We start from the raw sequence: 88,569 nt of genomic DNA on the forward strand, positions 1-88,569 counted from the left end.
GTCATCCGGGACGCGGGGGCACTCAGCAGCCTCGAGCCCGTACGCCTCCTGCGCACCGAGATCAGCGACGCCGGCCTGACAGCCGCGGAAGCCGCACTGGAACTGGCCCTGTGCTTCCACCACGCCGTCCAGGACGACCACAACAAGATCAGCGCCGCGCTCTGCCGGCTGCGCACTCTCACCCGCGGCGGCGACTACGCCTACTACGCCGACATCGCCCACTTCATGGCCGCCCTGCCCCTGCCAGAACCCTCTGCCACCCGCTGGCTCACCAGCGAGCCCGACGTCCGCTCCGCATGGCGCGGCCTGGTCCAGGCCCGCCAGGAACACCTGCGCGCCAGCACCTGACCCCGGACACACCGGTGGCCCCGGCCAGAGGTCTGGTCGGGGCCACCGTCACGTACAAGCGAGGACCCGGCAGCGGGGCCTTGAGGCGGTCAGCCGGCGTCGGGGCGCTGTCCCACGAGCCGGGTCAGCAGCTCGACGATCTGCGCCTGGTTCTGGTCGATCTTGTTGCTGAGCGTCTCGACCTTCTGATCCAGGTTGCCGACCTGAAGGCGCACCGCGGTGAGGTCAGACTTGATGATCCCGAACTCACGGTCGTGCTTCTCTGCGACCTCTTCGAAACGCCGGGTCAGGGCAGCGAGCTCACTGTGGGCGATGGGGTCCTCGGGCACGTGGTCACTCCTGCCAGATCACAAAAACCGCAGATAACAGGACTCCACGATATCGCGCCCCCACGACCCATCCGACGGCCTACGCGGGACGGTATCCGTTCCGTCATTCGAGCTGACTCGCCTCGCCATCTTTTCGACGACGCCCTGTACGGCGCGCCTGAGCTGCTGCACGGCGAGGTGGGGCGCGATGATGCGCAGCAGCCGTTCCTCGGCGGAGGCGTACAGGTCGCGAGTGCGGTCCGCGAGAGGTTCGACCATGCTCGGGGGATAGCCGCATCACACCCCCGGTGCTGGCTTCGCGTGCCATGGTGAAGGGATGAAGCGGGACGACGCGGATGGCGTGCAAAGCGAGGCCGAAGCCACGATCACAGAAGGCGACGACGCGCACCGGCCGAAACCCCCCGCCGAAGGAACTGTACAAACCCAGGGCGACAGTGTCGTGGTCATCAGCGTGGCGTTGGCTGCGACACCGTTCCTGCAGGCCGTGGCGACGCACTTCGGGACCCGCCTCGCTGGGGCGATCGACGAGACCACCCGCGCAGCAGTCCAACGATTCCTGCGGCGAACAGCGACAGGGCCGGGCCCCCGCGAAGAACCGCGGGCCTCCATCCGCCTCACTACGGACAACGGGTGGAGCGTTGTGCTCGGAGTGGACACGCCTGCTGAGGCCATCGCGCAACTGCAACAGATCCACGATGGGCCGGTTCCCGAACTGGCAGAATCGCCCGCCCCGCGACTTGTGTGGCGTGAGGGGAGTTGGTGGCTGCACGCTGTCCGTGAGGGCGCTCTCGTCGAGCAAACCTGGGACACGGAACGAGCCATCTGGTCTTAGTGGGTGTTTGGTCTGACATTGCGAGGGAATGGGCTGTGTGTTCGTTACTACTCCCGTGAATGCCGAGTCGTGTAGTGCGCCGCTCGGCTGAAGAGGCCCCTGGGCCGCCCCAAATGCCGGTCTCATGCATCCCAGCCTGTCTCATCCTGCGATGTCCCCGGGGCTGCCGACCCACCCGGACGGTCTGGTCGCCGTCCGGCGGCCGCGGTACGCCTACACCATGACACCGCGACCGCCTTATCCCACCGACCTTTCGGACGAACGCTGGGCGCTGATCGGCCCAACGCTGGAGAACTGGCGGGCCGCGCGCCACCGCCGCGCGCTGGACATCGCTCCGCCCGCCCTGCATGACCTGCGCGAGATCTTCAACGCCCTGCTCTACCTGGACCGCACCGGCGCTCAGTGGCGCTATCTGCCCCACGACTTCCCGCCCTGGCAGACGGTCTATGGCTACTTCGCGCTCTGGCAGACCGACGGTGTCATCGACCGCCTGCACGGCCTGCTGCACCGCCTGGCCCGTGAGGCCGACGGCCGCGACGGCCAGCCCAGCGCCGGCGCGATCGACACCCAGAGCGTGAAGACCTCCGCCAACGTGCCCCTGAGCGGCCAGGGCACGGACGTCGGCAAGCGGATCGTCGGCCGCAAACGTGGTGCCATCACCGACACGACCGGCCTGCTGCTGACCCTCCTCGTGCTGGCCGCCGATGCCTCCGACAGTGCAATCGGCCTGCGCCTGCTCGACACCGCCCACGCCCGCTTTCCCCGGCTGCACACGCTCTGGGCCGACAGCGCCTTCCGCACCACCTGCATTGAACCGCCCCGGGATCGGTGGAGGCTCTATGCGTTGACTCCAGCCGCCGGTTGGGGCTGGTGCTGAGCGTAGTAGTTGGTCTCGTGTTCGTGTGGCGGGACGTTTCCGATCGCGGAGTGGAGGCGCTGGTTACGGAACCCCGGGGGCTAGCGGCATCGTGCCCCAGGGCCTGCACGCTCTCCCGTGCGACGCAGTTGGCCCGGAGTAGCGGCATCGCACTGGAGTGTGTGCAGGCCCTGGGCTTGGGCCGCCTACCCCTTGCGGCTATGGGGCGGCCGGGACCGGAGGGGTTCGGTGAGGTGGTCCAGCCGTGGCGGCCCACAGCAGCCACGCCACCAGCGACCTCGGTACGGGGGGAGTGGTCCGGGTCGCTGGCACTCCACCGCGGGCGACCAGTCCGTCCGGGTCCGCTCCAACTGGCGTCAACCCGCAGCCAGTTCCACAGCAACCACTGGCCGAGGCAGCGCTGGTGGCGGCGATGAGGTCGTCGGCGCCGCACGCCACGCCTCTGGTGCGGAAGCCCGCGTCCGCGGGCGGGGCCGTGCGTTCCACTCTCACCGAAGGCTCATCTGGATCAGACTGCCTTCCCGTCAGGTGCCAGGGAGGGCGCCGTCCGGACGCCGTGGTGGCGGCGGAGTGCGGAGCGGGCGGCGAGATTGCCGCACATGCCGTGCACGGACGGACCGGGCGGGGTGGACGCCGAGCAGAGGTACACGCCTGGCAGCGGTGTGGTGTACGGGTCCCAGCGCGCGGTGGGCCGGGCCAGTGACTGGCGCAAGGTCAGGGCGCCTGCGGCGATATCCCCGCCGACGTAGTTCGCGTTGTACTGGGCGTACTGGGCGGCGGAGACACCGCGGGCGGCGACGATTGTGTCGGTGAAGCCGGGTGCGTACTCCTCGATGCGCCGGCGGATCAGGTCGACCGGGTCGCGAGGGTCGCCGTGCGGGACATGGGCGTAGGCCCAGACTGGGCGCTTGGTGCCCGAGGCCCGGGAGGGGTCGGTGACGGCTGGATCGACGACGAGGACGAACGGGTCGGGGACGCGGTGCCCGGCCACCGTGGCATTCTCCTGGCGCAGAGTGTCGGCTCGGGTGCCGCTGAGGTGGACCGTGCCCGCCTGTCCCACGAGCGGATTGGCCCAGGGAACGGGGCCGTTCACGAGGAAGTCGGCCTTGGCCGCTCCCGGCCCGTACTGGTAGCGACCCAGCGCGCGCCGGTAGCGGGGCGACAGGCGTGGCCCGGCCAGATCGAGGAACTGCCGGGGTGCGATGTCCAGCATGACGAGAGGGACGTCGCCGAGTTCGGCCAGGTCCCGGACGCGGTGCCCGAGGTGAAAGACCCCGCCGTGAGCCTTGATGTCGGCGGCCATGGCGTCGGCGATGCGGGCGCTGCCGCCTTCCGGTAGTGGCCAGCCGGTGCTGTGGGCGGTGTGGGCAAGGAGCAGGGCGACTGCGGCGGATGGCAGCGAGGGCAGCCTGCCGACCGCGTGTGCCGCCACTCCCGTCAGCAGCGCACGGGCGGCGCTGGTGGTGAAGGGGGTGCGGGAGGTGGCGTGCGCCAGGACCCGCTGGGCCAGGAGCAGCCCGGTGACCAGGTCCGGGGGCGGGGTGCGCAGGTCGGACAGGAGTAGGTCGACCACGGAGCGGGAGCGGTCGACGAGAGGCTGCATGAGGCGCGTCCAGCGGGGACCGTCCGCGCCCAGGTGCTCGGCGGTGCGGCTGATGCTGCGCCATGCCGCCGCCGCGTCGCCGCCGGGTAGGGGATGGGCGTAGGGCATGTCGGGTTGCAGCAGCCGCACCCCGTGCGCTGGCAGGTCGAACTGGCGGAAGAACGGCGAGGCGGCGGCCATGGGATGGACGGCAGCGCAGATGTCGTGTTCGACGTCCTGGTCGAACAGGGCCGTGGTGCGCAGGCCGCCTCCGATGGTGTCGGCGGCCTCGAACAGTTCGACGCGCAAGCCCGCTCTGGCGAGGGTCACTGCTGCAGCGAGCCCGTTGGGTCCGGTGCCCACGATCGCGGCGTCGGTCACGGGCCGACGCTCCAAGAAGCGCGGCGCACGGCGAGCGCCGTTCCGGTGGGGTACATGTGCATCACTCCTTCATCAGCGGCGCACGTCACGTGCGCCTGCGCCACGACGGGAATCTCGGTCAGACCAGCGACGCGGCGGCGAGTATGAGGAGCGCGACGCGTACAGCTGTGAAGCGGACGAGCGGCCAGCGCCCGCCGGGCCTTCCGGCGGCCTTGTCGCTCCCTGCCCGGAGGGCTGCCTGGTTCCGGGCCGACCAGATTCCGCCGGCCAGGATGAACACGCCCAGACCCCATACTTCCGGCGGTACCACCAGCCATGAGCCCAGCCGCCACACCAGGGCCAGTAGTCCTGCTCCGAACAGCACATCGATCGCCATACGGATCCACGACGCGGGCCCAGGGCCCCGGTGCCGTGAGGTCCACAGAGCGAGAAGGCCGGCGCACAGGCTGAAGACCACCGTGAGCGCGGGTGCGAATCTCCTGGACTCCGGGGGCTCCTGGACGGCTGTTGCCGCGTCAAATCCCAGTAGTCGTCTGCCGACGGCGTCCACCGAGCGGTCGGTATTCGACAGGACGACCACCCCGCGCCCGTGTGCGGGGTCCATGCCCACGTATGAGGTGAAGCCACCGGTTGCTCCGTCGTGCCATACCAGGCTGCGCCCTTGTGTGCGGCTGACGTTCCAGCCCAGGCCGACTGCGCCGTTCGGTCCCCTGGGGTGCAGGGGGTCAGTGGCTCGTGCCCCGGGGGCGGTTTTGGCCAGGACCGCGCGCAGGAATATCGCAAGGTCGTTGCTCGTCGACCAGAGGTCACCGGCTGGCGTGAACCCCGAGGCCCGCCAGTGATCCATGGCGGGACCGGTGGCTTTTGTCCCGCTGGCGCTGTTGGGCGGGATGGCCTCGCCGCTGCGGACGATCTGGGAGTGGTCCATGCCCAACGGGTCGAGGAGTTCCTCTTTGAGGAGCTTGTCGTACGGCTTCCCGGTGAGGCGGGCAGCGGTCTGCCCGGCCAAGGCCATGCCGAAGTTGGAGTACACGTACGTCCCGGGTGGGCCGAGCGACGCGTCGGCGGCGGCGGTGAAGAGATCCTGCTCGGTGAATCCGCGGTAGGGATCGCGGCCGAGCAGGCGCAGTTCGGCTTCCCTGAGGCTCGTGTCCAGACCGGTGGGCATCAGGGCGAGACCGGACCGGTGGGTGAGGAGGTCCGTCAGCGTCGCCGACGCCAGGGCAGGGTCGGCGAACCGGTCTCGCGGCAAAAGGCGTTCCAGCGGTGTGCTGAGGTCTATTCGCTTCTGGTCGGCCAGCGAGGCGAGGAGCATGCCGGTCATCGGCTTACCGATGGATCCCACCTCAAAGACGGTGTCTTTTCCCACCGAAGGATGCTCGGGGTTCCCCGAATTACCGAGCCCTGCGAACGTGGTGCGCTCACCGTCGATGAAAGCGACGGAAAGCCCACGGAAACCCTCCTCGTTTCCCACTGCTTCCCGCACACGGGCACCAAGCTCCGCGTCTCCCGTTTCAGCAACCCCCAGGCGGGCTGGCTGAGGGAGGTAAAGGAAACAAGCGGTGGCGGCCACGGTCGTCACACCCAGCCCCACAAGGACGCTTCGTATTGTGCGGTTTGACTCCAAGTACCTCTTGGTCCGCCGCCATACCGAGCCGGAAACCTTTTCCCTCATTTCGATGTAGTGGCGGGTGTAGCAGCGTCCTTCGCCGCATATCGCCGGACTATTTTACGCATACGGAGATAGTGGTCATCTCCCATGATGAGAAGCTCAATTCCGATCATGGTCAGTGAGAAGGTGATGAGCCCTGCCATGTGAATGGCGATGCCCAGATGCATCAGGACGCCTCCGGCGACAGCGAAAGGCCTCAGTGTGCGATTGAGCAACAGGAACGCGAATGCCAGCTGGAAGAACACGGTGCCATAGGTCATGAGGACCACGAGTACTGAGTTCTCGTAGAGGATGTGGTTGACGCCGGGCCAGCCGAACTCATTGACACGCAAGATGTAGTAGAGGGCAGTTCCGTCCTGCCAGTGTTCTCCTTGCACCTTGTACATGCCCGATACCAGATACACGGTGCAGACCTGCAAGGTCACCGCCATCAGTCCGGCGTGATGGAGAAGCGAAACGATCCGGTAGCGCATGGAGTCAACAGCGGAGAGCGCCGGTTTTCCGTCCTTGCGGTTGCGTGCGTCCAGGGACAGCCGGGCTCCCGAGTCAATGAAGATCATGAAAACGAGGACGATCGCCGCGACGTTGTCCCCGCCGTCCATCAGCATCGGATTCCTCTGCTGCAGCGACCAGAGGAACACATAGTGCGCAACCGTCATGATGCGGGTCCGCCAACCCAGCATGAACAGCACAGCCACCACTGCCCCGGTATGGAAGACCAACTCGAACCAGACCTCGGACCTGCTGAGCGAGTAGAGCGAGAGCGAACTGCCCGAGACCGGGTCAATGAAGTTCTGCCACGGCCACACACCGTCCGGCCCCCACAGATATCCCCGGTCGAGGTAATCCCGAAGGTAGAAATAGACACCGACTGCCCCGAGAACGATCCGGGTGAGGGCTGCACCGATCAGTGAACGGCGTGTGCCGGTGAAGTCATCGAGGCGGGAGTAGAACGCCGAGCGCGCCCATTTTCCGGCAGAGATCGCATCCGTGCGCAACTGATTCATAGTTATCCCGAAACCTTAAGCGGCTTCATCCAGTCCAGGTCGTAGTAAGATATCTTCCCTTTGACCTCCCTGATGTGCCGCTCCGAAAAGCGAGGGTACTCATTGGAGACGACCCTTATCTGTATTCCCTGCACCGCGTCCCCCCAGTGGCGCCGCGCCTCCGAGGTCGCGAGAGCCTGCGCGAAACGGGTCGCGTTCTCGCGCCCGCTCTTCTCGCTCACGGTGAGTGGCGGATTTTCCGCTTTTGTGCCGCCCTTGGCAGAGCCCTTCGGTTGGTCAAGCTTGTTCTTGTTCCGGATCTTCTCCAGGAGAGGGTCGCGCCACGACTCAAGCTGGGCCTTGACGCCTGTGGGCAGGCGGTCGACCCGGGCCGGCCACATCCGCTGACTGTGCACCTTCGCGATGTGCGGGGTGGTGATGTCCGTCCAGCCGGTGACGTCCTGCCCGTCCTGGGTCCGCACCTTGGCGCGGACCAGGATCCCCGAGTCCGCGTCGACCGGGTCCGGAGCAAAGAGATGCCAGTCCTGACTGAACTGCGGCGACATGTATCCGGTGATCACTCGACTGAGATCCTTCTGAACCGGATTAAAGGGAGTGTTGTACAGGGCAGTCATGCTGAAATGAAAGAGCAATACAGCAGCGGTTGCCATGGCTGCCATCGCGACAGTGACACGCCGTGATCTGCGCCAGGACAGCAGAGACTGGGGGCTGTTATTGTTTCCCACTCCCACTCATCCTTACCGTTGTGAAGTGACGTCCATGCGGGGGCATTTCAGCCCCCGCATGGACGTGATGAACGATTAGTCGAAGGCGCGGTTCAGATCTACGGATTCCGTACCGTCGGACACGGCGGCGCCGCCTCGCACAAAGTAGCCCTTGGGAGCTTTACCGTACTGCTTCTTCACGTGCGCCTTAGCGGCATCATAAGCCGCACTTCCCGCAAAAGAAGCAGCAGCCTTCTTGGCTACTTCCTTCCACAGCCCCCGCTGGGCCACCGTCGCGGACTTCTTCTCGGGCCCCTGCGCCGCCTCCTTAAAAGCGACGGCAGTGGTCTCCTTCGCCGAGTCCACAGAGTTGTCCGCAGAGGCGCTCGTGGACACGGCGACAGTGGCAACGGCAGCAAGAACGCCGGCTGCAACCAGGGTCTTGGTTCGCTTCATATCGTTTCCCCCAAGGAAACACTAAAAAACACCCTCAACAGGTGCACTGGAAAATTCATCACCCACAGGCCGTGGGTGATGAATAGAAACATACAGGGCCGATATCGATATGCAAATCGGCATCAGCAGGTCTGCCGATTCCGAAACCCTGCATTTGGGCATACCGGAACACCCCTACCCGGAAAGGGCAGCAGGGAGTTCGGTCAAGCGACTGGAGTCCGTCAACAGCAACCACTACAGAAACCCGGCACGCCACAGGGAAGGCAAAGCCGACTGGCCAGCCCCGTGGCGGCATTCAGTGAAATGTAAGCACCCACCCCTGAGGCGGGGCGTCACATGACGGTGGAATTCCGATGCGAGGACGGAAGCGCCTTTGGGGACGACGGACCGGCGCCTTGCGCTAAAAGGCAGGCGGCTGGACGGCAACGACAGCGATCGACCCGCACGACAAGGCAGGCGCACGTGCGCCAGTGCGTCGGCTAGCCGGATTCCGGCGTGCTGCAGGGTGCTGATGCCGGGGTGGCAGTCGGCCCTTCAGGTGGCGGGAGCAAGAGAGACAAGAACGGCCGCTGTGACACGGCGCGGGCGTGCAGAGGGTTCAACTGATGGTTCCCCGTCATAACGGCAACGAGCGGCCGGATTTATACGGCTTTGCTTTAGGCATGCGCATGGTCAGTGCGCACAGATCCCCGTTGCGGCTTACTGGGCGTCGATGGTCTAGCGACGCGATGGGCACGTTACCCCAGTGATGCAGTGCAAGATCAAGAGCTAGCCGGTGTGGGCTGAGTCACCGGACGCAACCGAGCCGAAGCACTTGAGCGCGATTTGAGGTTGCCGGTCAAACTTCCCACGACAGGCGCGATTTAACTGTACAGCGCAATGACATTGCGACTCCGCGCCTCACTCCGCCATCGCCCGTAAGGTTGACGGTGAATCAGCACCTTCCGTTACCCTGATGACGCCCCAACGATGGAAACCTTCCGGGCCCCCTTGAGCGAACGGCGTGCCCCCTGGCGGACCCTCTGGTGTTCTGGGGCTGTAAGAATGCGGCCGGTTCGGGATCATCGAGTGGCCGGAGGAAACATGTCAGAGGTCCGCACCAATGCTTCACGGTCGCAGGTAACGGCGCAGCGACTCGGGGGACTTCTGGGGGTGATATGGTTCTCTTTTCTCGCCTTTTCGGAGTCTGATCGACCGTCGTGGCTCCGGGCCTGTTATGCGGCGACCGCTCTGGTCTTCGCTGCCGGCACGGCAGCCGAGTTGGTGCTGACCGGCCGACGCCGGCGCAGGGCGAACCAGGACAGCTGACCTTCCCCCAGACCGGTGGGTCGTTGGCAACGGAGTGGGTCGGCGGCAGGCCGGACTGCAGAGATGATCGTCGTGACCGCTCGCCGTCCGTGTCTGCCCGACTCCACGGTCGCTGTTTCGCGCTGCGGCTTGGCCTCGTAGAACGCCCTGCCAGGCGAGTTCCCTGGAGGGGCACGCGGGGACCTCACCCCTGCATGAGTTCCAGGCCCCGTTACACAGCTCGTTGACAGATCTCGTTGTGCCGCTGAACGCGCCACCAGTAACGGCTTTGACGACCAGAACCCGGTCTGCCAGGTCGATCTTGCGCAGATGGAGGGCGTCCAGAGCCGTCTTCTGCTTGTCGGTGATCAACTCGTCTGCTCCGCTTGGCGCGAGTCCAAGGATCCCGGCGAAGGCCACATCGCGATTCACCGCACGCATCTCGTCCACGAACCGGGTGGAGCCGCAGATGCAGACGATTTCAGGTCGGCCGGGCACAGCTCAGCCCTTCGCTCGAACGGGACACCGCCGGCGCGCACGTTGGTACTGCGTCGGCAGGAGGTTAGTGGGTGGCACTGCATCAGTGGAGGGCCGGTCAGCCGTCGGCTCGTTCCTTCTCGATCGCATTCATCCTGCGGACCATGTCGATCTGCGCGCGGATCATCGTGTCGAACAGGGCCTGCGGATCGCCGTCGGGTCCGGCGTTCGGTACTCGGCATCTGGTTTCGTCGCGTGCCGGAGCACTGTCTCCTCGAAGGGCACGTGGAGGTAGTAGCACCGCGTGACGCCCTCGTGGGCGCGCACCAGGTCTTGGAGCATCGTGCCGTAGCGGTCGGCGTACAGGATGCCCTCCAGGACGACGTGGAAGCCGTTGTCGAGGGCGTAGCGGGTGGTGAGGTCGATCAGGCCGATATTGGCACCGCCGGGCCGGTCGCGTTCGCGCAGCACGATCCGGCGGAGGTTGTCCTGGGCGACGATGGCGAGGTTGCGGCCGAACTTCTCGCGCAGGCCGGCTGCGATGGACGATTTGCCCGAGGCGCTGTTGCCTCGGAGCACGATGAGGCGCGTGTCGCTGGTCCCTGCGGTGCCGTGCGCGGCTTCGGTCACCCGCGGCTCACCTGGATGCGGTTGTTGTGGAAGTGCTCCCAGTCCATGACCAGGCGGAAGCGGCGGTGGGCTTCCAGGCGCTCCGCGTCGGCCGGCTCCTCGCCGCGCTGGACACGGGCGTCGCCGGATTTCACGAGTTCCGTGAGAGCGGGCCGGACGTCGTCGACGTCCTGGCCCGTGGCTGCCGCCAGCCGGTCCAGGGAGGTGAGGGTCTCTGCCGGTTCACCCAGATCGTTGACCAGGTGGTCGATGAGGGTGTCCAGGAGCGGGCCGGTGCGCATCGTCCAGCGGATCCCGTCGAGGCGCTGGGTGAGTTCGGGGTCCAGGGGCAGCAGGTCGCCGGGCAGTGGCAGCACGGCGGGCATGGACCATCGGGTGCCGTCCGGTGTCTCTTCGCAGCGGGCCAGGCCCCACGTCAGGTAGAGCTCGGACAGGTCCCGCACGGTGGTGGGCACCGGGAAGCCGGCTGTCGTCAGCAGGGTGCTGAACTGCTCCCAGCGGGCCGCCTCGCATGCCTCGCGGCCCTCCGGCGCGTCCTCGTAGTCCCATTCCTCATCGGGCCAGGAGAAGGTGAGGGGACTGTCGAGGTCGCCGCCGATCATGTTCCAGCGGCCGTCGAAGATCTCTTGCAGGAGGTCGTCCAGGGAGCCGGTGAAACCGGGCTGGCACGCCGTCCCGATCAGCATGGTCAGCGGGAAGCCCTGGCGGGGCAGGACGTACTCCCAGCCCGACACCCACCAGTCGTTGTGCATCGCCAGGTCCCGGCGCGGCCCGGGCACAGACGCCTTCTCACTCGGCCGCCTGCATCCGGATGTGCTCACGAAACACCCGTCGCTCCGAGGTCAGCCCACCCCCTTGCGGATACCTCATATGACCGGCCTACTGCGAAAACCAAGACCTGTCAGCCCCCGCGACATCACGCCAACAAGGTCAGTAACAAAGGCGTTGAACGTGGCGGTGGGTGATCAGGCAGACGGCGAGTCTGAGGAATGCTTCGTGGATGTCGTCGCGTCGTTCCCAGCGGATGCGTAGGCGGCGGAAGCCGTGGAGCCAGGCGATGGTGCGCTCGACGACGTAGCGGAAGATGCCCAGGCCGGAGCCGTGTGGCTGGCCTCGCTGGGCGATCACTGGACGGATTCCGCGCTGCCAGAGCAGGCGGCGGTACTTGTCGTGGTCGTAGCCGCGGTCGGCCAGTAGTGCATCAGGCCGGTGTCGAGGCCGGCCGACCAGCCCGGCAACGGCAGGAATCTTGTCGAGCAGCGGCAACAGTTGGGTGACGTCGTTGCGGTTTCCGCCGGTCAGTGACACCGCGAGCGGGATGCCCTGGTCGTCGACGATGAGGTGGTGCTTGCTGCCCGGCCGTGCGCGGTCGACCGGGCTGGGCCCGCTTTTGGGCCCCTGCAGGCGGCCCGCACCTGTGAGGAGTCGATCACCGCCCGCTCCCAGTCCAGTTGGTTCTTCGACCGCAGCTTCTCCAGCAACAGCACATGCAGCTGTTCCCAGACGCCGGCCTCGTTCCAGGCCGCCAGGCGACGCCAGCACGTCATTCCCGAGCCAAAGCCCAGCTCCTGGGGCAAGTACTCCCACTGGATACCGGTGTGCAGCACGAAGAGGATGCCGCACAGGGCCCGCCGGTCCGGCACCCGCGGTCTGCCCTCAACCAGCTTCGGCGCCGGCAGGGGCAGCAACGGCTCGATCAGCGACCACAGTTCATCCGACACGATCCACGGCCGCTACTGACGCTTTCCCATACCCAGACCTACGAGCAGAACGGCCCAACGTTTCATGATCAGCAGCTTTTGTTAGAGCCAGTAAGGGAGCTGCGGGCGGCGCGCACGTACTCCCAGACTATTTGAGGGACATGACCACGCCGTAAGCACCGTGCGGTCCTTCGCGGAAATCCTGCACCTCCCAGGGTGACGGATCCACGAGCAGTTGCAGCTCTTCCTGTGAGCAGTACAGGTAGTCGAAGTAGGGGTCAGCGAGAGTGCCGTATCGGATGCGGATGCGCAGTTGTCCACCCATGCGTCCCGCCCGCCGGTTCGTCTCGTGATAGGCCTTGCCGGCCCGGTCTGCGGAGACATACGGGTCGCGGCCGGTGGCCAGTATCTGTGCTCCCGGTGCAGCCACGCGGGCCCACTCGTCCAGCGTGACGCGTGCCTGTTCCTGTCCTCCCAGAAGCCCGAGGTTCGCTCCCAAAGCGAGAATGGTGTCGAAGGCGCCGTCCTCGCAGGGGAGTTTTTGTGCGCTGCCCAGGACCGCGTTGACCGAGCGCTGGCGGGCGACTGCCACGGCTCCAGGGGAAGAGTCGACGCCGGTGACCTCGAATCCGTTGTCGGCGAGGTAGACCGCATGGCGTCCCGCACCACAGCCCACGTCCAGGACTCTTCCTCGCGCCTGCTCGATGACGTGTTGTTCGCGGTCGGGCCATTCCGGATGGGGTGAGAAGTAGTCTGCCGCGTCACACACGCCGACGAAGCCGTCTGCCCGCTCGATGACCTCGAAGACCTTGCCTCGAGTTCCTCCTGCCTTCCAGCAGTTTCGGAGCATGCGGCCCATGGCATCCGCGGGGGATGGCTCGTTCGGGCCGGGAGCGGTTTCCATCGCTTGCCTTTCGTGGCGCGTGTGATGCTGCGGAGAATCTGCCGCCGTCTAGCCGCCTGCCATTAGCGTCGCGAGGAGTGAGACGGCGGCGGGTCTCAGTCGGTCAGAGTCAGCACGCCTTCACGGACCAGCCGGCGGCATACGAGCAGACGAGACGTTTCATCCAAGTCCCCTGTGAGGCCGACGGCTGTGAAAGCGGCGTCCGTCTGGCTGATGGCACGCAGATAGGTTTCTGCCTGTGCCGGCAGTTTGAGGCCTCGGCGTCCGAAGAGGACTTGGACGCTGTCTTCCTCTGCGCTACGGGTGATCTTGAGTGGCCAGGTCAGGCGCAGCGGGGTGTTGCCGGTCACTGAATCGGCAGCAGCGATCTGGGCGATGCGTCCGGAAGCCAGGGTGCGGGGCTTCGGCTCGGTCTTTTCCAGATGGCCCGCGAGGAGAGCAGAAATGTCGGAGTCCGTCAGTGAGGCGGCGAATTCCTTGATGCTGGTCTGGAGGTGCTGTGCGAGTTCCGCTTCGTTGCCTCGGGGGTAGGGGATGGGGCCGCCCATACCGACGTTGTCGCAGTGTTCTTCGAAGGCGCGGAGGAGGATGTCCTTCGCCAGGGAGGCGTAGCGTGGGACACGGAACTGAACGGTTTGGTGGATGGACAGCCCGTCGTCCGTGGTCTTGGCCATGTGAGGTGTGCCTTCGGGGACGTACAGCATGTCCCCGGGGTGCATGATGATTTTGCGGACCTTGGCGGTGGGGTCGTTTTCCTTTTCCCACAGAGTGGGGTGGATCTCCCAGTACTTGGTGCCATAGGTCTGCATCACGATGATGTCGTGCGGGTCAGCATGTACGTTGAATGCCTGTGAGCTGGGCGGAGTGACGAAGAGGATGACACCGCACCGGAGGTGGGTTTCCTTTTCGAACTGCTGGCACATCGCGCGCAGGGCCGGCACATAACTATCGACCTGGTTGAGCGTCAGTGAGTCGCCACCGGCGAGGAGCTCGGCGACCTTGACAGGGTCCGGTGTGCCCTCTGAGGCCAGGGACAGCACGCGGCGCACGTCATCGTTGCTGCCCATGCTTCGCTTCTTGGTCTGTTCCCCTACTCGCATGTAGGTCGAGGGCGGGAGGTTTTGTCCCATCCGACATACCCACAGGTTCGAGACCCGCAGAATACGCGCGTCGATCAGGTGGTCGAGATCGTGCGGGGTGAGGAGGACGGAGGTGTCCACTGCGGCCTGGCGGTGCAGGGACCGCTTCCCCCACACGTCGCCCAGCTCTTTGACGAGATTGGCTGCAACGTCAGCACCGTCCGGGAGACGGACAGCTCCGGGGGCGGCTGACTGGCCCGGGACATTGAGGGTCTGCAGGTCGGACTCTCCCAGAGGTTGCTGCACGTTCATCCCTTTCTCAGAAGAATGAGCGCTGCACGTTCAGCGCGCGCGGCACCACGGCAGCGAAAAAGAATATAGACATGCGCAGGCATGCCCAGCACTTTCTGGAGAAACAGAAAGGCTGGGCATGCCTGCGAAGAGGATTACTCCTCTTCGTACACGGAAGCAGCCTCGTGGGCAATGCTCGTCGGAATCGACTCATCGAAGAGATCGATCGCCGGAGTGACCTCGTTCTCGTGGATCATGATTTTCCCTCCCCTCGTTGCGCGATGCGTGGTACCGGAATCAAGGAATCCGGATAACGCAGACGGCGTAACCGTACATTACGCTCGGCCGCAAATGGCCAAGCGAACATGATCAAGCTATATCCGGCGGACAGCTGCGTCAACCATTTATTTTCGTTTAGGCTTGAATGAATACCTTGCGAGGAGTGTTGCGCCACGTCGCCGCAGCGTGATAAATCGCGCGATGCCGAAGGCCCTTGACATTGTCAACACGCCAGTGATTGCATGCTCGTCGCGTAAATGAACAGTTCACACCCCTAGATCACTCATGTCCACTTTGCCCATTTGTTAAGTCGGCATAGGGGAGTACTCCGCACCAAGTGGGATAGCAACTTTCAGGCCATCCCGCCGCGCGTGAGACGCGCCGACGGGGCAGTCACAGTTGAGGCGGACGATGGCCACACACATTTTCACCGGGCCCACCATAGGCCAGGAATCCGTCCATTCACTATTCAAAGATTCGCTTGTCCACGGCCCCATACAGCACGGCGATTTGCTGCGTCTGAATTTGACGGATGGCGACATCGTCCTGATCATTGATGGCCTCTACCACAATCACCCACCCATTCGTCACAAAGAAATCCTTCGCGAACTCTCTCGGAATGTGACTGTGGTTGGTGCGGCCAGCATGGGGGCGCTTCGTGCGGCTGAACTGCATCCCTATGGCATGCAGGGGTGTGGATCGATCTTTGAGAGCTACCGCAGCGGTTCCATCGACGCGGATGACGAGGTGGCAGTCGTCCACACTCAGGCCCCCGAATGGCGCATCCTCAGTGAAGCCCTGGTCAACATCCGCCATACGCTGCGGCTCGCACAGGACCGGGGAGTGATCACATCCGACCAGTCTGCTCAGATCCTGGTGCTAGGGAGCCGGCTGCCATACGCACGCCGCTCCTGGAAGGCAATCGCCCGTCAGGCCCATGAGTACGGCAGGGAGCTGGAAGCTGCCGTCGAGCAAGTAAGAGGGATTGTCGCGGCTGAACCGCAGCTCACCAACCTCAAATACCTCGATGCCGTGGAGGCAGTTGCCCACGTGAGGGCGCTCTCCGAACAGGACGCCAGTGCACTGACTCCCAGTTGGCCTGAGGGGTGGAGGAGCGTTCACCTGGAGCAGTGGGTGCAGCACTACTCCGGGGCAGCAGTCGAGGAGCAGTTCGTCAGCTGTGCCGCGGAACTGGACTTCCAGCGCCTCTTCGATGAGGACATGCCCAGGCGCTGGCGCGCCTGGGTCCTGGGAACGGTCTCCGGACACGACGACGGCTCTTCGAACGACGTCGAGAACCGGGCTCTGCTACAAGCCCAGGGCTGGGGCCTGGACGAAACGACACTGAAAAGCGGCGACTTCATGGCGTGGCTGAGCGCAGAGGAAAGAGGCCGCCTAACGGCACGCGAGGCGTTGTTGAGAGTCCTCGTCCGTTCCTCCCAGGTCGCCGTTGACCTTACCGAACCCACCACCGCAAACCGCCTCCTGAAGAGCCGCGAGGAAAGACGTAGGGAGATCGCACAGTGTCTGGCCCTCAATGAGAACGTGGCCCGCTCAAGCTTCACCAAGCATATCGACCACCTCAAGCAACGAGTACTGCGTGACTACCTCGTACTGATCTGGCATCTACCTGGCCATGACACTGAGGAGGCTCTCGATTCCGCTGCTCGCGACCGAGGGTTCTTCGACACACATGAGGCAATTGAGGCCCTGCGCCACTTCTTTCTCAGGCGCTACCACACGGTTTCTCTTCCGCAGCACAGCGACTAGAAGGACTTTTGGTCATGGCTCACACATCGTCCGGCAACAAGGTCTACTTCGCAGGGACCCATCGGGTCCGTTCTCCTGAGCAAACCTGGGAGACGGTGCGCCCGCTGCTCTCCGACTACGGCATTACGCGCGTCGCTGATGTCACTGGTCTGGACATCATCGGTATCCCGGTAGCCGTGGCTTACCGGCCTCTGGCGCGCACATTGTCGGCCTCGCAGGGGAAGGGCCACTCTCTCCTGCTGGCCAAGATTTCCGCAGTCATGGAATCCATCGAAATATGGCACGCCGAGTACGCCTGTCCCGCTCCCACCCAGCGCAACATTTGCGCCACCGCCCTGGATCTTCCCTACGCCCTGGAGCAGTTGGACCACCGGGCAGGGAGTCTTCTGACCGCAGCCAGTCCTCTTTCTTGGGTGGCGGGAACCGGCATCCTCTCGGGCCAGGCCGTACCGGTGCCTCTCGATACCGTCCGGCTGCACAGCCGGACTCATGGCCCGTGGGAGCCGCGCGGCCTGCGGATGGGAAGCAACGGCCTGGCGTCGGGCAACTCCCGAGAGGAGGCGGGGTTGCACGCCCTCTACGAGGTTCTCGAACGCGATGTGCTCAGTACGCTGACCTCCAGGCCCCAGGATCAGCGCATCTCACTTCGCCTGGACAGCATCGACGACCCGGTCTGCGGCCCCCTGGTGGAGCAGATCGTGCGCAACCACGTCTTCCTGGACGTCTCCTGGATCGAAAACCGCTGGGGGATTCCGTGCTTTGCGGCCTATGTCTGGAGTGAGGACTTTCCGGTCATGACCGCCGGCTCCGGGGCTCACTCCTCCGCCAACGTCGCTCTGGCTCGCGCCATCACCGAGGCCGTACAAAGCCGCCTGACCTCCATCAACGGGACCCGAGACGATCTGTCCACCCGCTACTCCCACGTCCTGCGGGGCGCCGCCACCCGGCCTCTCCCAGCACCGCAGGGCTGCCGCTATGCGGACCTGCCGCATTCCGCCCCTCACGATTTCGGCAACATCGCCGAGGAGATCCGGTGGGCCAGCGGTCACGTGGCGCACCGCACCGGTGTGGAACCGATTCTTGTCGATCTGAGCACCACCAGCGAGTTCTCCGTGGTCAAGGTGATCTGCCCCGGCCTGCACAACAGCACCCGACACGCCATCCCCCGCCCCACCTACGAGGAAGCCAGCACTCCCGGTACCTCTCCTTCTTCGCAACTCAGCACGCCCGCCTGAGTCGTGACGGACTCTCTAGGGAAGACCGAGTGGACCACAGCCCGCGGGCCGTTCGCCGCTGCCCGTCAGATGGCGGGCCCCGGCCCAGTCAAAGAACTGGAGGGGGGATCGTGGTTGGCCGGCTGCTGCTCCCGCACCGAGCCGAAACGGATCGAACACGCCGTCGCGCGGCGAGCAACGGGGCAGGGCCGCATGCACTTTGGCGAGCAGCTCCTGGCGCAACGGGATCGAAGCCCAGTTCAGCCATGCGTTACTGACCTTTCCGTTCAGTTGTCGTGTTGAGTGAGAGGCCGGTTTCGGCGAGGCAGCCCTCGATGAGGTCGGTGCGTCGTTGGATCCGGCGCAGGCCACTGCGGACGGCTTGGACAAGGTGGTCGCGGTCGCGGAAGACGACGTTGGCGGTAGTGCTGCGCCGGAGCAACGACCAGATGCCCTCGACCGGATTGAGGTCGGGTGCATAGCTGGGCAGCTGGACGATGGTGAGCCAGTCATGGCCTGCCGCGTACTCACGTAAACGACTGCAGCGATGAACATTCAAATTGTCCCAGAGCACAACAACGGGACCGCCGAGCTGAAGGTGGGCCCGAACGAGAAGATCACGATAGTCCTGCCAGGTGAAGCCGCGATGGGCACCCTGGTGATGGCCCTGGACGCGAGGACGGAAAATCAAGCGGCTGCGTTCGCCGGCCTTGAAGCACACCACTGCAGCCATCGAGATGCGGCCACGGGAAGCGCCGTTGAACCCAACCACGGGCGTGCTCCCTCTGGGTGCCCAGGTGCGTGCGCGGTGCGACGTCATCGAGACGGCGGCTTCGTCCTCGAAGACCAGCCATGCCCCGAGCGCCGCCGCGGTGGCTTTGCCCGGGGCCAGGTCTCCTTCCTCCAGCTGGCCACCGCCGCCTCGTCCCGCTCGACCGCCCGCCGGGCAGGCCGCTGACACGACCATCCGTGCCGCCGCAGCAGCTCCCACACTCCGCGGATCGACAACGACACCTCCAGGTGGTCGGCAATCAGCAGTCGCACCCGCGAGAGCGTCCACCGCTCATCTGCCCAGCCCTGAGCTACCGCGCCTGCCAGCAACAGCGGCTCCAGCACGGCGAAGCCACTGTCGCCGATCTTCGGCCGCTTAGCCGGTCCCGAAGGGCGCCGGGCCTGCCGACCTCCCTCGCGCCAGGCCCGGCGCCACCGTTCCACCGACCGGATACTGACCCGCAGTTCCTTCGCGATCACCGTGTTCTTCTCACCCCGCGCGAAGCCATCGACAGCCAGCATGCGCACCCGCTCCCTCGCGGCCTGACCCTGCGGAGTGAGACCACCGCCCTGCGCATATCTCATGGCCCCGGCGTATCGCAGGGACCGAGCAATGTCAGCCCCGACAACTGAACGGAAAGGTCAGTAGGACGAGATCAGAAATCCCGGCAATACCTCCGATAAGGGCCGGTGGGTGGGGATCAGCCTCTATGTCTTCTGGCAGAACCACCACGTCAACGCCCCTGCTGCGCGCCGTCGTCAACGGGGCCAACATTGCCTGGACCGCGCCTAGTAGTGCTTCGTTAGGTCTTCTCGTTGGCGCTGATCAGGAGCATGTTGCATGTGTGGACGCGCATGAAGTAGACCGTTTGCGGGCGTCGTTGGGGTTGTTCGTGGGTGATGTGTTCGCCTCGGTGCCGCGCAAGGATCAGCGGGCCAAGGGCGAGTGTTATCTGCGGGGGCTGATGCTGGACGGTCGGCGCAAGTCGATCCAGCCGATGGCCGAACGGCTGCCGGACGGCGATATGCAGGCCCTGCAGCAGTTCGTCAGCCAGTCTCCGTGGGACTGGATGCCGGTGCGCCGGCGGATCGCCGAGAGACTGTGCCGGGTGATCCAGCCGGAAGTGTGGGTGGTCGATGATGTCTCGTTTCCCAAGTGCGGGCGGGCGTCGGTGGGGGTGGCCCGACAGTACTGCGGTGGGCTGGGCAAGCGGGCCAACTGCCAGGTTGCGGTGAGCGTGCACGCGGCCACCGATGCCGCGTCCTGCCCGCTGGAGTGGGACTTGTTCCTCCCCGAGGAATGGGCAGACGATCACCAGCGCAGGCGACGGGCCGGGGTGCCCGGCGATGTCGGGCACTTGACCAAGGCCCGCCTGGCGCTGGGCCTGCTGGACCGGCTGGCCGAGTGGCTGGGGCCGGTGCCGGTCATCGTCGCTGATGCCGGCTATGGCCGCAGCGTCTCCTTCCGGCTCGCGCTGGAAGAACGCGGCTGGTCCTACGTCATGGCCCTGGACCCCAAAGAGATCGCACGGCCTGTCGATGCCGAGCCGTCGCAACCCGACTACGGCGGGCTTGGACCGCCCACGCTGCTTCGCTATCGCCAGGCGCCCCGGCCCCTGCACACCTTTGCCGACAACAGCACGCCGTTCCAGGACGTCGCTTGGCGGCAGGGCAGCAAGGGCGCGATGACCTCACGTTTCGCTGTGCTCCAGGTGCGACCGTCGGGAAAGGAGGCCCGCCGCATGGCCCAGGAACAGGCCGGTGGACGTAATCGTTGGGACGGCGTGCTGCCGCTGCGGACCTTGCTGGTCGAACAGCCTGAACATGCCACTGGGCCGACCGGCTACTGGATGACGAACCTGCCACCTACCACCCTCATCGCCGATCTGGTGCGGTGGGCGAAGATGCGATGGCGCATCGAGCACGATTACCGCGAGCTCAAGCACGGTCTGGGCCTGGACCATTTCGAGGGCCGCACCTGGCGTGGCTGGCACCACCACGTCACCCTCGTCACCGCCGCCCAGGCATTCCTCACTCTGCGGCGCTACGACCCAAAAGTCCCCATGCCGGCCTGAGCCTCTACCAAGTCCTGGACACCCTCCAGGACATGCTGCGGTGCTGGACCGGCACCTGCACCACCTGCGACCGATCCCTCACCACCAGCAGACCCAGAACCTAACGAAGCACTACTAGATAGGGTGAGGACTTCCCCGCCGCCTGGAGGTGCTGGACCGGTGTCCGACAGCAGTTTTGTTCACCTGCACAATCACACTGAGTATTCGATGCTCGACGGGGCCCAGCGCCTGAAGCCGATGTTCACGGAGGTCGCACGCCAGGGCATGCCGGCCATCGCCATGTCCGACCACGGCAACATGTTTGGCGCCTATGAGTTCCAGCAGGTGGCCAAGGGCTTCGACGGGGTGAAGCCAATCATCGGGATCGAGGCCTACGTTGCGCCGTCCTCCCGACGCAACCGGAAGCAGGAGTTCTGGGGGCCTGGCGGCGTGCGGGCCATGTCCGACGACGGCGAGGGGTCCAAGGACGTCTCCGGCGGCGGTCGCTTCACCCACATGACGATGTGGGCGCAGAACGTACAGGGTCTGCAGAACCTCTTCTACTTGTCGACAGAAGCCTCCTATACAGGCCAGTTCCCCGCGGGCAAGCCGCGCATGGACATGGAGTTGATCTCCGAGCACGCCGACGGGATCATCGCGTCCACCGGCTGCCCGTCCGGTGCCATCCAGACCCGGCTGCGGCTGAACCAGTACGACGAAGCCCGCGAGGTCGCCGGCGCCTACCAGGACATCTTCGGGAAGGAAAACTACTTCCTGGAGCTGATGGACCACGGCCTGGACCTTGAGCGCAACGTCCGCGCCGACCTGTTGCGTCTGGCCAAGGACCTCAGCATCCCGCTGCTGGCGACAAACGACGCGCACTACGTACTCGAGGAACACGCGGATGCGCACGACAATCTGCTGTGCATCGGGGTCGGCAAGAACAAGGACGACCCAAACCGTTTCCGGTTCAACGGATCTGGCTACTACCTCAAGACCGCAGCCCAGATGCGGGAACTGTTCTCCGAACTTCCTGAAGCGTGTGACAACACACTGCTGATCGCAGAACGTGTCGAGTCGTACTCCTCGGTCTTCGAGAACGTCGATGAGATGCCGGCCTTCCCCGACGTGCCTGAGGGCGAGACCCAGGAGTCATGGCTGCGCAAGGAGTGCCTCAAGGGCCTGGCCATGCGCTATGGCGACCCAATCCCCGGCGAGGTGTTGGAGCGTTTCGAGACCGAGATGTCGGTCATTGGACCGATGAACTTCTCGTCGTACTTCCTCGTCGTTGCCGACATCTGCCGCCATGCCCGGGACAGCAAGATCCCGGTAGGTCCTGGCCGTGGCTCAGCGACCGGCTCGATCGTCGCCTATGCCACCCGCATCACCGAGTTGTGCCCGCTCGAGCACGGCTTGCTCTTCGAGCGGTTCCTCAACCCCGAGCGCATCAACCCGCCTGATGTCGACCTCGACTTCGACGACCGGCAGCGCGACGCCATGGTGCGTTATGTGGTGGACAAGTACGGCGACGAGTACACGGCGATGGTCAACACGTTCGGCAAGCTCAAGGCCAAGAACGCGATCAAGGACACTTCCCGGCTGATGGGCTACCCGTTCTCGCACGGAGAGCGGATCACGAAGGCGCTGCCCGCCGATGTGATGGGCAAGTCCATCCCCATCAACGGGATCTTCGATCCGGAGCACCCCCGGTACGGCGAGGCGGGGGAGATCCGGGCCCTCTATGAGAGCGAACCGGATGTCAAGAAGGTCGTGGACGGCGCCAAGGGCGTCGAGGGATTGATCCGCAACACCGGTGTTCACGCGGCTGCGGTGATCCTTTCGAAGACGAAGCTGACCGACCGGATCCCGCTCCACATGCGCGCCAAGGACGGCGTGAAGATCACCGGTTTCGACTACCCCAGCTGTGAGGACATGGGGCTGGTCAAGATGGACTTCCTGGGTCTGCGCAACCTGGGTGTCATCGATCAAGCGATCCAGAACATCCGCGAGAACCGCGGCGTGAATATCACCACGGACGCGGTGCCCCTGGGCGACGACCAGCCGATTCCTCTGGACGATGCGACCACCTTCGCCCTGCTGGCGCGCGGCGACACGTTCGGGGTTTTTCAGCTCGACGGCGGCGGCATGCGCACCCTGCTCAAGTTGATGGAGCCCTCCCGGTTCGAAGACATCGCGGCCGCCCTCGCCCTGTACCGTCCCGGCCCCATGGCGGCGAACGCCCACACCAACTACGCGCACCGAAAAACCGGTCGCCAGGAGATCGAGCCGATCCACCCGGAGCTCAAGGAGCACCTGGAAGGAATCCTGGGCAACACGTTCCACCTGCTCGTCTACCAAGAGCAGATCATGGCCATCGCCCGCCAGCTCGCCGGCTACACGCTGGGCGGCGCCGACCTGCTGCGCCGAGCCATGGGCAAGAAGAAGCCAGAGGTCCTGGCTGCCGAGTGGGAAAAGTTTCACGGCGGCATGCAGACCAACGGGTACTCCGAGGAGTCCATCAAGGCTCTGTGGGACGTGATGCTGCCGTTCTCGGGCTATGCATTCAACAAGTCTCACACTGCCGGCTATGGTCTCGTCTCCTATTGGACCGCCTACCTCAAGGCGAACTACCCGGCCGAGTACATGGCCGCCTTGCTCACCTCCGTCGGCGACGACAAGGACAAGGCCGCCATCTACCTCGCCGATGCTCGCAAGCTGGGTGTGCAGGTGCTGCCCCCGGACATCAACGAGTCCGTTGCGGACTTCACCGCCGTCGGTGACGACGTACGCTTCGGTCTGCGGTCGGTGCGCAACGTCGGCGACGGCGTCATCGAATCGCTGGTGGCCTCACGCAAGTCAAAGGGCAAGTACACGGCCTTTGCCGACTTCCTGGAGAAGGCAGACATCGCGGCGCTGAACAAGCGGGCCGTGGAATCGTTGATCAAAGCTGGCGCCTTCGACTCGCTGGGCCACACCCGCAAGGGCCTGTCGGCGGCGCACGAGGACGCCATCGACTCGATCATTCCCGTAAAGAAGGCCGCCTCCTTCGGCCAGGATGACCTGTTCGCGGCGCTCAGCCAGGGTGACTCCGAGGAGCCGGTCTTCGGACTGGACTTCCCCATCGCCGAAGACGAGTGGCCCCGCAAGCAAGTCCTGGCCACCGAGCGGGAAATGCTCGGCCTGTATGTCTCGGCGCATCCCCTTGATGGCACCGAGCACATCCTGTCCCGTCACCGTGACACCACCATCAGCGAGCTGCTCGGCTCGGGGCGCACCGAAGGAACGGTCCGCCTGTCGGGTCTGATCACGGGCGTCGAGCGGCGCATGACCAAGCAGGGCAACGCCTGGGCCATCATTAAGCTCGCCGACCGCGACGGCGAGATGGAGGTCCTCTTCTTCCCGGCCGTATACAACCTTGTTGCACATGCGCTGCTTCCCGACAGCGTGGTCTCCGTCCAGGGCCGCCTCAACGACCGGGACGGCGCGGTCAGCATCTTCGGGCAGGAGATCCAGGTTTTGGATGTTTCGTCGGCCGAGCATGGCGGCCCCCCACCGGTTCAGCTGGCGTTTCCCGCCTACAAGGTCAACCAGCCCGCCGTGGACGAGCTGAAGCGCATCCTCACGGCGCACCGGGGTGAAAGCCCGGTGCGGATGCGGGTTCAGGGCCCCGACAAGACGGTGGTGTACGAGCTGGGCTTCTTGGTCGACGCGACGTCCGTCGCCTCCGACATCAAGGGAGCGTTCGGCCCGGGCGTGTGGATGGGCGTGGCGTGAAACACAATCACGACGAGATCGTCCTCCGCCTTGCCGGTGCGGAGACGTCCCTCTGCGGGAGCTGTGGGCTGGCGACGCTGTTACAGGCCACCTTCCCCCACTCCTGGAGGAACGCCCGGGGTGAGGAGGTGGCCGGTCTTCGCCAGGCTGCACTGTGCCGGTCCTGTGACCACGGAGATCCCGCCAGCGATGGACTCCTGGCGCTGTTCCCGAAGGGCCAGCAGTTCGACGTCAGAGATCTCGAGGCCTTCGGCGGCCTCGCCGCCGCGTGGGTGGAAGCCGTGCGCCACAGAGTGCTGGACACAGACCTGCTCGCTGATCAAGAGGCCCTGTGGCATCGAGGCGAGCTGTGATGCCCCAACAGGTGTCCTCGGCCGTCTGGGCCGAGGGCCGCCAGCGTCCCGAAAGGCGGCTCACCTAGCGCGGCAACGACGTCTAGGACCCAAGATGGCAAGAGGTACCTGCTCGGCCGGATCTGTCCGTTCTGGTGGCGCAGCGTGGATGCCAGCCGAGCAGGTACGTGGGTGAGCTAGTGCGGCTGGTGGCTGTGGTCGTGGGGGGCATTCCCGCGCGCCGTGGCCCTGACCGCAAGGTGTGTCGCCTACGTGATGTCGATGTCCGCGACGGAGTAGAAGGCCGTGTCGCTGTCCGTGACCGTACAGATCGCCAATAGGGCATGGCGTCCGTGGCGGTCCTTGGGCAGTTCAACGTCGTGGATGGTGAACGGGTGGACCGCTTCGGTCCGGATCTCGGCGAAGGGCTGCTCGTCAAAGACGGCGCGGCTGAGCGGCTGTGACGGTGTGTAGGTGGGCACCGTGAGGAAATAGGAGAAAGTGAGAGTAGGCCGAGGCGTGGCGATCGTCCAGCGCACCTCGAGCGGTTCACCGGCGGAGACGCGCGTGGCGTGCCACCTCTCCGCTCCAGCCTCATCGAGTTTGCTCAGGTCGTCGTGGCCGGCGCTCGCTATCTGCTGATCGGCGGGCCCTGCCTGCGGGTAGCCAGCTGGCCCGTCGATGCGCTGGTACTTCGAGAAGGCCATACCGGCGTCCGTGTTGAATTCCCCCCCCAGAAGCTTGCGAGGTACGCGCGGCTGGGCGGGGTCGAAAGGTGTCCCGTCATCGGTATGTCTTACTCCTTCAGCAGCACCCGGCGTTGAGCGTACGGCCAGCGTCCCAGTCTCTGCCGGTGTCGGTCGCAGCGCTGGGCTGAGCACCTGGCCGGTTGTCGCGATATCTCACTGGTCGTAGCTTGCTGAGGACGCCTATGGGACGTCGCTCTGCTCAACTTTGCAGTAGATGGAGACTACTTGTGTGCTGTCGGGGGTCACCGGGGTTCCCTGCCAGTCCTGGGCCCGGGACACGAGTTCCAGGCTGGCCATGGTCGCCATGAGATCGAGTTCTGAGGGCCAGACCCAGCGGACGTGGCACGGCAGCAGGCTCAGTCCGTCTTCCGAGAAGCTGATCTCCTGGAAGGAGATTGTTTGCTTGGCGGTGTCGACGACGGTCGCTGAGAGGGCAAGGTGCTGGTCGCTGAGGCCGCGGATGCTGAGGTTCTTCCCGCGCAGTTTCCCAGCGAAGACCTGCGGGTGGGTGTGCTCGACGGCGAGATGTCCGCCGACGGTGAGCACTCGTGCGCTGTTACGTATGCAGCGCAGTTGGTCCTGTTGTGATTGCAGCAGATGCAGCGCGCTGTGCGCTGCGATCACCAGGGAGTAGGTCTCCTGGGTGGGCACGTCCGCCATGTCCCCGGTGATCACGCAGAGCGGCAGGCCTGCGGCCTTCTCCGCAACGCGGCGAGCCATCTTCTCGGACAGCTCGATGCCGTCGACGGCGACCCCCGCCTGGGCGAGGGGGATTGCGATACGTCCGGTACCGATCCCCAGTTCCAGTGCCCTTCCCCCAGCAGCTAGTTTCACCAGCCCTGCGACGACCTCGTCTGGTTCGGGCGTGCCCAAGAAGCTCTCGTCGTAGTGATCCGCCCAGACCTCCCAGAGGTGGCGTTCGCTCCAGCGGTCCGGGTCGGTGCTCATGTGAGGTCTCCTTGGAATGGGGCACGCCGCGTGGGGAAGTCGGCGTTTGCCTGTGGCTGCGGTGCAGCCCGGCGGCAGGACCCGTGGGGGATGTTAGAGCGGCTGGTGGGCCGCCTCAGGCTCGGGTGGATTGGGCCTGCGTGGCCGGGGCGGTTCCATGATGGGCATGCCATCCGCGTCTGTCATCGTGGCTCTCTTCCTGCGCTCGACTGCTTCAGAACGTGTAGCGGGATCCGATGGAGGCGAACTTCTCGCCGCGCTCCCGCATCCGGTTCTCCGAATAGGCCCGCAGGTCGGGGTCCGCTGCGAACTGCTGGTCCACGGCTTCGCGGACGGCCTGGGCTCCCTGTGCGGTGGTGATGTCGACAGCGTCCACCATGAGGTTGTCGTGCAGGTAGCGATAGAGGTACACGTCGGGCAGACCGTGCGGGTTGAGCGTGGCCCGGATCCGCTCCTCTGCTGCGTGAGGGATGTGGGTGAAGCGTTCGTGGTCCCGTGGGAGGGGTTCCGTCTGCGCGTAGGCGTCGAAGTTGGTGAACTCGACGCGTGTGCCGTTGAGGTAAGCGACCTTAATCCTTTTTCGCAGGCAGAAGTTCACGGCCTCGGTGAGCTTCTCGATGATCGGCTCACCCTTGTCGTTGAGGGAGGTGTTGCAGAGCATCGGCACACCAGTAGCGGTGTGGAAGGCGCTGATGAGGCGGTGCAGCTCGGGGTTCTGCTCGGCGGTCAGGGTCTGGACGCGGGCCGAGTAGTCCAGGTGTGCGACGGCGGGGATCTGGGTGCGGCGTGCTCCGCGGATCCGGAAGGTCTCGAGCATGTAGGGCGAGGGACGGGCGTCTTCGAACCAGTCGTCGATGTGGTCCTGGAGGACGACCGGTGCGACCGGGCGCCACCATTCGCGCTGTTTGTGCTGGTTGAGGAGTTCTTTGGAGGTGTAAGTGGTGGGGTCGGCGATGAGGCTGCGGTTGCCCAGGGCCCGAGGGCCGATCTCTGACCGGCCGTGGAACCAGACGATGGGGCCTTCTTGCAGGTCTGCGACGGCCTGATTGTCGTCGTAGGCGCTGGTAGTAGCGATGTAAGGCTGGTGTTCGGTGAGGACCTCGTTGAGGGCCTGGTCGCTTCCTCCGAGGTAGGCGGAGGGGAAGCGGAAGGAGAACGTCTGGTCTCCGCTCTTCTTGAGGAACGCCGCCAGTGCCATGCCGATGGACTGTCCGTCGTCGCCCACGCAGGGCGGAGCGAGGAGCTCCTTGAAACCGTACTTCTCCATAAGGTGGCTGTTGGTGGGGCAGTTGAGGGCGTAGCCGCCGGCCAGCGCCAGGTGCGTGTCAGCCGGATTGAGCTGGTGGCGCTCGACTGCCTGCTCGACGCTGTTCTCCATAATGCGTACGGAGATGGCCTGGACTTCCTTCATGACGGCGCTGACCAGGGAGTCCTGCGCGGAGAACTCGGGGTCGCTGACCAACGTGGCGCTCACCTGGTCGACGATGTGGCTCAGGGCGGTAGCCGCTGTGGTCATGGAGGTGATGTCGTCGAAGACGAACTCGCGAAGAATGGCGTCCTGGTCGCAGGTGCCGTGGGCCTTGGTGGCAGTGGCCAGCGCCATGAGTGTTCCCTCGCGCTGGCGGAAGCGGTCCTTTGCGGCGCCGTAGAGGGGGGCTGGAGACTGGACAGGGAAGATCGTCGACTCGCCGTTGCGGACGACGCATCCCGCGAACCACTTGTCCTTGATGCTGCGTTCGATGACGAACTCGGGGCCTCGGTCCACGGCGAAGCCCAGGATGGTGCCGTTGTAGTACTTGTCGGTGTCCAGCAGCAGGGCGCTGTAGAGGTGCGAAAGGGCGTGGTAGGCGATGTCGGGGTGGTCATCACCCAGGTGGTAGTCGCTGACAGTGTCGATGTCCGGTGTTCCCCAGACCTCGGTCATGTCCTCGAGGGTCAAGCCGTGTTCAGCCAGTTGTTCGTTGAGGAAGCTGGTGAGGTGCTCGCGGTCCAGGAAGGGGGTCCGGTGCTGTTTCTGGCCGCTGATGCGTTCGATCTCCCAGTGGGCGATGAGGGTGACCTGCTGCCCGTCCTTGCGCCAGAGGGAGAAGTTCGCGTCATGACGGTAGGTCACATTCAGGACGCGTTGCAGGCCGACCGGGTTGAGGTAGGCAGAGAGGTAGTAGCCGTCCTTCATGCGTTCTCCAGCAGTTCGTGGGGTCAGGGCGGTCAGTCCTTGAGGGCGAGGGCTACGCCGTAGCCGCCGTTGCCGTCCTCGATGGTGTGGCTCAGACGCCACGGCGAGGGGGTCAGGAGTTCCTCGAGCTCGCTCAGTGAGCAGTAGAGGTAGTCGAAGTAGGGGGTGACCAGGGCTCCGGAGCGGATGCGGATGCGCAGTTGGCCCGCCATGCGGCCGGCGTCGCGGTTTGCCTGGTGGTAGTCCGTGTGCAGGGTCCCCTTTGAGGCGTAGGGGTCGCGGCCGGTAGCCAGGACCTGGGCTCCGGAGGCGGCGACGCGTGCCCACTCCTGCAGGGTGATGAGGGATTCTTCCCGCCCGCCCAGCAGGCCGAGGTTGGCGCCCATGGCCAAGATGGTGTCGGCCGAGTTGTCGTCGCAGGGCAGGCTCTGCGCGGTTCCCAGACTGGCCGGTATGCCCTGCTTTTGGCACAGGTCGACGGCCCCGGGCGAGGAGTCGATTCCCAGTACGGTGTGGCCCTGTTGCTGGAGGTGGAGCAAGTGGCGCCCGGCGCCGCAGCCCACGTCGAGGATGCGGCCGCTGGCCTTGGCGAGGAGGTCTTGTTCCCGTTGTGGCCACTGATCGTGCGGGGCGAAGTATTCGGCGGCGTCGCACACCCCGGTGAAACCGTCGGAGCGCTCGATGACCTCGAAGACGCGGCCGGAAGCGGCTTCGGCGTTCCAGACACGGGTCAGGAGGTGCCCGATGGCGTCCCCGCTGGTGGGTGGCAGGTGGCGGAGAGGTTCTTCCATGGACGGGCTCCTGGCGGTGTGCGATCGGTGGCGCGTGGCGGGCGAGGCGTGTACAGGACTGCTGCGCCCGGACGGGGGGCCGGGCGCAGCAGTGGTGCGGTGCGATCAGGCGAGGGTGATGGCGCCTTCTCGGACCAGGCGCTGGCAGAGCAGCAGCCGGGATACGGCGTCGAGTTCGCTGCTGACGCTGTCGCAGGTGAAGGTGTCAGCGGTCTCGGCCAGGGCTGTCAGGTATTTCTCGGTGCGGGCCGGGCTGGTGAAGCGGCGCTGTCCGAAGACGGTGTGGACGGCCCCGTCCTCCGCGGTGACCTCCAGCGGAACCGCGCGGCGCAGTCGGGTTTCGGCGTTGACGTGGTCGGAGGCGCTGATCGCCGTAAGGCGGCCGGTGGCCAGGGTCCGCTGGCGGGGGACGACCGATTCCAGGTGCTGACCGATGAGTTCGCCGATGTCGACGTTCTTGAGGGTGTCTGCGAAGGCTTCGAAACGGGGCGCCAGATTCTCGGTGAGCTCCGGCTGCCCGTCGCGCAGGAGGGGCACCGGGCCGGTGAGGTCGTTGTCCTGGCAGTACTGCTCGAAGGCGCGCAGCAGCACCTTGGTGGCAAGCTCGTTGTACCGGGGAACGTCGAACTGGATCGTCTGGTGGATCGACAGGCCCGCCTCGGTGGTGCGGACGACGTGCGGGGTCCCCTCGGGCACATAGAGCATGTCGCCTGGCTTCATGACCAGCTGACGGATTTCGGCGTCAGGGTCGTTCTTCTTCTCCCAGAGGGTCGGGTGGATCTCCCACTGCTTGGTGCCGTGCGTCTGCATGACGATGATGTCGTGCGGGTCGGCATGCAGGGAGAAGGCCTGGGCGCTGGGGGGTGTGACGAACAGGATGACGCCGGCCCGGATATGGGTGACGGCCTCGAACTGTTCGCACATGGCGCGCAGCTGGGGAATGTACTGGTCGACCTGGTTGAGGGTCAGTGACGCGCCGTTGGCGACATGCTGGGCCACCTTGACCGGGTCGGGGCTGCCTTCGGTGGCCAAGGTCATGATGCGCCGGACATCGGCGGTGCTGCCGACGCTGCGGGCGCGGGCCTGTTCGCCGACGCTCATGTAGGTAGACGGCGGCAGGTTGCGTCCCTCGTTGCACACCCACAGCTGAGAGACACGCAAGGTGCGGGAGTCAAGGAGGCGGTCGAGGTCTTCCGCGGTCATCAGGGCGGAGGTGTCCACGACCCCTGGGGCGTGCAGGGGACGCTTGCCCCAGTGCGGGCCGATTGTCTTGACGAGTTCGGCTGCCACCTCGGTGCCCGGCGCGTAGTGCGTGGGCCCCAGGATGCGTGCTCCTGACGGCGCGTCTGTCGTTGCGAAATCCGTCTCTACCAGGGGCTGGCCCACCGTTCGGCCCTCTCTTCGTTGTTCACGTCTGTGCGGCTGGAGCGGTCTGGCTGCCGAGCCGGTGTTGCTGCGCAAGCAGAGGTGGAGGCGGTGTCCCGGCGCTGCGCGCCTGGGCACCGCCTCCACAACTGGAGTGCTGTGGCACGGTGTTCACCGCTTCACAGCGTCACGTGGTAGGCCGACTCACTCGTCGGTGTAGGAGGCCGACTCGTGAGCGATGGTGGTGGGCACAGCCTCGTCGAACAGGTCGTCAGAGGCCTCGATCGTGTTCTCCGTGCGCATAGCACTCTCCTTGGTGAAGTCACGCGACTTGTATGAGCCGCATAAGCCCCGTCCTTTTTCGTCAGCTCTGCTGCTGGATGCAGCCTGCTGGCGGTGCGGCTCAATGAAAGTAACAACGCGCCAGAAAGATCGGCAAGGGATTTCCGGCCATTGGCCTGAACCCTTGAGTTTGGCCGATCCGCTCGCCGCAGGGTCATTCCTGGAGTATTTCCACTCTATGAACGCGCGCTGTCCCGACGACCACCCGTTCAAACATTCAACTTACAGCGACCAGTGCGTGGCCTATTTGCCACCGGGGCCCGATTGGGCAATAGGGAACTGTTAGGTGCTACATGCAGTCGAAAAAATGAAATGGCCTCATAGATCATCGTTTCGCCCGCATCATCCCTCTTGGTCTGGGCGTCGAGGGCGGCTAACCTCAGGCCCTGAGCTGGAGAGACCGTGATGCGCGACAGACCGTGACGCTGAGTGAGGAACCTGGTGCCAATCCACATATTCACAGGACCGACAGCAGCAGAAGAGGCGGCCAAAGAAATCATTCCGGGCTGCCACATCCACCCGCCTGCACAGCACGGTGATTTCATCCGCAACAGATTCTCCTCGCAAGACATCGTTCTTCTTGTCGACGGCCTCTACCACGCAAATCCGCCGATTCGCCACAAGGAAATTCTCGAGTCGATATCCCGGGGCGCCACTGTCATCGGCGCAGCGAGCATGGGCGCCCTCAGGGCAGCCGAGCTCCACCCATTCGGAATGCACGGAGTCGGAAAAATATTCGAGTTCTACCGGGACGGAGTCATCGACGGAGACGACGAGGTAGCCGTTCTCCACACCGCCGGACCGGAGTGGAAGGTCCTCAGCGAAGCCCTGGTCAACATGCGCCACACCTTGGCCGCTGCCCGGCAGGCGGGCGTGATCACCGGATCCGAAGAAGGGGATTTGCTGGCGGTGGCCCGGTCCCTGCACTATCCGCGTCGCTCCTGGCGTGCGGTGCTCCAGGCCTGCGAGCATCAGGGCCCCGCCCTGCGCGAGGCCGCCGACCGGATCCTCGGCTTTCACCGGGAGCACGGGACTGATGCGAATCTGAAGTACCTGGACGCGTGCACCGGGCTGCGCTATGCCCGCGCCCTGGCCGAAGGCACCTCGGCGCCGCACGGCACCCAGGCCGAGGACTGGCCCACCGGATGGCGCACGACCTACCTGCGCAAGTGGAATCGCGAATTCACCGGCGATATGCATGACGGACGGTTCGTCAGCGCTTCCCAACAGCTCGACTACCAAAGGCTGTTCGGGCCCGACCAGCCGCAGCGCTGGCGGCGCTACGTCCTGTCTGCCATGACCGGCCTGCCCGCCGATGCTCCGGTGGCGCAGCTGGAGGAGCAAGCCCTGTCCGCTGCCCACGGCCTGGAGCTCAGCTGCGCGTCCGTCGCCGACGGCCAGCTGCGGCACTGGCTGACCGAAAACGAGCAGGAACAGCTGTCAAAGCGGGAGAAGTTGCTTACCGTTCTGATCCGCTCTTCACGGCTAACCGCCGATCTCAGCGACGGTCCGGCCGCACGCTGGCTGCTTCCACAAGCCGAGCACAACCGTTCATTGATCTCCTCAAGCCTGCACATTAACGACCAGGTGGCCGCGTCTTCTTTCAGCAAGCACATCGACCACCTCAAGAAGAGCGTCCTGGAAAGGCATCTGAGCCTCATCTGGGGCCTTCTGGCCGATGCCGATATCGATGTATCCGCCCGGGAACGGGGATTTGCCTCCACCGCAGAAGCAACAGAGGCACTTCGCCCCTTCTTCCTCAAGGACTACTACGACCGACGTCAAAACGGAGCGTGACGTGACCTTCTCCCCCACCGCAGCCCCCGCTACCGGCCGAAAGGTGTACACCCTGGGCACCCACCGGGTGCGCAGCCCACAGGAAACCTGGCAGATGATCAGCGGCCGGCTGCCGGAGTTCGGCATCAGCCGGGTCGCCGACGTGACCGGCCTGGACATCATCGGCATCCCGGTCGCGGTGGCCTACCGGCCCCTCTCACGTACCCTGTCGGTCTCCCAGGGCAAAGGCCACACACTCCTGCTCGCCAAGATCTCGGCCGTGATGGAGTCCGTGGAGATGTGGCACGCAGAGTTCGCCTGCCCCTCCCCCACCCACCAGGCCACCCCCACCGCCGCCCTGCAACTCCCCTACCGTCTGGAGGACCTGGAGCAGCACGAGGGCAGCCTCCTGCATGAGGGCAGCCCACTGGACTGGGTCAGCGCCACCGGCATGCTCACCGGAAAGCCGCTCCCCGCGCCCCTGGACTGCGTGCAGCTGACCAGCTTCGCTGGCCAGAGCTGGCATCCACGCGGCCTACTCGTCTCCAGCAACGGCCTGGCCTCGGGCAACTCGTTCGCGGAGGCGGCCTTGCACGCCCTCTACGAGGTGATGGAACGCGACGCGCTCAGCCAGTTGACCGCCGCGCCCGGCGATGTGCGACGCAATATCCGGGTGGAGAGCATCGACGACCCGGCGTGCAAGCCGCTGATCGAAAAGATCCTCAGCCAGCAAGTCTTCCTCGACGTGGCCGCGGTACCCAATCAGTGGGGCATCCCGTGCTTCGCCGCCTTCGTGTGGAGCGAGGACTTCGCTCTGCTGACGGCCGGCTCCGGGGCACATTCCTCGGCCAGTGTGGCGCTCTCACGGGCCATCACCGAAGCGGTCCAAAGCCGCCTGACCCTCATCAACGGCAGTCGGGATGACTTGGTAGCCACCTACTCCCACGTCCTTCGAGGCGCCACCCGGCGACCCGCCGTTGACCCCCGGGCCTGCACCTACCCCGAAGCGCTGACCGGGTACGGGCAGTCCTTCGACAACATCCAAGACGAGCTGGCCTGGGCTTCCCGCGCTGTCGCCGAAGCGACTGGCCACGAACCGATGACGGTCGATCTCAGCTCCAGCGACGACTTCGCCGTCGTCAAGGTCATCTGCCCTGGCCTGAACAACAGCACACGACATGTCATCCCCAGGCCCGACTACGTAGGGTCTGCCTAAAACACACCTGGCCCGCAAGCGAGAGCTGTTGCATGAGTTCGAACACGACCACCTCCCCTGCCAAAACAGTCCGCCCCTGGCGCGGCCCCTACATCCGCTACGTGGCCGGCCGCGGTGTCTCCACCGCCGGAACCAACCTGGTCAATGTGGTGATGGCGTTCGCGGTCCTGCAGGTAGGAGGCAACGGTCTCTCGGCCGGACTCGTTCTGGGCTCCTCTGTGGCAGCCCAAACGCTGCTGCTGCCGGTCGGCGGCGTCCTGGCAGACCGGCTACCCCGCAAGACCCTCGCCGTCGCCGGCAATCTCGTACTTGCCGGGGTCCAGGCAACGCTGGGCACGCTGCTGATGACCCGACCCGGACAGACATCGGTGTGGATGTTCATCGCTGCGTCCGCTGTCACCGGCGCCGCAACCGCGATGGTGCAGCCCGCCTTCCAGGGGCTAATAGTCGAGCTCGTTCCCGCTCCCGCCCTGCAGAAGGCCAACGCCTCGCTGCGCCTGGTCCTGAATCTGGCCCGCATCGCGGTGCCCGGCCTTGGATCCCTCCTCGGCGCCGCCTTCGGCTTCGGCCAGGTCCTCATCGCCGGATCCCTGGCTTTTGCCGCCTGCTCCCTGATCCTGCTGGGCCTGCGTCTGCAGATGCCCGACCGCCGCTCCAGCACCATCGCGCACGGCTGGCGCGAGGGCTGGCAGGCGTTCAAGTCCCGCCCGTGGATGTGGGGTTATGCCCTTGCCGGAACCCTCGCTGTCCCGCTGTGGCTTGCCGGGTACCAGCTCCTGGGCCCGCTGATTCTCTCCGACGAATCCGGTGGTGCCTCCCACTGGGGCTGGGCTGTGTCCGCATTCTCAGCCGGCATGGTCTCCGGATCTCTCATCGCCCTGCGCTGGCGTCCTCAACGCCTGATGCTGGCCTGCGTCGCTGTGCAGCTAATCTGGCCTCTGCCGCTTGCGGTCCTGGCTACAGCACCGCAACTGCCCTGGCTGCTGGCCTCAATGCTGCTCAGTGGGATGAGCCTGGAACTGGCCGTCGTCTTCTTCGAGACCGCCAAACAGCAACAGGTCCCCGAGCATCTAATCGGCCGTGTCACCTCTCTCACCATGATCGGGGAGAGTGCCCTGGTCCCCTTCGGATACGTCCTGGCCGGAACCGTCGCCGACTGGATGGGCGCCGCCAACGTGATGTGGATGTGCGCCCTGGGCATCCTGGCAACCAACGTGCTGCTCCTGTTCATCCCCAGCGTTCGGACCCTTCCTGCCTTGCCCACCCTCACCGAAAACCGGGACACCGAGGGGGCCACCAGCGCCCAGTGAGCTGTCTGTACACAAACAGCCTATTTGTGATGCTCGCTGGGCGACGGGAGGGCCTAGCCAGCCGCGGAATAGCTGCTGGAGGGTGGTTTTGTGGCGGCGTCGTACAGCGCGCGCGACTGGCCAGGGTGAGGTCCAGGCTGAGGCACCTGGGCTCTCCCTCAGGAACGTCCCCACGTACGGCCACGCCGACCGGACGTGGGCTTAGGCACTGTTCATCCGTGAGATCTCCCCGACCCATGAACCGTGATCATTCACACCTCAAGATCCACTTTCGATACACGGCCTAGCTCTTACGGGACTCCATAAGTCCCATGACCAGGTTCGCTACAACTCCGAGCAAGGTTGCGGCCCCTGCGGGAAGCCACGGATCAGTGGCGTGCAGCCCGGGAGTGAATTCGAGGACGAAGAGGGCGGCGAGGAATGTCGTCAGGCACGAGGTGATCGCCTCCACCACCTCCCTGGTCCGTTTCGCGGGCTGGTTGAGCCGCAGCAGAAATCGCACCGGGGTGGTGAACAGGCCAGCGAGCAGTCCGCAAGGGAGGCAGAGCAAGGCCGCCCAGAACAGTGCGCTCAGGCCGTCGAACTCGATCATGTCGCTGAACGCAGCCGTGATGATCAGGACCACGAGCAGGAGGAAGAGCATGACGACGGCTGCGACACCGAGCCCAAGGCTTGTGATTCCGGCTGCGGCCAGGATCTTTCCCCTGGCGTCGAAGGAACTCCACGTCGGCTCTTCGTCATTCCGCTGGTGCTGCTTGCTCATCTCTCACTTCCTTCCTGCCACGTCCGCAACTCCTGAGGAGGGCCGTGCTCCTCGCGAGACGAGGAGCACCGCCCTCTTGCCCGAGAGGGTGCTCAGACCGCGACCAGCATGATTGCGTGCGCGAGGTCCCTGGCTACATCGGTCGGGACGCCCGCCTTGACCATGGCAATGGTCAAGGCGGTCTCGCTCCAGCCTTCGACATCTTCGATCGCATCGGCGATCTTGTTGCCGTACTTCCCGACGTATTTGCCGGTCGGCTTGTGGACCTTACCGAGGATCTTGCCGGCCCAGGAGCCGCCGTGACGCAGGCCGGCCACGATCAGCTTGCGGACGATGGTGCCCATGCCCAGGGCCCGCTTCGAGCGGTGGTGCGGGTCCTCCAACTGCTGGGCGTACTGCTCGAACTCTCTGATCTGCTGCGCGTCCGCGTTGTCGGTACGCATGCGCGAAACGAGGTCACGCACGTCATCGGCTGTAGGGCGCAGAGCCTCCTCCACCCGCACCGCTGCCTCCTGCGTGCGGTTCGCCTCCGTGGCCGACGCCATCGGGGCCGCAACGCCGAAGGCGATACCGGCCATGGCGACTGTGGCAGCTATGCGGAGTCCCTTGTGGTTCACGTACGCTCCTTGCTTGAAGGTGAAACGATGCGGGCGTCATAGGTGCAACTGGGGCTGCGAAACCTGTGCACCGGCGCCCGCATCCGCCCAGCTCTCGACCTGGAGGGAAAACAGGACAGCCGTTGAGCGGAATGATCATGAACATACCCGGGCACCCTGGGCCATCTCCACCTCACACTTCGTGATGATCATCACTGAAGCCGCGTCACAACCCACACCAGGGCCAATCGGTCATCTCACGTCGAGACGGGTATGCCGTCACGTGCCGTGAGCCCACGTGTCTGTGGAGGCCGCAGGATTGGGGGCGTGAAGCGGTGGCTCGGCACAACGCGGCCAACCAATTTGCGAGCCCTAGTACTGCAACGGTGCTTGCCGTGACTGGTGGCCAGCTCGGTCGTTGATGTGTTTATGGGTGGGGACCTTGCGGATGTCAGGTTGTGGGCGAGCGAACTGGACGCTGTGCGCCAGCGGTTCGTGCATCGGTTCAACCGGGAGGAGCCGCGCCAGTCGGCGCTGGCCTACATGCGCGGGCTGGTCGCGCCGCTGGAGCGCAAGAACGGGTGGACACTGGCCGAGGAGGCCGGACACAGGGGTCCGGACCGGATCCACCGGTTACTCAACCGTATCGAGTGGGACGCTGATGAGGTCCTGGACGACGTACGCCACTACATCGTCGAGCATCTCGGTGAACGTGAGGCGGTGCTGATCATCGACGACACCGGCTTCCTGAAAAAGGGTGACCGCTCGGCCGGCGTCCAGCGGCAGTACTCCGGCACCGCGGGACGCACCGAGAACAGCCAGATCGGTGTCTTCCTCGCCTACGCCACCGGCCGCGGACGCACACTGATCGACCGCCGTCTGTATCCCGGGCAACGTGCGTGAGCGGCAGCGGCAGGGCTACCGGGAGAGCCGCAGGTCCCAGCCGCCGCCGGTGCGGGTCAGGGTGGGGGTGTAGGTGGCGGGCACGGGGCGGCCGGCCTTTTCCCACTGCTGGAGCCAGTCGCGCAGGACAGCCAGGGACGGGGAGTCTGGGGCGTCGGCGAGGATTGTGCCGTTCTGCTGGATGACGGCGGCCGTCGTGGTGGTGGTGTGGCCGATCGCCCACAGGTCCGGGCTTAGCCCGGCCATGGTGAGGCGGTGGTCGCCGCGGGTGGCGGCGAAGGTCCGCCAGGACGGCAGGTCGATCTCCGCGCCCGCGTACGGCTCGGTGTGCGCGTCCTTCAGCAGCCGGTCCAGTGCGGTGCGGGCGCCGGTGTGCAGGTGGTCGTCCTCGCCGCGCCAGGCGATGGAGATCCAGGAGGGGGCGGGGACACGGTTCTCCCAGTCCACCCACCGGCCGGGCAGGTCGAGGTCGGTCTTGGGCGAGCTGGTGGCCTCGATGTACCCGCCGGTGAACACCTCCTCGACGACCGGGTCGCCGCCGGTGACGCGGATCTTGGCGACGACGGTCATGTTGGGCACGGCCGCGATCGGCAGCGGGGCGACGATGAGGCTGCCGTCGACGACTTGGTCCACCCACGCTTTGGGCAGCAGCGGTGGGGTGCACCAGGCCACCATCCGGTCGTAGGGGGCCCGCTCGGGGAAGCCGCTGGTGCCGTCGGCGGCGTGGCAGCGGACATGGTCCACGCCGCGCTGGTGGTGGATGAGGCCCGCCCAGCGGGTCAGGTAGGTGTCGATGTCGAGGCTGGTCACCTGGCCCGTGGGGCCGACGAGCTCGGCGATAAGGCCGCCGGAGTAGCCGGAGCCGGTGCCGAACTCCACGACGTTCATGCCCGCCTGGACGTCCAGCGTGGTCAGTTCGCGGTGGATGACGGCCGGGTTCGAGCGGTGCGGGGTGGCGCCGCGGCCTTCGTGGTGGGTGTAGTGGCGCTCGGGGACGGTCTCGGCGGCTAGGGCGACGGCGGACATCGGCTCACTCCTTCGAGGGGTACGGGTACACGCATTCGGTCAACTGCTCCGGGCGGGTGAAGGACACGGCGCCCGGCGGGGCCGGTCAGATGGTCATGGCGGTGTGGTGGTGCCAGCCCGCTTCGGTGTATTCGCCGACCGGGCCGTGGCCGGGCAGTTCGGCCCAGGCGTGGTACTCGACCGGCGGCGGGGAGAACCGCGCGCCGAGGCACCAGTTCAGGCGACGCCCCATGAGGGCGGCGGCCAGTACAGCGCCGAGGGAGGTTTCCATGCAGGCGGCGCGGCCGGGCCACAGGTGCCCGGTGTGCTGGGCCGCTTCGACCAGTACCTCGGCGCGCTGTGGGGTGAGCGGTCGGCGGCCCGCCCGCCGTGCCCAGCGCACGGTACGGACGGTGTGCCGGAACGGCAGTCGCAGCAGCACGAGGGCCAGGGCGAGACCGGCAGCGGCGGCCACACGTTCGGGGAAGGTCCCGGTGCGGACGGTGGAGTACGCCTCCATGCTCGTCACCGCCACCACCCCCACCAGCGCCGATGGCTCGCCGGTTCCGCCGTGGCGAGGCTCTGCACGGTGAGCGCGTCCGCGACCGTACGGACGTCGACGCCAGCCTGCCCGGCGTCGATGCCGTACCGCTCCGCGTACTGCCCGGCGGCCTCCTCCTCGGTGGTGCCCGTGAGCAGGAGCATGAGGGCGGCGGACGCGGTCGGAGTCAGGTGCGTCCAGCGGCCGGTGCGCTCGTCCAGGATCGCGCCGCCCTCGTCGGTGAGGACCGGGTGGGCGCTCTCAGCCAGCTGCCACACGGGAGTTCACCTCCCACCAGGTGAGGGCGGTGAGGGCGGTGGTGTCGACCTGGCGGAGCCAGACCTCGGCGGCGACCGCGAGGTGCAGGGCGCCCTGGGCGGTGGGCTGCCCGGCAGCGGCTCGCGCGAGCATCCGCGCCACCGGCTGCTCGGTGGCCAGCCCGGCGGCGGCCAGCCGTGAGGACGGCCCGAGGAGATCGAGCAGGACGGGGGCGTTGTTCCGCAGGCCCGCGTACGCAAGGGCGTTGAAGCCGCCCTTCGTCGTACGGGCGAGCACGAAGTCGGGCAGCACCCCGGACCCGGTGAACGCCGTGTTCAGTAGCGGTTTGTAGCGGCCCGGGGCGCCGCGCTGATCGGCGGGAACGGCCAGGCAGGCCCGGATCACCTCGTTGTCCAGGTACGGGGCGACCAGGTCGACGCCGTACTCCTCGGCGGCCAGTTCCCGCCATCCGGTGGTGTCGGCGCCGAGGCGGGCCAGGTCCTGCCGGTCCGACCACGCGGCGAGGCGTGCGGGTGCGTCGTCCCGCTGGTCGGCGGCGGTGTCGAGGGCGGCGGCGAGCTGGTGGCGGACGTCGGGGCTCATCCAGTCGGCGGTGGCCAGCAGCGGCGTCCACGACACCGGACGGGACGCCTGCGGCACCCACTTCCGTACGGGGCCGCGCAGTTCGGCGGCCGTCTGCCGCCACGAGCCGGCCAGGCCGGTGCGGGAGGCGGGGCGAGCCCGCCCGAGGACCGACCAGGCGGAGGTGCGCCGCAGCCGGGCATGACCGAGCGCGTGGGACCAGGCCCGGCGGTGCTGCCGCTCGCGCAGCAGGTCGGCGAGGTAGGAGGAGGGGGCGGACAGCACCGCGTCCCCGGCCGAACCGGTCAAGTGCAGGCCGGGCGATGTGTGGTGGGCGGTCACGGTGTCCAGCACGGCCCGCTTGATCGAGGCGGTGGCAGCGTACGCGTTGGGGGCATCGGTCACCGGCAGCCTGCTCAGGTCGTCCAGGCCGTCGTAGTAGACGGTGTGCGCGGTGCCCGCGACCGCGTGGTGGGTGAGATTCGGTACTGCCGCGGCGGTGCGGGTCGCGTACGGGAGGTCGTCGTCACGCAGGCGTTCGTCGGCGAATGTCACCGCGGTGACCGGGCCGCGTTGTGCGGCGAGGCAGGCCAGTGTGGTGGAGTCGAGTCCGGCCAGGTCGGCGCTGACCGGGCGTCCGTCGAGGCGGGTGGCGACGGCTTCGACCAGCGCGGCCCGTACCGTCGCCGCGGCGACCGGCAGATCCACGCTCCCGCATTCGGTCGGCTCGAACCGCACCGGGCGGGCGCCCGAGGGGCCGGCCAGCAGCAGGTGCCCGCCCGGCACCCGGCTGACGCACCGCAGCAGGCTCCGTTGCCCCAGGACGTCCGGCTGGGCCAGCGCGAGGTGCGCGGCGAGCGCAGTCGGGTCGACCGGGGCCCCGTCGAGGGCGGCCAGTGCCAGCGCGGACGTCGCCCACCACAGCGTGCCGCCGTGGCTTCGCCAGTACACCGGGTGCTGCCCGGCCAGATCGCCGAGCACCGCCAGCGTCGCCCCGTTGCGGGCGATGACCAGGTACGAGCCGGGCCACCGGGTCAGCTCCCGCCACCGCCCGGCCCGCACCGACGGGAGCCGTGCGGCGAGCTGGTCGTCGTCAGCACCGCAGTCCCCGATCACGGCCAGCGACACGGGCCCCTGGCTCACCGCCCGCACCCGCCGGGTGGGCCAGCCCGCCGTCCATGCCGCCTCGATGCCGGGCACCGGGTGCCCGCCCCGGGGCCGTCTGGCTTCTTCCGTTGCTCCGTACCGTCCCGCGCTCCACCGCATCGCCGCCGTCTCCCTCGCTCGTCGTCGTGCCTGGTCAGGAACCGAAAGAGGGCGCCGGGCCCGCCCGTCTGTGCCCCAGCACAGGTATGGCAGGCCCGGCGCCCCTGGGCCGGGCCGGACGGAGCGGCGTGCACCCCGTCCGGCCCGGCGAACCCGAGGGTCAGGCGTTCTTGTACTGGGTGTCGTCCGCGGTGTCGAAGTTCTGGGTGCCCAGCGTCACCTCGACGACGTCGCCGGCGTCCAGCACGACCGGCGCCTGGTAGGCGGTGGGGGTCTGCGTGGTGTGCTCCATGTCGGAACCTCCATCCGTGTTCCGTCCCTGGCGTCCGGGAGCGGACGCGCAGTGAACGGCGGTGCCCGTCCCGGCAGTTCAACGGCCCCCGGAATCCGGTCCGCTGTGCTGCCGGGCATGACCAACAGTCAACCGGCGGTGACCCTTCGTCGGTACGGTTGGGAAGAACGGATGGGTATACGAGGTATACGGGGGCGGTCATGACCCAGCGCTTAGCGAACGCCAGGCTGCGGGAGGCCGTCGCGGAATCGGGGTGGACGTACGCGGCGCTCGCCCACGCGGTCCGCCAGGTCGCGGCCGAGATGGGCGAGTCCCTGCGGACGAACAAGTCGGCCGTGGACCACTGGATCGCCGGAGCGATGCCCTCGGGACAGACCGGCCGCTACCTGACGATCGCCCTCTCCCGCCGCCTGGGACGGACCCTGACCCTCGGCGATCTGGGCCTGCCGGTCCCGGCCGGCTGGGAGAATGACAGCATCGGACTGTCCATCGGAGACGACCCGCTGGACGCCCTGGTGCCGATCTGGAGGGGTGACTTGGACCGACGGGGTTTCCTGTCCGGCGCCGCGTACTCGGTCGCGGCCGCCGTGCTGCCACTGGAGCACGTCACCGATATCGCCTCCCGCGCGGCCAAGGCCCGCACCGGCGCCCGGGTCGGGCACGCGGACGTCGCCGCGGTCCGCGACATGGTCGCGATGTTCGCGGTGATGGACGAACGCCACGGCGGCCAGCACGGCCGATCCGCGCTGGTGCAGTACCTGATGTCGGACGTCGCGGCCCTGTGCCGGGGCCGGTTCAGCTCCGAGGACGACCACCGCCACATGCTGTCCGCCGCCGCTGTCGGTGTTCACCAGGCCGGTTGGCGGGCGTACGACGGCGGGGAACAGGGACTCGCCCAAAGGTACTATTTGCAGTCATTTGCGCTGGCTCGTGAGTCCGGGATCACCGGGCACGACGCGTTCGTCATGAGGACCATGTCCCAGCAGGGCATGAAGCTGCACCGGCCCGAGCACTGCCTGGCCCTGGCGGCCTCCGCCGTGGACAAGGTGCACGGGCGGGTCGACACCCAGACCGAGGCGCTGTTCGCCGTCACCCACGCGCACGCCCTCGCCAAGGCGGGCCACCGGCCCGAGGCCGTCCGGGAGGTCGAGCGGGCCCGCACCGCCTTGAGCTCGGCGAAGGGCGATGATGTGCCGTTCTGGGCGCTGTCGTGGGGTCCGCCGGCGGCCACCGTTCACAGCCGGTCGGCGAAAGTCTTCGAGACGCTTGGCGACCGGCGGCGGGCCGCGGCGATGTACGGGGCGGCGACGACGAGCCGGCCGCCGGGCACCTACGCGCGGATCGTCGCCCTGGACCTGGTCGCGCAGGCCGAGATGCAGGCCGCCGAGGGCAGCGTCGAGGAGGCGTGCGCCACCTGGGGCCGGGCGATCGACCACATGGACGGAGTGCAGTCGAAGCGGACCCGCAAGGCCGTGGGCAACATGCGCCGCGACCTGTCCCGCTTCCGCACCCGCGGACTGCGATGCGCCGCCGAACTCGACGAACGCGCCCGCGACTTCCTCACAGGCCGCCGCTGACCCCACACTCCGGGCCGGGGACAGGAAGTGACGGACCCGGCCCGGTTCCATACCGCCCCCACCGGCGCCCGCTACGGTGACCGAACCCCGACCGAACCGCTGATGACCTGGAAGAACGCCCGTGATCTACCACCCGCAGCACCGCACCAAGGGCGCCCCGGCCCTCGGCGTTTCCCACGGCACCCCGGGCCCGTTCGGCATCCACCGCCCCGAGGCGGAGACCGACGATCCGCCGCAGGACGCATACGTGCCCGCCGTCCCCGCCCCGCGCGACGGCCGGGGGCGGTGAGCGGGATCTGGCGGCAGGTCCTGGCCGCGTCCACCACCGACCAGCACGACGAGCGCGACCGCGAGCAGCTCCTCGCCCTGGGCGCCGCGGAACTCGCCCACGCCCGCAGCAGCGAGGACCGGCCCACGAGCGCCGAGGACGTCCAGCACATCGCGCTCTACGAATTCGGTCTCCTCCTCGGTGCTGCCCAGGCACCCGCCGCGCTGCGGGAACGCCGTACCCGCCACAGGTGACCGGTGCCGGTCGTTGACCAGCACGGACGGCGCCCTCCCGGGGCGCCGCGACGAGAGGGTGAGCCGATGGCAGAGGCAGTTCTTCCGGAGGTGCGGGCCGTGCAGCGGCGGATCGTCGCCACGGTCCGGGTCTCCGGAGTGCTCAACCGGGACGGGCTCGCGATGTGGCGCGAGAGCGGCTGCGGCGAGTGGAAAGCCACCGCGGCCGAGATCGGCCAGGACCTGGACGTGCTGGAGGTGCCGTACGAGATCGCCACGGCCTGCCGCTTTCCTCTGGCCAACGCGCACAGCAAGGCCCTGCGGCGCGGGGAGGAGGTCCGGATCGCCAGGAAGGACCTGATGCACCTGGTGCGGTGGATGCCGTCGCTGAAGACGTCCGTCGAGCAGATCCCCGAGGACTGTCCGGGCTGGGGCTTCAGCATGTTCCAGCCGAGGGCCGAGGGCATGGCGGTGATGGGCGTCGCCCTCGCGGCGGACTGGCCCGCCTGGTCCGAGAAGCAGGCGCGGGCCGCGCGTCTGCTGTGCGCCGAGTGCGACTACGACCTCCGGCAGCGCGACGAGGACCGCCTGCCGTATTACATCCCGGCGCGGGAGAAGCCGAACAAGCTCCGCCTGGTGTGCGGAGCGTGCTGCAACGACGGCCTGGACGAGATGGAGCGCCTGGCCGCGCTCGCGGGGCAGCCGTCGTGGCGGGGCGAACGCGCCCCGGATACCATCCTGATCGCCGAGCCGGTCGGCCTGCTGAGCGCCGCCGAGCACTACCTCACGGCCAGCGAGGACGCCCGCCTTCACTATCTCGACAAGCGGGCCAGCCTGCTCCACCGACTCGTCGACGCCACGGGGTACGAGTCCTCGCGCTACCTCGCCCAGGACGCCGAGGACCGGGCCCGCGACGCCCGCGCGGCAGCCGAGGCGCTGGCCGCCGAGTGCGGTGATCCCCGGCCGGCGCCCCGCACTATGTGAGGCACAACGGGGGCTTACTGTAGTGCCTGTTCCATATCTCCGCCGGGTCGTGACGGGTTAGCGAACGGCTCGTTGGACCTCCATGCCGCGCAGGGGTAGAGAGCCAGGAGGCTGCGCATGGACGCCGAGGAACTAGGGATCACACCGACGAAGGGCCCTAGCTGTGCCGGGGTCCGCGACCTGGTCGTGGAGCTGTTGGCCGCCCATCCCCTTGTCACTCGCGTCGGAGAGATCCGCGAGTATCGGGGTGATGTCGGGCTGAAGGTGGAGATCGGCGGTCTCGACTTGGATCTCTGGGTGGAGCCTGCCTAGAACGGCTCCTGTACTGCCCTGGGGATCAAGGGAGTTCGTGGAACCGTGATGGTGGGACGGCCCGTGTGGAGTTGCCGACCGTGAGCTTGAGAACTCCTGCGGTGTGCGTGCATGCCGGCGGATGCCACATGGCGGGTAAACGCAGCCGCGGCGCTGACCTAGCCCAAGCGCGCCAGGCCCTCAACGCGTCACCGCCTGCATTCACTGCCGGCCCGACACCGAGCTCGGCGTACTGGACTGAGGAAGCCGGCCCGTCTGCGGGCCAAGATGCGGTGGCACCAAAACAACCGCGGCGCGGCCGGGCGTGCGAGCGGCGGCGGGCCTTCCTAGGCTGGTCCTCTCGGGGCTGACCATGGAGGTACCGCATGCCTGCCCGCCCTGTCTGGTCTGGCGCGATCAGCTTCGGCCTGGTCACCATCCCGATCAAGGTGCTCCCCGCCACCGAGAACCACTCGATCTCTTTCCACCAGTACCACCTGGCGGACATGGGCCGGGTCCGCACCCGAAAGATCTGCGAGCTGGAGGGCCGCGAGGTCCCCACTGCCGAGATCGGCAAGGGCTACGAGGTCAGCAAGGACACGATCGTCGCCATCGCCGACCAGGAGCTGGACGACATGCCGCTCCCCACTGCGAAGGCGATCGAGATCGCCGCGTTCGTGCCCTACGAGTCGATCGATCCGGTGCGCATCGGGGAGGGCTACTACCTCCAAGGCGACGGGCAAGTCGCCGCCAAGCCCTATGTGCTGCTCCGGAAAGCCCTCGAACGCAGCAGCAAGGCGGCCATCGCGAAATTCGCCTGGCACGGGCGCGAGAGGCTGGGCCTGCTGCGGGTGAAGGACGACGTGATCGTTCTGCACGCCATGAAGTGGGACGACGAAGTCCGCTCGCCCGAGGCGATCGCCCCAACGCCCCTGGACCTGACAGACGACGAGATCGAACGGGCCGTCCTGCTCATCGACTCCATGACCGTCGACGACATCGCCGGCCAGGAGTGGGCCACCGACCGGTACACCGCGGCCCTGGAGGAGGTCATCCACGCCAAGGCCGACGGCAAGAAGCCCCCACGGGCAGCCGAGGAGGAGCCGGCCGGGAAGCTCGTCGACCTCATGGCCGCCCTCGAGCAGTCGGTGCAGCGCGCCCAGGAGAGCCGCGGCGAGGACGAGCACGCAACCGTGCACGAGATGAAACCGAAGAGGACCGCGAAGAAGACGGCTGCCAAGAAGACGACCACGAAGAAGGCTCCGGCGAGGAACCCGGCGGCCAAGAAGCGCGGCGCCTAGGGGGGGGCGGATCCGCCAGGTAGTCATGCGAGATGCCCCGCCCCGGCGTCCGGGGCGGAGACCCATTGGTCAGCCGGCGGGCTCATACTCCACCGTCTCCTGCCCGCACCCGGCAGCCAGGCCCTGCAAGGCCTTCCGTTCGGCCTTGTCCACGGACAGGCCCCAGCGGAGCTTGGTCGCCACCCAGTGGGCGGTGTAGGTGCAGCGGGCGTCCGCGAGCGGCGGCTGCCATTCGGCCGGGTCCTGATCCGACTTCGAGCGGTTGCTGCGGGCGGTCACCGCGACGAGCGAGCGTTCGTCGCCGAGGTCGTTGGCGTAGGCCTTGCGGCGCTCGGCACTCCAGGCGCTGGCACCGGAGTCCCAGGCCTCGGCGAGCGGCACCATGTGGTCGATGTCCAGGCCGCGGGGCTGGGTGAGGGTCTCACCGTCGTAATAGGAGTGCCACTGGCCTGCGGTGACCTTGCAGCCCGCTCCGATGGTCGGTGCGGTGCGGGACTCGGCGATGAGGACCTCCTCGCGGGTGTTGCACCCATCGCGGTCCTCGTCGGTCCAGTGCTGGAAGCGGGAGCGCTGGTATCCCTCCCGTGACTCCGCGGCCGTCGGCAGAGCGGCGACCGCCTGCTTCAGCGTCATCGGAAGCGCGACCAGGTCGGCATCGGCGGCCGAAGCCGGGGACGCTGTGGTGAGGGGCAGGGCGAGGAAGGCTGCGGCCAGGGCCGCGCGCATACAGGTGGCGATCACGCTCTGGTGATACCGGGGCCCGCCGGCGCCCGGGGGCGGTTCGGGTGAAGCGTCACCCGAGCGAGCGCAAAGGTCGTACCGGCGGACCGTGCCAGAACGGTGTCAGACACGACCAGCACATCGAACAGAAAAGCGGGCGCCCCGGCTTAGGATCCGTGTCCGTGACAGACATCTCCGATGAGCTGGTCAAGCTGGAACGTTCCGCCGAAGAAGCCCGAGCGAAGCTCGCGGGTCTTGTCGGTGAGGAGTACCAGGCGCAGTGGCGCAACTGGTACGAGGCGGCAGCCGCCTTCCAGGCCGCCGTCACCGCGCACGCCAAGGACACCGGCCAGCCGCGGCACGAGGTCGAGCAGGCCGTGAAGAAGGCGGTGCGGCACGCCGAGGAGGACCCTGCGGAGTAGATGAAGCCGCAGCCCGCACCACCGTCTGGGCGAGCCGGTACTGACAAGCCGTCGAGGAGGACACCGTGGAGGACCTGCCGCTGCACGAGCTGGGGCTGCTGCGCGGGGCAGTGGAAGGTCACGACACCCGCTACCTCGGCTCACTGCTCGCGCTCGATCAACACGCACACCTCATGCTGCGGGCCGCTTTGATCGTCCCGATCCCGTCCGGCGCGCCGAGAGACGACGCCTGTCAGTTCTACGAGGCCACCCCAGCCGTGGACCGGCTGCTGAATGCGGTCGAGCACTCGGCTGTCGAGCCTTGTGCGCCAGGCGCCACCGGCAGGGGTGAGGGTTAGGCCAACGCGCCGACGTCAAGGAGGAAACGCATGAACACTTCTCGGTGGTCTGACTTTTGGGGGCGTTCGGAGGGGATCCGCCTCCAGGTGCGGGGGGCGACGGTTTCGCGGAAGTCGGAGGCGCTTTCGGCGTCGGGTGCCGCGAGCTGGACCAGGACGTGGTCGGGCTCCGGCGTTTCGGGGCGGGGGGCAGTTGATGCGTCGTCGCTCGATCTGGCGGGCAGAGGGTGCGGGGGCGGGCCGGGGCGCTCTTCGTGCCGGTCGGTGAGGGCGGCGAGGAGGATCTGCAGCTTTTCGGCGAAGTAGGGGCCGGGGGCGGGGATCTCGAGCTCGGGGTGGCGACGGTATCCGTCGGTGACGGCCGCGGTGGTGTAGGACATGACGGCGAGAGCGGCTTCGCTGTACGTGCGATCGCTGTCGCCCGTCATCTGGGCGACGATGCGCAGGATCGTGGCGGTGTTGGCCTGGTGGTCTTCACCTGCGTCAGTGCCGGTGGCGGCCTGGTCGAGCCAGAAGCCCGCGGCGTGCTCATCACCTTGTGCCCGGTGGTGCAGTGACAGGCAGTGGCTGGCGCCGCGCTCTCCTGCGCCGGCGGCGTACTGCCACCAGTAGCGGGCTCCGTCCTGGGCGCCGGCGAGGTGCAGCAGGCAGCCCAGGATCCAGGCCCCGCGGGGGCTGGGGAGCTGGTCGGTGATGAAGTCGGTGAGCTGAGGTGCGGTGGTGTGGGTGACGGCGACGGCACACAGTGAGTGCAGGTGGCTGGCGGCCGTGTCGTCGCCCACGTCGTCGGCGCCGGGGTGTTGGGGGGGAGACTGTCGGGGACGGGTGTCCACGTAGGGGACGGTGTCTGCGGGGATGCGCGGGTTCTTCAGGAGGGCGGCGCGGGCGAGGAGGTCATCGACGGTGGTCATATCGGGGTGATCACTCCCGTGCTGTCGGACGAAGGAGCAGTTCCAGCGCTCCTCGTGCGTGGTGGTCGAGGGTGTGGACGTGGGCCGGGGACAGGCCGGTGGCCTCCTGAACTTCTTCAGCGGGGAACTCGCACAGGTAGCGCAGGACGATGACGTCGAACTGGTCGGGGGGAAGATGGCTGATGGCGTCGAAGAACGCGGCGACTTCGCTGATCTCGACGAAGCGGGCCACCGGCTCCTCGATCCGGCTCTGCGCGACCGTCATGAAGGCGGCCGGCCGCAGGTCGGGCCGCCCGTCCGGGTGCCGCCGGACGCGGAGCAGCACCCGTGAGCGTACGAGCCGCCAGGCGTTGCGGGGGAGGTTTGGTCCGGCGGCCACTTCCTCCCAGCCGGCCCAGAGGATGTCGAAGGCCTCGTCGACGATGCGTTCGGGCCGCTCGATGTGCAGCAGTGCCTGGGCGTAGGCGACGTAGTAGTGCTCCATCTTCTCCATGAAGCCGCGGTGTTCCACGGGCCGCTCCTCGGGCCCCAGAAGCTGGACAGCCCCGATGCTTCGTGTGATCCATACGGTGGACTTGGCGGCTTCGTAGGCACCGGAGGTCCACAGGCGGCGCAGGGGCCAGGGCGGCAGGCCCAGGGCGTGGACCACGCTGTAGGTGATCTCCCAGCTCGGGTAGTACTCGATGCCCCGCAGGAGAGCGGAGATCCGGGTCTTGGAGAATCCTGAGCGCCGTGCCAGGTCGTCGAGGGTGGCGCCGCTGACGGATATCTGGTGGCGCAGCCGCTCCAGCATCGCCTGATGGCTGGGGCCGATCGTCTCCGACATCGGCTCTGCGCGACGGCCCCGCCGTCCGGGCCTGAACGAAGATCTGGGCGCTAAGGACAAGGGTGCATCGGGGGCGTCACCGGTAGTGGACGGCTCATCCTGCGGGCCGGAAGAGGGCGAGGACGTCATGGCTGCGGCTCCTGCGGCCGGGCCGGCGCCGGGGCGCTGACCGCTCCCGTGCTGGAACTGTGTACGGCGGCGAGCTGCTGCACGAGCAGTCCGAGCGATGGCAGCAGCGCGAGGACCGCGGCGAGTTGCCCCAGTGCGGTCATCACTGTGCTCCACGCGAGGACCGCCGCTACAACGGCGAGGGTCCACAGCTTTCTCCTGGGCATTGCACCTTCCCTGAATTCAGGTTGAGGGGTCTGGAAGGCTCCTCCCCCGGCGGTGCTCAAGCGCCGGGGAAGGAAGTGGTGCACAGCATGGTGCTCGCCACCGCCGGCACTCAACGTGATCATGGAGTCACGGAACAAATACGTTCGACGGACCCCTCGAGTGGGGGGCAACTGGCCAACTACCGCCACGGCAGGGCCAAAAGGAGTCGAGAAGCGTGCGTTTTTGATCGCCATCCTGCAATTGCACGGACACCCTTCTGAGCAGGGGCACCATGAAAGAGACGCTCGCGCCTGGCGTCACACCTTCCCGTCTGGAAGGCCGCAGGGGGTCCTCGTGCTCAAGAACCATGGAGAAACCCGTGCCACTCCCGTCCAGCAACCTGGTGCTGCTGGACGGGAGCTCAACATCACCGCGCACGACGTGCCCCACGACAAGACCCAGCACGTCCCGAGACTCCGCCGCCCCCCGCCGGGGTGAGCAGCTCGTCAGGACGCGGACCGGCTCACCAAACCGTCCGCCATCAGCGTCTGCTCCGCGCACGTGTGGGTGGCCCCTGCGGATTACCGCGCCGCGAACATCCACGACGGTGGGAGCGACAGGCGCCAGCCGATCTCGCCGCCGCTCATGCCTGCCCTCACGTGGTGTAGCCGAGGTCCAGGTGACCGAGGCCGGATAGACGCTGCACCTGGGCGTGAACAGGAGTTGTGCCGACGGCTCGCCGTACCGGTCGACGTGGTCGAACACCAGCTGGTGGCCGGGTCGACACGGTCCCCTTTTGCACGACTCCCACTTCTCGGTGGGCGTGGACTGCCGTGGACATGAAGCGGACGACCTGGTCCGCGAGGTGGCGGGGCCAGAGCCTCTTGCTCTGCGCCCCCTAGTACTTCACCATCTGTAATCAGACAGCTACGGCGAAGTCAGGGGTGGGGCCATGTCGTCGGGTACAGGTGGCGGTTACTGGAAGGACAAAGCGCTGCCCAGCGTGTTCAAGCACGATCTCCTCAAGCGGTATCTGCCGCAGTTCGGCGGGATGACGGGCTCGCATTCCCGTGACAAGCGTGTCGTCTACCTTGACGGGTACGCAGGTGAGGGGCGCTATGAGAACGGTGATCCGGCTTCTGCGGAGATTGCGCTGAAGGTCGCTTCGTTCCTGCGGTACGGGCCCGGGCTTACGTTGGAGTGCTTCTTCTCCGAGCCTCAGGCGAAGTCGTTCGACCGGCTACACGATGTCGTCCAGCACTATCTGGCTCGCGGTGTACGGGCGCACGCTCATCGCGGTGAGGTCGACGGCGTTCTCGACCAGGTCGTGCAGCGAGCCGCTCAGGAGCCGCTGTTCCTCTTCCTGGACCCGTGCGGGCTCGTGCTGCCCAAAGACCGCCTCGTCGATGTCCTCGCGCACAAACGCCCGCAGAAGTGGCCGCCGACGGAGCTGCTGATGAACTTCAGCATGATGGCGGTGTGGCGCCTGGGCGGGCACGTCCGCTCCCCGAAGGGCGATGAGAAGGTGCTGCAGCGGTTCGATGATGTGTGCGGCGGGACCTGGTGGCGTGAGTACTTCGCCGACGCGATGGCCTCCCGTAACCAGGAGGGCGCGGCTGAGGATGCGATCGAGGCAGTGGCGGCGGAGTACGCCCGCCGTCTGCAGGGGCGTACCGGGATGCTCGTGCAGTCGGTGCCGGTGTCGCACTCGCCTCGCAAGCGGGCTGTGTACCGGCTGGTGTTCGCCACCCGTAGTCCGTATGGGCTGTGGGTGTTCGGCGACACCGTTGCCCGGGCCCGGGCAACGTGGTGGGAGACGCTGGAAGAGCGGGAAGAGGATGATGCGCTGTTCTCGATGGCTTCGGTGATTCGTCCAGATCCGAAGGAGGTCGAGGCCAAGGCGGTGCCGGAGATTGCCGAGAACTTGGCGCAGCTGCTGACGCGGAACCGGCGCCCGGTCAAGCTCGTCGAGTACACGCTGGAGGTCTTCGGGGCCTTCTACGGACAGATCACCGAGCCGGTGGTGCGCAAGGCGGTGCAGCTTCTGCACGAGCAGGGCAGAACGTCCAGTGACGGTAAGGGCGTGAAGAGGACTCGGGAGATCACCTTGTATCCCGGCAACAACCTTGCGGCCTGATGCTGTACCGGGCCAGGCCGTGCCCGGCTACAGCATCAGGCCGATCAGGCCGCGACCGGCAACGGCATCTGGTCCCAGGTCCGGCCCTCGAGGAGCCGGCCTCCGGCCTTGGGGGTGCGCCCGCCCCACTGCTTGAAGAAGAAGGCAACACCGGCATCCTGGCAGGTGTCGCGGACCTGGGTGACCCAGGCCTCGTCCAGAGCGCGGTGCCCGGCGCCGGATTCGCCGCCGGCGATCACCCAGTGGATGCCGTCCAGGCGCAGGCCAGTCAGTGGCCCCAGCAGCGGTTCGCAGGACAGGAACCGCACGGCCGCAGGGACTTCGCGCAGGTCGTCGACGCGCGCCAGTTCTTTCTCGGTCTCCACCGAGACGCCCATCCAGACGTTGGCCGGCCAGTCGAGTTTTGGAGCGATCTGTCGCAGACGCCGGGCCCGCTTGGTGAGGACCTGGTAGGTGTGCTGCGGTGTGTCGGCCATGACCTGGAAGACCTGGCGGACGAAGTCCAGCGGCACCCGCGCGTGAAACAGGTCAGACATCGAATTGACGAACACGGTCCGCGGACTCTTCCACCCGTAGGGAACGCCCAGAGCGTCCGGGTGGAGCGTGACATCGAACCCAGGGCCGGACGTGCGCGGATCACCGTCGGCCTGGTACTTCGCCGCCCCCATCGCCTTCAGCCGCTTCGCCAAGGTCAGTGCGTAGCAGTTGTCGCAGCCAGCAGAGACACGGTCACAGCCCGTCGTCGGATTCCAGGTTGCCTCGGTCCACTCGATCCCACTGCGGTCGCTCACCGGTCTCCTCCTGCCCTCAAGCGCGTGGCCGTGCCTCGTGGGGCGGCCACGGTGTGCTGCCTAACGATGCCCCGGGGACCGGGATACCCGGGCAAGTACGACAGCATCAGCACACCCTCAGTCGTTTCTCGTAACCTCACGTATCGAACCTCCCTTCAGGAACCTAACCCTTGTGATCGGCCAGGGTCGATACAGCCGCCACCGCTCCTCGGCCAACTGCTGGCTCTCCAAAGGGCGCTGACTTCATAGCGCCAGCCGCCGCAACCTGGGTCGCCCCCGGCGCCCCTTCCCTCACGCAGTCCTGTCCAGCGACGCCGTCTGCGCGGTCGCGGCCGCGTCCCGGACCGCATGGAGCAAGTCGGCGTCCTCATCGCGCCGACAGCTGTAGCCGGAGGAACTACGCGATGACCGCCGCTCGCAGTGAGGTGAGAACGCGCCTCACAGATCGAGAACCGCGCGCAGCGCCTGGTCCACCCGCGCCATCGTTTCGGCGGGCACCACCCCGACGCGGGACGCGTCCGTAAAGCGTGTCGCGTGCAGTTGCTGGAGGTTCACGGCGACCGCGGTACACGGCATCGGATCGCCGATCACCACGCTCATCGCCGTGTCGGGGTAGCGTCCGCTGGGATGCAGCACGATCGCGAGGACGGCCTTGAACGACGTCTCCAGACCGTCCAGGGAGACGATCAGGACGCTGCGTCCATCGGCCAGAGTCCAGACCTCACCGCGCCTCACAGAGCGTCGCCCTCGCCCGCCAGGTCCTCACCCAGACCCAGCGAGGCGAGCTGCCGCGCGGCATCCAGAGTGGCCTGGCGGCGAGCCGCCCGAACGATGTACGCGTTCAGGGACAGGCCCGCGGCCTCGGCGCCAGCGCGGATCGAGGGGCCCAGATCGTCCGGGATGCGCAGCGTCATCACAGTCATGACACCACTTTAGCCACCAAAACTGGTGCCTACCGTGGTGTCGGGCAGTGTTCTGCGCTTCACCGCACTCTCGCCTGGACACCCTGGACAACGACGAAGACCTGCGGGATGCCGCCGACGCCGCATCACCGACTGGCGCTTCCGCTGTAACCGGCCGGACGGAGCGCGAGAGCTCATCCGGCCTGACGCAGCGCAGGAGAGCTGGTCGCACCGGTCTGCCCGGCACGCTCGGCACGGGCGCGGCGGACCGCGGCCGCGCGCACAGTTTCGGCGGCCTGACGCTGCTGAGCACGGACATCCTCGAGCGACGTCGGCGCTTCGTCCTCCTGCTCATCTCCTCGGTCAGGGAAAACGGTGGCAGCAAGACTGTTCGTCACATAGACCGCGCAGGTGGTCCGGCTGAAACAACCCGGTGGCACGGCCCTTGGGTCCGAGGCCCGCTCGCTCCCGGCCCCGACCGAGGCGCAGCATCGCAACGAGAGGTCCCCAACCTTGAGACGGCCGGCATCCTCGGCCACGATCGTTGCCTCACCGTCGTCGTGACGATCAGGGAGTCAGGTCCAGAACGCGCACCGGCTGGCCTTCCCACCGCTGTGGCACGGTGGTCGCCACGATCGCCCCGGCCGGCCGGTCCGGGGTGGGCTGAGCGGTGTGCGCGGCGTGGGCAAGCGCCCAGGTTTCCTGGCGAGCCACAGCCAGGGCAGCGGGCAGGTCCAGGTCGACAACGGTGACGCCGGGCAACGCGGCCAGGTGCTCGACGGTCCCCGGCCGGCCGCGGTCGGCTTCGACGAGCGCGCACGTCGGGGCGTACAGGTGCCAGTCAGCCTCGGCGTGCGCGCGGTGGATGAGCCGGGAGGCCAGGACGTTGCCCTGCCCGGCCGCCGCCATCGCGCTCTCGTCCAGGACGATGTGCATCGGCTCGCTCACCGGCCGGTCACCTGTGCCAGGCGGCGGTCCAGCTCGGAGTCCAGGTCCTGTTCCTGGGCCGCGGTCGGCGCGTACCCGTTCCACGCCGCGAGTGCGGCTTTGGCCTTCTCGGCCCGCTCGGCCCGCTCGGCGGGGGTGAGGAGGGTCTCGGCGAGGCGGGCCAGGTACGCCCGCAGCGACAGCCCCTCCGCGGCCGCGATCGCCGCGAGGCGGTCCTTGGCATCTTCGGGGACACGGATGTTGGCGTCAGACATTGTCACGCTCCTTCCCATCCCGCCAGTATACGGGTACGTACCCGTACCCGTACCCGTCGCCGACTGCTGCAGTCTCCACCGAGCTCCTGGACCGCTGGGAGCAGCGGGAGGGCGAGCTGGACCGGGCCCGGCTATGCCGCTGCGGAGCCCGGTGGCCGTATTGGGGGCGGCTGGAGGAGGAACACTCGCGCGGAGTGCATGGAGACGCCCTGCTCACCGAGGCGGTCGCGCAGTCCGGTCCGAGCACGGCGAGCGGGTGGCCCAGCTGAGCGCGAACCGCAGGTAATGACTGCGGCGACTCACAGCGTGGTTGATCAAGCCACCTCACCGGCCACCTGCCGAGAGTTAGGTACCGAGGGCGAGGTGACCCGACTGCCGTTTCCACGGGCACGGCAGAGGGAGTTTCCTCCAGCCGACCGTTTCCACTGGAAACGGCGCAGCCCCGCGTTTGTCCGTCTCTTCCTCGCCATCCTCCCGCGGGCGGTTTCAGCCCTGCGTGGGTTGGTCAGGAACACCTGCTCGGGGCTTGATTCCCCGTACGTACCGCGCTTTCGTTTTGCGATCGAACCGGAGTGGCCGCAAAAGGAAGCGCTCGAACTTCTCATCGGAAAGCGGGTGCACCTTGGCCGCCTTGCACCAGGTGGTGTAGTCGGTCCTGACCTTGGTGATCTCCACTTCGTATGTGGGCGAGTCCGGGGCAGAAGAGGTGTCGTAGGTCTCAGTGATGAAGCGTTCCAGCGTCTCCAGGTTCTTGCGGAACTCTGCGCTGACCTGCTCCACGCGGAGGGGGACAGCGACGGCACTCTTGTGCGCGTCGTGCAGGAAGCCGCCAGCGAACTTGAGGGCCTGCTCTGCGTTGTTCAGCTTCACGTGGGAGGTGATCGAGGCCGCTGAGAGGCGTTCAGTGCGTGGTCCTTCTCCGCCGCCGATGATGCCCAGCCCGACCCTGATTCCCAAGGCCATACCGATAAACGTCTCCAGGGCAGCGACGTCGTCGGGATGCGTGCGGAGGTGATCAAGGAAGGCGTACAAGTCGCGTACAAGAGGGTGCTCGAAGCCGGTTTTGTTCTGCTCCGAGGTGTCGGGATGGGTCATGTACCCCTCCAGGGGTTACGAAGGGCAGGGGCGCAGGTGAGGCAGCGGCTCGACGGGCGTCACCGCGCCACCTCACGGATTGGGGCGGTGGCCAGGGGAGGCCCCTGGGCGGATGCCCGGCTTCTTCTTCCGGTCGCTTCGGCTGGCCACGAGGGTCTTGCGGATCTCGGCGGCGGTCTTCCGGGAGTGCTCGCTGGTGGAGGTGGCCTCGGCGGTTCCGGGAACGAATCGGTGCTCGGGCTGTTGGCAGGACGAGCAGGGGGCGCCGTCGTGGATGGTACGGCCGTCCTCGCAGGCCGGGTTGGGGCAGGGGCCGCGGCCGACGAGGAACTCGGCGATCTCCTGTGGGGCCCAGCGGAGCCGGTTGTCCTCGTCGCGTTCGTGGATGGCGTGGGACCAGCGGGTGTGCCATCGACGTTCGATGCGGTCGAGGAGCTGGGCGGGGGTCCGGTGGGCGAGCTCGGCGAAGAGGATGTCGGGAAGGGTCCGCGGGAGGCGGTGGCCGAGGGCTTTGAGTAGTGGTTGAGGGAAGCCTTGCATGATGAATCCGATTGGATCGTTGCCGGGGCCCCGCTTCCATGTCCGGCACCGGCACGCGCCTTCTACCGGAAGCGGGCTGCCGCAGCGGGCGCACAGGCCACGGCAGTCGGCACACAGCCCGTTGTCCAGGCCGTCGAGATGCGGTGCTGGTGCTCGCCCGCACTCCAGGCAGCACGAGGCACACAGGCCGCAGAGCCGCTCGTCGCCGACCCGTGTCGTCCAGGAGCGCTGCTGGCAGCGGCAGCACAGGGAGGGCTTGCAGTAGTCGTTGTGCGCGCCGTCGTACCGGCTGAGGCGGTCGAGCACGGTGCTCCTTTCAGGTCCCGGCCATGTCGACGAACCGGGAGTAGTGCCCCTGGAAGGCCACGGTGATGGTCGCGGTGGGGCCGTTGCGGTGCTTGGCGACGATGAAGTCAGCCTCGCCTGCGCGGGGTGACTCTTTCTCGTAGGCATCCTCGCGGTGCAGAAGGATGACGAGGTCTGCGTTGTCCTCGAGCGACCCGGAGTCGCGGAGGTCAATGAGTATCGGCTTCTTGTCGGTGCGTTGTTCGGCGCCACGGTTGGCCTTGGAGACGGCGACGATGGGGATCTGCAGCTCGGTGGCGAGCAGCTTCAGGCAGCGTGAGATCTCGGAGATCTCTTCGTAGCGGGAGCCGAGCGGGCGGGTGCCGTAGGTCATCATCTGCAGGTTGTCGACGATGAGCAGCTTGATGTTCCGCTGGCAGGCGAGGCGGCGGCACTGTGCCCGCAGGTCGGTGAAGGTGGGCCAGGCCTCGTCCTGGATGTACAGGGGGGCTTTGGAGACGTCAGGGACGCGGCGAGCCAGCCTGATCCAGTCCTCGTCGTTCATAGTGCCGGCTCGCATGTGGTGCAGGGGCACGCGGGCTTCCGCGGACAGGATGCGGGTGGCGATTTCCTCGCGTCCGGACTCGTAGGTGAACAGAGCTGCGGGAAGGTCGTGCTTGATCGAGGCGGAGCGCAGAAGGTCCAGGGCGAGGGTGGAGGTGCCCATGGCGGGTCGGGCGGCGATGACGACCAGGTGTCCGGGGCGCAGTCCGCTGGTGAGCAAGTCGAGGTCGGTGAAGCCGGTCGGGACTCCGCTGAGGGCACCGGCGCTGCCGGCCGCCTCGAGCTCGTCGAGTGCGCCTTCGAGGATGTCGCCGATCGAGTAGGAAGGGGCGAGGCCGCGGGGGCGTTGGGCGGTGGCTGCGAGGATTTCGGCCTGGGCGATGTCGGCGAGACGGTCAGCCTCTTCGGGCGTGCTCTCGGAAGCCAGGCTCTCCACCCGGGCGGCGGCTTCCTTGGTGCGCCGCAGCATGGCGTGGGCCTGCACGCGCTCAGCGGCGCGGAGCCAGCCGTCGCCGGTGCCTCTGGCGATCAGCAAGTCGAGGTAGTCGAGGCCGCCGGCGGCGTCCAGGGTTCCGTCGGAGCCGAGGACCTTGGTCACTCGAGGGGGGTCGGGGCTTTCACCGGAGGCGTAGATGCGGAGCACGGCCTCGTAGATCAGGACATGGGCCGGCTCGTAGAAGTCGCGAGGATGGAGCATCTCGACGACGTCGGCGATGGTGTCGGTGGACAGCAGCATCGCGCGAAGGACGGTCTTCTCCGCGGACACTGCGTTGTCGTCGCTGCTCGTGGTCTCTCCGCCGTCTGGCTCGTTGCTCATGGTGGTGTTCCCCCGCTCCCCCGCTGCGCTGCCAGGCGTCGACGCGCCCGTCAAATGGCCGTGATCGGATAACGACTTTATGGCCCTGTCGGAGGTGACGGTGCCCTCGCCTTCTCCGTCCGGGCCCGGCGCAGTGCCGCTTCCCGCGCTAAGTCGGAGGCCTCAGCCCTTCCACGCGCCGACGCGGTGCGGGCGCGCTGACGATCCAGCCGGTCACGTGACTCGCGCTCCGCCTGCGCGGCTTGCCGGGACACCGCGTCGTCCACCGCCTGATCCACGACAGAGCCGAAGCGAGGGAAAGCCCGGGGCACCCAGGACATCTGCCGCGGCAGATGATGGGAGGCCTCGGCAGGGGAAGCTTCCGTCTCCACGCCGACCACCGGCAAGGGCGTCAACTGCGGACCGGCGATGAGCATCGTCCGAACGGGCCCAGCACCGGCCTGCACGAAGACGTCGTTCAGCACGCCCACCAGCCGGGGCCCAAGAAGACGGGTCTGCGTCGCCCACGCCACCGAGTCGGCGCGCACGGACAGCACCCCCTCGGCCGCGTCGTACGCGGCCACGACCACGTGCTTGGCGAAATCGGGTCCTACACGGTCCTGCCACAGTGCGCTCACCGGGGCGAGAGAAGGCATAGGAAAACGCCGCTCGATAAGGTCCAGCAGAACCTGCGCGAGGGGGACCGGCACGGCGTTGCGTCGCCGCCGTGGCGCCGACATGGCCATCTGGCTGCGACGCGACCGAGCCCTGCGCAAGCGGGCGTCTTCCCTGGCCGCCCTGAGCGCGGCGGCGGCCATGTCGACCCGCCCGGTGGGCTCATCGGGGCAAATCACCGGGTACCCTCCTCCGTCCCGATCCCATGAGGAACCGCAGTTTGTCAGCTTTCGACGCTCGTTGGAGTACGTGTGGCGAGAAGGACCTCGAGCGTGCGCCGATAGCCGGCCGAGGCGTTCTCCCGGGTCTTCACCGCGCCGACCGGCTCGGCGACGGGGCGGACGGCAAGGGCAAGTTCGGGCGTCGCGACAGTGGCACCGGCCGGAAGGACCCGGACCTCGCGGACCACGGACCCGTCGGCCCGCTGGTTGGCCGCGTCGATGATCCGGGCCGTGAGAAGGCGGAGCTGCGTGCCGTAGGCCGGCGAGTCGGGGCGCAGGTCGAGCCGCCCGGACAGGGAGTCGAAGGCGACGGCGGTGGTGTGGGCGGCCAGGTTCGGCGCGACCGCAGCCGCGATGTCGGGCCACTGGTCGAGGATGCTGCCGCCGGAGGCGGGCACGTCCCAGGCCCGCTCGGCGATGAGGGACTGGATGACGGTGGCAAACCCGGTGGGGTCGCGGCGGTCGCGCTGCTGCACGGTCACCCTCTTCGGCCGACGCGGGGCACGGGCCTGGGCGCCGCGCCGGCGGGCGGCCTCGCGGGCCTGATGGAGCGCGATGCGGGCGAGGTCGGCGCCGGACGCTTCGAGAACGCTCGGGGCGGCCGGGTCGGAGTTCGTCATGTAGCGCCTTCCTACTGCGTCTTGTACGTGGTCAGGGAGCTTCGGGCGAAGCTGGCGAGCTGCTCGGCGCGGCGGACCAGGTCATCACCGAAGAGGTACTGCCCCGCGGTGGCGCCGAGGGCGTGGATCGTGTCCTCGATCAGGTCGGTCGACCCGTCCCGGAACTGCGCGCGGGCCTGGTCGCGCATCTCGGTCCGCTCCGCGTCGCTGATCTCAAACGGATCGGCGCCGGCCTGAGCAGGCTGGTCGAGGTCGTCCGCTACCTGCAGGTGGCGGTTGCTGCGGGCGGCCTGGTTGACGTGGGCGAATGCCGTCTCGACCTCGCGCTTGAGGGTGGCGTCGGCCGGGGACTCCCAGGCGCCATCCTGCCGCTCCCGCTCAGCGCGGACCTGTTCGATGCGGTGGCGGCGACGGGCCTCCTGGGCAGCGTGCCACTGCTCGACAGCCGTTGTGCGCTTGGCCGGGCTGTCCAGGACCGTCTCGGCGCCGTTCAGCAGGACCGCGAGCAGACCGGAACCGCGACGGACACGCTCGGCCTGGCCCCGCATGTGCAGCCACGCCAGAACCTCGGTCACCGTCCACCCGGCATCGGCGACGCTGCGGGCCACCCAGGCGATCCGGGGCACCGAGCAGCCGCGCAGCCAGTCCAGCTCCTGAGTCAGCTCCCGGGCCAGCTGGAAGCGGCGGCCCACGACGTTCAGCTTCCGGCGACCGCCGGCCTTCGCCTCGGACTTCTTCGGGGTTGGGGACTTGGCTTCCCCGCTTGCGAGCTTCTCAGGGGGGAAGGAAGTATCACCCGCAGTAAAAGACGCTGAGGTACCGACCTGCATTGGGGTGCAACGGACCTCACCCGAAACAGCCGTCACAACCCCCTGCTCAGCGCCCTTCCGGGCACCCTTCACCGACGTCTTCGAGGACGTCTTCGAGCGGGGTTTGCGCACCTTCCGCGATGCCTTCTTCGCCAGCTTCGCCATCAGCTCCCGGCCGGCCTCCGCGATCCCGGACGCCGCCCGCGTGTACGCCGGAGCGTCCTTGTCTCGCTGCACCGTGCGGATCCCGAGTGCGACGTCGAACTCCACCGGGATCATCCGCGCGAACTCGCTGGCCTGCGCCGGGCCGCCGGACACCCGCGTGCCCTTGACGATCCACGCGAGCAGCCCGGCCTCCCGCAGCATCCCCAGGTGGTACTCCACCGACCGCTCCGCCAAGCCGGTGCGGCGCACCAGGTACTCAATCCCCGGACGGCACGGGAACAGCTGCGCGAGCTCCTGGGCGACGCGCACGGTCGTCGGCCCGAACGAGCGAGGGCCGTGCGACCGGTGCCGCCGCGGCTCGTAGAGCCCGGACCCGGCGACCCAGTGGACAGCCTGCATCCAGGAGTAGCCGTCGCCCGCGATCCGGCCCGCCGACGTCGACAGCCACTGGCTCGCCTCCGGCACGTACAGCGCGGGCAGCACGGAGGCCGCGTCGCCGTCGACCGACGGACGCGGGCCAGGAATCAGCGCGGCGACCAGTGCCGCCGTGCCGCTCATCGGCCCACCGTCCCGGCCGGGGTGATGAAGATCGCCTGTGTCGTCATCAGGCTGGTGTACACGCCAAAGCGGACACCCCCCTTGGCAGGCAGAACGTGTGCTTCGTGATCCATCTGCCGACGGTGGACCAGGTGGCCTGTGGACAGAGGCCGCACAGCCCCGATTGCCCCCGGCGCTCCCGCCAGGTGGTTAAAGATCTTGGTGCTGGTCCCGCCAGACGGAACCGGCCGTGCGAGGGAAAGGGAAAATGTCGTCACGCCTGCTACAGGTGTGAGAACCGAGTCCGGTGTGACAGACCGGAACGGTGAATCTCCTCGCGGCACGGCTTCTACGGGATGAACGGGGCGAACTGGCGTGTGACATCCCGCTCGGTGCACCCCGAACATCTCGCGAACCAGGGTGAAACGGGCATAGCTGGGCTGGAAAACGGCATAGCAGTCCTGCACAATGGCTCCTGTCGTGGAGGCATCGCCAAGACGGCATGACGAAGCCCCCCAGTGGGTGCTTCGTGGTTCGGGGAGAACCAAGTACGAGCGTCCGACCGGCTGCTAACCGTCCGGACGGCCCCTAAGGGCGGGTCCGCTAAACCCGCCCAGTGTCAGAGGGGGCGCTCAGCGGAGGTGCGCTAACACCTCGCGAACTGGGCGTCCCGGGCGGCTGGTGATCCCCGGCGAAGGGCAGCCGCCCTATCCAGCTACAACGTCGCGGCCTCCAGCGGTGAGATTTGCCCGCGCTGCTTCTCCAGCGCAGAAGACTGATGTCCCTGCGGCATGCCGCCACGGCGGCCACAGGACGACGTCGGCAAGAAGGCGCGATAAGACCCGGCCGGAGCGACGCTCGCTGGTCGCTGCCACGGTGGGGTGGTGTGTGTCCACGCGCGGGTACGGGTACCCTGCATCGTGCGACCGCCTCCTCTACAGGTGGTTCGCCGGGCCGGGAGTTTTCCCAGCCGAGAGCCCCCATGGACTTGCCTAAGGTCCGGGGGGCTTTTTCTTGTGCAACTACAGATCGATTCCGACGACACCCTACCCCCCTGACGCACCACCGTGTGACGGTCGGTGACGTCGTGTCGGACATGGTTCTGACTACGTGACACCAAGCGATTCCCGGCGGACTCCATCAGCCCGCCGCGCTGCGCCAACCGCTGTGGCCTCACTGCCTGACAGGCCGTCATGCCTGTCTCCGCACGGTAAGCACCTGCTCCGTCGCGCGAGGTCTCCCAGATGCGCGTTGGCAGCCTTCGCGGACGTCGTTAGCTCGGGCAGTTCCACCACCGTCACCCCGGCCTCCACCAGCTGCCCGTAGCCGACATCGGCTTCCCCTCCGCGACCCGCTTCGCGCGTCGCTCCTTGGAGTTGACCAGCAGGCGCGCGGCCGTCACGCGTTGAAGGTCAGCAAAGGTACGTCGTAGAGTTCGGGGTTTTTGGGCCGGGTCATCACCGGGGCGGTGACTTCGACTACGAGCATCTCAACAAGGAACTGGACGCGGGCGCTGAGCAGATGGCTTGTGTGGCCGGTGGCCGATCGTGCCTTCTCCCCCAGCGAGGTGTGGATGTGCGGCAGGACCGTGTTCGTTTCAGCGTCATACGCGAGCGTTCCGCACCCCATGGCCTCCACTCCGGTTAGGTGGACCTTGCTCCACACGGGAGCCTCGGGGTTCTCCAGCTTCTCGCAGGCGCCGACGATCTCGGCTTCGGCGAAGCCGGCGATGAACATGGGGATGTAGCCGTGCCGTACGTTGTTGCTGCGGCAGAAGTCGGCAAGGGTGGGAAAGAAGTCGTCGCCGTGATCGAAGGTCACGCCGAAGGTTCGGCCGGTGGTGAGTTCGTAGCTGCGCAAGATGGGATCCCGGGGCTGTTGGGTCGGTTACGAGAGGGTGCTGAAGTCCTGGATGATCTGGCCCCTGTCGGCGCCGGTCATCAGTAGTAGCTGCAGCAGAATGCGTGCCTTGACCGGGTCCAGCGTGTTGCTGGAGATCAGCCCACGGGCGAGCAGATCCGACTCAGAGCCGGGGAAACCGTAGGTCTGCCGCAGTACGGGGCCGGATCCGGTGCGAGTGGCCAGGATGACCGGCATGCGCTTGGCGAGGTCGGCGAGGGCGTCCACGCAGGCCATCGAGACGTGGCCGGCCCCGAACGCAGCGACGACCAGGCCGTCGACGTGGTCACCGAGGACTTGGAGGAGCGTCCCGTCGTCGCCGATCCCGACCGTGAAGACGGTGGTGCGGACGGTGGGAGCGGTGGCGCTCGGGGGAGCAATCGTCGGGGCCGCGTCGGGGCGGGTCAGAATGCGTACGCGGTCCTCCGCGACGTAGCCGATCGGACCGGGGTACGAGGTGAAGGCGGTGGGGCTCGTGGCATGGGTCTTGCGGACCCAGCGGGCAGCGTGGATCTCCTCCCCGAACACCACGACACAGCCTGTGCCCCGTGCTTCGGTGCTGGCCGCGGTGCGGATCGCGGCCAGCACGTTCGCGGGACCGTCCGCTCCCGCCATGCTCGCGTTGCGCATGGCGCCGGTGACCACGATCGGCATGTCGCCCGTGGCGACGAGATCCAGCAGGTACGCGGTCTCCTCGATCGTGTCCGTCCCCTGGGTGACGACCACGCCGTCGACCGCGAGCGTCTCGATCGTCGCGGCGAGCTCGAACAAGTCGGAGAAGGACAGCGACGCGCCGGGCACGCGGCGGAAGTCACGTACCTCCACATGGATGCCGGTGTTAGCGAGCCCCGGAACCTCGGCGATCAGGTCATCGGCCGACAGCGTCGGCGTCGCGCCGCCGTCGGTCTGCGCGGTCATCGCGATCGTGCCGCCGAGCGAGATCACTGCGATGCGCCGGACGTTGTCGGCCATGGCCTCTTTCCCCTTCGTGAACAGGCAGGTGATGGTGCGGGATCAGTGATCGGCCGGAAGAGAGGCCACGTACGCGCAAGCGGCGTCGATACCAGCCGCGGAGACCAGCCGGCTGCGGGACTGGATCAGCCCGGACGATCCGTACCGGGCGAGCTGGCCGCACCGCTGGATCAACCAAGACCACGGCAGGTCGAGGTACTGCGCCAGAGCACGCAGCCGTCCGGCAGCCGTCGGCGCCGCAGTGAGCGAGTCCGCGTCGACGTCGCGCGCTGCGATCGTGAACTCACGGACGACCGAGGACCGGGCGGTCACGTCGACGTGCCACATGCCGTCGCCCCGCACCCAGTTCGCGATCACCGCTTCCTTATCGGGAGAGACCACGAAACCCTCAACGCTCTCATACGCGGGATCGGACGTGAACTGCGCGTGGATCCCGAGCGACTCCATCAACGCCACGGTCAGAAACAGCAGGACCCGCTCGTACCTCGGAGACGAGCGGACCACCTCCTCCGGGATGCAGAACGCCCGGGTGCTCGTGTTGCCGAGCGCCTTCGTGGTTTCCCGCAGGTACGGGTACTTGTGATCGAAGATCAACCAGGCGCTGGCTTCCTCACCGCGCTGTTCCCTCGTCCAGAACGCGGGCAGCGCTGGCAGATCCGGCAGCGCCCGAAGGATGTGGCGAGCGCAGAAGTCCGAGCCCAGCCACATGTGGGCGACCGTGTTCAACCCGGGTGCAGCTTCCCGGCTGACCGCAGAGGCAGACAGCCGCTCGTAGGCCTTGAGATCGCTGCGGGTCTCGGCAAGAGGCTGGTCATCGGCCTGTAGCGCGTCGTCGTAGTTGCTGACGGCCCACAAAATGCCGTAGGTGAGGTCATCCAGTTCGTAGGCCGTGGGCGCGGCGACTTCGTACACGCCGCCGTTCTTCGCGAGCCGGCTGCGGGCCGATCGGCCGTCCAGAGCGTAGAACCGTGAGACTCCCTCGGCGTTGACGGCTCCGACCAGCAGGCTGCGATTCGGCCGCGTCAGGAATTCCTCAGCCCGCCGCTGGTCGGGGACAGATACGATCACTCGGCTTCCCTCGACGCGCGCGGGGTGGACCTGGAGCGACAGTTGGGAGCCGAGCATGGAACGGCCTCCTGGGATGAGGGCGTGCCAGTCGACTCCGAAGTCAGGGGTCGGGCGGGACAGCTGAAGGCCCGACCATTTTTCGGTGGCGGTTCTCGCAAACCCGAAGGGATCTTCGGCGGCGCTGATTGCTGAGGCTGCTGGCATCCCCATGCCGGCAACCGCAGCTGCACCGACCCCCACCCCGGCGCGCAAGAGCGTGCGTCGATCGAGTGCCACGAGCACCACCGTTCCATCGTCGAGACGTGCAGGGACGAAGATCCCCTCACTGTCTGACGGTGCCGTGTGCGAAAGGGGCGTGGCCAGGCCCACCGGTGTATCGGATACATGGGGCACCGAACCGGATACATGGATGGGCTCGGATACACCTCGATCGATCTCCTGCCACAGCTCGATCAGGAACCCGCCAGCACCCAGCGTTCGGTCGATGAGTTCCGCCTCACCCCGGTCCTGAGGTGGGCGGGCCCCGTTCTCCCAACGCTGCACCTTGGAGTGCGAAACGAACGTCCTCGCGGCGAATTCCCGCATGGACAATCCACGCGCCTCACGCAGCTGCCGGATCATGTAGCCAAGACGGTGCTGGGGCGATTCTTCCGGCGTCAGCACGTTCGGCTGCTGCCCCACTTCGGGCCCCCTCTATGTCTCCAATCGTATGTATCCAGAGGCTGGATACATGCCGGACCTAGAACGTGCTCCGTGATCGGGCCTACAACTTCCTTAGTGAAGCGGAGACCGACCAGGGAGCGGTGGACATGCGAATCGAGATAAGGACAGCAGGGTCAGCCATCGCGGTCTTTCTCGATCTTCTCGAGACGTGCGGCCAGGACCGCGACTTGCTCCTCAAGTGCCCTGAGGGCGCGGGCAGTCGTGTCCTCGCTGGTCTCGTTCGCCATGTCAGTGATGAACGACCCACGCCCCTGGTGGGAGTAGATCAACCCGGCCGACCGCAGCTCGGCGAGGGCGCGTTGAACGGTGCCCGGTGCGACGCCGTACTCCTCAGCCAGTTCGCGCGTACTGGGCAACTTCTCGCCGGCGGGCAGTCGTCCGGAGCGGACCTTGTCTCGCACGTCTTGCACGATTCGCTGGTACGGCTGCGTGGCCTGGTTGCTCATGAGCGACATAGTAGGTCGGCCCCCTCGGCTTAGCTAGCTTTCATAGCTTCCTCAACGAACCGCTTGACACGATCCCCACTGTATTAGGTAAGTTAGATATGTCGATAAGGTGTGGCGGTCGGCAAAAGCCCTCACCTGCCGTTTTGCGTCACCACACGAACATGTCAACCCGAGAGGAGCACTACCCCATGCACGTCACTCGTCGCCCCGCCGCCAGCCTCGCCACCGAGAGCTTCGACGCTGAGACGCTTGCGCTCCTGGAGGCGGTGGAGGTGCCGCTGCCCGACTTTGCCGACCTGGACCTGGACGTCGCCTTCGGTACGCCGCTGGAGATGTACGACCTGGTGACTGCGGACGAGCTGGCCCGGTGGGACGCCGCGTCCGCGGTGGCGAAGGGCAAGAGCAAGGCCCGCGACGAGCTCGTCGCGGAGTCCGGGGCGCGGCGGGAGGCGGCGCGGGACATCCTCGCGGCCGACCCGTCGATCGCCGAGCTGGTTCGTGAGCGCCTGGTGGACGCGCTCCTCCCCTACGCCGCCCAGCTGCGCACCACGCGGCCGACGGCCGCGGCGCCCCTGCCGATCGCGGCCTGACTCCCGCACCACCCGCCGGGTCTTCGGACCCGGCTCCCCCACTCGGAACCGCCCCCGCGGGCGGCGCCGGATGAGGGAGCCGGACCCTCGGCCCCCGATGTACCGCCCGGACCCCCCGATCCCGGGGCCCCGATCTCGGTCGGGGTGTGAAAGGCAGCGGCCGGTCTTTGAGAACTCAACAGCGTGATCCACCACCGCAGTACCGGCCGTGCCCACACCGGCCGGAGGTGAGTGGAAACCCGTCGTGCGGTGCCATTACTTCTGGTGGTGGCAGTCGGCACGTGCCATGACCGTCGGGCGCGCTCCTGAAGCGCGGCCTGGGCTAGCCCAGCCAGGTGCTCATTACTGACGGAGAGCTCGGAGGGCCGACATCCCCACGACGCTAAAGAACGACGCGGCATGACCTTCACTGCAGACCCGCCCGGACGGATCTCCCGGCGGTAGCGGTCCGCGTCTATCGAGATCCGGCACCCCGCTCGCGAGGTGCTGCGCAACCCAGCAGCCTGTGCTGCCCGTCGACGACCGCTTCGCTTCTCGCGGGCCGGTGGACGGCGGAGTGCGCAGGACACATCGAGTCCCGCACTAACGACGACAGCCCCGGCGACTTGGAACCCCCCGGGGCTGTCCAGGACCTGTCTAGGAGGACCTGATGCCCACAAGCATCGCACGCCCGCTCGGCACCACCGACTCGGACCCGGACATGGACGAGGCCCTGCGCCGCGCCCGGGGCGGGAAGTGACCGGCATGGACTGGCGACACAACGCGGTCTGCCGCGTAGAAGATCCGGAACTGTTCTTCCCCATCGGCAACACCGGACCGGCGCTCCTGCAGATCGAGGAGGCCAAAGCTGTCTGCCGCCGCTGCCCGGTCATGGAGCAGTGCCTGCGGTGGGCGCTGGAGGCCGGTGAGGAAGCGGGTGTCTGGGGTGGCCTGTCCGAGGACGAGCGGAGGTCGCTGAGGCGTCGGGCCGCCCGGAAGCGGGCGGCGCGGAGGTTGGCGTGAGTGACACCGAGCGTCAGCAGCTCGCCGACAAGCTGCACCGCATCAACCAGCAGCACGACTACGGACGTCGCTCACGTGGCTGACGACCTGTACACCCGCTACATGAAGGCCGATGCCGCCCGCCGCGCGCACCGCGGGGACTGCACGCAGTGCGCGCCGGACGCGCCGTGCACGACCGGCCAGCGCCTGCACGAGTCGTTCACCCGGCTCCAGGACGCCTACCTCACCCAACAGAAGAGGAAGCGCTGACCGTCGGACGGGAGAGGACACCAACTTCCGTCCCGTGCAGTGCTGCTTCACCAGGCCGGTCGCCCGCATGACGGGCGGCCGGTCTTTCGCACGTCTCCCGCCCGGGAGAGTCTCGGGCCCGCACCCTCGCAGGAGAGCTCATGCGTAGCCGTACCCAGCTCGACACCGCGCCGACCGGCACCACGCTGTCGGACTCGCTGTGCACGCACACCCCGACGTGCCCGACGGCCGCCAGCCCGGACCGGGAGGCCGCGCACGTCGTGTCCGCGCACCCGGAGCAGGGCTGGAGCCTGCTGTGCAACGGCGTCCTGCTTTTTGAGGACACCGGCGAACTGCTCCCCGACGGCCAGGTCATCACTCCGCACCGGCCGCTCGCGGCCCTGGCCTGACGGCTGCCTGATCCGCCCGCACCGACCGCTTCGGCGGCCGGGCCGGGCGGTGACGGGGAGCCGGACAGTCCGGCCCGTAGACAGTCAGGAGATGACTATGCCCTTCTTCACTCGCATTTCGCGCCGTGTGACCCGTTCCTTCACCCTCGGCTGGACGTGCCAGGGCGCTGGCGGGTGCGGCGCCACCAACTCGGACACCGCCAGCAACTGCGGCAGCTGCGGCCGCTCCTGGGGATGACACCCGCGCCTGTCCCTGACCGCCTGCTCACACAGACGGCCCTCCGGGCCCCCGGCATGTCAGCTGCCGGGGCCCCGGAGGGCCTGGTCACGACCCTACAGACCCGATGCCGACCGCGGTGACCTCTTGCACAGAGGCGCCGGAAGTAAGAGAGGACAACACCGTGGCCCCCAAGACCGCCACCCGCCGAAGGCGCCAGACCGCGGCGGGTACAAGGGCCCGCGCCAACGCGCGCGCCAAGTCGCCCGCAGCGCCGGCCAGCGTCCCCGCGCAGGCCGCCACCCTCGAGGACACCGCGCCGCTGGTGTTCGAGGAGGCCGACCCGGTCATGGCCGACGCGGCGGACCGCGCTGCCGACCTCCGGGACCTGGCCGTCGACGAGGCGACCCGCATCCTCGCCGACGGTCAGGTGCGCGCCGATGAACTGATGGAAGGCGCCCGTGCGGAGGCCGCCTCGTTCACCGAGGCAGTCAACGCTGAGCAGGCGCAGATCATCGCTGACGCGGTGAAAGAAGCCGACCGGGTCCGCACGGAGGCTGCCGCCACAGCGGCCGCCGACGCCGACCAGGTCCGCGCCGCCGCCGACGCGGCGGCGGAGCAGCTGCTCGCGGATGCGCGCGCGGAGGCCGACACCGTCACGGCGAAGGCGTCCGGCGCGGCCGACCAGGTCCTCGCTGACGCCAGTACGGCTGCCGAGCAGCTGCTCGCCGACGCGCGCCGCCAGGCGCAGGAGGTCACCACCAGGGCGGCCGCCCAGGCAGAGCAGGTCCGCACCGAGGCCGCGCAGACGGCCGCGAAGGCCCTGGCCGATGCGGAGACGGCGCGCACCGAGCTGCTCGCGGCTGCGGAGCGCACCGCGGTGGAGACCCGTACCCGTGCCGCCACCGACGCCGACCAGCTTCTTCAGCAGGCGCGGGGCGAGGCCGACCGGCTGCGAGAGAGCGCGGGCGCCCAGGCCGCGCAGGTGAAGGCCGGGGCGGAGAAGACGGCCGCCGAGCTGTGTGAGGACGCTGCCCGTGAGCGGGAGGCGTCCCGTGCGGATGCGGCGCGTACGCGGACGCTGGCCAAGGAGGACATCGGCCGGCTGCGGGCGACGGCGGCCGAGGACGCGGAGCGGCTGACCCGCACCGCCCGCGAGGAGGCCAACCGCATCCTGGCCGCCGCCCGTACCAAGCGGGACGCTCAGCTGAAGGAAGCCGAGCACACGCTGGCGCAGGCCCGGCTGCGGGAAGCGGACGCGGACGTCACGCTGAAGGCCGCCGACGACATGGTGGCCCAGGCCGCCGCCCGGATGAAGCGCGCCACCGACCGCACCGAGCGGGCGCTGGAGCGCAAGCGCCTCAAGCTCAAGGCCAAAGGGGAGCGCCGGGACGCGAAGGAGGCCCGCAGGGCGAAGGCCCGGGAGCTGCGGGCCGCGTCCCGCGCCGGGAAGCCGGCCGTGGCCGACCGCGTGAAGCAGTTCGTGAAGGTGAATGCGGAGCGGTTGATGGTGGTCGGTCCGATCACCGCCCCGATGGCGGTGGCGTGGACGGGCCAGGCCGGCTTCGCTGAGGACATCCTCGGCTGGGTCGTCCCGTTCACAATTCTGTTCGCCGCCGCGTGGGAGCTGTCTACGGCGTTCGTGGGCTGGATGTACCACCAGGCCCGTCAGAGCGGCGACGCCGGAACCCTCTACCGCGTCAGCACATGGATCTTCGCCCTCGGGGCGGCGGTCATGAACTTCTGGCACGCCTCCGGGCAGGCGGTGGCCGGCAGCCGGGTCTGGGACGCGAATGAGGGGATCTGGAGGGAACAGGTCACCTACTGGCACTTCACCCCGAAGGCCGTGGCGTTCGCCGCCATGTCGATCGTCGGGATGGTGCTGTGGGAGCTGTACGCCTCCCTAATCCACCGCCGCAAGCTCCGTGAGGACGGCAAGGTCGCCAAGGCCCGCCCGTCGATCGGAGCGGTCCGCTGGCTGCGCTACCCGGTCCACTCCTTCACCGCCTGGTCCCTCGCGATCACCGACCCGCGCCTGACCACCCTGGACCGGGCCTGGACCGCAGCGGGCGCGGAGCTCGCGGACCGCAAGGCGGCCCGGACCGGTCTGGCCCTGCACCGAGTCGTCGTCCCCCGCCTCGCGGCCGACGACCACGGACCGGCAGCCATCCCCACCGTGCTCACCCTGTCCCGCACAGACCGGCCCGGACCGCTCGAAAGCCCCACTGCGGTCCGCCCGGTCCAGCACGGCGGATACGCGGTCCGCTCCGGTCCAGCCGACCGGAACGCGGTCCACGGTCCGGTCCGGACCGCAGGAGCCACGGACCGCACCGGCGGACCGGCGCTCGCCCTGGAGTCCGGTCCGGCCGGACCACAGAGCGCTGACCTGCGGACCGGCCCCGGTCCGGACCGAGGCCCTCGCACCGTGCCCGCCACCCAGAGCACGGCGGCTACACGCAAGGTGACGGTCCGGACCGCCGACGCTGCTCCCGGACCGCAGGAGTCGGACCGGTCCGGACCGGCCCACGAGGAAGCCCCGGACGACGCGATCGGGCCGGACCGGAAGGAAGAGAGCGGTCCGGACCTCACGGTCATCACGCTCACGGACCTTGAGCGGACCGCGCTGGACCGGCTCCGGACCGCGAACGAGCCGCTGAACCGGACCAACATCGCCAAGGCGGTCCGGACCGAGGGCGGCTCCATTGCCACGGACCGCGCCGGGCAGATCGCCGTTGCCCTCAAGCAGCACACGGTCCGCTGACCGGACCGCCCGCACAACGCCCTGCCGTTCATGGTCGCCCCCGGCCCGCGCCGCGCTCCCGAGCGTCAGCGCGGACCGGTGACGGCCACGGCCGGCAGGCCGCTCGCCCGCACCCCGCCCCGAGCGGGACGCGGGCGAGCCGCCTCGTACCGAGCACGATCCCGGCCCCGCACGCACGCCTCGGGGACACGGACCACGAACCCCCTCCCCTCCCACCCCCGAGACCTGGAGGTCTTCCCCATGACCGAGAACAACAGCCGGTGGACCTCGGACCACCTGATGAAGCCCGGCGGCACCGCCCTGTACGGCGCCCAGCAGCGCGAGCGGCTGCGGCAGATGGCCGACGAGGTGAGGGCGCTGCTCAACGAGTACCGGGCCGACCTGGAGAACATCGAGATCGAGGGCGACAAGCCCTTCGCGGCCCGTATCCGCGCCTATCTGGCATCGCGCCCGCTGGCGAAGCTGGAAAGCGACCTGCGGGACGCCGTGAATCACGCCGGAAAGCTGGACGCGGAATTCCAGAAGCGGTTTGTCGAGCTGCCGAAGAAGCGGGAGGCGAACGCGGAGAAGAAGGAGCTGGAGAAGGCCAGGAAGAAGGGCCTGAACACCGCCCGGGCGGTCAGTACCGCCGGGCAGCTCAACGACCTCTCGAACGCCCTGACCGAGCCGACCGGCGACGGGAAGACCGTCGCGAAGAAGACCGGCACGGACGGGGGCGATCACACCTTCCTGGACTTCCTGGAAAAGAGGGCCTGATAAGTGGCCGTGCAGCTCTCGAAGGGCCAGACGGCGCGATGGAACAAGCGCCTGGCGGAGACCGAGACGAACAAGGCGCGGGCGACCGCGCTGTGGGACCTGTCCCGCATCCTGGCCGGCACCGACGACGCGGCATGGGCCGACCTGGTCGTGCTGCTCCAGGGCTGGACGACGAGGCGGCAGGGTCAGCAGCCTTCGCCGTAACGCTCTGCGCTCATCATCACCGCCTCATTCCGTGAATCCGGGGGGCCCATTATGCGCGCCTGTACGCGCGCGTGAGGGATCCCGAGTTGTCACGCTGGGTGACTGATCGAAGGAGACGGCCGATGGCCGACGACGACGCCGGGGGGACCGTCTACGGCTTCCCCGACGGGCTGACGATCCCGGGGCCGCTGGGCAGCACCGCGCCGCCGCCCGGGGCCGCCGCCCCCACACTGCCCGCCCTCCCCGCTCTCGCGCCCCCGCCCTCGCTGCTGGTCGCGGGTAATCCCGGGGTCGGCAGCGGAAATACGACGACCGTGAACGCGGACCCCGGAATGCCGGACAGTCTGCAAGGGTCGGAAGTCGCCGCCATGTCGGTGGTGATGATGGCCGGTATTACCGTCGCCGCAATGCGCGGTGCATGGAATGCGGCGGCCTATTTGAGAGCCCGTCATGAGCACCATCGGGCAATTGCGGATCAGCAGCGGGCGGCGGCCGATAAAGCCTCTATCGGGGTGGAAGCGGCCCGCCAGAAAGGCCGGTTGCAGTCCGGTCCGGAATTCGGGCGCGGCACCCGCACGTCGGGCGGGGGTGGCGGCCGGACGAATTCAGGAAAGAATTCACCGCCCAGCACGTTCCGGTCCTCCGGCGGCTCCAAGACGCCGGGCGGCTCCGGAGGCAAGACGCCCAGCAAGACGCCTGGCGACGGCTCTGGCGGCCGTACGCCCACGCTGGGCAGCGGAGGCCGGGGAGGCGGCGGCGGAGGCCGCAGGGGCGCACTGGAGCCCTCTGGGACAAAGGGCGGCGGAAAGGGCGGTTCCGGGGGTGGAAAGGCCCCGACAACCGGCACGAAGAACGGTTCCGGGGGCCTCTCCGGGGCCGTTCGTGACCGTGCGGCGGACCGGCTCCGCAACGGCCCCAAGCCGAAGACCCCGACGCCGACGAACACGCGCACCCCGGGAATCCGGGACGCCGCCCGCGACCGTGCCGCCGACCGCATCCGCAACGGAACCAAGCCCAAGACCCCGACGACCGGAACGTCCGGCGCGGGCGGCAAGGGGACGACCGGCACGACCAAGCCAGACCGCGGCCCCCGGGTCCGGGACGCCGCGCGGGCCCGGGTCGCCGACCGGATCACCACCGGCGCCTGGACGCCGACCGGCCGCAAGTCGGTCGACCTCACCAAGAAGGGCTCGGGGTCGTCGGCGACACCGGCGACGATCCGCGGTGCGCTGCGCCACCGGGCCGTCGGCCGGATCCTCAACGGCAAGAAGCCCAAGCCCGATCCGGCCGCCGCAGCGGCCCCGGCGAGCCCGAAGGTGGACCTGACCAAGAAGCCCAAGACCGGCACTCCCGGCGCGGGCGGCACGGCGGCGACACCGAAGGTCAGCCTCACGAAGAAGCCGAAGCCCGGCTCGGGCGGCACCGCCGGCCCCGGTGGGACGGCCCCGAAGGTGAACCTGCGCAAGAAGGTCCGGCTCACCAAGAGGCCGCGCAAGCCCGGCTCCGGCCCGGCCGCCACCGGCGGCACGGGCACGACCGGCCCGAAGTCGACCGGCCCGAAGTCGACCGGCCCGAAGTCGACCGGGCCGACCAGTACCGTCCCGAAGTCGAAGGCCGACAAGTCCCGCACCCGCCGCGGCTGGTGGGAGCGGGCGAGCTCCCGCCGCTCCGGACGCTCCGAGCCCGACCCGCCCAGCTCCACCAGCTCCGGCACCACGCCGGGGCCGGGCGCAGCACCGGGCGGGGGCTTCGGCCCGCCCCCGGGCTGGGGCTACGCGCAGGGAGCGACGATCACCGTCGAACAGGTCGGCGGTGAAGGCTGGAGTGTCCGCCGCAAGGAGAACCGCCGTGCGGCCGGCGTCCCGGCCGGGGCCATTCCCGCATCAAGGACAGGAGGAACCGGAGTGAGTGTGCCCGTCCCGACGCGAGCACCGAGTACCCAGTACGCGGACAGCGACCTGACGATCTACGACGTCATCGACTCCGACGCCGACATGGCGGAAGAGATCATGGCGGGCGTCGACGAGGCCAACGCCGCGGCTGAGGGCTGCGAAAAGATGATGACGAAGCTGGAGGCCCTCCACCAGAAGATCGTCGACCTCAAGGTGCCTGGCGTGCTGGAGGGCTGGGTCCTGATCCTCGCGGAGAAGGCCGTCAGCGTGAAGGCGAAGGCGGGGGCCCTGGCGGAGAAGCTGCCCGCCGCATCCGAGGCCATCCGCACCGCCGGTGAGAACGCGGAGCGCCGCCACAAGCCGCTCGCCGACATCACCCGCGATCACGGCCACGCCGCACCCGCTGAGCGCGACTACCACGTCGAATAGGAGAAACCCACGTGTCTGATCTCGTTCCCGTGATCGGCGGAGCCCTCGCCAAGACCGGTTCCGTCATCGTCGGCGCGGTCCGCTTCGGCATCGTCGTCGCGCAGCTGACCGCCGCCAGCGCCACCATGATGGGCCTGTCCAACCAGGTCCGCTCTACGTTCAAGTACGTGGAGGACTGCGCGAGTTCGGTCGACCGGCTCGCCGACCTCGCCGCGTCCAAGGCCGTCGACCAGTCCACCGTCAACGAGCACCGCGAGGCGGCGACTGTGATGCGGGACTGCAAGGACGAAGCGGAGGCCATGGCCGTGGAGTGCGAGGAGATGTCCTCGCTCTTCCACGAGACCGCCGACGGCCATATCGCCGACTACGGGGCGGTCGCGGACGCCGCGAACAACATGCCCGACGGCAATGAGATGGCCGACCGCACCTTCTACAGCAACCGCTGACCCACCCCGCCCCGCACCAAGGGCGGCGAACCCACCACGGGTTCGCCGCCCTTCCCTATGCCCTTGAAGGAGAGCCCACCGATGATCCGCCTCGGACCCCTGCGCGGCCGCTTCGCCCTCGCCCGCAACGCCTTCGGCCGCGTCGCCACCGTGGCCGGCACCGGCGCGCTCGCCACCGGAGCCTTCACTCACGACTTCTACGGCCCCTCCGTCCTGGCCGCACTCGGCTGCGCCGGATGGGGCGCCCTGTGGTCGATGACCCTGCCGCGCGACGCGGTCGGAAACACCGCGATGGGCCTGTACCTGGCCCCCTCGGTGTCGATGGCCGCGCTGCTCACCGCGCAGCGCATCGTGCCTGGCATCGACTGGTACTGGCAGCTGCTCGCCGACGCCGGGTGGAGCGCCGTCGTGCTGTACGTGCGCCCGGCCCGCATGGCCCGCGTTCTGGTCGGCCGCGAGAAGTCGCTGACCCCGCAGGCCATCGAGCAGACGAAGGAGCTCCTGGTCCAGGACACCGTCCAGGCCGGGCCCCAGCACCCGATGGCCGCCTTCTGGGCGCAGCACGTCGCCATCGAGGGTGGCGCCGCCCCGAACACCGTGCTGGAGCAGATCGAGCAGACGGGTGAGGAGTCGATGAGCGCCGTCATCCGCTCCACCCTCCCCGGCAAGCCGGTCCCCAAGATCGACCTGCTGGAGCTGTCCGCGGCCATCAACTGGCCCGAGGACGACATCGCCATCGCCCCCGTGCCCCGCCGGGGCGCCGGGGTCCGCCGGCTCACCGTCGGCCAGGCCCCTGAACAGGCTATGGACCTCTACACCGCCTGGGAGAAGTTCATCGCCCCCAAGGGCATGCCCGGCACGGTCATCACCGCGATCCGCACCGTCGACATCCCCGACGAGGACCCCAAGGAACTTCCCGCATGAGCAGGATCTTCGAGCTGACCGTGGAAGCCCCGCCCGGCGATATCATCAGCTACCACCCGATGCGCCTGGCCGACGCGCTCGGCATCAAGGACGTCAACCGGCTCGCGGTGGAAACCAACGGCACGTCCAAGGCGCTGGTCACCATCTACCCCGACGACCCGCTTGCCCAGGTCATCCTGGCCGACCCGCAGTTGCTCGTCATGGACGAAAAGGGCCGCATCTACATCGGCCGCTACCACAACGGCCGGGCCTCCCTGCTGCGCCTGTACGACCCCAAGTCCGGCTCCGCGCAGCGCCTGTTGCTGTTCGGCACCACCGGCGCGGGCAAGTCGACCGCCGGGCAGATCATCCTCGCGGCGATGAAGCGCTCCGGGATCGCCGTCCTGTATGCCGACCTCAAGGGCGGCCAGTCCGCACCGGAGGCGTTCGGGCAGAAGGGGCCCGGCGCGGACGGCAATGTTGCCTGGCGCGTCACCACGCAGGAAGGCACCATGGCGCAGCTGCGCACGACGTGGCTGACGATGATGGACCGCCAGGAGCGCTACGCCCGGATGGGCCGCTCCAAGTTCCTCAAGGACCGGCCCGACCCGCTGATCTACCAGATCATCGACGAAGCCAACCGCCTCCTGGAGAAGGGCGCTCCCTACCGGGACGAAGCCACCTTCTACATCAAGGACATCGGCCGCACCGGACGCTCCCTGGGCATCGGCATCGGTCTGTTCGCGCAGGCCGGCCACCTCGAAGAGATGGGCGGCAGCGACACCCTGCGCGCCATGCTCAAGGAAGGCGAAGTGATCCTGCTTCGCTGGACCAGCTCGATGATGAAGCAGCTGGTGACCGACGGCCTGCTGCCCACCGGGATGGTCCTCGCCCCGATCCCGAAGTACGCGGGCGAAGTCGACCTCGTCTCGCAGTTCGACGAGGACCACGAGGACGACGACCTGCCCGGTACCCAGGGCACCTCGTACAACGTCAACGGCCGCTACCCGTCGCGCAAGATGCGGTTCTGGAACATCGGCTCCGACATGCCCACCGAGGGCCTGGACCCGATGGTGCTGGACCTCTACGGCCCCGGCGCCCCTGCCGAGATCGAACAGGACGCCTGGGACATCGTCGGTGACGCCTACGGCCAGCGCCTGGACGGCATGGAGGCGTACCGGGCCGTGTTCCCCGAGCCCGAGGAAGACGAGGACGGCGAAGAGGGCGGGGGCGGGGGCAAGAAGAAGAAGTCCGGCGGCGCCGCCAGTCGGGCCGCCGCCTCCCCCGTTCCGGCCGCGGCGGCCAAGCCCCGCGCCCGTACCCTGCGCGACCGCGTCCAGGCCGTCCTGGACGCGCACGACGATGCGCTGGACGCGCTCCAGGTCCTGGAGCTCGTCAACGAGGACGGCGGCCGCACGGTCCAGCTCGGCAGCGTCCGCAACACCCTGACCACCCTCAAGAAGTAGCCCCCTCGCCCTGTGGCCGGGCCGGGCCTCGCGCCCCGCCCGGCCGCCGGCCTTCCCTGAAGGAGTTCCCCGCCGTGGCGCTGACCGTCTCCCTGGTCGTCTTCGCCGGAATCATCGTGCTGGTCCTGCTGCGCACCGGCTACCTGCGGCTGTGGCCCGCGTTCGCCGCCGTCCTGTTCGGCTTCACCCTCGCCTCCACCGGCATCGCCCCCGCCATCACCAGCGGGATCAGCAGCGTCACCGGCTGGATCAGCAGCTTCGGGTAACCCCCGGCTCCTCCCCCGCTCCCCCGCCCTTCGCGCCCTCCCCGCCACCACGGCCGGGGAGGGCGCACCCGTCCCGAACGGAGAACACCATGGACTTCCACCCCACCACCGGCCGCCCGATGTCCGACTCCGAGGCCGCCGTCGAAGCCAAGCGAATCCTCGAGGCCGAATTCCGGCCCGAGCAGCCGGTACGCCACTTCCCCACGTCGTTCCGCGACGACACCCCCGTGCCCGCCTACGGCAGCGCCCCGCCCGTCGATCAGGACGACCGGCGGATCGTGCCCGCCTGGGCGGCCGGGATCGCTGTCGCCTCCATCGGCGTCGGAGCCGGAGTCACCGGCATCGGCTGCGGCGCCTGGCTGGTCCTGCAGGGCCTCGCCTCGGTCACGCTGACCGGCGTCCTGATGGTCACCCTGCCGTTCGCCGGCCTCGCCATGGCCGCCACCGCGATCGGCGGCGCGATCAGCCGCGCCCGCTCCGCCGTCACCACGAACGTCTACGAGGCCCCGGTCGCCATGCGGACCGAGATCAACAACAACACCACCACGCGCGGCATGTTCTTCGCCCGCACCCGCAACGACGTCCGCTGAGCACCGGGCACCCTGCGTCGTACTCGAACCCCCGTCCGCACAGCCGGGAGCCGAGCGCGGGGCAGGCCGCCCGGAGCAGCCGACGCGATCAGTCGTCGTCCAGATAGATCAGCAGGCGGCCGTCCTCATCAACCTCCGCCTCATAGATCACGCCGTCGACGACCGCGTGGTCGACGACCACCTCGTAGTCGTCTTCGTCGTCGATCCACAGCATGCCGTCGTCGTCCGTGAACGCCGGATAGATCACCCCGCCGGCGATTACCGAATCGAACTCGACTGACATCGCGCCCCCTTGCTGCTCCCTGGCCTCGCCCAAGCCTGTCGCACCCAAGGCCCCGGCAACAGAACCATTCCCATCCCGTACGCAGCCTCACCGCCTCGAAGGAGAAGCCGCCCGTGACCGACCACAACGACCGCACCCCGCACATCCCCGGCCAGCGCCAGGAGCAGCCGGCCGACAACGGCCAGGACCTCAACTTCCCGCCGTCGCCCCCGGCGTCGCTCGATGCGAAGGAGCCGCGGCTGGAGACCCTGCGCGAATGGTGGGACGGCGCCTGGGACGACGGCGGCTTCCTCCACGACCGGTGGGAGGACCTGCGCCGCGCCCCCGAGCTCGGCTGGCACTCCATGGCGAACTGGGTGAAGGCAGCGATCGGACTCGCCGGGATCTCCCTCGTCATCCTGCTTCTGGACGGCGCGACCGACGTCCTGGCCCACGCGCTGCACCAGCTGCTGACCGCCGTGCCGCGCGTGCAGGTCGGTGCCGACACCTCCAACGGCGTCTTCGCCGTGGTCGACCAGCCGATCCGCTCGTACATCGCGGCCCACACCGCTTCGCTCGCGATCAGCGGATCCACCGTCTACACCGTCTGGCAGCTCGCCGGGCTGTTCGGCCTGATCGGCGGCTTCGCCGGAAGCACCGGCGCCCGCTTCACCTGGACGGCCTGGGGCGCGGCCAGCATCGCCATGGTGTGGAGTGCCGCACCCGCCGACGGCCGCACCATCGCCACCGGGCTCGCCGTCCTCGCCTGGACCGCCGCCTCCGCGCTCGCGCTGCGTGGGCTGAGCCTGCGCCCGGCGTTCTTCACCCACATCCACAACGCCGGTCACCAGATCGAGCCGCACATCCACCTCCCGGCCCCGGCCGCCCCGCCCGCCGAAGAGACCCCGGACAACGTGCACCCGCTCCAAAAGCGCTGACCCGTCGCCCTGCCTGGTCCTCGCCCGCCCCGCGGGCGAGGACCGTACAGGCCGCCCGGCCGCACGCCTCACCCCTTCCACCCCGTCGACGGCCTTTCCGCCGGCGGGACGCAGCACTGCCCGCCATCAACCCTGTTGGAGGACACCCGTGCTCACCCCCCGGCCGCGCCGCCGCATCGGCCGCCCCCGCCCGCAGCGCCCCGGCCCCCGCTACCCGCAGCGTCCCGCCCGGCTCCCCGGCACCTGGAGCAGGTGATGCCTCGCCCCCGCAAGAAGCGCCGCCGCGAGCTCAGGAAGGTGCCGCGCAGCGACGCGACGCTGGAAATTGGAGTTCGATCGGCGTGCTTGTCCCGAGGGCCTAGTCACCCGGCGGCAATTACGGGACGCGGGGCTGAGCCCCGGCGGACACGGCCCGGTCGCGGTCCTGCGCTGCAAGGCGTGCTCCTACCGGCCCGACCAGGCGTGCATCCATCCCACCCGGGCCTGGCTTTACGACGTAAAGATCGCCCGACCGAAGCGCGTGCCGACGCTCGCACAGGAATGGGCGCTGGACCGGGCGATGGCCGCGAGGTCCACGTGCCCGCAGTGCAGGCGCCGGTACTACTTCTGCCTCCCGCTGCGCACCCAAGGCCGCTGCGACCCCTGCGACAAGGGCTACGAGCCCAGTCCCGACACCTACTTCGCCTCCACGGCCCCGGTCATCCACCGGCTGGCCGCCTGATCAACGAACCCCTCGAAGGAGAGTCGCCGTGGCTCTGTTCACGCACCCCGCCCCCGCCCCCGCCCCCGCTCTCGTTCCCGAGACCTGGACGCCGGAGGGCACCCTCGTCTCCCAGCGCTACCGGGCGCTGGAGGGCGCGATCGTGCTCGTCTACACCGCCGACGCCGGCCGGGCCTCCGCCAAGTGCGCCGTCGCGTGCCTGGGCTGCACCTACCGCGCCGCGACGAACGCCGCGCACAACCCGATGTCCGAGACGGACGCCGCCAAGGCCGCCAACGCGCACGCGGCCAGCTGTCGGGCGATCCCGCGCGGCGTGCCCGCCGGGCCCGACGACACCGCGGCCGCCGAAATGATCCGCACCCGGCTGTGGGCCCGCCGCTACGGCAAGACCCCGTACCCGGTGCACATCTCCGACTTCAACGCGATCCGGGTCGACCTCCAGCGCGCCACCGACTGGATCAAGGCGCTGCTGACCGATCTCGCGCAGTCCGACCCCGGCTTCCTCGCCGCGACGCCCACCAGTTTCGGCGAGGGCACCCGCTTCACCGTCCGGCCCTGAGTCGTGCGCGCCCGAACCGCCGTGCTGGTCGCGGCCGCCGTGCCCGTCACGGTCGCCGCGACCGCCGCCGTCCTCAAGGCCGGCCACTGGCAGATGTACGCCGACCGGCACCGCATCGAGCTGACGACCCGGCCCCGCCGCTCCTGCCCCGACTGCCGGGGCGCGGGCGGCTGGTGGACCGGCGGCCCGTTCCCGGAGATGGAGGCGTGCGGCTGCTGGTCCGAGAGGCGCGAGCTACGCATCCGGCTCCTGCCCGTTCCCGCCTGGCCCGAGGAACCGCCGTTCTGATCTCTCCGGGCGGTCCACGAACGACCCGCCCGGCAACGACAAGGAGAAGCAACCGCCCATGACCTCCTCGGCCTTCTCTCCCGGCATCGACAAGAACATGGACACTGCCTGCGCCTCGGTCGCAGGCGAGATCAGCCGCACGGACAGCAAGTCGTCGCTCCTGCTCGCCTTCAACGGCGCCGTCCTTGCGGGCCTCGCGTCCGTTGCGGACAAGGACCTGCCCCTGTCCACCAAGGTGTTCGGCGCGGCAGCAGTCCTCGCCCTGGGCGCAGCCGCCGTGCTGCTGCTCCTGGTCGTCCGTCCCCGCCTCAGCGGTGCCGACCGCGCGTCCTTCCCGCACTGGGCAGGTCTGAGCGAAGACGAGATCCGCGCCTGTATGGACGGCGACACCCGAGCCGCCCGCATCCGGGTCCTGTCCCTTCTGGCCGTACGGAAGTTCACCCACCTGCGGCGCGCGGTCGACCTGTCCCTCGCCGCCCTGGTTTTGCTCGCGCTGGCCGCCGCTGGGCTCGCGCTGTGACCGCGGCCGTGCCCCGCACGCGCCTGGACCGCGTACGCGCCTCGGTCGGGATCGCCTCGCTGGCCCTCCAGCAGATCGAGGACGACCTGAGCGCCGACGACATCGACCAGGAGCAGCTCGCCGCGATCCTGCGCGAGCTCATCGAGGACACCGACCCGCCCGGCGGGTTCATGGCGGCGGTGGCGCAGCTGCTCACCGCTGCCGCGCGCCGCGCCGAGCAGATCGAGCCCGACCGCGACGGCGACGCCTCCTGCCCACTGCACGAGGCCGCCGACCTCATCACCGACGACGCCGGGCAGCGCCTCATCTGGGCGGCCCGCTCTCTTCATCCACAAGGAGACAGCTGAGATGGCGAGCACGAAGGCAATGAACCCGCCCCGGGGGCAGTGCACGCAGTGCTGGTACCACGCCCACGCCAGCCGCGAGGCCCACGCCCGGCTCGGTCCGCGCGAGGACTGCCCGCAGTGCGTGGACCACATGAAGAACGGCCACCCCGCCCACATGATCGTCCGCTGACAGCGCTGCACGACGCCGCCCGCTCCCCTCACTGACCGCGCCGGGCAACGCCTCATCCGGGTTGCCCGGCCCCCTCACTCTCAAGGAGATCTCGCATGACCGAGCTGATCTGCTACCCGCCGATGCCCGAGAACAGCCTGGTGGTCCTCATCGGCCCGTCCGGCGCCGGGAAGTCCACGATCGCGCGCACCTGGCCCGCCTCGCAGGTGCTGTCCCTGGACGCGCTGCGCGAGGTCGTCAGCGACGACGCGGGCGACCAGGACGCGACCGGCGACGCGGTCGCCGCCCTGCACCTGCTCCTGGAGGCGAGGATGCGCCGCCGCCTGTTCACGGTCGTCGACGCCACCAACGTCACCGAGGCGGCCAGGCGGCCGCTGGTCGCCGCCGCCAAGCGGCACAACGTGGTGCTGATCGCGGTCATGGTCGCCACACCCAGCAGCGTCTGTATCGAGCGGCAGGGCCCGAGGCCGGCCAACCGCACGGTGCCCGAGGCCACGATCATCAAGCAGCGCCAGGACATGGTCGACTCGCGCCAGACCCTCTCCCTCAGGGCGGAGGGCTTTGCGACCGTCCTCTCCGACAGCCTCAACCGGTTGCTGCCGTTCCTGGAGCGGCTGAGCGCAGCTCGGCAGGCCGACCTCGGGCTGGACGGCGGCGAAGGACTCGGCGACCTGAACCTCGTACGCCGGGTGTTCGGCGAGGAGATCCTGCCGCTGTGGCAGTGGAAGCCCGGCTCGAACGTCGCCGGTGGCGACCGCGTCGCGGAGATCCGCCTCGGTCAGCAGTACCTCACCCTCGCCCTGCGCACCGACGTCGACGGCGAGGGCGAGGGCGACATCGGGTTCGACGTCGCCGTGCCGTGCCCGCACGACGACGAATGCACCGGCCACGCCTGGGTGCCCGCCTACAGCATCACCTGCCTGTACCGGGCGCTGAACGGCGACCTGGACGACGACGAGGACATCGTCTGCACCGTCCACGGCCCGAACGCCGACGAGGACCAGGAGGACGACCCCGAGGGCCGCGCCGACCTGGAAGAGCAGTTCGCGGCCGCGGTCCGCGAGTGAGCCGTGCCGCCGACGCTTCGACGAACAGCCAGAACCTGCCGCGACCCGGCCACGCCGGGCACCCGCTGCTTCCCAGGGAAGGACACCCGCGCATGAGCATCACGATCACGAACACGTACGGCACCGCGCACCACGTCAGTGAGACCAACCCGGCCCACGTCACCAGCTGCGACCGGTACCGGTTACCGCTCATCGGTGCCATCGTCCCGGGGAACCCCGGCTACGAGGACATGGTCGAGATCCTGAAGGACAACAGACACGACACCCGCCCCGAGGGATACGGGCTGATCTTCCTGGAGTCCGAGGAGTTCAGCGCGACCTACTTCGGGTCGATCGCACAGATCGAGCAGTACAAGCGCGAGAACGTCGACGGCACGGCGACCTTCGACGCCTCGCAGGGCGTCATGTACGCCCAGTGGCCCCACGGCAAGGGCTGGGACGACTTCCTCCCTCGCGTCTTCTGGAACGTGGCTGCGCGCGGTGGGATCGCGGACGGCGTCGGCCTGGTCACCGGCTTCGCGCACACCGAGATCCCGGAGGCGGAGGTCCTCGTCTTCGAGTTCGAAGGCAAGTGGCTTCCCGACAGCGAGCCGCAGCAGCTGGTCACCTACCACTGCACCGGCTGCCACCTGGACACCTTCCACGACTGCGGGCACGTCCACGAGAACACCGGCCCTGACAGTCGCCGCTGGGCTGCGCGCCAGGCCCGCCAGCACCTCATCAGCGCCGCCCGGCACGGCGTCGGCGACACGAACAGCGCCTGCCGCCCCAACGGCGGCGCCATATTGCGCGCCGTGAACGCGGTCGCCCGCGAGATGTGGGGTACCACGGGCAACGCCCTTCCGGACACCGACGACGCGTACTGCGCGACCAAGGGCCCCTGCTCGATCATCCGTGAACTCCGGGCCGGAGTCCGGCCGCCCACCTACCGCGCCTGACGGACGCTCCGTGCCGCCCCGGTCTCCCGCACGACGGAGGCCGGGGCGGTCGCGGTGGTCCCTCAACACGGAAAGGAGCTGGACGTCATGCGCCGATACCAGGTCGACGTCCCGATACACCACGCAACGGACCCAGAACGGCGAGGTCTTCACGTCTTCACCGGCCGCGCCGCCGGAGAGAGCGAGGCCCTGGCCGCCGCGCACAACGCCTACGACCGGGCCGTTCAGCAGATGTCCGCCGGCGGCCCGGCCCCCGACGACTCCAGCGACGGATGGGCCGCGGGCGGCCTGCGTCCCGACTGGGTCCTGGACTGGCACAAGGCCACCGTGAAGGCGTGGGTCAACCCCAACAACCTGATGTGAATTCGCCCCGGGACGGCCGCCAAGGCCGGAAAACCAGTCGGCCGCCCCGGGTTCCCCATCCCGTACGAGACGAGAGGGAGACACCAGTATGGACTCCGTCCTGCACACGACGGGCCGGTTTGGCCCGCGCACCCTCCTGATCACCGCCGCAGCCGTCCCGCTGACCGGCTGGGCGGTCCACGCCGTCGCCCTGTACAAGCAGATCGCCGCCAAGGAGAAGGACCCGCTGACCGGGCTGCTGCGCCGCGACGCCTACACCGCCCGCGCCCGTCGGCTCCTGGCCCGCCACGGCGACGACACGACCGTGGTCATGGTCGACGCCGACCGGTTCAAGCAGATCAACGACCGGTTCGGACACGCGGCAGGTGACACCGTCCTCGCATCGTTCGGAGCCCGGCTCACCGCCTGGGCGGGCCCGCGCGCGTCCGTCGGCAGGCTCGGGGGCGATGAATTCGCCGTGGTCCTAGAGCTGAAGGCCGGCCGCCGCGAGCAGCGCCTGGAGCAGCTGGTCCGGATGCTGCACACACCGGTCACCCTGGACGACGGCCGCACCGTCGACGTCGGCGCCTCGGTCGGTGCCGCGGCCCCGGCCCCGGTCGGCTCCCGCGACCTGACCCGGCTGCAGAGGGCCGCCGATGCCGCCCTCTATGACGGCAAGCACTCCGGCCGGGCGGTCCTCGCGACGGCGCAGCACGCCACGGTGGCGTCCGTCAACGGCCGCCGGGCCGGGCGTCCGGGCACGGCGGTGTGGGGGCGCACAGCATGAACGACGCCACGACCCCACAGCACGACCCCGGTGCCACCGACGGCCTGGACGACGTCGACTACACCGCCTACCCCGCGCCGCGCGCCTCGTCCCTGTGGCACCGCCACGGTCCGAAGCCCCGGCCGCTCAGCGACGCCGAGAGGCGGCACAACCGCGAACTGCTGGACGCCGCTCAGTGCAAGCCCCACACCACTGCCGCGAAGGGGGGCCCGTCATGTTCACCGACATGAGGAAGGCCCTCGAGGCCGAGGCCCTCGAACTCACGCCGCTCGGCGACGCGGTGAGTGCTGGCGCTTCCGTGGTGGCCGCCCGTCACGCCCGCGACAAGGGCGACCTCACAGACCTGCTGGGCGCGCTCGGCCTGCCCTGCGGTGAGGACGACCTCGTACGCCTCCTTCCCCACCTCCCCACCACCCCCGACGACATCTCAACCGGAGACACCATGCCCGCCAATGCCTTCACCGCCACCGCCGCGTCCATGCTGGCCAATGGCGACAGCCCCGACCACGTCCGCGACACTCTCGGGCTCTCGGAGAACGAGCTCGCCGAAGCCGTCCAGTACGCCGGACAGCACACCCCGGACACCGGCGCGGAGACGGGCGAGGGAGCGACGGACCTCGCCGGCATCGAAGCCCTGCTGGGCTGGGCGGAAAACCACGCGGCCGCCAGCATCCGTACCCGGGCCGCTCGCGTCCGCGCCGCCCTGAGCGAACTGTCCGAACGCCGCTCCGCCGATCAGGCGCAGCGCGAAGCGGAGAAGCGGGTCGCCAGGGCCAAGGCCGAACTGGAGGCCGCACAAGCGCAGCTGCGTGAGGTGAAGGCCGGCGGCCACATCACCGCAACCAGTTCATCGTCCTCCGCACCGGCCGCGATGGGTGCACGCAAGCGCACCTCGCAGGAGCTGGCCGCGATCCGTACGTGGGCGCGCGCTAACGGTCACCAGGTCGCCGGCCGCGGCAACCCGCCCAAGACGGTCCTGGACGCCTACGACGCCGCCCACCGCACCACCCTGGCAGAGGCAAGCTGATGGACACCACGCGTCTGACCATCGACGGCTACCTCGACACCGTCCCCGTACCCGGCACCTCCCCGGGCACTGCCCGGTTCGAGCTGCTCGTCTCCCCCACTGACGACGTCGCGGACGACGTGGCGTGGTCCTGCTCCACCGGCGACCCCCGGATCGCCCACGAGCTGCTGAACGCCATCGAGCCGGGCGACCTGCTCCGCGTCACGGGAGTCCTCCTCCAGCCCAGTGGCCCGAGCGCTTTGGCCCGGTTCGGCGTAGACGCCCTGGAGGTGCTGGCCCCCGCGCCGGCGCGGGCACTTCAGGAGATGGTCCTCGATCGGTACGGCGACTACGTCGTGATCTTCGACGCCGACACCGACACGGTGCCCGTCTTCACCGCCGTCGGGCAGTGGGTCGGCTGGGCCGCCAGCCCGGACGCCATCACCACCCTGATCGACATCCACGAGCGCGTGCACGGCGGTGACGCGTGATGGCGACCGCCGCGCAGCCTCGCACTGTCCTGGAGCGCTTCCCCGCCGGCCACCCCCGCGGCTCCTGGCCCGCCGACGAATACGCCGCCGCCCAGCGCGCCCAGGGCACTGACGCACACGTCGTGATGGACCTGACCACCGATCCTCGTCGTCACCGACACCACCACCCGCTACCTCCCCGAGCAGGAGCCCACCCGATGAAGCGACCCTTCTTCCGCCGCTGCGGCAACGCCGGCGCCTTCTCCCCCGAGGACCAGGCCGTCGTCGACCAGTACCGTGAGACGCTCGCCGCCCTTCGCAACCCGCTGCCCTGGACGCCCGGCGGTGCCCAGGACATCGCCGTGCGGGTCGGGCCGTTCATCGAGCGCGCGCACACCAGGCCCGGCGACGACCACGGCCCCGACATGATTGCCGTCGCCTTGGCCCACCCCGACACCGGCCACGCCGCCGCGTACCTCCACGGCCGCCAGCTCGGTTACGCCGAACGCGGCTGGCTGCGCTGCAAGACGAGCGCGATCCTCGGATTCTGGCAGCCGGGCTACGCGATGCTCACCCACGCAGTCGCGGGCCTGCCCCTGCCCGACGACATCGGCATGGAACTCGCTCACTACGCCCTCTACATCGAGGCCCGTAAACGTGACGACAGCCTCGACGGCTACACCCTGCTGCGCGTCGGCCCGTACACCCAGACCCGGCATGCCCAGCAGGACTACGACCGGATCGCTGCTGCGCTGGAGGGACGGGAGACCACCCTCGTGCCCGGCCACCGCGTCTCCGTGCGGTTCGGGCCGTTCGACGTGAGCGACCACCCGCTGTTCGTCGACCCGTACGAGGCCGACGCCGTGGCGCTCCTGGACGCCGCCGTCGCGGGGGTGAGCGCGTGACCGCCCCGGCCCTGTACGAGATCGTGACCAGCGAGGGCGACGACGGCCCCATGCACCCCGCCGAACAGATCTGGACGCCTTGCGCCGACGGGACGGCCGACCACGGGTTCATCGCTCACCAGGGCCTGTTCGTCGCCGGGATCGACAGTGGCACCGACGATGACCTCTACCCGGTTGGCTTCCTCTTCCGTGGCAAGTCAGCGTGTTGAGCTGGGCTGCACGCTGGGCAGGATGCGTGCACGGTGTCCAAGACGTCCGCTATCGAGGGTGACGCGGCGGCGCCACGGCGATGGTTGCCTCGCCTCCGGGCGCGGCGGGGTCCTGGAGCGCGGACAGCGTCCGTCGCAGCGTGGTCATCAGTCCGCGCGGTCGTCGGCAGCTGCGGCGTGCACGTAGCCTTGTTCGTCGACATCGTGGCCGTGTCGCCGCCGTACGGCCCGAAGGGCCCGAACTTCCCGGCGGCGCGGGCTGTCCCCGGCCAACAAAGTTAAATCGACTGTCAGCGAAGCTGGATCAGGGAAACCGCGAACTCACCGACACGGTGTATACCTCTCTGCGCCAGAAGAAGATCATCGCCGGGACGGGTGCCCAGCTACCACGGTTGACGCTCGGCTGGACACCGAAGAGCCCGCCACTGCGTAGCCTTGTTCCGCCAAGATTGACTAACCCGGACCGTCCGTATGTCTGCTGCTCAGGACCTGTTCGCAGCTGGCCTGACAGCATCTGGATCTTGCACAGCCACTCGTTGATGGCTGCGATAAGAACGGCCGCCTCGTAGCGGACCGCCAGCTTGTCGTATCTCGTGGCCACGGCGCGGTGCCTCTTGAG

The 88,569-nt window shown here is 68.2% G+C and carries 92 protein-coding genes and 6 pseudogenes; 52 read left to right on the plus strand and 46 right to left on the minus strand.

Features of this window, described 5'->3' with window-relative positions; translation table 11 throughout:
* Positions 1 to 348, plus strand: a pseudogene (locus tag ACWDVB_RS29180) (ATP/GTP-binding protein); the annotation flags it as partial.
* An 89-nt stretch (positions 349 to 437) separates the two neighbouring features.
* On the opposite strand, the gene ACWDVB_RS29185 reads toward ACWDVB_RS29180, so the two are convergent.
* Entirely contained in the window at positions 438 to 677 is a 240-nt protein-coding gene (locus ACWDVB_RS29185) for a hypothetical protein (RefSeq protein ID WP_451517617.1), read from the minus strand.
* An 18-nt stretch (positions 678 to 695) separates the two neighbouring features.
* Positions 696 to 935, minus strand: a complete 240-nt coding sequence (locus ACWDVB_RS29190) for a hypothetical protein (RefSeq protein WP_451517616.1) — start codon at positions 933 to 935, stop codon at positions 696 to 698.
* Positions 936 to 993: 58 nt separating this feature from the next.
* On the opposite strand from ACWDVB_RS29190, the gene ACWDVB_RS29195 reads away from it, so the two are divergent.
* Both ACWDVB_RS29195 and ACWDVB_RS29200 read left to right on the plus strand, forming a co-directional pair.
* Positions 994 to 1,509: a hypothetical protein gene (locus tag ACWDVB_RS29195; protein ID WP_451517615.1), complete on the plus strand. Its 516-nt coding sequence runs from the start codon at positions 994 to 996 to the stop codon at positions 1,507 to 1,509.
* Between the two features lie 220 nt (positions 1,510 to 1,729).
* Positions 1,730 to 2,386, plus strand: a complete 657-nt coding sequence (locus ACWDVB_RS29200) for an IS5 family transposase (protein ID WP_451517614.1) — start codon at positions 1,730 to 1,732, stop codon at positions 2,384 to 2,386.
* Positions 2,387 to 2,894: 508 nt separating this feature from the next.
* On the opposite strand, the gene ACWDVB_RS29205 is transcribed toward ACWDVB_RS29200, so the two are convergent.
* From ACWDVB_RS29205 to ACWDVB_RS29250, 10 genes and pseudogenes are all read right to left on the minus strand, one after another.
* The gene (locus ACWDVB_RS29205; protein ID WP_451517613.1) at positions 2,895 to 4,349 is read right to left on the minus strand and encodes a phytoene desaturase family protein; all 1,455 of its coding nucleotides are present in this window, start codon (positions 4,347 to 4,349) and stop codon (positions 2,895 to 2,897) included.
* A gap of 118 nt (positions 4,350 to 4,467) precedes the next feature.
* Entirely contained in the window at positions 4,468 to 6,024 is a 1,557-nt protein-coding gene (locus ACWDVB_RS29210; protein ID WP_451517612.1) for a serine hydrolase domain-containing protein, read from the minus strand.
* Positions 6,021 to 7,028 carry an HTTM domain-containing protein gene (locus ACWDVB_RS29215; RefSeq protein WP_451517611.1) on the minus strand — a complete coding sequence of 336 codons (1,008 nt, stop codon included), beginning with the start codon at positions 7,026 to 7,028 and terminating at the stop codon, positions 6,021 to 6,023. The genes ACWDVB_RS29210 and ACWDVB_RS29215 overlap by 4 nt, the downstream gene beginning before the upstream one ends.
* Positions 7,029 to 7,030: 2 nt before the next feature.
* Positions 7,031 to 7,687: a DUF5819 family protein gene (locus ACWDVB_RS29220; RefSeq protein WP_451517610.1), complete on the minus strand. Its 657-nt coding sequence runs from the start codon at positions 7,685 to 7,687 to the stop codon at positions 7,031 to 7,033.
* Positions 7,688 to 7,828: 141 nt separating this feature from the next.
* Positions 7,829 to 8,188 carry a hypothetical protein gene (locus ACWDVB_RS29225; RefSeq protein ID WP_451517609.1) on the minus strand — a complete coding sequence of 120 codons (360 nt, stop codon included), beginning with the start codon at positions 8,186 to 8,188 and terminating at the stop codon, positions 7,829 to 7,831.
* 1,995 nt (positions 8,189 to 10,183) lie between these two features.
* A pseudogene (locus ACWDVB_RS29230) lies at positions 10,184 to 10,582 on the minus strand (kinase); the annotation flags it as partial.
* Entirely contained in the window at positions 10,579 to 11,361 is a 783-nt protein-coding gene (locus ACWDVB_RS29235; protein ID WP_451517608.1) for a DUF6042 family protein, read from the minus strand. The pseudogene ACWDVB_RS29230 and the gene ACWDVB_RS29235, both read right to left, overlap by 4 nt.
* A 151-nt stretch (positions 11,362 to 11,512) precedes the next feature.
* Positions 11,513 to 12,303 (minus strand): annotated as a pseudogene (locus ACWDVB_RS29240) (IS5 family transposase).
* Between the two features lie 127 nt (positions 12,304 to 12,430).
* The gene (locus tag ACWDVB_RS29245) at positions 12,431 to 13,186 is read right to left on the minus strand and encodes a class I SAM-dependent methyltransferase (protein WP_451517607.1); all 756 of its coding nucleotides are present in this window, start codon (positions 13,184 to 13,186) and stop codon (positions 12,431 to 12,433) included.
* A 95-nt stretch (positions 13,187 to 13,281) separates the two neighbouring features.
* Complete coding sequence (locus tag ACWDVB_RS29250; RefSeq protein ID WP_451517606.1) at positions 13,282 to 14,577, minus strand: JmjC domain-containing protein; 1,296 nt, start codon at positions 14,575 to 14,577, stop codon at positions 13,282 to 13,284.
* Between the two features lie 669 nt (positions 14,578 to 15,246).
* On the opposite strand from ACWDVB_RS29250, the gene ACWDVB_RS29255 reads away from it, so the two are divergent.
* The gene (locus ACWDVB_RS29255) at positions 15,247 to 16,605 is read left to right on the plus strand and encodes a TfuA-like protein (protein WP_451517605.1); all 1,359 of its coding nucleotides are present in this window, start codon (positions 15,247 to 15,249) and stop codon (positions 16,603 to 16,605) included.
* A gap of 14 nt (positions 16,606 to 16,619) precedes the next feature.
* Positions 16,620 to 17,840, plus strand: coding sequence for a YcaO-like family protein (locus tag ACWDVB_RS29260; protein ID WP_451517604.1), 1,221 nt, complete (start codon positions 16,620 to 16,622; stop codon positions 17,838 to 17,840).
* Positions 17,841 to 18,090: 250 nt separating this feature from the next.
* Here the strand turns inward: ACWDVB_RS29260 and ACWDVB_RS29265 are convergent.
* Positions 18,091 to 19,175 (minus strand): IS630 family transposase gene (locus ACWDVB_RS29265; RefSeq protein ID WP_451517603.1). Its coding sequence is split into 2 segments (ribosomal slippage): positions 18,091 to 18,728 and positions 18,728 to 19,175, totalling 1,086 coding nucleotides; the frame shifts between segments, so codons are not numbered across the junction.
* A gap of 260 nt (positions 19,176 to 19,435) precedes the next feature.
* Here ACWDVB_RS29265 and ACWDVB_RS29270 point away from each other — a divergent pair.
* The 3 genes from ACWDVB_RS29270 (at position 19,436) to ACWDVB_RS29280 (ending at position 24,771) form a co-directional block, all read left to right on the plus strand.
* Positions 19,436 to 20,665 (plus strand): IS701 family transposase, encoded by a 1,230-nt coding sequence (locus ACWDVB_RS29270; protein ID WP_451517602.1) that lies wholly within the window; start codon positions 19,436 to 19,438, stop codon positions 20,663 to 20,665.
* A 207-nt stretch (positions 20,666 to 20,872) separates the two neighbouring features.
* Complete coding sequence (gene dnaE / locus ACWDVB_RS29275) at positions 20,873 to 24,418, plus strand: DNA polymerase III subunit alpha (protein WP_451517622.1); 3,546 nt, start codon at positions 20,873 to 20,875, stop codon at positions 24,416 to 24,418.
* Positions 24,415 to 24,771: a DUF6300 family protein gene (locus ACWDVB_RS29280; RefSeq protein ID WP_451517601.1), complete on the plus strand. Its 357-nt coding sequence runs from the start codon at positions 24,415 to 24,417 to the stop codon at positions 24,769 to 24,771. The genes dnaE and ACWDVB_RS29280 overlap by 4 nt, the downstream gene beginning before the upstream one ends.
* A 248-nt stretch (positions 24,772 to 25,019) precedes the next feature.
* On the opposite strand, the gene ACWDVB_RS29285 is transcribed toward ACWDVB_RS29280, so the two are convergent.
* The 5 genes from ACWDVB_RS29285 to ACWDVB_RS29305 all read right to left on the minus strand — a co-directional run bounded on the left by ACWDVB_RS29285 (position 25,020) and on the right by ACWDVB_RS29305 (position 30,704).
* A complete protein-coding gene (locus ACWDVB_RS29285; protein ID WP_451517600.1) occupies positions 25,020 to 25,457 on the minus strand; it encodes a lytic polysaccharide monooxygenase in 438 nt (145 codons plus the stop codon).
* A gap of 222 nt (positions 25,458 to 25,679) precedes the next feature.
* The gene (locus ACWDVB_RS29290; protein WP_451517599.1) at positions 25,680 to 26,447 is read right to left on the minus strand and encodes a class I SAM-dependent methyltransferase; all 768 of its coding nucleotides are present in this window, start codon (positions 26,445 to 26,447) and stop codon (positions 25,680 to 25,682) included.
* A gap of 214 nt (positions 26,448 to 26,661) precedes the next feature.
* Positions 26,662 to 28,623 (minus strand): carbamoyltransferase C-terminal domain-containing protein, encoded by a 1,962-nt coding sequence (locus ACWDVB_RS29295; protein WP_451517598.1) that lies wholly within the window; start codon positions 28,621 to 28,623, stop codon positions 26,662 to 26,664.
* A gap of 32 nt (positions 28,624 to 28,655) precedes the next feature.
* Complete coding sequence (locus ACWDVB_RS29300; protein WP_451517597.1) at positions 28,656 to 29,414, minus strand: class I SAM-dependent methyltransferase; 759 nt, start codon at positions 29,412 to 29,414, stop codon at positions 28,656 to 28,658.
* Between the two features lie 105 nt (positions 29,415 to 29,519).
* Entirely contained in the window at positions 29,520 to 30,704 is a 1,185-nt protein-coding gene (locus ACWDVB_RS29305) for a JmjC domain-containing protein (RefSeq protein WP_451517596.1), read from the minus strand.
* An 858-nt stretch (positions 30,705 to 31,562) separates the two neighbouring features.
* Between ACWDVB_RS29305 and ACWDVB_RS29310 the strand changes: the two genes are divergently transcribed.
* Genes ACWDVB_RS29310 through ACWDVB_RS29320 form a run of 3 tightly spaced genes read left to right on the plus strand, consistent with a single transcriptional unit; the run spans position 31,563 to position 35,423 of the window.
* Positions 31,563 to 32,918 (plus strand): TfuA-like protein, encoded by a 1,356-nt coding sequence (locus tag ACWDVB_RS29310; RefSeq protein WP_451517595.1) that lies wholly within the window; start codon positions 31,563 to 31,565, stop codon positions 32,916 to 32,918.
* A 1-nt stretch (position 32,919) separates the two neighbouring features.
* Positions 32,920 to 34,113 carry a YcaO-like family protein gene (locus tag ACWDVB_RS29315; RefSeq protein ID WP_451517594.1) on the plus strand — a complete coding sequence of 398 codons (1,194 nt, stop codon included), beginning with the start codon at positions 32,920 to 32,922 and terminating at the stop codon, positions 34,111 to 34,113.
* Between the two features lie 32 nt (positions 34,114 to 34,145).
* Positions 34,146 to 35,423, plus strand: coding sequence for an MFS transporter (locus tag ACWDVB_RS29320; RefSeq protein ID WP_451517593.1), 1,278 nt, complete (start codon positions 34,146 to 34,148; stop codon positions 35,421 to 35,423).
* Between the two features lie 283 nt (positions 35,424 to 35,706).
* Here the strand turns inward: ACWDVB_RS29320 and ACWDVB_RS29325 are convergent, their stop codons facing one another.
* Together ACWDVB_RS29325 and ACWDVB_RS29330 are read right to left on the minus strand one after the other, a co-directional pair.
* Positions 35,707 to 36,186, minus strand: coding sequence for a hypothetical protein (locus tag ACWDVB_RS29325; RefSeq protein ID WP_451517592.1), 480 nt, complete (start codon positions 36,184 to 36,186; stop codon positions 35,707 to 35,709).
* Between the two features lie 92 nt (positions 36,187 to 36,278).
* Positions 36,279 to 36,803: a hypothetical protein gene (locus ACWDVB_RS29330; protein ID WP_451517591.1), complete on the minus strand. Its 525-nt coding sequence runs from the start codon at positions 36,801 to 36,803 to the stop codon at positions 36,279 to 36,281.
* A gap of 408 nt (positions 36,804 to 37,211) precedes the next feature.
* Between ACWDVB_RS29330 and ACWDVB_RS29335 the strand changes: the two are divergent.
* Positions 37,212 to 37,667: pseudogene (locus tag ACWDVB_RS29335) on the plus strand (IS701 family transposase); the annotation flags it as partial.
* A 33-nt stretch (positions 37,668 to 37,700) separates the two neighbouring features.
* On the opposite strand, the gene ACWDVB_RS29340 reads toward ACWDVB_RS29335, so the two are convergent.
* The 5 genes from ACWDVB_RS29340 to ACWDVB_RS29360 all read right to left on the minus strand — a co-directional run bounded on the left by ACWDVB_RS29340 (position 37,701) and on the right by ACWDVB_RS29360 (position 41,629).
* Positions 37,701 to 38,711: a protein-L-isoaspartate O-methyltransferase family protein gene (locus tag ACWDVB_RS29340; protein ID WP_451517590.1), complete on the minus strand. Its 1,011-nt coding sequence runs from the start codon at positions 38,709 to 38,711 to the stop codon at positions 37,701 to 37,703.
* Positions 38,712 to 38,796: 85 nt separating this feature from the next.
* A complete protein-coding gene (locus ACWDVB_RS29345) occupies positions 38,797 to 39,210 on the minus strand; it encodes a lasso peptide biosynthesis B2 protein (protein ID WP_451517621.1) in 414 nt (137 codons plus the stop codon).
* Between the two features lie 5 nt (positions 39,211 to 39,215).
* Positions 39,216 to 39,509: a PqqD family peptide modification chaperone gene (locus ACWDVB_RS29350; protein WP_451517589.1), complete on the minus strand. Its 294-nt coding sequence runs from the start codon at positions 39,507 to 39,509 to the stop codon at positions 39,216 to 39,218.
* A complete protein-coding gene (locus ACWDVB_RS29355; RefSeq protein ID WP_451517588.1) occupies positions 39,493 to 41,337 on the minus strand; it encodes an albusnodin/ikarugamycin family macrolactam cyclase in 1,845 nt (614 codons plus the stop codon). The genes ACWDVB_RS29350 and ACWDVB_RS29355 overlap by 17 nt, the downstream gene beginning before the upstream one ends.
* 160 nt (positions 41,338 to 41,497) lie before the next feature.
* Positions 41,498 to 41,629: a lasso RiPP family leader peptide-containing protein gene (locus ACWDVB_RS29360; protein WP_451517587.1), complete on the minus strand. Its 132-nt coding sequence runs from the start codon at positions 41,627 to 41,629 to the stop codon at positions 41,498 to 41,500.
* 200 nt (positions 41,630 to 41,829) lie between these two features.
* Here ACWDVB_RS29360 and ACWDVB_RS29365 point away from each other — a divergent pair, with 200 nt between their 5' ends.
* The 7 genes from ACWDVB_RS29365 (at position 41,830) to ku (ending at position 46,283) form a co-directional block, all read left to right on the plus strand.
* Positions 41,830 to 43,206 (plus strand): hypothetical protein, encoded by a 1,377-nt coding sequence (locus ACWDVB_RS29365; protein WP_451517586.1) that lies wholly within the window; start codon positions 41,830 to 41,832, stop codon positions 43,204 to 43,206.
* A 121-nt stretch (positions 43,207 to 43,327) separates the two neighbouring features.
* Positions 43,328 to 43,495 (plus strand): hypothetical protein, encoded by a 168-nt coding sequence (locus tag ACWDVB_RS29370; protein WP_451517585.1) that lies wholly within the window; start codon positions 43,328 to 43,330, stop codon positions 43,493 to 43,495.
* Positions 43,492 to 43,728: a hypothetical protein gene (locus ACWDVB_RS29375; protein ID WP_451517584.1), complete on the plus strand. Its 237-nt coding sequence runs from the start codon at positions 43,492 to 43,494 to the stop codon at positions 43,726 to 43,728. The genes ACWDVB_RS29370 and ACWDVB_RS29375 overlap by 4 nt, the downstream gene beginning before the upstream one ends.
* A gap of 66 nt (positions 43,729 to 43,794) precedes the next feature.
* Positions 43,795 to 44,691, plus strand: coding sequence for a hypothetical protein (locus ACWDVB_RS29380; RefSeq protein ID WP_451517583.1), 897 nt, complete (start codon positions 43,795 to 43,797; stop codon positions 44,689 to 44,691).
* 117 nt (positions 44,692 to 44,808) lie between these two features.
* Positions 44,809 to 45,003 carry a hypothetical protein gene (locus ACWDVB_RS29385; RefSeq protein ID WP_451517582.1) on the plus strand — a complete coding sequence of 65 codons (195 nt, stop codon included), beginning with the start codon at positions 44,809 to 44,811 and terminating at the stop codon, positions 45,001 to 45,003.
* Positions 45,004 to 45,131: 128 nt separating this feature from the next.
* Positions 45,132 to 45,353, plus strand: coding sequence for a hypothetical protein (locus ACWDVB_RS29390; RefSeq protein WP_451517620.1), 222 nt, complete (start codon positions 45,132 to 45,134; stop codon positions 45,351 to 45,353).
* Positions 45,354 to 45,368: 15 nt separating this feature from the next.
* A complete protein-coding gene (gene ku, locus ACWDVB_RS29395) occupies positions 45,369 to 46,283 on the plus strand; it encodes a non-homologous end joining protein Ku (protein ID WP_451517581.1) in 915 nt (304 codons plus the stop codon).
* 69 nt (positions 46,284 to 46,352) lie between these two features.
* On the opposite strand, the gene ACWDVB_RS29400 is transcribed toward ku, so the two are convergent.
* A complete protein-coding gene (locus ACWDVB_RS29400; protein WP_451517580.1) occupies positions 46,353 to 47,024 on the minus strand; it encodes an HNH endonuclease family protein in 672 nt (223 codons plus the stop codon).
* Between the two features lie 161 nt (positions 47,025 to 47,185).
* Between ACWDVB_RS29400 and ACWDVB_RS29405 the strand changes: the two genes are divergently transcribed.
* On the plus strand, positions 47,186 to 47,425 hold the full coding sequence (locus ACWDVB_RS29405; protein ID WP_451517579.1) for a hypothetical protein: 240 nt from the start codon (positions 47,186 to 47,188) through the stop codon (positions 47,423 to 47,425).
* 65 nt (positions 47,426 to 47,490) lie between these two features.
* Entirely contained in the window at positions 47,491 to 47,763 is a 273-nt protein-coding gene (locus ACWDVB_RS29410; protein WP_451517578.1) for a hypothetical protein, read from the plus strand.
* On the opposite strand, the gene ACWDVB_RS29415 is transcribed toward ACWDVB_RS29410, so the two are convergent.
* The 3 genes from ACWDVB_RS29415 to ACWDVB_RS29425 all read right to left on the minus strand — a co-directional run bounded on the left by ACWDVB_RS29415 (position 47,760) and on the right by ACWDVB_RS29425 (position 49,835).
* Positions 47,760 to 48,674: a DUF6207 family protein gene (locus ACWDVB_RS29415; protein WP_451517577.1), complete on the minus strand. Its 915-nt coding sequence runs from the start codon at positions 48,672 to 48,674 to the stop codon at positions 47,760 to 47,762. The genes ACWDVB_RS29410 and ACWDVB_RS29415 overlap by 4 nt on opposite strands.
* A gap of 10 nt (positions 48,675 to 48,684) precedes the next feature.
* Entirely contained in the window at positions 48,685 to 49,500 is an 816-nt protein-coding gene (locus ACWDVB_RS29420; protein ID WP_451517576.1) for a sigma factor-like helix-turn-helix DNA-binding protein, read from the minus strand.
* Between the two features lie 125 nt (positions 49,501 to 49,625).
* Positions 49,626 to 49,835: a hypothetical protein gene (locus tag ACWDVB_RS29425; protein ID WP_451517575.1), complete on the minus strand. Its 210-nt coding sequence runs from the start codon at positions 49,833 to 49,835 to the stop codon at positions 49,626 to 49,628.
* Positions 49,836 to 50,767: 932 nt separating this feature from the next.
* Between ACWDVB_RS29425 and tcmP the strand changes: the two genes are divergently transcribed.
* Complete coding sequence (gene tcmP, locus ACWDVB_RS29430; protein ID WP_451517574.1) at positions 50,768 to 51,952, plus strand: three-Cys-motif partner protein TcmP; 1,185 nt, start codon at positions 50,768 to 50,770, stop codon at positions 51,950 to 51,952.
* Positions 51,953 to 51,996: 44 nt separating this feature from the next.
* Here the strand turns inward: tcmP and ACWDVB_RS29435 are convergent, their stop codons facing one another.
* From ACWDVB_RS29435 to ACWDVB_RS29505, 15 genes are all read right to left on the minus strand, one after another.
* The gene (locus tag ACWDVB_RS29435; protein ID WP_451517573.1) at positions 51,997 to 52,743 is read right to left on the minus strand and encodes a DUF5131 family protein; all 747 of its coding nucleotides are present in this window, start codon (positions 52,741 to 52,743) and stop codon (positions 51,997 to 51,999) included.
* A gap of 438 nt (positions 52,744 to 53,181) precedes the next feature.
* Complete coding sequence (locus tag ACWDVB_RS29440) at positions 53,182 to 53,478, minus strand: hypothetical protein (protein ID WP_451517572.1); 297 nt, start codon at positions 53,476 to 53,478, stop codon at positions 53,182 to 53,184.
* Positions 53,475 to 53,666 (minus strand): toxin-antitoxin system HicB family antitoxin, encoded by a 192-nt coding sequence (locus tag ACWDVB_RS29445; RefSeq protein ID WP_451517571.1) that lies wholly within the window; start codon positions 53,664 to 53,666, stop codon positions 53,475 to 53,477. The genes ACWDVB_RS29440 and ACWDVB_RS29445 overlap by 4 nt, the downstream gene beginning before the upstream one ends.
* 546 nt (positions 53,667 to 54,212) lie before the next feature.
* The gene (locus ACWDVB_RS29450) at positions 54,213 to 54,581 is read right to left on the minus strand and encodes a hypothetical protein (protein ID WP_451517619.1); all 369 of its coding nucleotides are present in this window, start codon (positions 54,579 to 54,581) and stop codon (positions 54,213 to 54,215) included.
* Positions 54,582 to 54,589: 8 nt separating this feature from the next.
* Entirely contained in the window at positions 54,590 to 54,847 is a 258-nt protein-coding gene (locus ACWDVB_RS29455; RefSeq protein WP_451517570.1) for a hypothetical protein, read from the minus strand.
* A 486-nt stretch (positions 54,848 to 55,333) separates the two neighbouring features.
* Positions 55,334 to 55,942: a hypothetical protein gene (locus ACWDVB_RS29460; RefSeq protein ID WP_451517569.1), complete on the minus strand. Its 609-nt coding sequence runs from the start codon at positions 55,940 to 55,942 to the stop codon at positions 55,334 to 55,336.
* 72 nt (positions 55,943 to 56,014) lie between these two features.
* Positions 56,015 to 56,788 (minus strand): hypothetical protein, encoded by a 774-nt coding sequence (locus ACWDVB_RS29465; protein ID WP_451517568.1) that lies wholly within the window; start codon positions 56,786 to 56,788, stop codon positions 56,015 to 56,017.
* A gap of 10 nt (positions 56,789 to 56,798) precedes the next feature.
* A complete protein-coding gene (locus ACWDVB_RS29470; protein WP_451517567.1) occupies positions 56,799 to 58,148 on the minus strand; it encodes a replicative DNA helicase in 1,350 nt (449 codons plus the stop codon).
* 77 nt (positions 58,149 to 58,225) lie between these two features.
* Complete coding sequence (locus ACWDVB_RS29475; protein ID WP_451517566.1) at positions 58,226 to 58,945, minus strand: DciA family protein; 720 nt, start codon at positions 58,943 to 58,945, stop codon at positions 58,226 to 58,228.
* Between the two features lie 80 nt (positions 58,946 to 59,025).
* Positions 59,026 to 59,643, minus strand: coding sequence for a DciA family protein (locus ACWDVB_RS29480; RefSeq protein ID WP_451517565.1), 618 nt, complete (start codon positions 59,641 to 59,643; stop codon positions 59,026 to 59,028).
* Positions 59,644 to 59,654: 11 nt separating this feature from the next.
* Positions 59,655 to 61,175 carry a transcriptional regulator gene (locus ACWDVB_RS29485; RefSeq protein WP_451517564.1) on the minus strand — a complete coding sequence of 507 codons (1,521 nt, stop codon included), beginning with the start codon at positions 61,173 to 61,175 and terminating at the stop codon, positions 59,655 to 59,657.
* A 1,377-nt stretch (positions 61,176 to 62,552) separates the two neighbouring features.
* Positions 62,553 to 63,014 carry a PPC domain-containing DNA-binding protein gene (locus ACWDVB_RS29490; protein WP_451517563.1) on the minus strand — a complete coding sequence of 154 codons (462 nt, stop codon included), beginning with the start codon at positions 63,012 to 63,014 and terminating at the stop codon, positions 62,553 to 62,555.
* 27 nt (positions 63,015 to 63,041) lie between these two features.
* Positions 63,042 to 64,025, minus strand: coding sequence for an asparaginase (locus ACWDVB_RS29495; RefSeq protein ID WP_451517562.1), 984 nt, complete (start codon positions 64,023 to 64,025; stop codon positions 63,042 to 63,044).
* Between the two features lie 42 nt (positions 64,026 to 64,067).
* Positions 64,068 to 65,774 (minus strand): helix-turn-helix domain-containing protein, encoded by a 1,707-nt coding sequence (locus ACWDVB_RS29500; protein WP_451517561.1) that lies wholly within the window; start codon positions 65,772 to 65,774, stop codon positions 64,068 to 64,070.
* Positions 65,775 to 65,929: 155 nt separating this feature from the next.
* Complete coding sequence (locus tag ACWDVB_RS29505; protein ID WP_451517560.1) at positions 65,930 to 66,262, minus strand: GntR family transcriptional regulator; 333 nt, start codon at positions 66,260 to 66,262, stop codon at positions 65,930 to 65,932.
* Between the two features lie 188 nt (positions 66,263 to 66,450).
* On the opposite strand from ACWDVB_RS29505, the gene ACWDVB_RS29510 reads away from it, so the two are divergent.
* The 13 genes from ACWDVB_RS29510 to ACWDVB_RS29570 all read left to right on the plus strand — a co-directional run bounded on the left by ACWDVB_RS29510 (position 66,451) and on the right by ACWDVB_RS29570 (position 78,422).
* Positions 66,451 to 66,852, plus strand: a complete 402-nt coding sequence (locus ACWDVB_RS29510; protein ID WP_451517559.1) for a hypothetical protein — start codon at positions 66,451 to 66,453, stop codon at positions 66,850 to 66,852.
* Between the two features lie 744 nt (positions 66,853 to 67,596).
* Positions 67,597 to 67,854: a WhiB family transcriptional regulator gene (locus tag ACWDVB_RS29515; RefSeq protein WP_451517558.1), complete on the plus strand. Its 258-nt coding sequence runs from the start codon at positions 67,597 to 67,599 to the stop codon at positions 67,852 to 67,854.
* Positions 67,855 to 67,929: 75 nt separating this feature from the next.
* Positions 67,930 to 68,103: a hypothetical protein gene (locus ACWDVB_RS29520; protein WP_451517557.1), complete on the plus strand. Its 174-nt coding sequence runs from the start codon at positions 67,930 to 67,932 to the stop codon at positions 68,101 to 68,103.
* 197 nt (positions 68,104 to 68,300) lie between these two features.
* Positions 68,301 to 68,492, plus strand: a complete 192-nt coding sequence (locus tag ACWDVB_RS29525) for a DUF5999 family protein (RefSeq protein WP_451517618.1) — start codon at positions 68,301 to 68,303, stop codon at positions 68,490 to 68,492.
* Positions 68,493 to 68,893: 401 nt separating this feature from the next.
* Positions 68,894 to 71,470, plus strand: coding sequence for a hypothetical protein (locus ACWDVB_RS29530; RefSeq protein WP_451517556.1), 2,577 nt, complete (start codon positions 68,894 to 68,896; stop codon positions 71,468 to 71,470).
* A gap of 240 nt (positions 71,471 to 71,710) precedes the next feature.
* Entirely contained in the window at positions 71,711 to 72,226 is a 516-nt protein-coding gene (locus ACWDVB_RS29535) for a hypothetical protein (protein WP_451517555.1), read from the plus strand.
* Positions 72,227 to 72,229: 3 nt separating this feature from the next.
* Entirely contained in the window at positions 72,230 to 72,430 is a 201-nt protein-coding gene (locus ACWDVB_RS29540) for a hypothetical protein (RefSeq protein ID WP_355982218.1), read from the plus strand.
* A gap of 122 nt (positions 72,431 to 72,552) precedes the next feature.
* Positions 72,553 to 74,751, plus strand: coding sequence for a hypothetical protein (locus tag ACWDVB_RS29545; RefSeq protein ID WP_451517554.1), 2,199 nt, complete (start codon positions 72,553 to 72,555; stop codon positions 74,749 to 74,751).
* Between the two features lie 11 nt (positions 74,752 to 74,762).
* A complete protein-coding gene (locus ACWDVB_RS29550) occupies positions 74,763 to 75,197 on the plus strand; it encodes a hypothetical protein (RefSeq protein WP_451517553.1) in 435 nt (144 codons plus the stop codon).
* Between the two features lie 81 nt (positions 75,198 to 75,278).
* Positions 75,279 to 76,121, plus strand: a complete 843-nt coding sequence (locus ACWDVB_RS29555) for a hypothetical protein (protein WP_451517552.1) — start codon at positions 75,279 to 75,281, stop codon at positions 76,119 to 76,121.
* Positions 76,118 to 77,566 (plus strand): DNA/RNA helicase domain-containing protein, encoded by a 1,449-nt coding sequence (locus ACWDVB_RS29560; RefSeq protein ID WP_451517551.1) that lies wholly within the window; start codon positions 76,118 to 76,120, stop codon positions 77,564 to 77,566. Before ACWDVB_RS29555 ends, ACWDVB_RS29560 begins: the two co-directional genes overlap by 4 nt.
* 74 nt (positions 77,567 to 77,640) lie before the next feature.
* Complete coding sequence (locus ACWDVB_RS29565; RefSeq protein WP_451517550.1) at positions 77,641 to 77,832, plus strand: hypothetical protein; 192 nt, start codon at positions 77,641 to 77,643, stop codon at positions 77,830 to 77,832.
* A gap of 89 nt (positions 77,833 to 77,921) precedes the next feature.
* On the plus strand, positions 77,922 to 78,422 hold the full coding sequence (locus ACWDVB_RS29570) for a hypothetical protein (protein ID WP_451517549.1): 501 nt from the start codon (positions 77,922 to 77,924) through the stop codon (positions 78,420 to 78,422).
* Positions 78,423 to 78,510: 88 nt separating this feature from the next.
* Here ACWDVB_RS29570 and ACWDVB_RS29575 read toward each other — a convergent pair whose 3' ends face one another.
* A complete protein-coding gene (locus tag ACWDVB_RS29575) occupies positions 78,511 to 78,705 on the minus strand; it encodes a hypothetical protein (protein ID WP_451517548.1) in 195 nt (64 codons plus the stop codon).
* Positions 78,706 to 78,818: 113 nt separating this feature from the next.
* On the opposite strand from ACWDVB_RS29575, the gene ACWDVB_RS29580 reads away from it, so the two are divergent.
* The 17 genes and pseudogenes from ACWDVB_RS29580 (at position 78,819) to ACWDVB_RS29660 (ending at position 87,950) form a co-directional block, all read left to right on the plus strand.
* The gene (locus tag ACWDVB_RS29580) at positions 78,819 to 79,622 is read left to right on the plus strand and encodes a hypothetical protein (protein WP_451517547.1); all 804 of its coding nucleotides are present in this window, start codon (positions 78,819 to 78,821) and stop codon (positions 79,620 to 79,622) included.
* A gap of 325 nt (positions 79,623 to 79,947) precedes the next feature.
* Positions 79,948 to 80,343: an RRQRL motif-containing zinc-binding protein gene (locus ACWDVB_RS29585; protein WP_451517546.1), complete on the plus strand. Its 396-nt coding sequence runs from the start codon at positions 79,948 to 79,950 to the stop codon at positions 80,341 to 80,343.
* 28 nt (positions 80,344 to 80,371) lie between these two features.
* A complete protein-coding gene (locus ACWDVB_RS29590; protein WP_451517545.1) occupies positions 80,372 to 80,902 on the plus strand; it encodes a hypothetical protein in 531 nt (176 codons plus the stop codon).
* Positions 80,903 to 80,905: 3 nt separating this feature from the next.
* On the plus strand, positions 80,906 to 81,190 hold the full coding sequence (locus ACWDVB_RS29595) for a hypothetical protein (RefSeq protein WP_451517544.1): 285 nt from the start codon (positions 80,906 to 80,908) through the stop codon (positions 81,188 to 81,190).
* A gap of 58 nt (positions 81,191 to 81,248) precedes the next feature.
* Positions 81,249 to 81,710, plus strand: coding sequence for a Pycsar system effector family protein (locus ACWDVB_RS29600; RefSeq protein ID WP_451517543.1), 462 nt, complete (start codon positions 81,249 to 81,251; stop codon positions 81,708 to 81,710).
* Positions 81,707 to 82,057, plus strand: a complete 351-nt coding sequence (locus ACWDVB_RS29605) for a hypothetical protein (protein ID WP_451517542.1) — start codon at positions 81,707 to 81,709, stop codon at positions 82,055 to 82,057. The genes ACWDVB_RS29600 and ACWDVB_RS29605 overlap by 4 nt, the downstream gene beginning before the upstream one ends.
* Before the next feature lies 1 nt (position 82,058).
* Positions 82,059 to 82,226: a pRL2-8 gene (locus ACWDVB_RS29610; protein WP_451517541.1), complete on the plus strand. Its 168-nt coding sequence runs from the start codon at positions 82,059 to 82,061 to the stop codon at positions 82,224 to 82,226.
* A 95-nt stretch (positions 82,227 to 82,321) separates the two neighbouring features.
* Positions 82,322 to 83,293 carry an AAA family ATPase gene (locus tag ACWDVB_RS29615; RefSeq protein ID WP_451517540.1) on the plus strand — a complete coding sequence of 324 codons (972 nt, stop codon included), beginning with the start codon at positions 82,322 to 82,324 and terminating at the stop codon, positions 83,291 to 83,293.
* A gap of 92 nt (positions 83,294 to 83,385) precedes the next feature.
* Positions 83,386 to 84,231 (plus strand): hypothetical protein, encoded by an 846-nt coding sequence (locus tag ACWDVB_RS29620; RefSeq protein ID WP_451517539.1) that lies wholly within the window; start codon positions 83,386 to 83,388, stop codon positions 84,229 to 84,231.
* A gap of 87 nt (positions 84,232 to 84,318) precedes the next feature.
* A complete protein-coding gene (locus tag ACWDVB_RS29625; RefSeq protein ID WP_451517538.1) occupies positions 84,319 to 84,594 on the plus strand; it encodes a hypothetical protein in 276 nt (91 codons plus the stop codon).
* Positions 84,595 to 84,682: 88 nt separating this feature from the next.
* Entirely contained in the window at positions 84,683 to 85,360 is a 678-nt protein-coding gene (locus ACWDVB_RS29630) for a GGDEF domain-containing protein (RefSeq protein WP_451517537.1), read from the plus strand.
* On the plus strand, positions 85,357 to 85,590 hold the full coding sequence (locus ACWDVB_RS29635) for a hypothetical protein (protein WP_451517536.1): 234 nt from the start codon (positions 85,357 to 85,359) through the stop codon (positions 85,588 to 85,590). The genes ACWDVB_RS29630 and ACWDVB_RS29635 overlap by 4 nt, the downstream gene beginning before the upstream one ends.
* On the plus strand, positions 85,587 to 86,387 hold the full coding sequence (locus tag ACWDVB_RS29640) for an Lsr2 family DNA-binding protein (protein ID WP_451517535.1): 801 nt from the start codon (positions 85,587 to 85,589) through the stop codon (positions 86,385 to 86,387). The genes ACWDVB_RS29635 and ACWDVB_RS29640 overlap by 4 nt, the downstream gene beginning before the upstream one ends.
* Positions 86,387 to 86,857 carry a hypothetical protein gene (locus tag ACWDVB_RS29645; protein ID WP_451517534.1) on the plus strand — a complete coding sequence of 157 codons (471 nt, stop codon included), beginning with the start codon at positions 86,387 to 86,389 and terminating at the stop codon, positions 86,855 to 86,857. The genes ACWDVB_RS29640 and ACWDVB_RS29645 overlap by 1 nt, the downstream gene beginning before the upstream one ends.
* Positions 86,857 to 87,058 (plus strand): annotated as a pseudogene (locus ACWDVB_RS29650) (hypothetical protein). Before ACWDVB_RS29645 ends, ACWDVB_RS29650 begins: the two are co-directional and overlap by 1 nt.
* The gene (locus tag ACWDVB_RS29655) at positions 87,055 to 87,741 is read left to right on the plus strand and encodes a hypothetical protein (protein WP_451517533.1); all 687 of its coding nucleotides are present in this window, start codon (positions 87,055 to 87,057) and stop codon (positions 87,739 to 87,741) included. Before ACWDVB_RS29650 ends, ACWDVB_RS29655 begins: the two are co-directional and overlap by 4 nt.
* A complete protein-coding gene (locus ACWDVB_RS29660; RefSeq protein ID WP_451517532.1) occupies positions 87,738 to 87,950 on the plus strand; it encodes a hypothetical protein in 213 nt (70 codons plus the stop codon). The genes ACWDVB_RS29655 and ACWDVB_RS29660 overlap by 4 nt, the downstream gene beginning before the upstream one ends.
* 526 nt (positions 87,951 to 88,476) lie before the next feature.
* Here the strand turns inward: ACWDVB_RS29660 and ACWDVB_RS29665 are convergent.
* A pseudogene (locus tag ACWDVB_RS29665) lies at positions 88,477 to 88,569 on the minus strand (IS5 family transposase); the annotation flags it as partial.

Source organism: Streptomyces sp. NPDC003379 (genome assembly GCF_053589195.1).

What these genes read in the sequence shown, in the direction of transcription:
- ACWDVB_RS29190 (WP_451517616.1), bottom strand. Translation starts at nt 935, where the DNA reads ATGGTCGAACCTCTCGCGGACCGCACTCGCGACCTGTACGCCTCCGCC.
- ACWDVB_RS29195 (WP_451517615.1), top strand. Translation starts at nt 994, where the DNA reads ATGAAGCGGGACGACGCGGATGGCGTGCAAAGCGAGGCCGAAGCCACG.
- ACWDVB_RS29200 (WP_451517614.1), top strand. Translation starts at nt 1,730, where the DNA reads ATGACACCGCGACCGCCTTATCCCACCGACCTTTCGGACGAACGCTGG.
- ACWDVB_RS29210 (WP_451517612.1), bottom strand. Translation starts at nt 6,024, where the DNA reads ATGAGGGAAAAGGTTTCCGGCTCGGTATGGCGGCGGACCAAGAGGTAC.
- ACWDVB_RS29215 (WP_451517611.1), bottom strand. Translation starts at nt 7,028, where the DNA reads ATGAATCAGTTGCGCACGGATGCGATCTCTGCCGGAAAATGGGCGCGC.
- ACWDVB_RS29220 (WP_451517610.1), bottom strand. Translation starts at nt 7,687, where the DNA reads ATGGCAGCCATGGCAACCGCTGCTGTATTGCTCTTTCATTTCAGCATG.
- ACWDVB_RS29225 (WP_451517609.1), bottom strand. Translation starts at nt 8,188, where the DNA reads ATGAAGCGAACCAAGACCCTGGTTGCAGCCGGCGTTCTTGCTGCCGTT.
- ACWDVB_RS29245 (WP_451517607.1), bottom strand. Translation starts at nt 13,186, where the DNA reads ATGGAAACCGCTCCCGGCCCGAACGAGCCATCCCCCGCGGATGCCATG.
- ACWDVB_RS29250 (WP_451517606.1), bottom strand. Translation starts at nt 14,577, where the DNA reads ATGAACGTGCAGCAACCTCTGGGAGAGTCCGACCTGCAGACCCTCAAT.
- ACWDVB_RS29255 (WP_451517605.1), top strand. Translation starts at nt 15,247, where the DNA reads ATGGCCACACACATTTTCACCGGGCCCACCATAGGCCAGGAATCCGTC.
- ACWDVB_RS29260 (WP_451517604.1), top strand. Translation starts at nt 16,620, where the DNA reads ATGGCTCACACATCGTCCGGCAACAAGGTCTACTTCGCAGGGACCCAT.
- dnaE (WP_451517622.1), top strand. Translation starts at nt 20,873, where the DNA reads ATGCTCGACGGGGCCCAGCGCCTGAAGCCGATGTTCACGGAGGTCGCA.
- ACWDVB_RS29285 (WP_451517600.1), bottom strand. Translation starts at nt 25,457, where the DNA reads ATGGCCTTCTCGAAGTACCAGCGCATCGACGGGCCAGCTGGCTACCCG.
- ACWDVB_RS29290 (WP_451517599.1), bottom strand. Translation starts at nt 26,447, where the DNA reads ATGAGCACCGACCCGGACCGCTGGAGCGAACGCCACCTCTGGGAGGTC.
- ACWDVB_RS29295 (WP_451517598.1), bottom strand. Translation starts at nt 28,623, where the DNA reads ATGAAGGACGGCTACTACCTCTCTGCCTACCTCAACCCGGTCGGCCTG.
- ACWDVB_RS29300 (WP_451517597.1), bottom strand. Translation starts at nt 29,414, where the DNA reads ATGGAAGAACCTCTCCGCCACCTGCCACCCACCAGCGGGGACGCCATC.
- ACWDVB_RS29320 (WP_451517593.1), top strand. Translation starts at nt 34,146, where the DNA reads ATGAGTTCGAACACGACCACCTCCCCTGCCAAAACAGTCCGCCCCTGG.
- ACWDVB_RS29325 (WP_451517592.1), bottom strand. Translation starts at nt 36,186, where the DNA reads ATGAGCAAGCAGCACCAGCGGAATGACGAAGAGCCGACGTGGAGTTCC.
- ACWDVB_RS29340 (WP_451517590.1), bottom strand. Translation starts at nt 38,711, where the DNA reads ATGTCCGCCGTCGCCCTAGCCGCCGAGACCGTCCCCGAGCGCCACTAC.
- ACWDVB_RS29345 (WP_451517621.1), bottom strand. Translation starts at nt 39,210, where the DNA reads ATGGAGGCGTACTCCACCGTCCGCACCGGGACCTTCCCCGAACGTGTG.
- ACWDVB_RS29355 (WP_451517588.1), bottom strand. Translation starts at nt 41,337, where the DNA reads ATGCGGTGGAGCGCGGGACGGTACGGAGCAACGGAAGAAGCCAGACGG.
- ACWDVB_RS29360 (WP_451517587.1), bottom strand. Translation starts at nt 41,629, where the DNA reads ATGGAGCACACCACGCAGACCCCCACCGCCTACCAGGCGCCGGTCGTG.
- ACWDVB_RS29365 (WP_451517586.1), top strand. Translation starts at nt 41,830, where the DNA reads ATGACCCAGCGCTTAGCGAACGCCAGGCTGCGGGAGGCCGTCGCGGAA.
- ACWDVB_RS29380 (WP_451517583.1), top strand. Translation starts at nt 43,795, where the DNA reads ATGGCAGAGGCAGTTCTTCCGGAGGTGCGGGCCGTGCAGCGGCGGATC.
- ACWDVB_RS29385 (WP_451517582.1), top strand. Translation starts at nt 44,809, where the DNA reads ATGGACGCCGAGGAACTAGGGATCACACCGACGAAGGGCCCTAGCTGT.
- ACWDVB_RS29390 (WP_451517620.1), top strand. Translation starts at nt 45,132, where the DNA reads ATGGCGGGTAAACGCAGCCGCGGCGCTGACCTAGCCCAAGCGCGCCAG.
- ku (WP_451517581.1), top strand. Translation starts at nt 45,369, where the DNA reads ATGCCTGCCCGCCCTGTCTGGTCTGGCGCGATCAGCTTCGGCCTGGTC.
- ACWDVB_RS29415 (WP_451517577.1), bottom strand. Translation starts at nt 48,674, where the DNA reads ATGACCACCGTCGATGACCTCCTCGCCCGCGCCGCCCTCCTGAAGAAC.
- ACWDVB_RS29420 (WP_451517576.1), bottom strand. Translation starts at nt 49,500, where the DNA reads ATGTCGGAGACGATCGGCCCCAGCCATCAGGCGATGCTGGAGCGGCTG.
- ACWDVB_RS29425 (WP_451517575.1), bottom strand. Translation starts at nt 49,835, where the DNA reads ATGCCCAGGAGAAAGCTGTGGACCCTCGCCGTTGTAGCGGCGGTCCTC.
- tcmP (WP_451517574.1), top strand. Translation starts at nt 50,768, where the DNA reads ATGTCGTCGGGTACAGGTGGCGGTTACTGGAAGGACAAAGCGCTGCCC.
- ACWDVB_RS29445 (WP_451517571.1), bottom strand. Translation starts at nt 53,666, where the DNA reads ATGACTGTGATGACGCTGCGCATCCCGGACGATCTGGGCCCCTCGATC.
- ACWDVB_RS29450 (WP_451517619.1), bottom strand. Translation starts at nt 54,581, where the DNA reads ATGCACATCGTCCTGGACGAGAGCGCGATGGCGGCGGCCGGGCAGGGC.
- ACWDVB_RS29455 (WP_451517570.1), bottom strand. Translation starts at nt 54,847, where the DNA reads ATGTCTGACGCCAACATCCGTGTCCCCGAAGATGCCAAGGACCGCCTC.
- ACWDVB_RS29460 (WP_451517569.1), bottom strand. Translation starts at nt 55,942, where the DNA reads ATGACCCATCCCGACACCTCGGAGCAGAACAAAACCGGCTTCGAGCAC.
- ACWDVB_RS29470 (WP_451517567.1), bottom strand. Translation starts at nt 58,148, where the DNA reads ATGAGCAACGAGCCAGACGGCGGAGAGACCACGAGCAGCGACGACAAC.
- ACWDVB_RS29475 (WP_451517566.1), bottom strand. Translation starts at nt 58,945, where the DNA reads ATGGCCGCCGCCGCGCTCAGGGCGGCCAGGGAAGACGCCCGCTTGCGC.
- ACWDVB_RS29480 (WP_451517565.1), bottom strand. Translation starts at nt 59,643, where the DNA reads ATGACGAACTCCGACCCGGCCGCCCCGAGCGTTCTCGAAGCGTCCGGC.
- ACWDVB_RS29485 (WP_451517564.1), bottom strand. Translation starts at nt 61,175, where the DNA reads ATGAGCGGCACGGCGGCACTGGTCGCCGCGCTGATTCCTGGCCCGCGT.
- ACWDVB_RS29495 (WP_451517562.1), bottom strand. Translation starts at nt 64,025, where the DNA reads ATGGCCGACAACGTCCGGCGCATCGCAGTGATCTCGCTCGGCGGCACG.
- ACWDVB_RS29505 (WP_451517560.1), bottom strand. Translation starts at nt 66,262, where the DNA reads ATGAGCAACCAGGCCACGCAGCCGTACCAGCGAATCGTGCAAGACGTG.
- ACWDVB_RS29510 (WP_451517559.1), top strand. Translation starts at nt 66,451, where the DNA reads ATGCACGTCACTCGTCGCCCCGCCGCCAGCCTCGCCACCGAGAGCTTC.
- ACWDVB_RS29515 (WP_451517558.1), top strand. Translation starts at nt 67,597, where the DNA reads ATGGACTGGCGACACAACGCGGTCTGCCGCGTAGAAGATCCGGAACTG.
- ACWDVB_RS29535 (WP_451517555.1), top strand. Translation starts at nt 71,711, where the DNA reads ATGACCGAGAACAACAGCCGGTGGACCTCGGACCACCTGATGAAGCCC.
- ACWDVB_RS29545 (WP_451517554.1), top strand. Translation starts at nt 72,553, where the DNA reads ATGGCCGACGACGACGCCGGGGGGACCGTCTACGGCTTCCCCGACGGG.
- ACWDVB_RS29555 (WP_451517552.1), top strand. Translation starts at nt 75,279, where the DNA reads ATGATCCGCCTCGGACCCCTGCGCGGCCGCTTCGCCCTCGCCCGCAAC.
- ACWDVB_RS29560 (WP_451517551.1), top strand. Translation starts at nt 76,118, where the DNA reads ATGAGCAGGATCTTCGAGCTGACCGTGGAAGCCCCGCCCGGCGATATC.
- ACWDVB_RS29570 (WP_451517549.1), top strand. Translation starts at nt 77,922, where the DNA reads ATGGACTTCCACCCCACCACCGGCCGCCCGATGTCCGACTCCGAGGCC.
- ACWDVB_RS29575 (WP_451517548.1), bottom strand. Translation starts at nt 78,705, where the DNA reads ATGTCAGTCGAGTTCGATTCGGTAATCGCCGGCGGGGTGATCTATCCG.
- ACWDVB_RS29600 (WP_451517543.1), top strand. Translation starts at nt 81,249, where the DNA reads ATGACCTCCTCGGCCTTCTCTCCCGGCATCGACAAGAACATGGACACT.
- ACWDVB_RS29610 (WP_451517541.1), top strand. Translation starts at nt 82,059, where the DNA reads ATGGCGAGCACGAAGGCAATGAACCCGCCCCGGGGGCAGTGCACGCAG.
- ACWDVB_RS29615 (WP_451517540.1), top strand. Translation starts at nt 82,322, where the DNA reads ATGACCGAGCTGATCTGCTACCCGCCGATGCCCGAGAACAGCCTGGTG.
- ACWDVB_RS29620 (WP_451517539.1), top strand. Translation starts at nt 83,386, where the DNA reads ATGAGCATCACGATCACGAACACGTACGGCACCGCGCACCACGTCAGT.
- ACWDVB_RS29625 (WP_451517538.1), top strand. Translation starts at nt 84,319, where the DNA reads ATGCGCCGATACCAGGTCGACGTCCCGATACACCACGCAACGGACCCA.
- ACWDVB_RS29630 (WP_451517537.1), top strand. Translation starts at nt 84,683, where the DNA reads ATGGACTCCGTCCTGCACACGACGGGCCGGTTTGGCCCGCGCACCCTC.
- ACWDVB_RS29635 (WP_451517536.1), top strand. Translation starts at nt 85,357, where the DNA reads ATGAACGACGCCACGACCCCACAGCACGACCCCGGTGCCACCGACGGC.
- ACWDVB_RS29640 (WP_451517535.1), top strand. Translation starts at nt 85,587, where the DNA reads ATGAGGAAGGCCCTCGAGGCCGAGGCCCTCGAACTCACGCCGCTCGGC.
- ACWDVB_RS29645 (WP_451517534.1), top strand. Translation starts at nt 86,387, where the DNA reads ATGGACACCACGCGTCTGACCATCGACGGCTACCTCGACACCGTCCCC.
- ACWDVB_RS29655 (WP_451517533.1), top strand. Translation starts at nt 87,055, where the DNA reads ATGAAGCGACCCTTCTTCCGCCGCTGCGGCAACGCCGGCGCCTTCTCC.